This is a genomic window from Paraburkholderia sp. BGA-UO-ETr-F12, assembly GCF_059567945.1.
Map to the genome: position 1 here is coordinate 1 of NZ_JCAQOZ010000038.1, position 115,343 is coordinate 115,343.

At 61.8% G+C, this 115,343-nt stretch carries 101 protein-coding genes (1 of these 101 running past the window's edge); 22 read left to right on the forward strand and 79 right to left on the reverse strand.

Annotation, left to right across the window (positions count from 1 at the left end):
* Positions 1-260: 260 nt before the first annotated feature.
* From AC57B6_RS16910 to AC57B6_RS16925, 4 genes are all read right to left on the reverse strand, one after another.
* On the reverse strand, positions 261-1,079 hold the full coding sequence (locus AC57B6_RS16910; RefSeq protein WP_028199271.1) for an ABC transporter permease subunit: 819 nt from the start codon (positions 1,077-1,079) through the stop codon (positions 261-263).
* Positions 1,079-2,008: an ABC transporter permease subunit gene (locus AC57B6_RS16915; protein WP_028199272.1), complete on the reverse strand. Its 930-nt coding sequence runs from the start codon at positions 2,006-2,008 to the stop codon at positions 1,079-1,081. The genes AC57B6_RS16910 and AC57B6_RS16915 overlap by 1 nt, the downstream gene beginning before the upstream one ends.
* Complete coding sequence (locus tag AC57B6_RS16920) at positions 2,005-3,171, reverse strand: ABC transporter ATP-binding protein (protein ID WP_028199273.1); 1,167 nt, start codon at positions 3,169-3,171, stop codon at positions 2,005-2,007. The genes AC57B6_RS16915 and AC57B6_RS16920 overlap by 4 nt, the downstream gene beginning before the upstream one ends.
* Before the next feature lie 92 nt (positions 3,172-3,263).
* On the reverse strand, positions 3,264-4,364 hold the full coding sequence (locus AC57B6_RS16925; RefSeq protein WP_454805849.1) for a polyamine ABC transporter substrate-binding protein: 1,101 nt from the start codon (positions 4,362-4,364) through the stop codon (positions 3,264-3,266).
* Between the two features lie 801 nt (positions 4,365-5,165).
* Here AC57B6_RS16925 and AC57B6_RS16930 point away from each other — a divergent pair.
* A complete protein-coding gene (locus AC57B6_RS16930) occupies positions 5,166-6,494 on the forward strand; it encodes a phospholipase A (protein ID WP_496421757.1) in 1,329 nt (442 codons plus the stop codon).
* A gap of 145 nt (positions 6,495-6,639) precedes the next feature.
* Positions 6,640-6,843: a DUF1289 domain-containing protein gene (locus AC57B6_RS16935; RefSeq protein WP_030103029.1), complete on the forward strand. Its 204-nt coding sequence runs from the start codon at positions 6,640-6,642 to the stop codon at positions 6,841-6,843.
* Between the two features lie 141 nt (positions 6,844-6,984).
* Here AC57B6_RS16935 and AC57B6_RS16940 read toward each other — a convergent pair whose 3' ends face one another.
* The 4 genes from AC57B6_RS16940 to AC57B6_RS16955 all read right to left on the reverse strand — a co-directional run bounded on the left by AC57B6_RS16940 (position 6,985) and on the right by AC57B6_RS16955 (position 11,920).
* Positions 6,985-7,647 carry an OmpW/AlkL family protein gene (locus tag AC57B6_RS16940; protein ID WP_252888052.1) on the reverse strand — a complete coding sequence of 221 codons (663 nt, stop codon included), beginning with the start codon at positions 7,645-7,647 and terminating at the stop codon, positions 6,985-6,987.
* Positions 7,648-7,717: 70 nt separating this feature from the next.
* A complete protein-coding gene (locus tag AC57B6_RS16945) occupies positions 7,718-8,908 on the reverse strand; it encodes an NAD(P)H-dependent flavin oxidoreductase (RefSeq protein WP_030103028.1) in 1,191 nt (396 codons plus the stop codon).
* A 302-nt stretch (positions 8,909-9,210) separates the two neighbouring features.
* Positions 9,211-10,803, reverse strand: coding sequence for an ABC-F family ATPase (locus tag AC57B6_RS16950; RefSeq protein ID WP_028199279.1), 1,593 nt, complete (start codon positions 10,801-10,803; stop codon positions 9,211-9,213).
* Positions 10,804-10,948: 145 nt separating this feature from the next.
* Positions 10,949-11,920 carry an NAD(P)-dependent oxidoreductase gene (locus tag AC57B6_RS16955; protein ID WP_444516497.1) on the reverse strand — a complete coding sequence of 324 codons (972 nt, stop codon included), beginning with the start codon at positions 11,918-11,920 and terminating at the stop codon, positions 10,949-10,951.
* Positions 11,921-12,091: 171 nt separating this feature from the next.
* On the opposite strand from AC57B6_RS16955, the gene AC57B6_RS16960 reads away from it, so the two are divergent.
* Positions 12,092-12,298, forward strand: coding sequence for a dodecin (locus AC57B6_RS16960; protein WP_028199281.1), 207 nt, complete (start codon positions 12,092-12,094; stop codon positions 12,296-12,298).
* A gap of 232 nt (positions 12,299-12,530) precedes the next feature.
* Here the strand turns inward: AC57B6_RS16960 and AC57B6_RS16965 are convergent, their stop codons facing one another.
* The 4 genes from AC57B6_RS16965 to AC57B6_RS16980 all read right to left on the reverse strand — a co-directional run bounded on the left by AC57B6_RS16965 (position 12,531) and on the right by AC57B6_RS16980 (position 17,415).
* Positions 12,531-13,625, reverse strand: a complete 1,095-nt coding sequence (locus AC57B6_RS16965; RefSeq protein WP_030103026.1) for a BMP family ABC transporter substrate-binding protein — start codon at positions 13,623-13,625, stop codon at positions 12,531-12,533.
* A 67-nt stretch (positions 13,626-13,692) separates the two neighbouring features.
* Positions 13,693-14,622 carry an ABC transporter permease gene (locus tag AC57B6_RS16970; protein WP_030103025.1) on the reverse strand — a complete coding sequence of 310 codons (930 nt, stop codon included), beginning with the start codon at positions 14,620-14,622 and terminating at the stop codon, positions 13,693-13,695.
* A gap of 18 nt (positions 14,623-14,640) precedes the next feature.
* On the reverse strand, positions 14,641-15,747 hold the full coding sequence (locus AC57B6_RS16975; protein WP_028199284.1) for an ABC transporter permease: 1,107 nt from the start codon (positions 15,745-15,747) through the stop codon (positions 14,641-14,643).
* A 66-nt stretch (positions 15,748-15,813) separates the two neighbouring features.
* Positions 15,814-17,415, reverse strand: coding sequence for an ABC transporter ATP-binding protein (locus tag AC57B6_RS16980; protein ID WP_281664870.1), 1,602 nt, complete (start codon positions 17,413-17,415; stop codon positions 15,814-15,816).
* Positions 17,416-17,666: 251 nt separating this feature from the next.
* On the opposite strand from AC57B6_RS16980, the gene AC57B6_RS16985 reads away from it, so the two are divergent.
* The gene (locus AC57B6_RS16985; RefSeq protein WP_012433318.1) at positions 17,667-18,599 is read left to right on the forward strand and encodes a LysR substrate-binding domain-containing protein; all 933 of its coding nucleotides are present in this window, start codon (positions 17,667-17,669) and stop codon (positions 18,597-18,599) included.
* Positions 18,600-18,666: 67 nt separating this feature from the next.
* Here the strand turns inward: AC57B6_RS16985 and AC57B6_RS16990 are convergent, their stop codons facing one another.
* Positions 18,667-20,064, reverse strand: coding sequence for an 8-oxoguanine deaminase (locus AC57B6_RS16990; RefSeq protein ID WP_030103023.1), 1,398 nt, complete (start codon positions 20,062-20,064; stop codon positions 18,667-18,669).
* A gap of 144 nt (positions 20,065-20,208) precedes the next feature.
* Complete coding sequence (locus tag AC57B6_RS16995; protein ID WP_144194752.1) at positions 20,209-20,394, reverse strand: hypothetical protein; 186 nt, start codon at positions 20,392-20,394, stop codon at positions 20,209-20,211.
* Positions 20,395-20,580: 186 nt separating this feature from the next.
* Here AC57B6_RS16995 and uraH point away from each other — a divergent pair, with 186 nt between their 5' ends.
* Complete coding sequence (gene uraH, locus AC57B6_RS17000) at positions 20,581-20,934, forward strand: hydroxyisourate hydrolase (protein WP_012433320.1); 354 nt, start codon at positions 20,581-20,583, stop codon at positions 20,932-20,934.
* Between the two features lie 307 nt (positions 20,935-21,241).
* Positions 21,242-22,435, forward strand: coding sequence for a urate hydroxylase PuuD (locus tag AC57B6_RS17005; RefSeq protein ID WP_028199288.1), 1,194 nt, complete (start codon positions 21,242-21,244; stop codon positions 22,433-22,435).
* Positions 22,436-22,894: 459 nt separating this feature from the next.
* On the opposite strand, the gene AC57B6_RS17010 is transcribed toward AC57B6_RS17005, so the two are convergent.
* From AC57B6_RS17010 to AC57B6_RS17095, 18 genes are all read right to left on the reverse strand, one after another.
* Complete coding sequence (locus tag AC57B6_RS17010) at positions 22,895-23,407, reverse strand: ureidoglycolate lyase (RefSeq protein WP_028199290.1); 513 nt, start codon at positions 23,405-23,407, stop codon at positions 22,895-22,897.
* The gene (gene alc / locus AC57B6_RS17015; RefSeq protein ID WP_030103019.1) at positions 23,404-24,417 is read right to left on the reverse strand and encodes an allantoicase; all 1,014 of its coding nucleotides are present in this window, start codon (positions 24,415-24,417) and stop codon (positions 23,404-23,406) included. Before alc ends, AC57B6_RS17010 begins: the two co-directional genes overlap by 4 nt.
* Positions 24,418-24,490: 73 nt before the next feature.
* On the reverse strand, positions 24,491-25,012 hold the full coding sequence (gene uraD, locus AC57B6_RS17020) for a 2-oxo-4-hydroxy-4-carboxy-5-ureidoimidazoline decarboxylase (protein WP_028199292.1): 522 nt from the start codon (positions 25,010-25,012) through the stop codon (positions 24,491-24,493).
* Positions 25,009-25,959 carry an allantoinase PuuE gene (gene puuE / locus AC57B6_RS17025; RefSeq protein WP_028199293.1) on the reverse strand — a complete coding sequence of 317 codons (951 nt, stop codon included), beginning with the start codon at positions 25,957-25,959 and terminating at the stop codon, positions 25,009-25,011. Before puuE ends, uraD begins: the two co-directional genes overlap by 4 nt.
* A gap of 259 nt (positions 25,960-26,218) precedes the next feature.
* Positions 26,219-27,085 (reverse strand): aspartate/glutamate racemase family protein, encoded by an 867-nt coding sequence (locus AC57B6_RS17030; RefSeq protein WP_496421758.1) that lies wholly within the window; start codon positions 27,083-27,085, stop codon positions 26,219-26,221.
* Between the two features lie 24 nt (positions 27,086-27,109).
* Positions 27,110-28,585, reverse strand: a complete 1,476-nt coding sequence (locus AC57B6_RS17035; protein WP_106351859.1) for an NCS1 family nucleobase:cation symporter-1 — start codon at positions 28,583-28,585, stop codon at positions 27,110-27,112.
* Between the two features lie 336 nt (positions 28,586-28,921).
* Positions 28,922-29,662 carry a GntR family transcriptional regulator gene (locus AC57B6_RS17040; protein WP_496421759.1) on the reverse strand — a complete coding sequence of 247 codons (741 nt, stop codon included), beginning with the start codon at positions 29,660-29,662 and terminating at the stop codon, positions 28,922-28,924.
* A gap of 315 nt (positions 29,663-29,977) precedes the next feature.
* Positions 29,978-30,904, reverse strand: a complete 927-nt coding sequence (ldcA, locus tag AC57B6_RS17045) for a muramoyltetrapeptide carboxypeptidase (RefSeq protein ID WP_144194754.1) — start codon at positions 30,902-30,904, stop codon at positions 29,978-29,980.
* A 27-nt stretch (positions 30,905-30,931) separates the two neighbouring features.
* Positions 30,932-31,513, reverse strand: a complete 582-nt coding sequence (gene tadA / locus AC57B6_RS17050; RefSeq protein ID WP_081923113.1) for a tRNA adenosine(34) deaminase TadA — start codon at positions 31,511-31,513, stop codon at positions 30,932-30,934.
* Positions 31,510-31,911 carry a DnaJ family domain-containing protein gene (locus AC57B6_RS17055; protein ID WP_046568955.1) on the reverse strand — a complete coding sequence of 134 codons (402 nt, stop codon included), beginning with the start codon at positions 31,909-31,911 and terminating at the stop codon, positions 31,510-31,512. The genes tadA and AC57B6_RS17055 overlap by 4 nt, the downstream gene beginning before the upstream one ends.
* 129 nt (positions 31,912-32,040) lie before the next feature.
* Entirely contained in the window at positions 32,041-32,643 is a 603-nt protein-coding gene (locus AC57B6_RS17060) for a 2'-5' RNA ligase family protein (RefSeq protein ID WP_281664866.1), read from the reverse strand.
* Between the two features lie 268 nt (positions 32,644-32,911).
* A complete protein-coding gene (locus AC57B6_RS17065) occupies positions 32,912-33,154 on the reverse strand; it encodes a hypothetical protein (protein WP_496421760.1) in 243 nt (80 codons plus the stop codon).
* Between the two features lie 285 nt (positions 33,155-33,439).
* Positions 33,440-34,684, reverse strand: a complete 1,245-nt coding sequence (locus AC57B6_RS17070) for an acyl-CoA dehydrogenase family protein (RefSeq protein WP_474632344.1) — start codon at positions 34,682-34,684, stop codon at positions 33,440-33,442.
* A gap of 68 nt (positions 34,685-34,752) precedes the next feature.
* Positions 34,753-35,517, reverse strand: a complete 765-nt coding sequence (locus AC57B6_RS17075) for an SDR family oxidoreductase (protein WP_496421761.1) — start codon at positions 35,515-35,517, stop codon at positions 34,753-34,755.
* A gap of 46 nt (positions 35,518-35,563) precedes the next feature.
* Complete coding sequence (locus tag AC57B6_RS17080; protein WP_496421762.1) at positions 35,564-36,580, reverse strand: phosphotransferase; 1,017 nt, start codon at positions 36,578-36,580, stop codon at positions 35,564-35,566.
* Positions 36,581-36,604: 24 nt separating this feature from the next.
* Positions 36,605-37,291 (reverse strand): histidine phosphatase family protein, encoded by a 687-nt coding sequence (locus AC57B6_RS17085; protein WP_030103006.1) that lies wholly within the window; start codon positions 37,289-37,291, stop codon positions 36,605-36,607.
* Between the two features lie 131 nt (positions 37,292-37,422).
* The gene (locus AC57B6_RS17090) at positions 37,423-38,322 is read right to left on the reverse strand and encodes a LysR family transcriptional regulator (RefSeq protein ID WP_030103005.1); all 900 of its coding nucleotides are present in this window, start codon (positions 38,320-38,322) and stop codon (positions 37,423-37,425) included.
* 199 nt (positions 38,323-38,521) lie between these two features.
* Complete coding sequence (locus tag AC57B6_RS17095) at positions 38,522-39,403, reverse strand: NmrA family NAD(P)-binding protein (protein ID WP_496421763.1); 882 nt, start codon at positions 39,401-39,403, stop codon at positions 38,522-38,524.
* A 148-nt stretch (positions 39,404-39,551) separates the two neighbouring features.
* Here AC57B6_RS17095 and AC57B6_RS17100 point away from each other — a divergent pair, with 148 nt between their 5' ends.
* Positions 39,552-40,466, forward strand: a complete 915-nt coding sequence (locus tag AC57B6_RS17100; protein WP_496421764.1) for a LysR family transcriptional regulator — start codon at positions 39,552-39,554, stop codon at positions 40,464-40,466.
* 159 nt (positions 40,467-40,625) lie between these two features.
* On the opposite strand, the gene AC57B6_RS17105 is transcribed toward AC57B6_RS17100, so the two are convergent.
* From AC57B6_RS17105 to AC57B6_RS17115, 3 genes are all read right to left on the reverse strand, one after another.
* Positions 40,626-41,708 (reverse strand): porin, encoded by a 1,083-nt coding sequence (locus tag AC57B6_RS17105; protein ID WP_051743562.1) that lies wholly within the window; start codon positions 41,706-41,708, stop codon positions 40,626-40,628.
* A 309-nt stretch (positions 41,709-42,017) separates the two neighbouring features.
* Entirely contained in the window at positions 42,018-42,743 is a 726-nt protein-coding gene (locus AC57B6_RS17110; protein WP_496421765.1) for a YczE/YyaS/YitT family protein, read from the reverse strand.
* Between the two features lie 187 nt (positions 42,744-42,930).
* On the reverse strand, positions 42,931-44,700 hold the full coding sequence (locus AC57B6_RS17115) for an adenine deaminase C-terminal domain-containing protein (protein WP_496421766.1): 1,770 nt from the start codon (positions 44,698-44,700) through the stop codon (positions 42,931-42,933).
* Between the two features lie 86 nt (positions 44,701-44,786).
* On the opposite strand from AC57B6_RS17115, the gene AC57B6_RS17120 reads away from it, so the two are divergent.
* The gene (locus tag AC57B6_RS17120; RefSeq protein WP_496421767.1) at positions 44,787-45,878 is read left to right on the forward strand and encodes a LysR family transcriptional regulator; all 1,092 of its coding nucleotides are present in this window, start codon (positions 44,787-44,789) and stop codon (positions 45,876-45,878) included.
* Positions 45,879-46,293: 415 nt separating this feature from the next.
* Here the strand turns inward: AC57B6_RS17120 and AC57B6_RS17125 are convergent, their stop codons facing one another.
* The 7 genes from AC57B6_RS17125 to AC57B6_RS17155 form a co-directional block, all read right to left on the reverse strand.
* Positions 46,294-47,232, reverse strand: coding sequence for a VOC family protein (locus tag AC57B6_RS17125; RefSeq protein ID WP_454805865.1), 939 nt, complete (start codon positions 47,230-47,232; stop codon positions 46,294-46,296).
* A 60-nt stretch (positions 47,233-47,292) separates the two neighbouring features.
* Positions 47,293-48,135 (reverse strand): fumarylacetoacetate hydrolase family protein, encoded by an 843-nt coding sequence (locus tag AC57B6_RS17130; protein WP_496421768.1) that lies wholly within the window; start codon positions 48,133-48,135, stop codon positions 47,293-47,295.
* Positions 48,136-48,174: 39 nt separating this feature from the next.
* The gene (locus AC57B6_RS17135; RefSeq protein ID WP_496421769.1) at positions 48,175-49,149 is read right to left on the reverse strand and encodes an alpha/beta hydrolase; all 975 of its coding nucleotides are present in this window, start codon (positions 49,147-49,149) and stop codon (positions 48,175-48,177) included.
* An 11-nt stretch (positions 49,150-49,160) separates the two neighbouring features.
* On the reverse strand, positions 49,161-50,498 hold the full coding sequence (locus tag AC57B6_RS17140) for an amidohydrolase family protein (protein WP_496421770.1): 1,338 nt from the start codon (positions 50,496-50,498) through the stop codon (positions 49,161-49,163).
* Positions 50,499-50,502: 4 nt separating this feature from the next.
* The gene (locus AC57B6_RS17145; RefSeq protein ID WP_496421771.1) at positions 50,503-52,002 is read right to left on the reverse strand and encodes an FAD-dependent monooxygenase; all 1,500 of its coding nucleotides are present in this window, start codon (positions 52,000-52,002) and stop codon (positions 50,503-50,505) included.
* 114 nt (positions 52,003-52,116) lie between these two features.
* Positions 52,117-53,181, reverse strand: a complete 1,065-nt coding sequence (locus AC57B6_RS17150) for a porin (protein WP_496421799.1) — start codon at positions 53,179-53,181, stop codon at positions 52,117-52,119.
* 140 nt (positions 53,182-53,321) lie between these two features.
* Positions 53,322-54,668: an MFS transporter gene (locus AC57B6_RS17155; RefSeq protein WP_496421772.1), complete on the reverse strand. Its 1,347-nt coding sequence runs from the start codon at positions 54,666-54,668 to the stop codon at positions 53,322-53,324.
* A 130-nt stretch (positions 54,669-54,798) separates the two neighbouring features.
* Between AC57B6_RS17155 and AC57B6_RS17160 the strand changes: the two genes are divergently transcribed.
* The 4 genes from AC57B6_RS17160 to AC57B6_RS17175 all read left to right on the forward strand — a co-directional run bounded on the left by AC57B6_RS17160 (position 54,799) and on the right by AC57B6_RS17175 (position 59,039).
* Positions 54,799-55,767 carry a LysR family transcriptional regulator gene (locus AC57B6_RS17160; RefSeq protein WP_278498292.1) on the forward strand — a complete coding sequence of 323 codons (969 nt, stop codon included), beginning with the start codon at positions 54,799-54,801 and terminating at the stop codon, positions 55,765-55,767.
* 339 nt (positions 55,768-56,106) lie between these two features.
* Positions 56,107-56,532: a MarR family winged helix-turn-helix transcriptional regulator gene (locus AC57B6_RS17165; protein WP_028199320.1), complete on the forward strand. Its 426-nt coding sequence runs from the start codon at positions 56,107-56,109 to the stop codon at positions 56,530-56,532.
* Positions 56,533-56,645: 113 nt separating this feature from the next.
* On the forward strand, positions 56,646-57,965 hold the full coding sequence (locus AC57B6_RS17170) for a chloride channel protein (RefSeq protein ID WP_106351846.1): 1,320 nt from the start codon (positions 56,646-56,648) through the stop codon (positions 57,963-57,965).
* Between the two features lie 411 nt (positions 57,966-58,376).
* Complete coding sequence (locus AC57B6_RS17175) at positions 58,377-59,039, forward strand: hypothetical protein (RefSeq protein ID WP_144194767.1); 663 nt, start codon at positions 58,377-58,379, stop codon at positions 59,037-59,039.
* 128 nt (positions 59,040-59,167) lie between these two features.
* Here the strand turns inward: AC57B6_RS17175 and AC57B6_RS17180 are convergent, their stop codons facing one another.
* The 11 genes from AC57B6_RS17180 to AC57B6_RS17230 form a co-directional block, all read right to left on the reverse strand.
* The gene (locus AC57B6_RS17180) at positions 59,168-60,085 is read right to left on the reverse strand and encodes a sterol desaturase family protein (protein ID WP_106351844.1); all 918 of its coding nucleotides are present in this window, start codon (positions 60,083-60,085) and stop codon (positions 59,168-59,170) included.
* A gap of 147 nt (positions 60,086-60,232) precedes the next feature.
* Positions 60,233-60,934 (reverse strand): sterol desaturase family protein, encoded by a 702-nt coding sequence (locus AC57B6_RS17185; protein WP_496421773.1) that lies wholly within the window; start codon positions 60,932-60,934, stop codon positions 60,233-60,235.
* Positions 60,935-60,989: 55 nt separating this feature from the next.
* Complete coding sequence (locus tag AC57B6_RS17190; RefSeq protein ID WP_496421774.1) at positions 60,990-62,366, reverse strand: MFS transporter; 1,377 nt, start codon at positions 62,364-62,366, stop codon at positions 60,990-60,992.
* Positions 62,367-62,460: 94 nt separating this feature from the next.
* The gene (locus AC57B6_RS17195) at positions 62,461-64,194 is read right to left on the reverse strand and encodes a GMC family oxidoreductase (protein ID WP_496421775.1); all 1,734 of its coding nucleotides are present in this window, start codon (positions 64,192-64,194) and stop codon (positions 62,461-62,463) included.
* A gap of 62 nt (positions 64,195-64,256) precedes the next feature.
* A complete protein-coding gene (locus tag AC57B6_RS17200; protein WP_496421776.1) occupies positions 64,257-65,063 on the reverse strand; it encodes an enoyl-CoA hydratase/isomerase family protein in 807 nt (268 codons plus the stop codon).
* Positions 65,064-65,067: 4 nt separating this feature from the next.
* Positions 65,068-66,687 carry an AMP-binding protein gene (locus AC57B6_RS17205; RefSeq protein WP_496421777.1) on the reverse strand — a complete coding sequence of 540 codons (1,620 nt, stop codon included), beginning with the start codon at positions 66,685-66,687 and terminating at the stop codon, positions 65,068-65,070.
* On the reverse strand, positions 66,680-67,228 hold the full coding sequence (locus AC57B6_RS17210) for a (2Fe-2S)-binding protein (protein ID WP_278497857.1): 549 nt from the start codon (positions 67,226-67,228) through the stop codon (positions 66,680-66,682). The genes AC57B6_RS17205 and AC57B6_RS17210 overlap by 8 nt, the downstream gene beginning before the upstream one ends.
* A 1-nt stretch (position 67,229) precedes the next feature.
* Complete coding sequence (locus AC57B6_RS17215; protein WP_030102993.1) at positions 67,230-68,051, reverse strand: FAD binding domain-containing protein; 822 nt, start codon at positions 68,049-68,051, stop codon at positions 67,230-67,232.
* Positions 68,048-71,095, reverse strand: a complete 3,048-nt coding sequence (locus tag AC57B6_RS17220) for a molybdopterin cofactor-binding domain-containing protein (RefSeq protein ID WP_491564752.1) — start codon at positions 71,093-71,095, stop codon at positions 68,048-68,050. Before AC57B6_RS17220 ends, AC57B6_RS17215 begins: the two co-directional genes overlap by 4 nt.
* Entirely contained in the window at positions 71,092-71,712 is a 621-nt protein-coding gene (locus AC57B6_RS17225) for a UbiX family flavin prenyltransferase (RefSeq protein WP_046568899.1), read from the reverse strand. The genes AC57B6_RS17220 and AC57B6_RS17225 overlap by 4 nt, the downstream gene beginning before the upstream one ends.
* Positions 71,705-73,189, reverse strand: coding sequence for a UbiD family decarboxylase (locus tag AC57B6_RS17230; RefSeq protein ID WP_496421778.1), 1,485 nt, complete (start codon positions 73,187-73,189; stop codon positions 71,705-71,707). Before AC57B6_RS17230 ends, AC57B6_RS17225 begins: the two co-directional genes overlap by 8 nt.
* 342 nt (positions 73,190-73,531) lie before the next feature.
* Here AC57B6_RS17230 and AC57B6_RS17235 point away from each other — a divergent pair, with 342 nt between their 5' ends.
* Entirely contained in the window at positions 73,532-74,488 is a 957-nt protein-coding gene (locus AC57B6_RS17235; protein WP_028199333.1) for a LysR family transcriptional regulator, read from the forward strand.
* A 349-nt stretch (positions 74,489-74,837) separates the two neighbouring features.
* Positions 74,838-76,556 carry a putative bifunctional diguanylate cyclase/phosphodiesterase gene (locus tag AC57B6_RS17240; RefSeq protein ID WP_235429628.1) on the forward strand — a complete coding sequence of 573 codons (1,719 nt, stop codon included), beginning with the start codon at positions 74,838-74,840 and terminating at the stop codon, positions 76,554-76,556.
* A gap of 13 nt (positions 76,557-76,569) precedes the next feature.
* On the opposite strand, the gene AC57B6_RS17245 is transcribed toward AC57B6_RS17240, so the two are convergent.
* The 8 genes from AC57B6_RS17245 to AC57B6_RS17280 all read right to left on the reverse strand — a co-directional run bounded on the left by AC57B6_RS17245 (position 76,570) and on the right by AC57B6_RS17280 (position 86,701).
* Positions 76,570-78,102 carry a methyl-accepting chemotaxis protein gene (locus tag AC57B6_RS17245; RefSeq protein ID WP_028199336.1) on the reverse strand — a complete coding sequence of 511 codons (1,533 nt, stop codon included), beginning with the start codon at positions 78,100-78,102 and terminating at the stop codon, positions 76,570-76,572.
* 13 nt (positions 78,103-78,115) lie between these two features.
* Positions 78,116-79,717 (reverse strand): aldehyde dehydrogenase (NADP(+)), encoded by a 1,602-nt coding sequence (locus tag AC57B6_RS17250; RefSeq protein ID WP_178369594.1) that lies wholly within the window; start codon positions 79,715-79,717, stop codon positions 78,116-78,118.
* 111 nt (positions 79,718-79,828) lie between these two features.
* Positions 79,829-80,932 (reverse strand): Ldh family oxidoreductase, encoded by a 1,104-nt coding sequence (locus AC57B6_RS17255; RefSeq protein ID WP_106351831.1) that lies wholly within the window; start codon positions 80,930-80,932, stop codon positions 79,829-79,831.
* 74 nt (positions 80,933-81,006) lie between these two features.
* A complete protein-coding gene (locus tag AC57B6_RS17260; protein ID WP_028199339.1) occupies positions 81,007-82,344 on the reverse strand; it encodes an MFS transporter in 1,338 nt (445 codons plus the stop codon).
* A gap of 142 nt (positions 82,345-82,486) precedes the next feature.
* Complete coding sequence (locus AC57B6_RS17265; RefSeq protein ID WP_030102984.1) at positions 82,487-83,245, reverse strand: ribonuclease activity regulator RraA; 759 nt, start codon at positions 83,243-83,245, stop codon at positions 82,487-82,489.
* 42 nt (positions 83,246-83,287) lie between these two features.
* Positions 83,288-84,499, reverse strand: a complete 1,212-nt coding sequence (locus AC57B6_RS17270; RefSeq protein ID WP_096335785.1) for a porin — start codon at positions 84,497-84,499, stop codon at positions 83,288-83,290.
* 154 nt (positions 84,500-84,653) lie between these two features.
* Positions 84,654-85,850, reverse strand: a complete 1,197-nt coding sequence (gene lhgO, locus AC57B6_RS17275; RefSeq protein WP_496421779.1) for an L-2-hydroxyglutarate oxidase — start codon at positions 85,848-85,850, stop codon at positions 84,654-84,656.
* Between the two features lie 149 nt (positions 85,851-85,999).
* Positions 86,000-86,701, reverse strand: coding sequence for a FadR/GntR family transcriptional regulator (locus tag AC57B6_RS17280; protein ID WP_030102982.1), 702 nt, complete (start codon positions 86,699-86,701; stop codon positions 86,000-86,002).
* A gap of 248 nt (positions 86,702-86,949) precedes the next feature.
* Here AC57B6_RS17280 and AC57B6_RS17285 point away from each other — a divergent pair, with 248 nt between their 5' ends.
* The 5 genes from AC57B6_RS17285 (at position 86,950) to AC57B6_RS17305 (ending at position 92,714) form a co-directional block, all read left to right on the forward strand.
* Positions 86,950-89,631 carry an excinuclease ABC subunit UvrA gene (locus tag AC57B6_RS17285; protein WP_496421780.1) on the forward strand — a complete coding sequence of 894 codons (2,682 nt, stop codon included), beginning with the start codon at positions 86,950-86,952 and terminating at the stop codon, positions 89,629-89,631.
* A 105-nt stretch (positions 89,632-89,736) separates the two neighbouring features.
* Positions 89,737-90,693 carry an AraC family transcriptional regulator gene (locus AC57B6_RS17290; RefSeq protein WP_252888071.1) on the forward strand — a complete coding sequence of 319 codons (957 nt, stop codon included), beginning with the start codon at positions 89,737-89,739 and terminating at the stop codon, positions 90,691-90,693.
* A 174-nt stretch (positions 90,694-90,867) separates the two neighbouring features.
* Positions 90,868-91,404, forward strand: a complete 537-nt coding sequence (locus AC57B6_RS17295) for a carboxymuconolactone decarboxylase family protein (RefSeq protein WP_028199345.1) — start codon at positions 90,868-90,870, stop codon at positions 91,402-91,404.
* Between the two features lie 47 nt (positions 91,405-91,451).
* Entirely contained in the window at positions 91,452-92,276 is an 825-nt protein-coding gene (locus AC57B6_RS17300) for an isocitrate lyase/PEP mutase family protein (RefSeq protein WP_496421781.1), read from the forward strand.
* 45 nt (positions 92,277-92,321) lie between these two features.
* Positions 92,322-92,714: a RidA family protein gene (locus AC57B6_RS17305; RefSeq protein WP_046568883.1), complete on the forward strand. Its 393-nt coding sequence runs from the start codon at positions 92,322-92,324 to the stop codon at positions 92,712-92,714.
* 227 nt (positions 92,715-92,941) lie between these two features.
* On the opposite strand, the gene guaA is transcribed toward AC57B6_RS17305, so the two are convergent.
* From guaA to guaB, 3 genes are all read right to left on the reverse strand, one after another.
* Positions 92,942-94,525: a glutamine-hydrolyzing GMP synthase gene (gene guaA, locus AC57B6_RS17310; RefSeq protein ID WP_496421782.1), complete on the reverse strand. Its 1,584-nt coding sequence runs from the start codon at positions 94,523-94,525 to the stop codon at positions 92,942-92,944.
* Between the two features lie 203 nt (positions 94,526-94,728).
* A complete protein-coding gene (locus AC57B6_RS17315) occupies positions 94,729-95,454 on the reverse strand; it encodes a hypothetical protein (RefSeq protein WP_496421800.1) in 726 nt (241 codons plus the stop codon).
* A 6-nt stretch (positions 95,455-95,460) separates the two neighbouring features.
* Positions 95,461-96,921, reverse strand: a complete 1,461-nt coding sequence (gene guaB, locus AC57B6_RS17320) for an IMP dehydrogenase (protein WP_028199350.1) — start codon at positions 96,919-96,921, stop codon at positions 95,461-95,463.
* A 358-nt stretch (positions 96,922-97,279) separates the two neighbouring features.
* Here guaB and AC57B6_RS17325 point away from each other — a divergent pair, with 358 nt between their 5' ends.
* Positions 97,280-98,257, forward strand: coding sequence for a DMT family transporter (locus AC57B6_RS17325; RefSeq protein WP_496421783.1), 978 nt, complete (start codon positions 97,280-97,282; stop codon positions 98,255-98,257).
* Positions 98,258-98,269: 12 nt separating this feature from the next.
* On the opposite strand, the gene AC57B6_RS17330 is transcribed toward AC57B6_RS17325, so the two are convergent.
* Positions 98,270-98,602, reverse strand: coding sequence for an RnfH family protein (locus tag AC57B6_RS17330; RefSeq protein ID WP_030102975.1), 333 nt, complete (start codon positions 98,600-98,602; stop codon positions 98,270-98,272).
* Positions 98,599-99,036: a type II toxin-antitoxin system RatA family toxin gene (locus tag AC57B6_RS17335; protein ID WP_028199353.1), complete on the reverse strand. Its 438-nt coding sequence runs from the start codon at positions 99,034-99,036 to the stop codon at positions 98,599-98,601. Before AC57B6_RS17335 ends, AC57B6_RS17330 begins: the two co-directional genes overlap by 4 nt.
* 100 nt (positions 99,037-99,136) lie before the next feature.
* On the opposite strand from AC57B6_RS17335, the gene smpB reads away from it, so the two are divergent.
* Positions 99,137-99,589 carry an SsrA-binding protein SmpB gene (gene smpB / locus AC57B6_RS17340; RefSeq protein ID WP_028199354.1) on the forward strand — a complete coding sequence of 151 codons (453 nt, stop codon included), beginning with the start codon at positions 99,137-99,139 and terminating at the stop codon, positions 99,587-99,589.
* A gap of 65 nt (positions 99,590-99,654) precedes the next feature.
* Here the strand turns inward: smpB and AC57B6_RS17345 are convergent, their stop codons facing one another.
* The 3 genes from AC57B6_RS17345 to ppsA all read right to left on the reverse strand — a co-directional run bounded on the left by AC57B6_RS17345 (position 99,655) and on the right by ppsA (position 103,682).
* Positions 99,655-100,587, reverse strand: a complete 933-nt coding sequence (locus AC57B6_RS17345) for an SPFH domain-containing protein (RefSeq protein WP_030102974.1) — start codon at positions 100,585-100,587, stop codon at positions 99,655-99,657.
* A 75-nt stretch (positions 100,588-100,662) separates the two neighbouring features.
* Positions 100,663-101,118 carry an NfeD family protein gene (locus tag AC57B6_RS17350; protein WP_030102973.1) on the reverse strand — a complete coding sequence of 152 codons (456 nt, stop codon included), beginning with the start codon at positions 101,116-101,118 and terminating at the stop codon, positions 100,663-100,665.
* A gap of 158 nt (positions 101,119-101,276) precedes the next feature.
* A complete protein-coding gene (ppsA, locus tag AC57B6_RS17355; RefSeq protein ID WP_252888073.1) occupies positions 101,277-103,682 on the reverse strand; it encodes a phosphoenolpyruvate synthase in 2,406 nt (801 codons plus the stop codon).
* Between the two features lie 551 nt (positions 103,683-104,233).
* Here ppsA and ppsR point away from each other — a divergent pair.
* Entirely contained in the window at positions 104,234-105,049 is an 816-nt protein-coding gene (gene ppsR / locus AC57B6_RS17360) for a posphoenolpyruvate synthetase regulatory kinase/phosphorylase PpsR (protein ID WP_028199358.1), read from the forward strand.
* Positions 105,050-105,124: 75 nt separating this feature from the next.
* Here the strand turns inward: ppsR and AC57B6_RS17365 are convergent, their stop codons facing one another.
* From AC57B6_RS17365 to AC57B6_RS17410, 10 genes are all read right to left on the reverse strand, one after another.
* Positions 105,125-105,907, reverse strand: a complete 783-nt coding sequence (locus tag AC57B6_RS17365; protein ID WP_252888074.1) for a TrmH family RNA methyltransferase — start codon at positions 105,905-105,907, stop codon at positions 105,125-105,127.
* A gap of 62 nt (positions 105,908-105,969) precedes the next feature.
* Entirely contained in the window at positions 105,970-106,731 is a 762-nt protein-coding gene (gene rnhB, locus AC57B6_RS17370; protein WP_028199360.1) for a ribonuclease HII, read from the reverse strand.
* A complete protein-coding gene (gene lpxB / locus AC57B6_RS17375) occupies positions 106,728-107,897 on the reverse strand; it encodes a lipid-A-disaccharide synthase (protein ID WP_496421784.1) in 1,170 nt (389 codons plus the stop codon). The genes rnhB and lpxB overlap by 4 nt, the downstream gene beginning before the upstream one ends.
* A gap of 3 nt (positions 107,898-107,900) precedes the next feature.
* Positions 107,901-108,689 (reverse strand): acyl-ACP--UDP-N-acetylglucosamine O-acyltransferase, encoded by a 789-nt coding sequence (lpxA, locus tag AC57B6_RS17380; protein ID WP_028199362.1) that lies wholly within the window; start codon positions 108,687-108,689, stop codon positions 107,901-107,903.
* A 91-nt stretch (positions 108,690-108,780) separates the two neighbouring features.
* The gene (fabZ, locus tag AC57B6_RS17385) at positions 108,781-109,245 is read right to left on the reverse strand and encodes a 3-hydroxyacyl-ACP dehydratase FabZ (protein ID WP_020065638.1); all 465 of its coding nucleotides are present in this window, start codon (positions 109,243-109,245) and stop codon (positions 108,781-108,783) included.
* A gap of 233 nt (positions 109,246-109,478) precedes the next feature.
* Positions 109,479-110,594, reverse strand: coding sequence for a UDP-3-O-(3-hydroxymyristoyl)glucosamine N-acyltransferase (lpxD, locus tag AC57B6_RS17390; protein ID WP_144194808.1), 1,116 nt, complete (start codon positions 110,592-110,594; stop codon positions 109,479-109,481).
* A gap of 279 nt (positions 110,595-110,873) precedes the next feature.
* Positions 110,874-111,410, reverse strand: a complete 537-nt coding sequence (locus tag AC57B6_RS17395) for an OmpH/Skp family outer membrane protein (protein WP_030102971.1) — start codon at positions 111,408-111,410, stop codon at positions 110,874-110,876.
* A 55-nt stretch (positions 111,411-111,465) separates the two neighbouring features.
* Positions 111,466-113,769 carry an outer membrane protein assembly factor BamA gene (gene bamA, locus AC57B6_RS17400; RefSeq protein ID WP_028199365.1) on the reverse strand — a complete coding sequence of 768 codons (2,304 nt, stop codon included), beginning with the start codon at positions 113,767-113,769 and terminating at the stop codon, positions 111,466-111,468.
* Positions 113,770-113,836: 67 nt separating this feature from the next.
* On the reverse strand, positions 113,837-115,222 hold the full coding sequence (gene rseP / locus AC57B6_RS17405) for an RIP metalloprotease RseP (RefSeq protein WP_281664842.1): 1,386 nt from the start codon (positions 115,220-115,222) through the stop codon (positions 113,837-113,839).
* Positions 115,223-115,229: 7 nt separating this feature from the next.
* On the reverse strand, positions 115,230-115,343 hold the 3' portion of the coding sequence (locus AC57B6_RS17410) for a 1-deoxy-D-xylulose-5-phosphate reductoisomerase (RefSeq protein WP_028199367.1). 1,092 nt of this gene lie beyond the right edge of the window; only the last 114 of its 1,206 coding nucleotides appear in the window; its start codon lies off the right edge, out of view; it ends in the stop codon at positions 115,230-115,232.

The window sequence follows — 115,343 nt, forward strand, 5'->3', positions numbered from 1 at the left end:
CTGAGTCATGGCGGACTCCTTGCGGTTCGCTGTTTGCGCTGGCGCTCCGGGCTACGCCCTTCGCGCCAGCGCAAACAGCACGAGAAACCAACCACTGTCAGATTTAGTCTAGTTCAATACACTTTTGCCTACTTTTCTTTGCGGCCGGCAAAGAAAAGTAGGTGCCCCCCCGCACAGGGGGAACGCTAATAGACCACTACCAAAGCAAGGAAAGGCCAAAGAGCGAAATCAACAACACTCCGCCGAACAGGCAAAAAAACCTAAACCGCCATAACAGCCCTCTTCCTCTCAGCCCGCTGCATAAAATAGTTCGCCAAAACCACCCCAACAGTAACAACAGCAATAAACAACGTAGCCAACGCATTCATCTCCGGATTCAACCCAAGCCGAACGCGAGAGAACACAACCAGCGGCAGCGTCGTCGACCCAGGTCCCGACAAAAACGCCGACAGAACCAGATCGTCAATCGACAAAGTGAACGACAACAGCCACCCAGAAACCAGCGCCTGCGAAATCAACGGCAACGTAATGAAGAAAAACACCTTAAGCGGCGTCGCCCCAAGATCAAGCGCGGCTTCTTCAAGAGAAGGATTCAACTCCTTCACACGCGACTGCACGATGATGGCCACATAGGAAATACACAACATCACGTGCCCGATCCAGATCGTGAAAATGCCGCGCCCGGCAGGCCACCCCAACCACTTGGCCATTTCGATGAACAGCAGCAACAACGAAATCCCCTGAATCACCTCGGGAATCACCAGCGGCGCATTGATCATTCCGGTATAAAGCGTAAACCCGCGAAACCGCCCCATGCGGGCCAGAACAAACCCGGCCCACGTACCGATAATCACCGACGCAAACGCCGTCAGCAACGCCACACGCAACGACAACCACGCCGCCGCAATCAACTCGTCGTCCTGCAACAGCGCCGCATACCAGCGCGTGGAAAACCGCGTCCACACCGTGACCAGTTGCGATTCGTTGAACGAATACACAATCAGACTCACGATCGGAATGTAGAGAAACAGAAACCCGATCCCCAGGGCAATGAACTGCAAAATCCGGTTCGGCTTCATCAGCGCCTTTCCTCCATCGCCTTCGCCTGCGCGTACTGGAAAAACGCCATCGGCACCAATAACAACAACACCATCGCGCACGTCACGGCAGACGCCATCGGCCAATCGGCATTGTCGAAGAACTCATTCCACATCACGCGGCCAATCATCAACGTGTTCGCACCGCCCAGCAATTCCGGAATCACATACTCGCCGACCGCCGGAATGAACACCAGCAAACAACCCGCAATAATGCCGTTCTTCGACAACGGCAAGGTGATCTGCCAGAACGCGCGCCATGGCTTCGCGCCGAGATCGTAGGCGGCTTCCAGCAAGGTCATGTCCATCTTCACCAGATGCGCGTAAAGCGGCATCACGAGAAACGGCAGGTACGAATACACCATGCCGATATAAACCGCCGTGTTGGTGTGATACAACTCGATCGGCGTATGGATCAGCCCCGTCGACATCAGGAAGTTATTCAGCAAACCATTATTCTTCAGGATACCGATCCATGCATACACGCGAATCAGAAACGAGGTCCAGAACGGCAGCATCACCGCCATCATCAGCAAATTTCGGCTCGCCGGATTCGATCGCGCAATGTAGTACGCCATCGGATAACCGATCAGCAAACACAGCAGCGTGGACACCGCCGCGACTACCACCGAATTCACATAGGTCGCGAAATAGAGGCTGTCGGTCAGCAGAAACGCATAGTGCGACAGGTCCAGCGCGACGTGAATCACGCCATCCGTATACGTCGTGAGTTCCGTATAGGGTGGAATGCCAAGCTGCAAATCGGCAAAACTGATCTTCACGACCAGCAGGAACGGCACGAGGAAAAATAGCAGCAGCCAGATGAACGGGCCGGCCACCACCGCGGTGCGGCCGGTCAGATTGAAACGGCGCACCGGCCACGACGCGAGAGAACTGATCGAGCGCTTCATGACGTCAGCACCACACCGGCCGACGCGCTCCAGCGCACATAGACTTCGTCGCCCCAGGCGGGCGGATCGATCTCAGTCAAGGCAAGGCTCGTCACGTTGGCGATCACCGTTTTGCCGGCGTCGAGCTTCACGTGATACAGCGAATAGCCGCCCATGTAGGCGACGTTCGTCACCACGCCCTTGCCCCAGTTGTAGGTGCCTTCGGGTGGCTTGCGCGTGAGTGCGATGCGCTCGGGCCGCACCGAGATCGTCACCGGCATGCCGAGCGGCCCGGTAATGCCGTGACTTACGTAAAGACGAACCGGCAGATCGGGCGTTTCGATGAACACGTGATCGGGTTCATCTTCGACGACATTGCCGTCGAACAGATTGGTCGAGCCGATGAACTCGGCCGAAAAGCGGCTGTTCGGATACTCGTACACTTCGTGCGGCGTGCCAAGCTGGATGATCTCACCCTCGCTCATCACCGCAAGACGATCGGCCATCGTCATCGCCTCTTCCTGGTCGTGCGTGACCATCATGCAAGTCACGCCGACCTTGTCGAGGATGTTCACCAGTTCGATCTGCGTACGCTGACGGATCTGCTTGTCGAGTGCCGACATCGGTTCGTCGAGCAACAGCAGCTTTGGCCGCTTGACGAGCGAGCGCGCGAGCGCCACCCGCTGCTGCTGACCACCGGAGAGCTGATGCGGCTTACGCTTCGCAAAGCGGCCCATCTGCACGAGATCGAGCGCATTCTGCACGCGGTCCTTCAGTTCGGCTTTCGGCACGCCCTCCTGCTTCAGCCCGAACGCGACGTTGGCCTCGACCGTCATGTGGGGAAACAGCGCATACGACTGGAACATCATGTTGACCGGCCGGCGATAAGGCGGCAATTGCGCCAGGTCTTCCCCGTCGATCAAGATCTTGCCCGACGTGATCGATTCGAGCCCGGCCAGCATGCGCAACAAGGTCGACTTGCCACAGCCGGAACTGCCGAGCAACGCAAACAGCTCGCCCTTTTTCACCGACAGGTTGACCCCTTTCACCGCGACGGTCTCGCCAAATTTCTTCACGACGTCGACGATCTGGATGAAATTCTCTGCTGCGTCGCCCGCTTGGGCGCTCAGGCCCGGAAACGGCGCGGCGGTCCCTGCCAGCGCGCCCGACTGGTCACTACTCATCACAATGCTTTACTCCGGCTTTTGACGAACAAAGCCCCCGGTGGACACCGAGGGCTTCATGATGATACTTACCCGTTCACTCCCGCTGCGAGTCAGCGGCCGGACTTGAATTCAGTCCACAGCCGCGTTTGCAGGCGCTGGATTTCCGGCGGCAGCGGCTTCAACAGGAACAGCGTCTTGATGACTTCAGGCGACGGGTACACAGCCGGGTCGTTCGCCACGTCCTTGTCCACATACTTGCGCGCTTCGAGGTTGGCGCTCGGATAGTAGACGGCGTTGGTGATCGCGGCATGGACCTGCGGCGTTTCGATGTAGTTGATCCACTCGAGCGCGGCTTCCTTGTTCTTCGCGTCCTTCGGAATCGCCATCACGTCGAACCACACCGGAGCCCCGCCCTTCGGAATGTAGTACTCGATCTTGTAAGGCTTCTTCGCCTCGATCGCGCGATGCTTGGCGATCACGACGTCGCCCGACCAGCCGTACGCGAAGCACACGTCACCGCCAACCAGATCGTTGATATAGCCCGACGAGTTGAACTGCGTGATGTACGGGCGGATCTTCTTCATCATCTCGAGCGCGGCACGGTAGTCAGCCGGATTCGTGCTCATCGGATCGCGGCCGATGTAATGCAGCGCGGCGGCGAACATCTGGTCCGGGGCGTCGAGCACGGACACGCCGCAGGCTTTCAGCTTCGAAATGTTTTCCGGCTTGAAGAGGATGTCCCAGTTGTCGAGCGGCACATTCTTGCCGAGGATCTGCTGCGCCTTGGTGACGTTGTACGCGAGGCCGGTCGTGCCGTATGCCCAGGGTACCGTGTACTTGTTGCCGGGATCGGCGCCGGCCACGAGGGCCATCAGCGACGGGTCGAGGTATTTGAGGTTCGGCAGCTTCGATTTGTCGAGCGGCGCGAAGATGCCGGCGGCAATCTGCTTGCCGGCGTAATTGCTGGTCGGCACGACGATGTCGTAGCCCGAATTACCTGTGAGGAGCTTGGCTTGCAGCGTGTCGTCGCTGTCGTAGTTGTCGTATTTAACCTGGACGCCGGTCTGCTTGGTGAAGTTCGGAATGGTGTCCTTGGCAATGTAATCGGACCAGTTATACACGTTCAACTGCGTATCTTTCGCAGCGGCCGTCAACCAGGACGTCGCGCACAAGACCAGCGCCGCCATTTGCACCACTACCCGTCTTTTCATTCCGTTCTCCGATCCTGACCGTCCCGAGCCGGCCATCTTCGTCCACGCCGCGGCACACCGCTCGCGGCTCCCCTGAAAAACCCGAAAACTACCATTAATTATTGCGCGCACCAAAAAAAATGCTGAGATGTCGCGCAAACGGTACAGCGCAAGCCGTGCCGCTACAAAATGGGCGCAATTTTAGCGGGTTATCGGCGCGTGTCTACCCGAAAAAAACACCAGTGGCAGCCTCGGTATTGCGCCGCTGTCCTGCCGCCCCGTTGCGGCGCCATCGCCGCGGCCGGTTTGCATCGGGGCTGCAGTCAACGGCCGCTTGCTACGAATTTTATGCCGTGCAGCTCACTCGATAGAAGCCTATACCAGCCGACACGGCAAGACGCGCGATGGGCGCGCGGCGGCTCGAAGACGGCGCGGCTTGACTCTGACGCTGGCCCGGCTGGCCTGACAGCGCGGGCTCCAGGCTGCGTTCCCCATCTGGTTCGACGGCGCGCTGTTGCGGCTGTTCGGCTGTTGGCGTTCAGCCGATAAAGCTGATTTGGCTCGAACCATTTGCAGATGCAGTGATTTTGTAAGTATTCTCCGAACATCTCGTCGTGACCCGTGCCGCTGCCCGCAGCGGCGCGGCGCGTTTCATGCTGCCCGGTTGGCGGCCGCCGCCGGTATTCATCCGGTTGGCGCTTTGAGCCACTTTCGCGCTTTTTTCTAGCGCCCTGCGCGGCCAGTCCGGTGTGCCGGTGTGTCGTTGTTTGACACACAACCGTCGCCCGTTGGCTCGCTGCCTTGCTATCAGGACGACACCCCATGCGTTTTCACGCTTTATTCGCTAACCTCGCCCCCGCCACGCCGCCTCAAGCTCGCCACGCCATCCCGCGCATTTCACGCAGCACCTTCCTGTCCTTGCTCTTTGCAATCGCCGCACTCTCCGGTGAGGCTCATGCGACGGTCGCCATGTTGCAGCCGGCGCGCGTGGCCGCCGCCGACGAACCGTTGCAACTCACCCTGCTCTATTCCGCCGACGACGCGAAGCCTCTCAAGGTCGTCGTCCCGCCGACGCTCCGCGTGAACTTGAGCAGCGCGGAACAGGCGCCGCAACCGCTCGAACTCAAGCGAGAACCCGGTGTGCCCGACACCTTGAACTTGCGGCCCGGCCAGTTTCGCAAAGTAGGGTTTTCGGCGCCCTGGCCGCAGTCAGCGCGCGGCGAAGTCCGGATCGACCCGGTGGGATTCGACGCATCGCCGGCGATTGTCGCGATCAACCGCGGGCCGCAGCAGAACGCGGTTGCCCAGGCGGAGCGTGCCGAGAGCCGGGCAACCTCACCTGCCCAGGTCGCCGAACAGGCCGCCGTCGTAGACGGGCCGACGGGCGACGCGATGTCCCCGCCCGGCGACTCGCTGGCCACCACTGGACGCGGCATCCTCTCGCACATCTCCTACTACGAACCGATGTATTTCGCCGTCGGCCACAACGGCGATACGAACGCGAGGCTGCAATTGAGTTTCAAATACCGCATCCTGATGCCGGACGATTTGCGCTCAAAGGCCCTGCGCGACAACCTGTATTTCGCCTACACCCAGACCTCGATCTGGGATCTGTCCGCCGATTCGCGGCCGTTTCGCGACACAACCTACTCCCCGCAGTTGTTCTACTACGTGCCGGACACCGGATGGCGCAGCCCATTTTTCACGCGCATGGGTTTTGCCGCAGGCTTCGCGCACGAATCGAACGGCAAGGCGGGTTCGGACTCGCGCAGCATCAACATGCCCTTCATCCGTCCGACATGGGAATTCGGCAATCTCGACGGCAACCATCTGACCGTGTCGCCGAAAATCTATTACTACCTCGGCACGAGCAACAACCCCGATATCGCCGACTATCGCGGCTACGTCGATCTGCTGGTCAAATACGGCAGCGCCGACGGCTGGCAACTCGCGACCACGTTGCGCAAAGGCACCAAACACTGGTACGGCAGCATCGACTCGCAATTCACCTATCCGCTGGCCAAACTGCTGGGCAGTGCGTGGGGCGGCTATATCTGGGTGGGGTATTTCAACGGATACGGCGAGGACCTGCTCGACTACAACAACCGCCAGCACTGGATGGCGCGAATCGGCTACAGCATTTCGCGCTGACGCGCGTGATCCGGACCGGCACGAGCACTGCGTGTGGATCCGGCCAACCGTGCGTGTATCCGTGCCACGACGAGGGTCACGCCGGAGTGTGTTCGCCGCATCGGATAACATAGCGGAACTCCGCTTTTCCGCCCCAAGGTTTCCGATGGCTTCGAATCTCCACGATCTTCCCGACAGCCCGTGCATCGGCGTCTGTTCCACGCTTTTCGACGAAGTCTGCAAAGGCTGCGGCCGCACCGCAACCGAAGTGTCCAACTGGGTATTCCTGAGCGACGAGGAAAAGCACGCCGTTTGGGTACGCATCGAGCAGGACGGCACGGCGATGCGTTTCAAGAACGACAAGTTATAGCCCTTTGACACTGTGGCCGCCCGCACGGGCCTTGCCTGTCGGCGAATCCATCTCCCGATTCGGATCGAAATTGCAATAAAAAACGCCGGAAGTTCCGGCGTTTTTGCATGAGGAGCGAGGCTTCTCCAGCGCGAACGGTGATCAGAACCGCATACCGACACCCAGGCCCACCACCAACGGATCGATATTCAGCCGGCCGAGCGGCTGACCGCCAAGCGTTGCGTCGGTGTGCATCCAGATCTTCTTGATGTCCGCGTTGACAAATAGCGATTTGGTCACCTGCACGTCTACACCGGCCTGCAATGCAGGACCGAAGCTGTGGTTGTTGATTGAGATCGACTGACCGCCCGCGTTGAGGCCGTTGTTATAGAACAACGTATAGTTCAGGCCCGCACCGACGTACGGACGGATACGCCCCGCGTGGTTGAAGTGGTACTGCAACAACAGCGTCGGCGGCAACACATTCACGCCGCCGAGATTGCCGAGACTCGAGGTCAACTGATGACGCGACGTGCCGAGAATCAGTTCGACGCCCAGGTAGTCGCGAATCATGTAGGTGAAATCCAGCTCCGGCACGATGGCGTTGTTGACGCCCACATTGAGTGCCGACAGCGACTGATTGGTCTTCACGTCCGGCATGATGCTGATTGCGCGCAATCGCACCAGTACGTCGCCGGCGTGGATGCCGTTCATCTGATCGCCGCCGGCAACCTGTGCGTGCGCCTGCTGCGCCAACGCGCCCGCGCCTAACAGGCACGCTGCGACGGCAGTGGCCTTGATTCTGTTCCTGAGCGAGTGCTTCATGTGCTTCCCCGAGTGTTTGTGTGCGTGCGGGGATTGTCGAAGGTCCCGCCAGGCTTCGCGTTGACCCGCGTCAACCCAGCGAAAACGCCCATCGCCCTGCGACAGCGGGTCGCGTCGCACCGGTCAGCAGCAGTTCGATCAGGTCGTGGACGCTGCGAATGGCCGTGCCGAACGGCAACGCTTCGCGCCCGCGAAAGAACAGACCGTTGGCCACATCGCCGCGCAATGCCGCGGCGAGCCGCGTGTCGATGCAGAAGTGGCCGAACTTCTCGACACCGTCACGCCAACCGCAGACGCTTAGGCATTCAAGCGCGGTTGGACAAACGTGTTTGAGCGCACCGAGCTTGTCGCGAATTTTTGTTTCGTGGCGCAGATAGCGCATCAGCCACGGCGTTTTCACGGCGCGCGCGGGCAACCCCGTCACACTGACAAATTCGACAATGTCGTCCGGTGTTGCTTCGGCCAGCACGCGCTTGAAGTTCGGATGCGCATCACCTTCCTCGGTCACGGCGAATGGTGTGCCGAGTTGCACGCCGCTGGCGCCGGCGCTCAGGAGCTCGCGCACGGCTTCGTGACTATTGATGCCACCCGCGACGATCAAAGGCACGTCCTGCCGACTCAGGCCGAGCGAAGTGAACACCGTCTCGAGTTCCTCGAGCACACGCAGGAAGTCGAAGCGCGGGTCTTGCAGGTCGGCGAGATTGGCCACACCGAGATGACCACCCGCGTGGGCCGGATGTTCGATCACGACGGCATCGGGCAAACGGCCTTTTTTCATCCACTTCTTCAGCACCAGCGCGACACCGCGGCTATCGGACAGAATCGGGATCAGTGCGATATCGTGGGCCTGGGTCATGTCCGGCAAGTCGAGCGGCAGGCCCGCGCCCATGACGATCGCGTCAGCGCCGTTCTCGCAGGCGACGCGCACATAGTCTGCTTGCGCATTGACTGCCTTCATCACATTGACGGCAACCATGCCGCGGCCTTCGGCGAGCGCTTTGGCGGCGTGTATTTCACGAGCCAGCGCGGTGAGGTTCGCCTGTTCGAGCGTGGCCCGATCAGGCGACTGCCGGCAAAGTTCGACCAGATCGGCATGGTGATGGCGCAGGTCGATGCTCGCGATGGTGCCGAGTGCGCCCTCGCGGGCGACGCTGCCTGCCAGACGGTGAGCCGAGATGCCGACGCCCATGCCGCCCTGTACGATCGGAAGCAGCGAGCGGCCGCGGATAACAAGCGGGGGGAACAAGTGAGAGGTAAGCATTGACGACCCGATGGATGAACTATCGAAACGCTGATAATCGGTCGTCGGGCGCGGCGCGCGTTGTGCTGGGTCAATGAACCTGGTTAGCTGTCGGGTTTTACGTCCGATTAGTTGATCTTGGTCGCTTCACGGTGAGGTCTATGGATCTTCCGTTGCAACGCCTGCGGATCCGTGCATCTGCGAAACCAGGGGCCTTCTGGGTCGGGACAAACTGCAAGCGGAACGTTTGCCGCGTGGCATGAAAAAAGCCCGCTTCGAAAAAGCGGGCTTTGCCTGACGCGATACCGTGCAACAAGAAGCGCTTATTGCACGCCCTGGCTCAACAGGAAGTCCTCATAGTTGCCGCCGAAGTCGTTCAGCGTGCCGTCGGTGCGCACTTCGATGATCCGGTTCGCCAGACCGCTCACGAACTCGCGGTCGTGCGACACGAAAATCAGCGTGCCTTCGTACTTGTCCAACGCGATCTGCAGCGATTCGATCGACTCCATGTCCATGTGGTTGGTCGGCTCGTCCATCAGCATCACATTGTGGCGGCCCAGCATCAGCTTGCCCCAGATCATGCGGCCCTTCTCACCACCGGAGAGCACCTTGACCGACTTGCGGATGTCGTCGGCATTGAACAGCAGACGGCCGAGCGTGCCGCGCACCATCTGCTCGTCGTCGCCTTCCTGGCGATAACCGTCGATCCATTCCATCAGCGTGACGTCGTCCGGGAATTCTTCGTACGTATCCTGCGGCATGTAACCGACGTTCGCGTTTTCGGCCCACTTCACCGTGCCGTGGTCCAGCGTGAGCTTGCCGAGCAGCGAGCGCAACAACGTGGTCTTACCCGCGCCGTTCTCGCCAATGATCGCGATACGCTCGCCCGGCTGCACGCTGATGCTGAAATCGTTGAAGATCGTGCGCTCGTACTTCTTCGAGATCTTGTCCGCCACCACCGCGATGTTGTGCAGCTTCTTCTCGTACTCGAAGCGGATGAACGGGTTCTGCCGCGACGACGGCTTGAATTCCTCGATCTTGATCTTGTCGATCATCTTCAGACGGCTGGTAGCCTGACGCGCCTTCGACTTATTGGCCGAGAAGCGGCGCACGAAATCCTGCAGGTCTGCAACACGCTCCTTCGCCTTGGCGTTGGCGTTCTGCTGACGCTCGCGCGCCTGCGTGCTGGCCAGCATGTAGTCGTCGTAATTGCCCGGATAGACCTTCAGCGTGCCGAAGTCCATGTCGGCCATGTGCGTGCAGACCTGGTTCAAAAAGTGACGATCGTGCGAGATGATGATCATCGTCGAGTTGTACTGGTTGAGCACGTCTTCCAGCCAACGGATCGAGTTGATGTCCAGGTTATTGGTCGGTTCGTCCAGCAGCAGCACGTCCGGCTTCGAGAACAACGCCTGCGCGAGCAGCACGCGCAGTTTCCAGCCCGGCGCGACATTGCTCATCGGGCCGTTGTGATCTTCAATCGCGATACCGATGCCAAGCAGCAGCTCGCCCGCGCGCGCTTCGGCGGTGTAACCGTCGTACTCGGCGAACTTCGCCTCGAGTTCGGCGGCGTGCATGTAGTCGTCGTCAGTCGCATCCGGGTTCGCGTAGATCGCGTCGCGCTCGGTCATGGCGGCCCACATTTCCGTGTGGCCCATCATCACGACGTCGAGCACGCGCACGTCTTCATACGCGAACTGATCCTGGCGCAGCTTGCCGAGGCGGACGTTCGGTTCGAGCATCACGTTGCCGGAGCTCGGTTCCAGATCGCCCCCCAGAATCTTCATGAAGGTGGATTTTCCGCAGCCGTTCGCACCGATCAGGCCATACCGGTTCCCTTCCCCGAATTTGACCGAGATGTTTTCGAAGAGGGGCTTTGGCCCGAATTGCATGGTGATATTGGCGGTAGACAGCACGGCGCGTCCTTAAAGGTGATATCGGCGAACAACCCAATATTTTAGCAGGTTATCGAGAAATCGACCCACACAGGCGCCGCGCCCGCGTGTTTTGACGCCGTGTTCACGTTACGTTCACGCCACGTTGACACGGACCGCCGCCCTTCTAGCCGCAGCGCGGCGTCTGCAAAACGTCGATGAAGGCCGACAGATCGGCCTCGGCAAGCCCCATCGCGGCGCCAAGCCGCAACAGTTGCTGGACTGTCGATGAAACCGGCATCGGCGTGCCGGTTTCATACGCAGTCGCGGCAACGGTGTCGACGTCCTTCTGGAACGTGCGGAATGCGCCGATCGGCGCGAGGCCGCTTTGCGTCATACGCGGCACGAAAGTCTGCAGCAACACCGAATCGGCCCAGCCGCCGGCCAGGCCCTGCGTGAGTTTGGCGGCATCGATGCCGCTGCGCTGCGCAAGGCTCACTGCCTCGGCAATCGCCGCAACAGTCGCGGTGACGATGGCCTGATTACAGAGTTTGGTGGTTTGCCCCGCGCCGACCTCGCCCATATGGGTGACGCGGGCGGAGTACGCGCCGAGCAGCGGCGTCACCGCCTCGACGTCCGCTATGGCGCCGCCCGCCATGATCGCCAGCGTGCCTGCCGTCGCGCCCGCGACGCCGCCTGATACAGGTGCGTCGATCCAGCCGATGCTTGCCGTGCGCCCACTCTCAAGCGCTTGCCCAGCCTTGCCACCGCTCGCGCCCGCCCCCGCCATACCTGCCGCCCCAGTTACGCCGGCAACCGTCGCCGCACGCTGCGCGAATGCCCTCGTCGCGGCCGGTGGAATGCTCGAGTGATCGACGATCCAGCGCACCCGTGCCGGCGCCGCGGCATCCGCGCTCAGCAGCCCTTGTGCACCGAATACCGTTTCCTCGACCGCCGCTGCATTCGCGACACAGAGCAGCACCACCTCGCATCGCGAGGCCAATTCGCGCGGCGTGTCGACCACCTTGGCGCCGTCCGCCAATAACGCTTCCGCCTTGGCCCGCGTGCGATTCCAGACATGCACGGTATGCCCCGCGCGCAGCAGATGCCGGATCATCGGCGCGCCCATGAGACCGGGACCGCAAAAACCAATTTCCACTTTCGAGCCTCGTCAGATTTCGGATGGAGTTGCGCGGACATCATAACGGCGTCGCCTCGCCGCGGCATATCGGGCACGCGATGTGCGGGATGACTGGCCCATACGAAGACACCGGCCGCCATCCATTGCCTATACTTTTTTCACACCAACGAAGATCAAAGGAGGAAGTTCATGTCAGATCACGTCTACAAACAAATCGAACTGACCGGCTCATCGACCAAATCGATCGACGACGCAATCAGCACCGCGATTGCAAAAGCGTCGAAGACGCTGCGCAACCTGCACTGGTTCGAAGTCACGGAAACGCGGGGCCAGATCGAGAACGACAAGGTTGCTTACTGGCAGGTGACCATTAAGGTCGGCCTGCGCATCGACTAGCGCTGAGCCCGAGCGTCTGAAACGATCCTCAATAGATAATCCGAAGCAAAAAAAAGCTGCGTCCGCAGTGGACGCAGCACCTTAAAGCAGCGGTTGCTGAAACCGCCGCCTGGTCGATCGCGATCCTGTCGATTGTTACTTGTTACTCGTCACGCGTTACGCGCCAGATCGCGACCCGGCCCGCAATCACACGACCCGCACGCGACCCCACGCAATACCCGCGTAAGCCAGATTACTTCGGCAACGAGCCGTCCACGCCTTCCACATACCAGTTCAGGCGTTGCAGTTCCGGATCGGTCAGCGTCTTGCCTGCCGGCACCTTCACCGTGCCGGACTGGTCCTTGATCGGCCCGGTGAACACGTCCCACTTGCCGCCAGCCAGTTCATCGCGCTTCGCCGCGACCTGCTTCATCGCGTCAGCCGGAATCGCCGACGTATTCAAATCTTCGAGATTGACGGCTTTCTGCGGAATACCCCACCACACCGGATCGTTCTTCCACTTGCCGTCCAGCACCTGCTGGATCGCTGCGTTGTAATACACGCCCCAGTGCGCGACCACCGATCCAAGGTGCGCGTCCGGACCGAACTTCTTCATATCCGAATCCCAGCCAAATGCGTGCACGTGCTTTTCCGATGCGGTCGCGAGCGTCGCGCTCGAATCGGTGTTTTGCAGCAACACGTCGGCGCCCTGGCCGATCAACGTTTCAGCGGCCTGCTTTTCCTTGCCCGGATCGAACCAGCTGTTGATCCAGATGACCTTGGTATGAATCTTCGGATTCACCGAACGCGCGCCGAGCGTGTACGCGTTGATGTTGCGAACCACTTCAGGAATCGGCACCGAAGCCACGAAGCCGAGCGTGTTGGTTTTCGTCACATAGCCCGCAGCGACGCCGGCCAGATACGCGCCTTGATACATCCGCACGTCATAGGTGCCGAAATTCGGCGCCTTCTTGTAGCCGGTTGCGTGCAGGAACACGGTGTCGGGGAAATCCTTCGCGACTTTCAGTTCGAAGTCCTGATAGCCGAAGCTCGAGCCGATGATGATCTTATTGCCCTTGTTCGCCAGATCGCGGAACACGCGTTCCGAGTCGGCCGATTCCGGCACGTTCTCGATGCGGGTGATCTTGATCTTATTGCCGAATTTCGCCTCGGCTTCCTTCGAGCCCTGGTCGTGCGCATACGTCCAGCCGGCATCGCCAGGATTGCCGAGGTAGACGAACGCGACGCCCGGCGCATCGGCCGCCTGCGCGGTTTGCGCGAGCGGTGCGGCCAGCGCCAGCGAGGCCGCGCCCCAGGCGAAGGCGGTCAGCAGATTTCTTCTCTTCATGTTTTCTCCTGTCGTGTTTGTCGATTGATTTGAAACGTGTGGTCGGTCATATGAAATGGCGACCGCGTCAGCTCGCCGAGAAAAACGGCTTGCCGAGCGACGCGGGCGCATTCAGACGAATCGTGTTCGGGTTACGCGAAATCAGCACCAGCACGACGACGGTCGCGATGTACGGCAGCATCGCGAGAAACTGCGTCGGCACCGGCACGCCGATCGCCTGCGCGTAAAACTGCAAACCGGTCACGGCGCCGAACAGCAGCGCGCCGATCAGCAGGCGCCCCGGTCGCCATGTCGCAAACACCACCAGCGCGAGCGCGATCCAGCCACGGCCCGAGGTGAGCTGCTCCTGCCACAGGTGCAGGTTGACGATCGAATAGTAGCCACCCGCGAGACCCGCCATACCGCCACCGAAGGCCACCGCGCCATAACGCACGCCGATCACCGGAAAGCCGACCGAATGCGCGACCTGCGGCGATTCGCCGACCGAGCGCAGCACAAGTCCGGCTCGCGTGCGGTACAGGAACCAGCCGATCACCGCGAACATCAGGAACGCAAGGTAGTCGAGGGGCGTAAGGCTGAAGAACGCGGGCCCGAGCACGGGAATCTTCGAGAGAACGGGAATGGGCCACGTGTCGATCGTGGCGCGCACGGCAGCGGACGTGTACGGCTTGCCGACATAGGCCGACAGACCAATGCCGAAGATGGTCAACGACAAGCCGGTGGCGACCTGGTTGGCCAGCATGGTCAGCGTGAGGAACGCGAACAGCAGCGACATGGCGAGACCCGCACCGATCGCGGCAACTACACCGAGCCACGGGTTGCCGGTAATAGCGGTGACGGCGTAGCCGGTCACGGCGCCCATCAGCATCATGCCTTCCACGCCAAGATTGAGCACGCCCGACTTCTCGGTGACGAGTTCGCCCGCGCCCGCGAACATCAGCGGAATCGCGGCGGTGACGGCGCTCGAAGTGAGCGCGCTGGCTTGTTGAATATCCATGGAGATCCGCCGGGCAAATCAGTGGGCTTGCGCGGCGGCGGAACGCCGGCGCACGCGATAGTTCACGAACAGGTCGGCGCCCAGCAGGCAGAACAGCAGCAGCCCCTGGAACACGCCGGAGAGCGCCTGCGGCAACTGCATCGAGGTCTGCACCGCTTCGCCGCCGAGGTACAACAGCGCCATCAGCAGGCTCGCGAGCACGATGCCGATCGGATGCAGCCGTCCGACGAACACGACGATGATCGCGGTAAAGCCGTAACCCGGCGACCATGTCGCCTGCAACTGGCCAATCGGACCGGCGATCTCGCCCATACCGGCGAGTCCCGCGAGGCCGCCGCTGATCAGGAGCGACGTCCAGATGGTTTTCTTGTCGGAGAAGCCGGCGTAGCGCGCGGCGAGCGGCGCGAGGCCGCCGACGTTCATCCGGTAACCCGCGAAGCTCTTGCGCATGAACAGCCACACGCACGGAATCGCGATCAGCGTGATGAAAATGGAAGCGTTCAGGCGCGTGCCGCGTAACCATTTCCAGTGCCAGTCGCCGGAAAACGTCGGGTACAACGCGTCGCCGCTGAACATCTCCGAAAGCGGGAAGTTCATGCCCTGCGGATCGCGCCATGGGCCGCTCACCAGATAGATCAGCAACTGTGTGGCCACATACGTGAGCATCAGGCTGACAAGAATCTCGTTGGTATTGAAGCGGCTTTTCAGCAGCGCGGGAATCGCGGCCCACGCCATGCCGCCGAGCACGCCGGCGATCATCATGGTCGGCAGGATCCACCAGCCGGTGGCCTGATCGAAATAGATCGCGACGCCGCTGGCGGCAATGCCGCCAAGCAGCATCTGCCCTTCAGCGCCGATGTTCCAGACGTTGGCGCGATAGCCGATCGCAAGGCCAAGGCCGATCAGGCACAAGGGCGAGGCCTTCAGCAGCAGTTCGGACCAGCCATTCACGCTGGAGAGCGGTTCGATAAAGAACGCATGCATGGCTTCGAGCGGATCGCGACCCACCAGGCCGAAGATCAGAAAGCCGATTACGAGCGTAAGCAACGCGGCAATCAGTGGTACGGCGAGCTGCATCGTCCGCGACGGCGTCGTGCGTGCTTCGAGTCGATACGGAAGAATCATGGGAGCGTGTGCTTATGTTTGGTTCTGGTTTTTTAACGTCGATCGGGCGTCCTGCCGGACATCTGCTCAGGCATGCGCCGGCTGTTCTGCCGACGGCGCCGAGCCCTCGCGGTCGCCGAACAGGCCCGCCATCCAGCGGCCGATTTCCTCGGCATTGGTCGCCCCCGTGGCACGCACCGGTGAGAGTCTGCCGCCCGCAAGCACCGCGATGCGATCGCAAATGTCGAACAACTCCTCCAGTTCTTCCGAGATCACCAGAATCGCCACGCCGCGCGCGGACAGGTCGAGCAACTGCTGACGAATGAACGCTGCCGCGCCGACGTCGACACCCCAGGTCGGCTGCGCGACCACCAGCACCTTGGGCGCCTGCAGAATCTCGCGCCCCATGATGTATTTCTGCAGATTGCCGCCGGAGAGACTTTGCGCCAACGCTTCGGAGCCACCGCACCGGACGTCGAAGGCTTCAATGCAACGTTTCGCGAAAGTGCGCATCGCGCCAGCCTTGATCCAGCCGGCGTTGACCATCTGCTGACGATGCGCGGTAAGCAACGCGTTTTCCGACAGGCTCATCGCCGGCACCGCGCCGCGGCCGAGACGCTCCTCAGGCACGAAGCCGAAACCGAGCGCGCGCCGGCCGCCCGCGCCGAGGCGCCCTGCCGCCTTGCCGCAGATCGTGACCGCATCGGCGCGCGTGCCGCGCTTTTCACCCGACAGAGCCGACAGCAATTCGGCCTGCCCATTCCCCGACACGCCCGCAATGCCGAAAATCTCGCCGGCATGTACACCGAACGACACGTCATGCAGTGAAGTACCGAACGGATCGTCGCTCTCCACAGACAACTGCTTCACATCAAGCAGCACGGCGCCGGGCTTGTGCTCGCGCCGCGTGTAATCGGGCAGCGAATGGCCGACCATCAATTGCGCGAGCGACGCATGCGTCTCTTCTTTCGGCTTGACGTGACCGGTTACGCGCCCCCCGCGCATCACCGTGGCGGTGTCGCACAGCGCCTGGATTTCGTCGAGCTTGTGGCTGATGTAGAGGATGCTGCAGCCTTCCGCCGCGAGACGGCGCAGCGTCTCGAAGAGCTTACGGACCGCTTGCGGCGTGAGCACCGAAGTCGGTTCGTCCATGATCAGCAGACGCGGGTTCTGCAGCAGGCAACGCACGATTTCGACGCGTTGCCGCTCGCCCACCGTCAGGCTATGCACGTGCCGCTGCGGGTCGATGTCGAGGCCGTAGTCGGCGGAGACTTCGCGAATCCGCTTCGCCAGCGTCTTCAGATCGAACGGCTCGTCGAGTGCGAGCGCGATGTTTTCGCCGACCGTGAGCGTCTCGAACAGCGAAAAATGCTGGAACACCATGCCGATGCCGAGCTTGCGCGCGGCCGCTGGGCTCGCGATCTCGACCGGCTGGCCTTCCCAGCGGATCTCGCCGGCATCGGGCCGCACCGCGCCGTAGATGATTTTCATCAGCGTGCTTTTGCCGGCGCCGTTTTCGCCGAGCACGGCATGGATTTCACCCGGCGCGACGATCAACGTGACGTCGTCGTTGGCGCGCACGGCCGGGTACTGTTTGGTGATGCCCTGAAGCATCAACCGGGGCGCCGCCTGTTCCGGCCTGCTTGCCGGCTGCGCGGCGGCGCCGTCGCTATAAGAAGAGTCGCTCATGTGATTCCGTAGTACGTCAGAGACTGCCGGTCGCAGCGCGTCCGCCCGCTCTGTCAGCGAGCGATCCGTCACCACAACCGGATGACAATACCTAAATCGACCCGCCCAGTCGAGCCGTCAAAATTCCCCGCAAAGCCCCGCCGCAGCGTGCTCTGCGGGTATCCCACTCTTGACGTGGATTTGTGTTCATATTAAAAGCGATATAACCCCACGCCCGCACGATCAGCCAGAACATATATTTCGGAGAAGTCATGAGTCAGCAACGCGAGGCGATCGATACGTATTTATTACGCGTCTTGCACACCCTCTTGATGGAGCGCAGCGTTACGCGCGCCGCCGTCAAACTGAATCAATCGCAACCCGCCATCAGCGCGGCGCTGCGCCGTTTGCGCGACATCACCGGCGACCCGCTGCTGGTGCGCGGCAAATCCGGCATGGTGCCGACCGAGTACGGCCTGCGCCTGCTCGAACCGGTGCAGAACGCGCTGCGCGAAATCGAACGCATCAAATTCCAGCAGCACAACTTCGACCCGGCGACCTCGATCCGTTGCTACCGGATCGGCTGCCCGGACTACCTGAACGTGCTGTTCGTGCCGACGGTGGTCGAGCGCTTTCGTCAGGCCGCGCCGAACGCGACGCTTGAATTCCACTCGCTCGGGCCGGCGTTCGACTACGAACTCGCGCTCGAAGACGGCAAGCTCGACATCGTGGTCGGCAACTGGCCTGAGCCGCCGGAGCAATTGCACCTGTCGAACCTGTTCGTCGATCAGATCGTCTGCCTGATGAGCAACGCGCATCCGTTCGCCAAACGTGGCGGGCTGACGCTCGACCAGTACCTGAATGCGCCGCATCTTGCGCCTACTCCTTACTCGGTGGGCCAACGCGGCGCGATCGACGTGCATCTCGCGCGCGAACGGTTAAAGCGTCACGTGGTCGTCACGTTGCCGTACTTCAATCTGGCGCCTTATGTGCTGATCAAGTCAGACCTGATCTTCACCACCACGCGCCTGTTTGCCGACTACTACGCCAAATTCCTGCCGCTGACCGTGGTACCCGCACCGCTCGATTTCCCGCCGATGCAGTACTACCAGCTGTGGCACGAGCGCGTGCACTACTCCGACGAAGTGCGCTGGTTGCGCAGTCTGGTCGCCGAAGCGACCAAGACCTTGATCGACAAGCCCTGATCGTTGCGTTGCGGTCTGCCGGCATCCCGTGTTTGCGGATGCCGGCAGACGTGCCCTTCCTCTACGATTACGCCGCCGCTTCGTAAAGCGTCTTCGCCAGCCGGTTGTGCTGCTCGATGACCGGCCCGAGTTCCAGCGTCGCCAACTGACCGTCTTTCACCACCACCTTGCCGCCGATCACGCTATAGCTCACCTGCGACGGCGCGCAGAACACCAGCGCCGCGACCGGGTCGTGCAACGCGCCGGCAAACAGCGGCTGACGCAGATCGAAGGACACGAAATCCGCCGCCATGCCGGGCGCCAATGCGCCGATGTCGTCGCGATTGAGCACCTTCGCGCCGCCTAGCGTCGCAATCTCCAGCGCTTCACGCGCGGTCATCGCATCAGGCCCGAAGCCGACTCGCTGCAACAGCAGCGCCTGGCGCACTTCCGCGACCATCTGCGCGCCGTCGTTCGACGCCGATCCATCGACGCCGAGGCCCACCGGCACACCGGCGAGACGCATGCGCTTGACCGGCGCAATCCCCGACGCGAGCCGCATGTTCGAGCACGGACAATGCGCGACGCCCGTGCCCGTGCGGGCAAACAGTTCGATGCCCGCGTCGTCGAGTTGCACACAGTGCGCATGCCACACATCGTGACCGACCCAGCCGAGGTCTTCCGCATACTCGGCCGGCGTCATGCCGAACTTCTCGCGGCTGTACGCTATATCGTTGACGTTCTCCGCCAGGTGCGTGTGCAGCGACACGCCGTAATGCCGCGCCATCACCGCCGATTCGCGCATCAGATCGCGGCTCACCGAGAACGGCGAGCACGGCGCCACCACCATGCGCAGCATCGCGTAACGGCCTTCGTCGTTGTAGGTCTCGATCAGACGCTGCGTGTCCTTCAGGATGTCCGCTTCACGCTCGACCACCGAGTCCGGCGGCAAGCCGCCGTCCTTCTGCCCCACGCTCATGCTGCCGCGCGCGGCGTGAAAACGCATGCCGATGCGCTGCGCCGCGGCGATGCTGTCGTCGAGGCGGCTGCCGTTCGGGTAGATATACAAATGGTCGCTCGACGTCGTGCAACCGGACAGCAACAGCTCGGCCATCGCCGTCAGGGTCGAGACTTCGATCATCTCCGGTGTGAGGTTCGCCCACACCTTGTAGAGATTGGTGAGCCAGCCGAACAATTCGGCGTTCTGCGCCGCGGGGATCGCGCGCGTCAGGCTCTGGTACATGTGGTGGTGCGTGTTCACCAGCCCTGGAATCACCAGCTGGCCGCGCATATCCAGCACTTCGTCGGCCGTTTGCGGCAATTCAGCCGTCGGTCCGACCGCGACGATCCGGTTGTCCTCGATATAGAGGCCGCCGTCGCGCAGTTCGCGCCGGGCGCCGTCCATTGTGACCAGCACGTCCGCGTGCTTCACCAGCATCGTTTTCTTAGGCTTGTTTGGCTGCATCGCCGCCTGTTCCATCGTCATTCGTTTCTCCGCTTCATTGCTTCCGTGCAAAGTCGTTCGAACGCGATGTGACGGCACGCCAACCGTGCCGCCGCGTCCCGTCGAACGCCGTTGGCCCGGTTACCCAGCGTCATTCCGCCGTCTTCGGGGTGTGCCGCGCTTCACTCAGGTTTGTTGCGGCGCACAGGTGTAACCTTCGATGGCCAAAATAATGCTGACAACTCGCGCCGGTGCGATACCCAACTTCACGCTGCCGATATAGTGGGCCTTTTTTGGTGCCGGTACGATCGAATTGCACGGCAATAGTCGAACCAATCGACCCGATGCGGCTTTCAGCAGGCTGTCTGTCATGCGCCAGCTATTATCTTTCCTATCTCGCGCGCGCTGACATGAACATCCTTTTTACAATGGCTGCCACGGCGCTCGCTTCAATTCGCCGACGGGTATGTAGCCACTGACGTGGAGCCTCGATCCGCCGCAACGTATTCTGGATCGGGCCGCCGCCGAAACCTCGCATTCACATAAGGAAAATTGCGAATGGGAAAGCTCACTACCCACGTGCTCGACACCGCGAACGGCCGTCCCGGCGCGGGCATCAAGGTCGAACTCTTTGCGCTCTCCGGCGACACCCGCCGCGCGCTCAAAACCACCACCACCAATGACGACGGTCGCTGCGACCAGCCGCTGCTCGAAGGCGACGCACTGGTCGCGGGCGAATACGAACTCGTGTTCGGCGCTGGCGATTACTTTGCCTCGATCGGCACGAAGGTGCCGGAGCCGCGTTTCGTCGACCGCGTCGTACTGCGTTTCGGCGTGGCCGACGCCGGTGCGCACTATCACGTGCCGCTACTGGTGTCGCCGTGGTCGTACAGCACCTATCGCGGCAGCTAAGCGCGCAACTGAGCGCACGAAGCGTTTATCGACAGGCGTTGGAGGAGGACGAGGTTGAAGTCGCGCTGTATTGCCGAGCGCCCCCGATTGCACTGTGCGGATCCTTGAAGACACCCGCGAAGCGCAATCGAACGCGAGCGACTCGACCCGAAGTTCCAATAAAAAACGGCGCTGTGCGAACTGAGCGCACCGCGTCTTTCACCCCGCAGTTTGTGCAGCGATGTCATGCATGCCGGCGGCCCGTTTGCGGGCCCCGAAAGCGCTCTAAATCGCTGCGCGTACAACGAATCAGAAGTGGAGGAGTTTCATGGAAGGCTTTATCACTGACTGGCTGAATCTGGCCTTGCGCTGGTTTCACGTCATCGCCGCCATTGCATGGATCGGCGAATCGTTCTATTTCGTCGCGCTCGACAACAGCCTGAAACCGCCTACGGACCCGAACCAGCGCAAGCGCGGCGTGTTCGGCGAGTTGTGGCACGTGCATGGCGGTGGCTTCTACAACATGCAGAAGTACACCGTTGCACCGCCGGAAATGCCGGACGACCTGCACTGGTCGAAGTGGCCGTCGTATACCACGTGGCTGTCGGGTGCGAGCCTCTTCACGGTGCTGTATCTGTTCTCGCCGAGCACTTACCTGATCGACAAGAACGTGCTGGATATGGGTCCTGTCGTGGCCGTCGCGTCCGCGCTCGGCTTCCTCGCCGCCGGCTGGATCGTCTACGACTCGCTGTGCCGTCTCCTCGGCAACAAGGACAAGGTGCTCGGCATCTGCGTCGGTATCTACGTGCTGATCGCAGCGTACCTGGCGTGCCATATCTTCGCGGGCCGCGCGGCCTACCTGATCATGGGCGCGATGCTGGCAACGATCATGTCGGCGAACGTGTTCTTCGTGATCATCCCGGGTCAGCGCAAGATGGTGGCCGCGATGCTCAAGGGCGAAACGCCGAACCCGATCTACGGCAAGCGCGGCAAGCAACGCTCGGTGCACAACACGTATTTCACGCTGCCGGTGGTGTTCGCGATGCTGTCGAACCACTATGCGATGACGTACACGAATCAGTACAACTGGATCGTGCTGCTGCTGATCATGCTGGCCGGTGCGCTGATTCGCCAATTCTTCGTGATGCGTCACCGTGGTCAGGTGCTGTGGTATCTGCCGCTGGTCGGTATCGTGCTGATGTTCGGCGCCCTCTTCTGGACGATGCCGAAGCCGGTCGTGCCGCAAGCGCAGGCTGCGAATGCACCGACGGTCAAGGTGGCCGATATCGCGCCGGTGCTGCAACAGCGCTGCGTGGCATGCCACTCCGCTCATCCGACGATGATGGGCAGCGCCCCGGCCGGCGTGCTGCTGGATACACCGGACGAAATCTCGCAGAACGCACAGCGGATCTATCAGCAGGCAGTGACCTTGAAGGCGATGCCGCTCGGCAACGTCACGCACATGACCGACGACGAACGGATGAAAATCGCCGCGTGGTTCGAAGGCGGTGCGGCGAAGTAATGAGCCTGGCCGGGCGCGTTGCCCGGTCTGGCAGAGCCGTATGAAGCGGGTTTTTCGCGGAAGCGGGAAGCCCGCTTTTTTTTGGCCAGGCGGTTGGCGTTGCTTGTCAGCGATGGCAATGAACTGCCAGCCTATGGTGTCGAAAACGTGGGCGGCCGAGAAAACGCTCGAACACTTTTTCAACACCCGCATGGCGATCACGCCTCTGCAATACGCGCGGATGGTCGAAGCGTTGCGCAATTCGGCGGTCGCCGTCGGTCACGAACTCATTGAAGCGGCGCGCAACGAACCGCACGGAGCCTGCGGAACGTGCGCGCGAAGTGATGGGGCACTCACCGCTCTTAGGCAAGCGGAGGTGAGGGATCACCTGGACTCACCCTCGCCTTCCACAAATGAAAAAAGCCCACAGCATGCACTGTGGGCTTTTTTACAATCACCTGCTGCGCTAAAGCAACGACCTCAAACGCTCACCGCGCTCAACGCATCTTCAGTGAGCCAAAGCGATTCAGCCAGATCCTGCTCGTTTAGATTGAGTCCGTCGCCACCACGATCGACGACGATAAAGTCGCTCACGTCGCCCAACGCGATCAGCGGATGGTGCCAGACACCTTTCGCGTAGTTCACGCCTTGCCAGCCGCTAGTCACGAACGCTCGAATCTGCTTCGGATCCAGTTCGCCCGCCGGCGCCACAACCACCAGATACGGCTTGTCGTTCAACGGCACGAAGGCCTGGCTGCCCAGCGGATGACGTTCGAGCATCTTCACCTCGAACGGCAACGTGCGCGGCTGCCCGCGAAACAGGTTCACCAGCGTGCGACCGTTCTCGTCGGTCACGTCTACCTTCGCGAGATCGTGAAAGCGGATCGTGGTGCCGAGGTTGATCGGAATCTGCTTCGCGCCTTCGAGTTCGATCACGTCGCCGAACGCGGCAAACGCTTCCTTCGTCAAGGGTTCGATAGCCAGTGTTTTCATGATGCGAGCGTGCCCCACAGACGAAGACGCGAGACGCCGCCGTCCGGAATGATGTTGAAGCGCACGTGCGTAACCGGACCCAATGCGGCGATTTCGCTTTCGAAATAGTGCTGGTTGTCCATCTTCAGCTTCTGTTCGCCCAGCAGCACCGGCCAGAACATGGCTTGCGTAATCAGCGAGCTATCCGTGCCGCCGGTCACATACGCAGCCTGGATCGAGCAACGGTCCGGAAAGTTGCCCTTGAAGTGAGCCGTATCGACTTCGATCTTTTTGATCACGCCCGGTTGTGCCAGTGCGACGATCGCCCAGTCGTTTCCCGGCTCGCGGCGACGGCGCGTTTCCCAGCCGTCGCCCATGTTCACGCCACGGCCCGGCATCAGAATCGTCGATGCAGCGCCGAAGTGCTGGTTATTCGCCGCGACCAGATACGCGCCGTTTTCCATCGCTGCGAGATCGAACTGCTCCGTGCGGCTTGCGCCCGCCCAGTCGACTTGCGGTTGGCCATACACTCGCAGACGCGCAATGCCGCCGTCCGGGTAAATGTTCACGCGCAGGTGCGTGTAAGCGTTCGTGTCGCTGACTTCGTGATAGTGATGGCTGTTGCCTTGCAGCGTGGTCGACGGGACGATTTCGGTCCATTGCGTCGACTGGTTCGGCACGCCGTCCACGACTCGCGCCGCCTCAACCGAAGCCGCCGGCGGGAAGTTGCCCGTGAAGTGGCTGGTGTCAAGGTCGAGACCCTTGATCACGCCGGGGCGGGCGAGCTTGACCACGCACCAGTCGTAACCGTTGGCGCGCTTGCGGCGCGTTTCCCAGCCGTCCATCCACTTGCCGTTGTCGTCGTACTTGCCCGGAATGAAGACGGCCGGCTCCGGATTCAGCATACGTTCCTTCGGTGCGAAGAAATCGTCGCTAGCCTCGAGGGCCTGCGCGCCCAGACGCGGGTCCGCCAGATTCACATAGCGGCGCGTGAATTCCGGTGCGTTGGGGTCGAGAATCGGGAGTGCCATCTTTGTCTTCCTTAATGTTTGTTGGTGCTGAAAAAAACGTTTCGGCGCGAAGCCCGCGACGCGTGCCTAAACCTTACGCGTCGATCAGGTCGTCGAGCCGGAAACGTGCAATACGGTAGATCTGATCGAGGCTCGCGCGCAATTCATCCGCGCGGCTGTTGTTCACGCGCGCCTCGAAGTTGGCGATGATGCCGTGCCGGTCGTAGCCGCGCACCGCGAGAATGAACGGAAAGCCGAACTTCTCGCGGTAGGCGCTGTTCAACGCCAGCAGCTTGTCGAATTCTTCCTGCGTGCATTGGGCGAGGCCCGCACCGCTCTGCTCACGCGTGGATTCGGCCGTCAACTCGCCGCGCACCGCGGCCTTGCCGGCCAACTCCGGGTGGGCGTTGATCAAGGCCAGTTGCTTCTCTTCACCGGCCGTCTCGACGATGTTCGACATCTTGCTATGCAGCTCGTCGATGCTGGCAAACGGCCGTTGTTGCGCGGCGATTTCCGCGACCCACGGCGAGTGCTCGAAAATGCCCGACAGCGCTGCGACAAACGCGTCGGTCGAGGTGCTGTTGAGTTGGTCCAGTGTGTATTGCATCGCCTTCATGCCGCTGCCCCGCGGTTGTTTTGTTGGTAAGGGTGATGTTCGCGCCAGTGCCGCGCGATATCGACGCGACGCGTCACCCACACGCGATCGTGCTGTTCGATATGGTCGAGAAAACGTTGCAGTGCGCGGAAGCGCCCCGGGCGGCCGAGCAGGCGGCAGTGCATGCCGATCGACATCATCTTCGGTGCTTCGTCGCCTTCTTCGTAGAGCACGTCGAATGCGTCGCGCAGGTACGTGAAGAAATGGTCCGCGGTGTTGAAGCCCTGCGGGCTTGCAAAGCGCATATCGTTGGTGTCGAGCGTGTACGGCACGATCAGTTGCGGGCTCTTTGCACCGCCCGTCACTTCGACGTCCATCCAGAACGGCAGATCGTCGCCGTAGTAATCCGAGTCGTACAGGAAGCCGCCGTATTCGGCGACCAGACGATGCGTGTTGGGACTGTCGCGGCCGGTGTACCAGCCGAGCGCGCGCTCGCCGGTGATGCGTTCGATCGCTTCCATGCCGAGGCGCATGTGCTCCGCTTCTTTCTCCGGCGACACATCCTGATAGTGAATCCAGCGATAGCCGTGGCAAGCAATTTCGTGACCGAGTTCCACGAAGGCACGCGCGAGTTCAGGATGCCGTTCGATCGCCATGCCGACGCCGAACACCGTGAGCGGCAGGCCGCGCTTTTCAAATTCGCGCAGAATGCGCCACACGCCCGCGCGCGAACCGTATTCGTAGATCGACTCCATGCTCATGTGACGCGCCGGATAAGACGCCGCGCCAACGATTTCCGACAGAAACTGCTCCGAGCCCGGGTCGCCGTGCAGCACGCAGTTTTCACCGCCCTCTTCGTAGTTCAGGACAAATTGCACCGCGACACGCGCTCGACCCGGCCAGTTCGCCTGCACCGGGTGGCGGCCGTAGCCGATCAGATCGCGTGGATAGTTCGAGTCGAGTGGCATGGTTTAACGAAAGCGTGATGACGGTACGTAAAATTCGCCGGGAACTCACGTGACAGGCACGTAAGGTTTGCGTGCGTTCAGCAAGCGTTTGCGAATGCTTGCGCGCATTTGCATGTTACTGACGACGGCGCCGGCGGAAACAACCCTGAATAGCCGCACCAGAAGCAGCAGCAAAATAGCATCGGGGTACCAGCGCCGAGTGGGACCAGTGTAGCGAAAACGCCCGGGTGCGCCCATACACCCGGGCAGATAGTGCGAGTCAGACTGGATGTATGTGTAAAGCCGCCTCCGCGGGGCTTTCCGTGGTGTTTACCCGCAGTAAACCCGCCGAATTCGCGCTTTCCGCGACGCTTGCGCCTGAACCGCGGCGCGGCTCGGGATTTGGGTCCACATCGGACGGACTGAAAGCTTCCAGCGCGCCGCCATAACGCTTGGCGAGCGGCCGGGCATAGTCGCCCCGCTTGGCTGTCGACAGCCGCAGCGCGACCAGCGCTTCCGTCCATTTGAGCGCCGCCGTCACGCCTTCGATCACCGGCGCCCCCAGGGCATCCTCGATCTCCGCGCACAATTCGGCCATGCCGGCGCAGCCGAGCACGATCGCGTCCGACCCGTCCTCCTCCAGCGCGCGCCGGCATTCGTCGAGGATGATGCGGCGCGCCGCCGAACCCGGTTTGTCCAGGTCCAGCACGGCGACATCGGTGGCGCGTACGTTGCGGCAGAAGCGTTTCATGCCGTAGCGCTCGGCGAGATGCCACGCCATCCCGCAGGTGCGTGCCAGTGTGGTCACCACCGAAAACCCCGGCGCCAGCATGCTCGCGGCGTGCATCGCCGCTTCGGCGATGCCGATCACCGGCCCGCGCGCCAACTCGCGGGCCGCGTATAACCCGGGGTCGCCGAAGCAGGCGATCACGTACCCATCGCAGCCCTCGCGCTCGCCGGCAATCACCTCGGCCAGCAACCCGGGCGTCGCGAGCGCTTCGTCGTAATAGCCTTCAATCGACGGCGGTCCCATTGTCGGATTGACCGCAATCACCTCGGTGCCGGGCGCGGCGACTTCCCGAGCGCAGCGGCCCATCGCTTCAGTCATGCGTTGCGTCGTATTCGGATTGATCAGTTTGATGCGCATATCGACTCCTGTTGCAGGACCGGCTCAACGAGCAAGCACGCGGTAGAACACGGCACCCAATGCCGCCCCGATGAACCACGAGAAATTGGCCATCCCGTCGAGCGTCGGCACCATCACGCACATCACCGCGATGAGCGCCGCGGGCAACAAGGCAACCACGGCACGATAGTTGACACCGTTGCGGTACCAGTACGAGCCATCTGGCGAAACCGAGTAAAGGTCGTCGAGCACGATCTTTTGACGCTTCACGAGGAAGTAATCGACGATGAGGACACCATACAAAGGTCCGATGAAACTGCCGAGCACGTCGAGCGTGTAGTGAATCACGGCCGGATTGTTGAACAGATTCCATGGCGTAATGAAGATCGACGCCACTGCGGCGAGCATCCCTCCCGCACGCCAGCTGATCAGGCGCGGCGCGACGTTAGAAAAGTCGAAGGCCGGCGACACGAAGTTAGCGACGATGTTGATGCCAATGGTCGCAATCGTGAAGGTCAATGCACCGAGAATCACCGCGGTCGGATAGTCGATACGGCCCACCGTTTCGACCGGGTCCGTGATCAGTTGACCGAATACCGGCAGCGTGGCTGCGGTCGTCACCACCGTCACCAGCGAGAAGGCGAGAAAATTGACCGGCAGCCCCCAGAAGTTGCCGCGCTTTACACTGCGAAAGCTCTTGCCGTAGCGCGAAAAGTCGCCGAAATTCAGCATGGGGCCGGAGAAGTACGACACCACCAGCGAGATCGCCGTGATCATCACCGGCACAACGGCCATACCGTGATACTTGACGCCACCGAGGTTGATGCCGATATTTCGCCATCCTGCGCGATACACCATGTAGCCGGCGAGAACGAACATCACCACGTAGACTGCGGGCCCGGCGAAGTCGATAAACTTCTTGATGGTCTCCATGCCGTGCCAGAACACCAGCGCCTGCAAGATCCACAGCAACATGAAGCCAGCCCAGCCCAACGTGGAAAGTCCCATGAAACCATGGTGATGCACGTCCGCGTAGGGCAACAGTTGCGGGACGAACTTCAGCACCACGATTACGAGCGCGCTCGAAGCCAGATAAGTCTGGATTCCATACCATGCGACTGCGATCAGACCGCGAATCACGGCGGGGATATTCGCGCCGAGTACGCCGAACGTGGCACGGCAGGCAACCGGATAAGGCACGCCGTTCGCCTGACTCGGTTTGGCGATCAGGTTGCACAGCAGATTGACGATCGTAATGCCGACCAGCAGCGCGATCAGTACCTGCCAGCTCGTCAGTCCAAGCGCGAACAGACTGCCGGCGAACACATAGCCGCCGACACTGTGCACATCCGACATCCAGAACGCGAAGATGTTATAAGCGCCCCAGGTTTGATGGCGCAGCGGCGCCAGATCTTCGTTGTATAGCCTCTCGCTGTAGCCTGCGGGTATCAGCGGATCGCTGGGCGCGTCTGCGTAGGTGGGGATTGCGGGACTGCCGGGCGCTGCACTGAACTGAGCCATGATTCCTCCTGGGATAGGGACCGTCGATAGCAAATCGAAGGACGTTGCACCGGCCATACCAGCCGCCCTCTTCTTCCCGTCAGGTGATAGAAGAAGTTCGAGCCGACACGTCGACGGTGCCGCGGGTGTCTCCGTACGTGACGTACTTGTGGTTATCGCACCGCCTGTAGCCGCGGATTCCCGGCGATGCGTTACTACTCGAAGACCGCCATCCCGTGGCGGCCACGCGTGCGCAAGCCGGCAGCGCTCACGTCGAGCCGCCTTGCAACGCCTGATTCGGTTCAGTTCACTTCAGTGCGGCGCGCACCAGCAACGAGCGCGCACCGGCCGCATGCCTCAGCGTGGCGCGGACTTGGCCTTGAGTGCTTCCTTCGGTGCGCCGTTAAGTGCACCGAACACTTCGTGCAGATCGGCTGCGCCGCGTACGGGGCGCTCCAGCATCTTCAACTCGACGCTTTGCAAATGGCGCGACATCAGCGCCGCCGCCTCTTTGGCATTGCCGGCGTCGAGCGCGGCGAGAATCGCTTCGTGGTCTTCGAACGAGCAAGGACTGCGTCCGAGCGACTCATATAGTGCGGAAATCAGCGTGGAGCGCGCCACCAGGCCATTCAGGCAGTCGCACAGCACGGTGTTGCCCGTGAGTCCGGCAAGCTCGGTATGAAACTCGCCCGACAGACGGATCCACGCCGGAAAATCACGTGTTTCGAACGCTTTGCGTTCACGGCCAATCATGTTGCCGATGCTCTTCAAACGGCGCATACCATGACCGCCGCAAATCTTTTCAACCACAGCCAGCTCGATGATCCGGCGCATTTCGAACACCTCGTGCACCTCCTGCAGCGACGGACTCGCAACGAACGCACCCCGATTCGGTTCGAGGTCGACGAGGTGATCGGTCGCCAGTTGTGCGAGCGCCTGCCGGATCGGACCGCGCTTCACACCAAATACTTCGCATAACTGAGCTTCTGTCAACTTGGCGCCAGGTGCCAGCCGATGCTCGAGGATCGCGGCACGAATACGCTCGGCGATCGCTTCGGGTTTCGAACTATTGGCAACAGTTGAGTCTGTGTCGGACATGATGTTCGTCTCGGTATGTTGGTTATCTTAGAATGGACATAAAAATTGTCAACAATTTTTGCGATTAATTTCGACAATCCGGATGACTCGGCGGTGCTGTAAGTCAGCGCGGCCGCCCCACAAGACCTGCTACGTTTCGCTACAAGTTTAATTAAACTATCCGACGCCCGTCCACTGACGACGATTTTTGTCAACAAAGTGAGAGACCTCCATTGATCGGCTCTGTCGGTTAACGTGTGCACAGATAGACCGTTAGTTGCATTTACAGCCGAAAAAGAAAGCGGGCAGACGCCCGCCGCCTCGCTTCAGGCTATGTCACGCGAGGGTCGGATAACCGGATGCGGTCAGTTTGAAGCCGTGCGCGTTGGCAACAAGGTGGGCGTCCGCGCCGACCGGCAGCGTCAGCATGTTGGAAATATGGCCGAACTGCAGACCGGTGATCACCGGAATCCCGATCACTGCCCTTACCTGTTCGATCATCGTGTGCAGGTCATAGCCATTGTCGTAATCGTATTGTTTGCTGCCGGAGAAGTCGCCGAGTACGAGTGCCTGCTGCTGCGCGAGAATGCCCGACAGGTGCAACTGATAAAGCATTCGTTCGAGCCGGAAAGGTTGCTCGTTGACGTCTTCTACAAACAGAATGCCGCCTTGTACCGGCGGCATATACGGCGTACCGATCAGCGATGTGAGCACCGCCAGATTGCCGCCCCACAGCATGCCCGTGACGTCGGTGGCCTGGGCTTGCGGCACATTGCTCGTTACCGTCATGGTCGGGCCGGTCAGCGCGGACCAGAAGTGCTGCATGGTGAATTCGCTCAACTCTGGGGCGCCAAAGTCGCTCAACAGCATGGGGCCGCCGAAAGTCTTCACGCCGGCGCGAGCCAGCAAAGCAAGCTGCACCGCGGTGAAATCGCTATGACCTACCAGCGCGATCGGCTGATCGGTCAACCGCCGCTGCAGCCCTTCGTAGTCGAGCCCGTGCAGGATGCGTACCGCGCCATAGCCACCGCGTACGGCTAGCACGATGTCGGGCAATGCCCGCGAGGGGTCGGCCAGCCGGTTCAGATCGGCGGCGCGCTCGCCGTCGGTACCGCCGAATCGCAAGTAGCGCCGCCTTGTCGCCTCTTCACCTTCAACGCGATGCCCCTGCGCATGCAAGCGATGCAACGCGCGATGCAGCACCTCGGAATCGTGCGGATATCCGGACGGCGCGATCAGTTCAATGGTGCGATGGACGGTCATTGGCGAGACCTGCAGGATGTTGTTGTTTTAGAGCGGCTCGGCCGCCCCCGGTTCACCGTGTGCCGCAATGCTCCCGGACGGCGCTTCGCCGTCTGCTGCCGCATGTTCGCCCCGTGCCGCCGCTCGGGCTTCACGGCTTGCGCGCCGCCGTTCGGCGAAGAACGATTTGAGCGCGGCGCCGCATTCGGTTTCGAGCACGCCACCGGTCACCGCGGTGTGGTGATTTAACTGCGGATTCGCGAATGCATCGACGACACTGCCGCACGCTCCAGTTTTCGGATCCCGCGCCCCGAACACGACGCGTGCGATACGCGCGTGCATGATCGCACCGGCGCACATCAGGCACGGCTCCAGCGTCACATAGAGTTCGCAGCCCGGCAAACGGTAATTTTCGACAGCTTGGGCGGCGGCGCGCAATGCGACCATTTCCGCGTGCGCCGAGGGGTCGTGAGCACCGATTGGATGGTTGAACCCTGTGGCGATGACTTCGTCACCGCGCACAAGCACCGCGCCGACCGGTACTTCGCCGGCTGCGCGCGCTTCTTCGGCGGCGGCCTGGGCGAGCGTCATGAAATGGCGATCCCGGTCCGAGACAGGCGTCTCGCTCACTGCGAACCCGTATCGGCCATGTTGAGGTTGCCGACGCGCTCGGAGAGCCGTTCGGCAATCCGCCGGCAGTATTCGCGCGGCAAGACCAGCGGGCCACCGCGCAGCGATTCAAGTGCCATATCCAGCGCCAGCATGCGCGCCTGGAGGCGGCAGCGGGTAGCCCGGTCGCTCACGGCATTCAGCTCCGCTTGCAGGTCGCGCAAGGCACGCAGCTGCTCGACAGCCGGCGGCACGAAACCCGCGTTCTTCAAAATCCGGTTGGCGACGCGCACTTCTTCCGGGACTAGTGCATCGTCCTCCAGAGGCAGCGGCGCGCCCGCGCCCGGCAAATCATCGAACTCGCCGCGTGCGGCTGCGGCGGCAATACGTTGTTCGACTAACGCATCAAGCAATTTCATCTGCGGTCCACTACGTTGCGGCCCGAGCATTCTATCAGGGAGCGCGCGACGGTACCGGCTCTCTGACCGACGAATCCCCCTGGTTTTCAGATCCGGCGTATTTGAGGGACGCATGGCATCAATGAGCCGCTATTCCGCACCGACCAGGGGCCATCGGGCCAATGCGATATGCCGCGTACGCCCGAGCAAGCTGTGCACCAGCGCAAATTCGCGCACGTTCCAGCAAACAGACTCGACAGGACGCGTGGGCAATGGAGGCATGCCGTAAGCGAGGGTAACGTGCGGGGTGAACGGCGTGCCGGGCGACACCGCGCGATCGCCAAAGCCTGCGTCCTGCAAGGCCAGTCCGAGCGCGTCGTGCAAAGCATGAAGCCCGACGAGGCCGTCGTCTCCGCCCAACACCAACGGCCCCGGCCTCGGTTTCACCGCGAAGCTCACCACCTTGTCGAACTCGACCGTGAAGGGTTTCATCCGGATCGACGCGGCCGCGCGCATCGCCGCATCGACACGCGCCTGCGGCAATCCGCCGGCGAAATTCCCGAGATGGACCAGCGTAACGTGCAAGCGGCCCGCCGCGAGCGGCTTGCTCTTCGAGCGCGTTTCGCCACACAGTTGCTGCGCGAGCTTCGCAATGCCGGTTGCCGTACCGGCATCGGGGAAGATCGCGAAAAAGAGCCCGTCTGTGGGCGTTGGCGGCGCCTCGAGACCGGGCAACCAGAGTTGTTCAGGCATGTCGCTCCTGACGGGATAACGCCGGCATGGGAATGAATCTCCGTTCAATAGTGCGCGCGCGCCGACGCCCTCGAAAAGCGTGGATGAGTCGACCGCGCAGGGACCTCGGAAGCGCGTGCATTCGCTGATCGCCCGAATACGTCCAATACTGTACATTCATACAGTACTTTCAGCAAATGACACGGCTCGGGTACGGCCAACCAGGCTCTGCGCCTCATGTGCCCCGCTGGTCCAGCCGACAACGCCGGCGATCCCGACGTTCATTCCTTCAGAGAAAAAAACGCTTTGTAGTCTGCGGGTTGCCGATGACTTCGGCGCCATTCAGGCCCTGACTAATGCCCATAACACGTCGATGCCCCGCTCTAGCGCCCTTTGGCAAGCTCTTGCGGCAACGCGCAGCTCGGTGGCTATCCCAATCCAATGCCGCGACGGTGCTGCCGTGCTGCACGCCAGGTTCGCTCAGGCCGCTGGCGAGGCGCGCGATACGTTCGCGCAGAGTGGCGTAGGTCATCCGGAACTGGTCCCGTTAGACGATCTCTTTGTCCTGCATCTATATCGCCTTCAGTCCCAAATTGGGTGGCAAGCATCGATGGCAGGCGAATGTTGTCTGGTTTTTTTCGGCCTGCTGCGATAAACGCGTTGGGACAATCATGCAAGTGTCGGGACATGGGAAGTATCCCCTGAATGGATGAGTGCCGCGAACACGAGGGGGAGAAACGAAAAGACCGCGAATCGTCTGACGAAACGCGGCCCTGCAGGATGGGGGATTTACAGCTGTGAAACCGCTGCTAAAACGTTACACCGGCGCCGTCAGATACGGATTCCCTCGGCCCGGTTCATGGCGCTGCGCCTTGAGTTCCATCCGTGCAATGCTCTGCAGGTGAACCTCGTCCGGACCATCCGCGAGCTTTAACGCACGGCCCCACGTCCAGCTATCGGCCAGTGGCGTGTCGGGGCTCAGCCCCATCGCGCCAAACACCTGCATCGCCCGCTCGCAAACGGCGGTGTGAACCCCCGGCACGAGCGCCTTGATCATCGAGATCTCCTTGCGCGCTTCCTTCGCCCCCACGTTGTCGATCATCCAAGCGGCTTTGAGAACGAAGAGCCGCGCCTGATCGATTTCGATCCGCGACTTCGCGATCCATTCGGCAACCGTCCCATGCTCAAACAGCGTCTTTCCGAATGCCGTGCGCGTCTGGGCGCGCTCCACCATCAACTCGAGCGCCAGCTCCGCGGCGCCGATCGAACGCATGCAGTGGTGAATCCGTCCCGGTCCGAGACGCGCCTGCGCAAGCGCGAAGCCGCTGCCTTCTTCGCCGAGAAGATTCGACCGGGGCACGCGCACGCCTTTGAACTCGATCTCGCAGTGCCCTTCCGGCGCCGTGTGATTGACCACCGTGATATTGCGGATCACCTTGACGCCCGGTGTGTCGCGAGGAACAAGAATCATGCTCTGCTGACTATGACTCGCCGCGTCCGGATCCGTTTTCCCCATCACAATGAAGAGCTTGCAGTTAGGGTGCGCGGCGTTCGTGATAAACCACTTCCGGCCGTCGATAACGTAGTCGTCACCGTCGCGACGAATCGACGTCGTGATATTGGTCGCGTCCGAGGAGGCTACCGCCGGCTCCGTCATCGCAAACGCGGAGCGGATCTTGCCGTTAAGAAGCGGTTCGAGCCACTGCTCGCGCTGCGCGGGCGTGGCAAACATATGGAGCAATTCCATATTCCCCGTGTCCGGCGCATTGCAGTTGAATACCTCGGACGCCCACGACACCCGCCCCATGATTTCAGCGAGCGGCGCGTACTCGAGGTTGGTCAGGCGGGTACCGGGTTCATCTTCGCGCAGATGTGGCAGGAACAGGTTCCAGAGCCCCTCTTCACGCGCGCGCTCCTTCAGATCCTCCATAAAGGAAACCGGATATTGACCCGCACTCACTTCGTCGTGCCATTGCCGGATACGCGGAACGATATGAGTGTCCATGAAGGCGCGCACCTGAGTGCGCAGCGCGTCGACTTTCGGGCTGTAGGCAAAGTCCATTTTTACTCTTCCAGAATCGTGATTGATCTCGCCGACGCATTGACCATTACCATGCGTCGACCGCTTGACTAGATCGTCAGTCCACCGTCGACGACGACACACTCTCCGTTGGTATAGCTCGCCGCATCGGACACCAGGTAAAGCACGGTACCCGCCATCTCGCGCGGTTCGGCATGGCGCCGCAGCGGGATCCGCGACAGCCACTGTTCGTAGGTAGCCTGATCCGAGAACAGCGCGCCGGCAAAGCGGGTTTTGGTCAATCCGGGCAGCAGTGCATTCACGCGAATTCCCAGCGGTCCGCACTCCTTCGCGAATGCCCGCGTCATGTTGACAACCGCGGCTTTGGTGATCGAGTAAATGCCCTGCATGTCGCCAGGCTGCAAGGCATTAACCGAGGCCGTATTGACGATCGCACCGCCGCCATGCTCGCGCATCAGCTTGCCCGCCTCCACCGACATGAAGAAGTAGCCACGCAGGTTCACTTCCACCGTCTTCTCGAAGGACGCCAGATCGGTATCGAGAATATGGCCAAAATACGGATTGGTCGCCGCGTTGTTGACGAGAATGTCCAGACGGCCATGCCGCGCACGGATATGCTGGAAGATCGCGAGAATATCCTCAACGCGCCCGACATGACACGGATACGCTTCGGCACTCCCGCCCGCTTCGCCGATCTCGCGCGCAACGGATTCACAATCCTCCAGCTTGCGGCTCGACACGATCACATGCGCGCCCTGTTCGGCGAGCAGCTTCGCGATCTCCTCGCCGATACCGCGGCTTGCGCCCGTTACCAGTGCAATCTTTCCGTTCAGGTCAAACAGATTAGTAGTCACGATCAGCATTCCTATAGCTATCTATGTTCCGGTTTCCCGCGTGCCCTCAAACCAGGTCGGTACCCATTCTCGCAAGCGCCCCTGCCATCTCTCCCACCTGCCGCGCTTTTTCGCTCGACGCGTTACCGCCCAAGGCCCGCTTCTTCACGCCCTGTGCGATAGCGGCGAGCCGGAAAAAGCAGAACGCCAGGTAGAAGTTCCAGTTCTCAATCGATGAAAGACCGCGAAGCTCGCAATACCGTTCGACAATCGACGGCTCGTCCGGCACGCCCAACGCGCGCCGATCCAGCCCCGCGAGTCCGGCGATATGACCGCCGGGCGGAAGCCGCAAACACATGCAGAAGTACGCAATGTCAGCGAGTGGATTGCCGAGCGTGGACAGCTCCCAGTCGAGAACGGCGCGAACCTGCGGCGCACCGTGCATGAAGATGAGATTGTCGATACGAAAATCGCCGTGCACGAGCGAAGGCTTGCCGGTTTCCGCCGGGCAATGCGCAGGCAGCCATTCGATCAGCGATTCCATCGCTTCCAGCGCGTCGGTCTGCGCGGCGCGATACTGCTTGGTCCAAACGTCGATTTGACGCGCGAAGTAGTTGCCTGGGCGGCCGTAGTCCGACAGACCGGCTTCGTCGATATCCACATCGTGGAGCGCCGCCATCGTGCCGATCAGCGCCTCGTAGATGGCGCCACGTTCCTCTGCCGGCACTTCCGGCAGCGCCGGATTCCAGAAGATGCGCCCGTCCTCGTAGCTCATCACGTAAAACAGGCTGCCGATGACGTCGCGGTCCTCGCAAAGGTGATACGCGCGGGCGACAGGGACCGGTGTCCGGCCGAGCGCCGACAGCACGCGAAACTCACGGTCGACGGCATGGGCGGACTTGAGCAGCGCGCCGGGCGGTTGACGTCTCAGCACATAGCGGCCGCTTTGTGCGTTCAGAAGAAACGTCGGATTGGATTGTCCGTCGGGAAATTTCTCGACAGACAAGGGTCCTTGAAACCCGGGCACGTGCGCCGTCAGATAACGTGTGAGATCTTCAATATCGAATTGGGAATGAGTATTCATGGCTTGCGGGAAACCTGGCGAAGATCAGCCGTAGGTGACAAATTCACGCCTCTCGGCATGTTCGAGATGCGGCACGGAATTGAAGCTGACCAGCGACATCGCGTCGTGGTTAAAGACGTATTGGCAAATGCTGCTGTTCCGAATCTGCAGGTTCAGCGCAATCGCGGTTGCCGCGGGTGCCTGCAGAACCTGTTGGGCAGTGACCGCGATCGGACCACCTGAACTCACCACCAGAACACGGCTGCCGCCAGCTCGCTGGACGTCGATACGCGCACGCTGGACACGTGTCTGGAATTGATGCCAGGTCTCTGGCACGCGGCCCGGCAAGCGGTCATCGGCCCAAAGCTGCAGCACCTGCCTGAGCCCTTTGTAGAAGTCTTTTTTTGAACCTGTGGCCGACAGGCCCGCGGGCAAACCCGTTGGCGAGCCTTCCTCACCGAGGGCGGCGAACAGGGCCGCGAAATCGTATTCGTTCAGACCCGCGTCCTGGACGATTTCGACTTGCTGGCCACCCATCGCCGCCAGAATTCCATCGGCGGTTTGCCGATGCCGCTGCATCGTGCCCATGACAACGCGATCGAACTGCACGTTCGCCTGCGCGAAGTACTCGCCGAGCCAACGCGATTGAATACGACCGGAAGAAGATAGCTCGTCATAGTTTTCGGCGCCGAAAGACGCCTGGCCATGCCGCACGAGATAGAGTTCTGCCATGCCGTCCTCTCTTTAACATGGCTAGCAGAATACTCAGCGCGGCGGCATTCAGGAAATTTATTGTTGTGATAGTCCGCTATAATTTTTTGTGACACCTCGTGTGTAATGCCCTACGCCCGCGGCGACTCTGCCTACTGGTTCATTTCCCGCATGAGACGGCCAATCTGCTCGCGCAGCCAACGATGCGCCGGGTCTCCGGTCACGCTTCGATGCCAATAGCAATGAGATTGAAGATCCGGAAGATCGAACGGCAGCGCAAGAATTCGCGCGTCATACCGCTGCAGGAGCACGAGGGGGGCCGTGAGCACGAGATCGGTTCGCATCGCAATCAAAGGGGCGACCAGATAATGTTGAACGCGCGTCTGAATCGATCGCCTGAGGCCCAGCCTGGTCAGCTCGGCGTCGACGAGACCCGATCCCTGCGGGCGGCTCGATACATGGATATGGCCGAACTTGAGGTAGTCGTCGATCGTCAGCTTCTTTCTGGTGAACGGATGATCGTGGCGCAGCATGCAGGCATAACGGTCGCGGCCTAGCGGCTCCTGCTCGAGGTAAGGGTCGTCGATCAACGGCGCGTCGATCGCGAGATTGACGGCCCCGCTGGCGAGCGCTTCCGGGACCTCGCGGCGTGTCGTAAAGTAGCTTTCGATGCGGATGCCGGGCGCCAGTTGCTGCAGCACTTCTTCCAGCGCGGGCAGAAGAAGTGCTTCCGTGAGGTCGGTCATGCTGAGCCGGAACGTACGCTCAGACGAGGCCGGATCGAAGCGTCCTCCCACGTGAGTGCTCGAATCGAGCAACTGCAACGCCTCACGAACCTGGCCGATCATGTTTTCCGAAACGGGGGTCGGCATCATGCCGGCCGATGTACTGACAAAAAGCTGATCGTCGAATGCCTTGCGCATCCGTGCCAACGCATTGCTGACGGCCGGCTGCGTGATGAACAGCATCTCCGCGGCGCGCGTCAGATTTCGTGTTCTGTAGACGGCTTCAAAGACTACGAAGAGATTCAGATCAACCTTGGACAAACGCATTCGCACATTCCCCGACGCCACTCGAACTGATTTCCCCACTCCTTCTATTCACGCGCAGGCATCGGCGCAAAGCGACGATCGGCGTGGTGTCACGGAGCGACCCAGGCGAGTCTACTCCCGCGAGCGCAAGACAGCCAGACAGGGCCATGAAGAAGCTCTGCGCGATCGTCGGGGGGTAAGCGGCACGCCTGGGCATGCTTCAGGAATCGCTCAGCGACATAGCGCGCAAGACGAGGTCTCGCAGAACGGTTTCCAACCGCACTTCGCCCTTGACGATCTCGGCTGGATCGCCTTCGAAGGCGATCCAGCCTTCATTGAACCCGTCGAGCATGCGCATACGCGGCAAGGGCTCCTTCATCCCCTGGGACCGGAACAACGCCTCCCATGTTTCGCGCAGCACGCTCTGCGCACGGACCGGGCGACCGAGCACCCGGGCAAATGCCGCCGCCAGATCGTTCGGGCTCACACGCTGCGGCCCCTCCAGCTCGACCACCCGCACGCCGCGCCAGGTTTGCTGAAGCAGTTGCGCGGCCACGCGACCGACGTCCGCAGTCGCGACCATCGGCACAGCCTTGTCGAGCGGCTGCAGAAAGCTGTGGACAATTCCTTCGTCCCGAGCCGGCCCAATGTCCCATGCGGCGTTTTCCATGAACCACCCCGGACGCAGGAATGTTAGAGGCATCGGCAACTCGCGAAGCGCCTGCTCCATCAGCGTGAGTTGCGTGAGCAGATTAGTCTCCGTGGCCTGCGCGCCGATCGTCGACAGGCAGACAACCTTGCCAGGTGCCGCCGCCTGCAGCGCGCCGCGTACCGCGTCAATGACAGTACGTGCTTCGGAAAAGCCCGGCGACGGGTCGAACTCGGGCGGCAGCAGAATGAAGACGCCTTGCGCGCCGTCGAAAGCGGCGGTAAGGGACGCGACGTCGCCCATGTCGGCCGTGACCACTTCACACCCGCGCTCGGCCCACGAACGTGCCCGAGCGGCATCGCGCACCACCGCGCGTACCGGCTGACCCGCGGCGAGCAACGTGCGCGCCAGCGCCCCGCCCACCTTCCCTGTTATCCCTGTGATTGCATACATTGCGGTTTCTCCTTGCATAGATGAATGTGTGCTGCCGGATGCATTGTGGGTAAGCGCGCGGATAAACTAAATGACATGAATGGAACTTATTAAATGACTGAGAGTTACCAATGCGTCATAGTGTGTTTTTACGCAGGGTGCAGGGCTTATGAGATCGTTCAGAGAGAACTTATCCAGCGGTATCGGCGTATTTGCGGTCGTCGTCGATGCGGGGACGTTCGTGGCCGCCGCCGACCTGATGGGCATGTCGCCGCCCGGGGTCAGCCGGGCCATCGCCAGGCTCGAAAAGCGGCTAAAAATCCGGCTCTTCAACCGGACGACCCGCGCCGTTTCCCTCACTGAAGAGGGACGACGGTTCTATGAGCAGGTGATGCCGCACCTAAGGGGAATGGAAGAAGCAGCCGCAGCCGCGGCAGGCGGCGCCGTGACAGTGCGCGGAAAGCTGCGCATCAATCTGGATCCGGTTTTTTCGCGCATCATTCTGGGTCCAAAGCTCGACGAATTCATGGACCTGCATCCAGAACTGGAGCTCGAGCTCATTGCGAGAGATCAGCTTGGCGACCTCGTCATGGACGGCTTCGATCTGGCCTTGCGCTTTGGCGAACCTCGTTCGTCGAGTCTGGTCGCGCGAAAGCTCCTCGACACAGCGGTTGTCACGGTCGCAGCGCCCTCGTACCTCGCTCGCCACGGGCGGCCAACGGAGCCTCAGGAGTTGGGGCACGGCGTGCACCGGTGCCTGGAATTCCGCAATCCGGAAACCGGCAAGCCATATCCGTGGGAGTTTCATCGCAAACGCAAAAAGCTGATTGTCGAAACGAATGGACGCCTGACGGTAAACGATCCGAGCGCACTCCTGAACGCGTGTCTGGCCGGCTCCGGCATCGCGCAGATGCTGCTGTCCGGAGCCCAGCATCTGATCCGGGAGGGACAGCTCATCAACCTCTTCCCCGACTGGCCGGACGAGCGGTTTCCGCTCTATGCGTACCATCCGTCGAGGCACCATATGCCGGCCAAGGCAAGAGTGTTTCTTGACTTTGTCGTCGCTTTGACGAGTACGAGTTAGCGACACCCATCAGCCTGGCGCCTCTTGATGTAGCCGTGGGATGGAAGGGTCCGACGCGCACATTCTCGGCTCACGTGAGGTCTCAGGTGCTACCGCATTAAGTGGTTCACACCGTAATCGCCAAGAGGTCCGGCCGGCCCTCACAGCGTTACTGCATGCCTAAAATCGCGCGCGCATCCCCACTCCAGCCGTCTCGCCAGACGACAGACCGGCAAAATGGTCGTACATATATACGGCGTAGAGGTCGGTACGTTTGGAGAGCGGATAGTCGTATCCCAGCGATGCAGTCTGCCGGGTCTGATCGAGTCCGCCGGAATCGCGCGAATACGCATACGACGCCAGGATCTTGCCCACTCCGACGGTGATTGTCGCGCCGCCCTCGAACATGTTGACGTGGAAATCCTTGTTGATGACATTGTTGTCGGTATAGGTGTACTCGCCGTACAGCTTCGCAACCGAAAACTCGTACGAAGCCGCAAGCTGGGTCGCTGACTGACTGTGAAAGCCCTTAATCAGGGAATTCAGATCACCGGCCGTCGAGTTAAAGTTCGCGTACTGGTAGACGGCACCGGCGGCAAAGGGACCATTCCGATAAGAGGCCTGCAACGAATACTGTTTGCTACCGTTCCCCGAACTGCTGTTGCCGAACGCGTAGATTGCGTGGCCAACGAATCCGTGCAGATCGGGAGTGGCGTACTGCACCGCATTGCTCCATGCGGTCCCGCCGACAATCCCCTGATCGGTCTTGTACGCCGGATAAGTACCCAGGCCGGCGTACATCTGCACGATGGTCGGCGAGAACGTGAAAGAGGCGTAATACGGATTGAACTGGCATGCCTGCAAATACAGCAGGCTGCTCTGGCGTCCCAGCGTTACGGTGCCAGCCGGTGTAGTGAGGCCAACATAGGCGTTACGCGAGAAAAACGGATCGCCGTTGAAGGAACCATACGCGCCGTTCTGTGGACGGAAAAATCCCTCGATAGCAAAGATCGTCTTGTAGCCGCCACCCAGGTCTTCCCGACCACCGAAGCCCCAGAACGAAGTAGACAAACCACCGCCGCCTTCCTGCCAGCTAGCAGCTTTGCCGGGGTACTTCTGAACTCCGACCCATGTATCGACGATGCCATATAGCTGCACGCTCGATTGTGCGTATGCGTGAGCGCCGATCAGCATAAAGGCGATGGTCGCAGTAGCACGATAGATTCTGTTCAGCAAAGCGGTGGAGGCACTTGCTATAAACATGGTATTTCCTCTTTCGTTCTTTTAAATGACGAGTGGATGCCGACGTCGCGATTGACGTCTCGAAGCCAGTGGTAATTGCGGGGCGCAACTTGTACCCGAGGCCGGGATCGGGCCCTGTGGTCAGGCTGCAAATCAAATGCGGCAGCGCGGCGGATGCGTCCCGCGGGCGATCACGCGATCACAGACAATCGATTACCTTGAGCGCCGCATTTGATAAACCCCGCGTTGGCGAGTGCGCAGCGCCGACTGTGACGCGGCACGCAAATCTGGACAATCGCCATCGATTCACGCGCCGGCAATATCCTTGATTCAAAAGCGCTGACGCGAGTAGGACTCTTGCTCCAACGATCTTCGGTGATACGACGCGATCGTAGTTTTGATTTTCTGGAACAGGAAGAAATAGAGTTTGATGTACTGCCCTACCAGAATGGCATTCATGAACGTGCCTTCGCGGATAAACCTGGGTCCCCCAAGCAGGGCAAAACCGATCAATGCACTAATGATCAGAAGCGTGCAGTCGAAGCTCGTCTTGATGTCCCCCCATCTCAAACCCGTGCGCTTGAAAAGCGTATTGACGAACATGTCGATCGGCATGAGTACGAGATTCGCCCTGATCATCAGGAACAGGCCGAAAGCCAGCAATGCATCCGCGAAAACCAACAGGAAGAACTTCGGAAGATAGTCCTGAAAACCGATCGACCTGGTCAGCATCAGGTTCAGATCCAGGCACGTGGCCAGCACAAACGCCGGAATCAGCGAAGCGAAATTCTTCAGTTCGAAGTCTTTCCGCGCGGCCAGGTAAGTCAGAAACAGCATGAACAACTCAAGCATGAAGTTGTACGTGCCCTGGCTGAGACGCGGGTACACGAGGGTCATCGTTCGGGTCAGACTGCTTTGCGGCGAAATACCTATGCCCGCCCTGATGGCCAGACTGATACCCATGGTCAGTATGTAAATACCAATGATGTAGGTGATCCAGCGCCGTTGAAGGCTCCCGGTATCGATGACTTCAGCTTCCCTTGCATGGTGCGCCATGACTGCCCCTTGGTTGTCTTCCTGCTTTTGTGCGGTGTTGTTCGCTTTTCTCGATGATGGGACACCGCGCTATGGTGAGGCGTTTTCCGTGATTGCCGGAGTGAACGTGCCGGGTTCCATATCGGGCCAACATGGCCGGCGGGGAATCCAGCGCACCCACCGGCCTTCTCCTCCTATGGCGTTAGCGTCACACCATGAAACCGAACCGGTCGAGAGAGATGAACAAGGTCAGAAGTTTGTTCACCACGGGCTCGCCCTCATTGCGATTGCCCATCGCCTCCAACGCGGCGTCGATGGCGCGGGTCGCGCTAAGCAACTCGGACAGGTTCATGTTGGCCTGGACGCCGTAGATGTCGAGCGGCAGCACCGCCTTGACTTCCTTGTTGTCGGTGACGACACAACCGCCCGCATAGGTGTCGACCTGCTGGAGGCAGTGGCACATTTCCGCGCTGTCCTGGCCGACCGCAACGAAGTAGGCTTTGGGTGCAGGCCAAAACGTAGCCACAGCGCCGCGGTCGACATAAACGCCCTTGAACAGACCGTTGACCACATGGCGCTTACCGTCGGCATAGCGCTGTACGACCGAAATCCGGTTGAGCTTGACGCCCCCTACTTCGGTGACGACTTTGCCGTCCCGCAACGGCACCCACACTTCCTGATAGAACTTTTCGTGGCCCCGGCCGTAGACGTCGAACAGATACACCTTGGCCTGCTTGCCGTCCGCCGAGATTTCCAGCGGCACAAGGTCCAGTTGTTCCGGCGTCAGACCGCCGAGTCCTGGAACCGGCTTTTTCACCATGCCGGAATAGTCGATATCGGCGTGCTTCAACAGCTTGCGATCCTTCGCGACCAGTTCGCCATCCTTGAAGACAAAACGCGGATTGATCTTCGACAGGCTGTCGGTCAGCACGATATCGGCGAACCGGCCTGGCGTCAGCGAACCGAATTTGTTGTCCATCCTGAATGCACGCGCGGTATAGAGCGTCGCCATCTTGATCGCCTTGATCGGATCGATGCCCATTTCGGCGCACAGCGAAACGATCCAGTCCATGTGCCCCTTGGTCAGCAGGCGGTCGACCGAGATATTGTCCGCGCACAGTTGAAAATTCTCGGCGGGCCACTTACGTTTGACAATCGCACGCAGCATGATTTTAATCACCTCGCTGCTGCCGACGCCAAATTTGATTTGCGTCTGAAGGCCGTAGCGGACGCTTTTCTCGATGTCGTCTTCCTTCCAGACATCGTGGTTGGCAAAGGCGCCGATCGCGGGCATGTAGTTCAGCATCATGTCCGACAGCGTGGTCACGCCCCAATGAGTGTTCATGAAACCGCCCTTGGCGCGCCCCAGGGCCGATTTGCGGAAGTCGTCGTCATTGCCTACGCTGTAGGTCAGGTGCGCGAGTTCGCCCAGGCCAATCACCGGATCCATCTTCAGCAGCGCGTCGGTGACCGCCACGGAAGTTTTCTTTCCAGGTGCAAACGCGTATACGCGATAGGGTAGACGTTCGTGGTTCCTGAACAATTGCCCGGTTGCCTCCACCGCTTCCGCGCCCGCCGCACTCACAAAATCGAGGCACTCCGAGAAAATAGTGGTCGTACCGCAAGGGACGATGGCCTCGGCAAACGCCGCCGGATGGGCCAATTGCGCATCGAAGTGGACGTGAGCGTCGATCAGCCCGGGAATGGCATAAAGACCTTCACCGTCAAAAACCTCACGCACCTTGATAGCCGTTTCGTCCGGATTCAACGCGACGATGCGCTTGTCGTACACGAGGATGGAACCTTGATAGACAGTTTCGCTGTGGACGTCGAGGATATTCAGATTCTTTAGAAGAAGATCAGCCTCCTTTCTTCCGTTGAGTACTTCGAAAATCGCTTTCACCTGATCGTAGTGGGCACTGACGTTGCCGTGCTGCCCCGGTGCTGCGACGTTTCTCTCGCTGACTTCCTGATACATGGTTGTCTCACTTTCATTAATTAGTTGAGTCCGCTTCTTGCTGCGCCGCAACGAACCGATTGGCCAGCGTAGAGGCGGACATATTTATGGAGGGACTGATCGACAGCCTGCTGATCGACCTCTTTCTCATCCAATCGCCAACCAACGCGACTGATGCAATTAAGACTGAAGTGAGTGTTTCTAAAAAGAAGAGTTTTTTGCACGGAGCGTGCACTTTTCGAGTACGCTATGCCGACCCAAGAGAGACAGGCGACCGACCAGAGAGGCAGCCGACCATGCTCCATTCACGCTTGCTGCGCTACCTCGACGAGGTTGCGCGTTCCGGTTCGATTCGCGGTGCCGGCGACAAGCTGCACATTGCCCCTTCCGCCATCAACAAGCATCTGTTGCTTCTTGAGGAGGAAATCGGCGAACCGCTGTTCGAGCGCCTGCCGCGCGGGTTGCGACCTACGCCGGCAGGTGAAATCCTGCTCGCCCATGTGCGCAGAACCATTCTGGAATACCGCCAGGTCGAAGCCGAGATACGCGACCTCAAGACGCTGCAGAAGGGCGAGGTGATCATTGCCACCGTGACCGGACTGGCCAGCGGAATCGCCTCGACGGCGGCAGCAAGTTTTTGCGCGCACCATCCGCACATCAAGATTTCGATCAGGGCTATGTCGGGGCGAGAGATCCTGGACGCACTTGTCAGCGGCGAAGCGGATGTAGGCCTGGGCTTCAACCTGGCGGCGTCGCCACAACTCGAAGTCCTTTGGGAGATGGATACGCGCCTCGGTGCGGTGATTGCGCCCAACCATGCGTTGGCGCGCATGGAGTCCATACCGCTCGCCTACTGTACCTCTTATCCACTCATCTTCGCCGACCAATCCATGCTGATGCACGGAATCGTCGCCGATACTTTTGTGGAAGCGGGAATCAGCGTCGAGCCGGCGTTTCGGACTAACTCGATCGAGACGATGAAACGCCTCGCCGCCTCAAGCGAAAGCATTGCATTTCTCAGCAAGTTCGACATCGCGGAAGAGCACCGCCAGGAGATACTCACTTACCGGCAGATTCGTGACCGTGTCTTTAGCAGGAATGTCCTCTCCCTCGTTCGACGCGAAAAAGTCGGACACGGTCTTGCGAGCTTGCTGCTTGCCGAGGAAATCATGGGCGTATTGGGGGCGATGAGCGGGTGACGCTGACCCGCGAAATGGGGCACGCTCGCGCCAATCCGCTCAGGAAATATTGGGTATCCTCATTTTACGAAACCGGACTGTGATTTCCCTGACACACCAAAGTCCGCGTCGGCACAGCCGGATGACGTGCACCGGATGTTCGACGACGGCGCGATCGATCCCGCGAGCGGATGCGTTGACGGGGGCGCGGAACGCCAGTATTCGCGGGTGTCTGGAAGATGCATTGCCCGCGACCGGCATAGAGTTGGAGGTAGCCATGGCGCACCCGAATTTTTGACGATGCCCGGCACGGTCAATGCGCGAAGATTTCCTCCGCATCAGATACCGGAACGTGCAACGGCCTGCAGGCGATTTCAGCGGAAACCGGGACTCCCTGAATCAGGACAAAAATACCAACCGCCTCACCACAACGGTTCTATTCAGTGTTGTGCACGAAATTAGCCGGCACGGCCGGCCCCCACAAGTACAGTGAATCTTCAGGAGCAAAATCGCCCGCCGGCCACTCGTATCCGGCCGACACAAAATCGATGTCCGCCGAGTATTCGCAGAACGATCCCCACGGATCCTCAACATAGTGGAAGTAGTTCGAACCGAGCACATGCCGCCCCGTTCCCCAACCTTTGGAGAACCCAGCCGCGGCCATTTGCGCCGCGCCTTCACCGACCACATTGACGTTATCGACATCCCACGACGAATGGTGCCAGCCGCGCGCATGGCTTTTGGCGAACGCCACCAGATGATGATCGCAACCGTGCGGGGCGTGAGTGAAAGCAATCAGATCTTGCGATTTATCCGACAGACGCAGACCGAGCGCCTGCTCATAGAAATCGACCACTCGCAGCACGTCCGGCGTGAAGAGCAGAACATGAGAAAGCCGGCGCGGCTTGACAGGTTGTACGGCGGCACGCGTGCAAGCCCCTCGCACATCCGCCATGGCGCCAGTGTTCACGCTGATCGTCTTGCTGCCCGGACTCGTTTTGGGGCCAACCGCAACCTGTATCAGGTTACCGTCCGGGTCGTGAAACCAGAAGCCAGCGGCTTCGTTACCATTTGCCGAAGCGACGAATATTGCACCCGCCGCCGCGGCCTGCTTACGCAGCGCAGGCAAATCCCGCGCATAGCAATTGAAGCTTAAATAGGCTAACGACTTCCTGTCGGCCGAAAGAATCCGCGCCCAACGATGCCCGTCCGCACTCCGAAGTTCGAGTTCTTGCGTACCTGCCCCCACGGTCGTGACGTCAAGACCGAAGGCATGGAAGAATCGCTCCGCTTCAACGAGCGAAGGCACATTTAGCGCGAAGTGGTCGATCGAATGCACCCCCGCCCGGGAGCGCGCCGCTGCAGACTCCGTCATGACAATCTCCTCGCGACCGACTCACCGGCACTAATGCCGCCGGTCCGCCGATATGGCCGATCAGGCCGCCTGTTCGTCGACAATCACGTTGCGCAGCGTGCCAATGCCCTCGACGCTCACTTCGCAGACGTCACCTTGTTTCATCAGCAGTCTCGGTGTGCGCGCCCATCCGATGCCTGACGGCGTGCCCGTCACGATCACGTCGCCCGGTTCAAGCGTAATCGCCTCGCTCAGAATACTGATCAGGCAGGCAATATCGAACACCATGTCGTCCGTGCTCGCCGCCTGCACGACTTCGCCGTTCAGACGCGTCTCGAGCCACAGCCCCTTCGCACCGGCCGGCAATTCGTCTGCCGTCACCAGGTCTGGACCAAAAGCACCCGTTCCGTCGAAGTTCTTGCCCACTGTCCACTGTGGAGACTTGAACTGGTATTCGCGCACCGAGCCGTCGTTGAAGAGCGAGTAGCCCGCTACGCAGGACAACGCATCGTCCTTGCTGATATAGCGGCCGCCCTTGCCTAGTACGGCGGCGATCTCCCCTTCGAAATCGAGCGAATCGGACGCGGTTGGCCGGATCATCGGCTGTTCATGGGCGATCAGACTCGTATGGACGCGAAAGAAGATCGTCGGATAGTCCGGCTGTTCGTACTTGCTCTCCCTGGTGTGATCCGCGTAGTTCAGGCCGATGCAAACGATCTTCGGCGGACGGGTAAGCGGCGGCAGGAAGCTCACGTCGTCTGCGCTCACTACTTCCGTACCCGCATGATCGCGCCCATAGGTAGCGAGGTCGACACCTCGTGTGAGCAGAGACTCGAGTGATTCATCCCCGATCACACGAATGTCATTGCCCTCTCGTACGCCGAGCAATGATTTCCCATCCTTAACGAAGGACACATACCGCATAACGATCTCCAGTACATTGAAATGAAAGCGCGTATGCCATCACTGAGTGACAGGCAACGCGTATTGCCGAAGCCACGCGGCAAAGGCGTGACAAATCTCATCGTTGGCACGACGCGCCGCTGCCGATGCTTCGAAGAATGCAAAGAATGGATGGAACATGTCGTCGAACCGGTGCACCTGCACGGGAACGCCGGCAGCACGAAGACGTTCCGCGTACGCAAGCCCTTCCTCGCAAAGCGGATCGTGCCCAGCGACGGCGATCATGGCGGGCGGCAGCCCGATAAAATCCTCCGCGTGCAGAGGCGACGGCGGAAAGGTCCCGGCCTGCGCCTTGTTCAACCCCATGTAAAGCCGGGAGATATCGCGCAAGTCCGATGGCGACAGCATCGGGAAGTCGTTTCGTTTCGCTTCGATCCGCGCGGTGTCCCGGGCCAGGTCGACACCGGGGACCACGAGCAGTTGTGCCGCAAGGCGTTCTCCCCGGTCGCGCAGCGTCAGGGCCGTAGAAGCGGCCAGGTTGCCGCCGGCGCTCTCCCCCGCCACCGCAATGCGCGACACATCGCCTCCCAGGGCCGCGACGTTACGGATAGCCCATAGCGTGGCCGTCAACGCGTCATCGTGCGCGGCAGGAAACGGATGTTCCGGGGCCAGCCGGTAGTCGACTGAAACGACCACCGCGTTCATGTCCCGACATAGCTTGCGTGCAACGTCGTCCATCAGTTCGACGCTGCCGAGCACGAATCCGCCACCGTGGAAGAACACCACCGTCGCCAACCCGGGCCGCGCATCTTGAGGCCGATAGATGCGCACCGGAACGTGGGCGCCGTCGAACTCCGCGAGTGCATCTTCGAGCGCACCGACGACGGGCAGCGGAAAACGTTCGCGCGACGCCATGATGGCGCGCCGCATTCGCTCGCGCGCCTGCTCAGGCGTGCCGGAAAATGGCGGCGGCGCATTGGCGGCACGCATCGCCGACACCACAGCGGCCAGTTCAGGATCGAGCGGAAGATGCATGGCGACGTCTCTCATTGCAAGCCGAGAATGTATTGCTGGGACGCAAACGCCCGTTGCCGCAGTGCATCGAGGTCGACATCCAGCATGTGGCCATGCCGCTTCACAGGCCGTCCTGCGACAAAAACCGTGTCCACGTTGCCCGGGTGGGCAGCCAGCACAACAGCGCCCACCGCGTCGGAAACCGGTGTGAGATTGAGGTCGTCGCCGCGAATCATGATGATGTCGGCCTGTTTGCCCGGCGTGAGTGAACCGATCTTGTGATCGAGACCGTTCGCGCGCGCCCCCGCAACCGTGGCGAATTCGAGCACGTCACGCATCGAAAGCGTGGCCGGTGCGTTCGCCACGCTCGAATGGTTGCCGCCCATCCACGAACGGTAATAGGCGAACGCATGCCGCATCTGCGTGAACATGTCGCCTGAGCATTTGGTTTCGGTATCCCCGCTCAGACTGGGCCGGATGCCGACCGCCAGCAGTCGATCGAGCGGAATGTCGCCGATGCCTTGCGCGTTCAGTTCGCAGTGCACACCGAGCGATGCGCTGACGCCCGTGTCGGCCATCATCGCGATCTCGTCCGCACCGCAAAAGCAGCAATGCACGAACGTCAGGTCGTCGCTCAGTACGCCGGCGTCATGCATCTGTGCAATGGCCCGCACGGACGCGTTGCGTGCATACGCGCCCATATGGATGGACGACCGGATGTCGAGTTCGCGGGCAAGTTGCAGATCGGCAAGCCAAACGTCGCGCTGCGCCATTTCAGGGCCGCGCGCCGCCATCGCCAGCGTGAGAAGTTGATCGTCGGATGGGAAGAACCGTTCGCGCAAACGACGAATGTCATCAGGGTGGCCGCGCTGGCTGTCGAACATCCACGACGCGCCGTCCACCAGCGGCCAACCGTGCGCAAATACACCGCGAATGTTCGCATCCCGCAAGCCCAGAACAGCGGCGTCCGCATGGTCCGGTGTATTTTGCACGTGCGACCAGTCGAGCATCGTGGTGATACCGCCATCCAGCGCGGAAACGGCGCCGAGCATCGTCCCAATGTAGACATCCTCCGGCCGGAATGCGGCACCTTTCGCGCCCAGCATTTCGGCGAAGTAAATCTGCGGATCGATATCCGCATAGCGATGGCGCACGCAGGTTTGCCATGTGTGCCGATGCGTGTCGACAAATCCGGGCAGCACGATCATGCCGCGCGCGTCGACGTGCTCTGCATCGGGAGCGTCGAGATGGGACTCGACGGCAATGATGTCGGTCCCCTCGACGAGGATGTCACCTTTACGCAGGTCACCGATCACCGGGTCCATGCTCAGGATCCAGCCACCCGTCAGCAGAGTTCGTTGTTCGTTCATGATGTCACCGTTTCAGCCATTTGCCGATTTGCGCTGCGGCTTCGTGAGCACGCCCCACTTCGGTGCTGGCCCACGCTACGTATCCATCCGGACGCACCAGCAGCGCCTTCACGCCGTCCATCGAGGCGGGAATATGCGCGGCGCGCGCCTGCAACACGGTGACCGGCAGGCCGGACACATCGAGTGCTTCGAACTGGCTGCTGAATCCCTCGAGATCCAGCAGCACGAAGTGCCGGCTGCGCAGGGTTTCCGTCACCGCGACAGAACGTCCGTCAAGCAACACGAGATCGAAGTCGGGACAACGCAGGCCCGTTAGCGGATGGCTATCCGTGTCGCGCGGATACGGCGCTTCCAGACCGCACAGTTCCAGCACCAGTTTGCGTTGCACATCCGGCAACGGCACGATGTGCTCCTGCATGCGGCGCTTGAGGGCCACCGCCTCCGGTTCGAAGTTGAACTGCAACGCACACTGCGCCTTCACGCTGTCGAGCAGCGCATGCATGACGGGAAGACGTTCCGCGTCGTACGTGTCGAGTGTGGCCGCATCAGCCACGCCGTTGATGACGTTGGCGAGTTTCCAGCCGAGATTGAAAGCGTCCTGCAGGCAGAAATTCATGCCTACGCCGCTTGCCGGGTAGTGGATACGCGCGGACTCACCAACCAGGAAGGTGCGCCCTTGCCGCAAGCTCGGCACCGCACGCATCTGATCGTCGAACCGCGATGCCCAGCGATATTTCTCGATGCCGTAATCGGTACCGTGCACATCGCGAATGCACTGCAACGCTTCTTCGAGCGTGACGGGTTCGTCTTTCGGCGCGTGACGGCGGTCACGGTGCACGATATTGAATCGGGTAATGCCCTCGCCGAACGTGTAGCCGCGTACCCAGCCCATTTCGTTGTCGACATTGATCCGTCCGCCGGGCCACGGCGCCTTCAGTTCAGCATCGAGCACAATGCCGCGAAACGTGCCGGAACGCCCCTCGAACGGCAGGCCGACTTTCGATCGGACCGTACTGCGGCCGCCGTCGGCGCCGATCAGGTACTGCGCGCGCAGCGTCGAGATGACACCGGAGGCATCGGCCACATCGACCTCGACACTATCGGCCTGCTGGCGGACGTCCCGCGCTTCAGCGCCGCGCCGCACATGGACACCGCACTCCACCGCCCAGTCCCACAGCACTTCCTCGGTCAGGTTCTGCGGCAGCCCCAACGTGAAACCGAAACGCGTTTCCAGATATTTCCATTCGATCGGATGGAAACCTGCCCAGATGTGGGATGGACGGAACGGGTAGTCGGCGATCTTGCGCGTTTTCTCGATGAATCTTTCCGCAATGCCGCGCGCGTCGAACAACTCCAGCACGCGTGGCAAGATCGTGCCGGCGCGTGACTGGACACCTTCCGTGCGCCGCTCGAGCACCAGCGTTTTGACACCCGCTCCCGCCAGTTCCGCCGCGACAGTAAGGCCCGACGGACCGCCGCCGACCACTATGACATCCCACTGCATCGTATTTCTCCGTCTACTTTGTGGATTCGGATCCTGCACCGCGATCCTGTAACACCGGATCCGACCGGACTCGTGTGGCGACGACGCCAGACGCGCCCATCGGTCGTCCTCTGCTTAAAAAAGATGCGTCATCCCAACTTCCATCTCCAGTTGTCGTGACGTTGACGCTGGCGCCTGATTCCGAAGCACCGCCAGTTGCCCGCTACCTGCTATCTGCAACACGCTGAGCAGGTAGAGGCTCGTGCGCTTCGAAAGCGCGTAGTCGAGGTGCGCGTGAAGCTGATTCCATTTGTAGGTATCGAGCTTCGTGTATGAATAGCCGCCGCCGATGCGCATTTGCGTCGTGATGTACTTGTAGGCGCCCACGTCGATGGTCTGCGCCGTTTCCGACTGGCCGGCGGCTGTCAGGCGCGTATAGCTGTAGTTACCCATCACCCGCACGGTGTCGCCGGCGTAGGCCACGCCGAGCGTGGTCGTGTTCTGGTTCTGGCTAACGGTCCGCGAATGATTGGCGCCGAAATTAATGCCGTACAACTCGCTCACCCCTAACCGCGTGTATGGCGCATACGGCACACCGTCTACGGATTCCCACACCAGCACCGACTGGAACCGGCCGCTCGTGAAGCTGGCCTCTGCGCCAACCGTACGACCCGTGTTGGTCGCCGAACCCTGCTCGCCAAACCCATACTGGGCGCCAAACTGAAGCGCGCCGCCGAAGACAGGCGATTTGTACTTGATCAGGTTGTTGAGCGAATTACCGACGGTCCGGTCCAGGTTGCCAGGATGAGTCGCGAGGAAAGAGGTGAAGCGTTCAGACGTGAAGGGCACAAGATCGGCAAGAAGGTCGTACATGGACCCCAGCGTGAGCGTCCCCACTTTGCTGGATTTCAGACCAAGGTAGCTTTCGAAAGGCGAACTCGTGCCATTGTTGATAAAAGCATACTGACTAAGCCGAAAGAACGCGGATGTATCCGTGTCCAGTTCTTCTCTGCCCGATATCGCCCAGAACGGCACCGCATGGGAGCCGGTCATCTGATACAGACTGCTGCCCTTCCCCGCGTTATTGCTGTACGAAATGCCGGTTCCGAGCAGCCCCGAAAGGGTTACGCTCGACTGGGCATAAGCACTGCCTGAAATAGCCGCATAAATCGTTATACTAATTAATAATTTTGTTTTCATTTCCACGTCTCCTGATCTCCTCCACAAACCCTGTTCAGATACGACCGCTATAACTGCGATTCGCAGCACGAACAGGGATCACACCGATCGCGATAGCCGGTCGCGATCGTCGGCAAGCCTTCCGGCCTACGGTTCTATTTTCATCGCGCGTCGCCAACGTGAACGCCTAACGCGACGGGGTTCACTACGCCGCCCTGTCGAAGAAACGTGCGGTAGAGAACGATAGCGGCCCAAAGCGCGGTGGCGCCCGCAGCGGCGAATACCGACGCCATCGCACGGGGCAATGCATCGGGGCTTCCTCCGAAACCATGCTGGCTGACCAATGCGATCAACGTGGGAGAGCCACCTTGTCCGATCAGCCCGTTGAGAACGAGGACGATCGCCATGACTGCGCCCACTATCGACGCAGGCGCCACTTTCGCCACGACTGTCGACGTGACTGCCATGAACGTCCACGAGAACAGCACCACCATGGCGTCGACGACCCAGAATGCGCTCACCGATCCAATCAGACACATCGTGACGGTCAGCGCCGTCACGGCAATCGTCACGAGCACACCGACCAGTGCAACGCCCGCAAGACTCCTGCCGCCCTTCCGATCCATCGCCATGCCGGCGAACCACAGACCGAGCGGCCCCATCGTCAGCAGCAGGCCACCCTGCATCAGGCCGATTTCCCGCAGACCGAGATGGAAGCGGCGCGCGGTCATGGTCGGCATCCAGCTCCCAAGGCCGAAAGTAATCATCGCGTGGGAGACGGCGAACAGGGTCAGCGGCAGAAATATCGCCCGATTCGCGACAAGATAGCGACCGACGCCCGCCAGACTGCGACTCGCATCCGCGGATGCTTCTTCTTGCCGCCCCGGCTCCTGCGCAAGAAAAATGAGCAGACTCATGGGCAGCCCGACCATGCCGATCAGGAACAACGTGACCTGCCACGGCGAGACCGTACCAATGAAGGGAATCGAGCGGATACCGGCGGACTGGATTGCACCCAGCAACGGGCCACCCAGTACGAGCGACAACCCGGTTCCGAGCATCAGCGACATCGTGTACACGGACAATGCACGCGCCCGGCGTTGTTCGTCGACCCCGTCGCGAAGCAACGAATAGGACGAAGGTGGGATCAACGCTTCCGCGCCGCCCACAACGATTCGCGCCACGAGGAGCGCCACGAACGCCGACGCGACTGCGTTGGAAGCCACGGCAAGCGACCAGATCGCCACGCCCACCGCAATCACAACGCGCCGGTTGAACCGGTCCGCCAGCCAGCCGGCGGGCAGCCCTACCGCAATATTGGCAATCGCAAATGCCGCGCCGATCAGAAGGCTGATCTGGACGTCGCTCGCCCCGAAGTCCCGTTGAATCGGCCCTACCATCAGCACGAGAATGTTCTTGTCGATCTGGGCCAGCATGCTCACCACAGTCAGGCAGGCAACCAGCCCCCATTGCCGCAGGATTGACTGGCGATTACGGCGGTCCTCCATATTCTCTGTCTCCGAAGGTTTTGTGCGAGCCACAGAGGGCCGCTATTTGCAGCAAGTATAGATTTCGCGAGACATTTACAAAATTTATTGTTTAAATACAGAGCATCCATTCTGTAAATGTCATACGACGATGCGTTTCAACAAACTCGATCTCAACCAACTGGTCGTGCTCGACGCGATCCTGTCCACCCGCAGCGTTGGCCGCGCAGCCGAACGGCTGTTTCTCAGCCAGCCCGCCACGAGCTGCTCCCTCGCCCGTCTGCGCGAGTACTTCGAAGATGAGCTGCTGGTGCCGGTGGGTAAGACGCAGGTCCTGACACCGCTAGCCACGGAACTCGTCAAACCTGTCAGAGACGTTCTGCTGCAAATTCAGACCATCACACGCGCCAGACCGACGTTCGATCCGGCCACCTCGACGCGGCGCTTCACGATAGAGTCGTCCGACTACGTGATCAGCGTGTTTCTTTCCGAAGTCGTAAGAAGAGCAGCCAGGCTTGCGCCATTGATGCAGTTCGACCTGAGGGCGCTCAGCCCCCAGTCGCCGGAGCATCTGGAAGGCGGTGAGGTGGAGCTGCTGATTGCACCCGAGTTCAACACGGTTGCGGGACACCCTGCCGAGAAATTGTTCGAAGACACGTTTACATGCCTGGTGTGCGCAGACCACCCGGTCAAAGGTAATACGATTACCACCGATCAGTATTTCGAATTGGCGCATGTCGGTGTCGAATGGGGCGGCGGCAGGCGCGTGACCCTGGACGCGCAGATGATCTCCACCGGCAAACAGGTTCGCCGCCAGGATGTCATTTCGCCGACTTTCACCCTGGTCCCGGAACTGCTCCTCGGTACGTCGAGAATCGCCACGCTGCCCACGCGGCTAGCCCTTCAGATGGCACAGCGGTTTCCACTGCGGATCCTGCAATGTCCGATCAGGATTCCGAAGTTCGTGGAGAAGGTGCAGTGGCATAAATATCAGGAACGCGACCCGGCCATCTCCTGGTTACGCGCGCTATTGCGGGAAACGGCGCTCGCCCTGCCGGTTGCCGAACGGGCTGAGGTCAACGGAACGGCTACGTCCGGCAAACGGTCGCGGCGAGCGTGACAGCGAGCGTCTTGCGGAAATCCGGGATCCAAACGGCAAACGCTTTTTCGTTAAGCACCGTATGCCATCCGAACCAGACCGCGCGGGCCAATCGCTCGAATCGCGCGACCAGGAGATCGGCGTGGGCGAGGCAAGCGCGTAAATGACAAATTTACAGTTGAACGTATCCAGTTTCCTCACACTTTCAGCGGCCCACTTTAGAATCTCCACCAGGCGCCGATGATCTCAGGTGAATCGTCACCTTGACTAAACGCGCTCCTGCTGACGCGGCAACGGGCAACGGGCAACAAAGGGATGCCCGGGCGCGACGTTACACTTCATTCAACGACGGGATATCCCATGATTTCACGCAAAGGCGAAGCGCCTGAGGCACTGAGCAAGGAAGATCTGGAGGCGATGTCCGAGTTCCGTTACCAGCTGCGCTGCTTCCTGCGGTTTTCCGAGGAGGTCACTCATGCTGCGGGGGTCACGCCTTTGCAGTATCAACTGATGCTCCAGGTGAAAGGTTTTCCCGGCAGATCGTGGGCGACAGTAGGCGAGCTGGCCGAGCGACTGCAAGCAGCGCCCAATGGCACGGCTGCGCTGGTATCGCGCTGCGAATCCGCCGGGCTGGTGATTCGCAAACCTGGCGAAGAGGACCGGCGCCAGGTACGGGTCCACCTCACCGCCAAGGGCGAACGGTGCCTGCTGAAGCTGGCGGCGCTGCACAAGCCCGAGATCGCATCGTTTGGCTGGGTGTTTGGCAAGCCAGCCAAACTGCCATAGACATAGATATTGTCGTTCGCAGAACATCATCGGCCACTACGCCATGTATGGTCCATGCAAATATATGGCACACTGTGCTATATAGACCCTACTGATGCGTTTCCGGCGGCGGCATGCATATTTCAGAACTTGTTAACAAACGTGCACTACAACGCGCGCGGCGGCTATGGTTGCACTATGGTGTGTTCTGGCTGGGCGCCATCGCGACCGGGCTCATCGCCGTTCTCTACGCGAAGCTGATCGACATCGGGTATGACACATTCCTGCGCTATGCGGCGCGATACTGGTGGCTGCCGCTTCCCGTCACCCCGGCAATCGGTGCTCTGGGTGTATGGCTTACCCGGCGCTACTTTCCCGGCTCCGAAGGCAGTGGCATCCCGCAGGTCATTGCCACGCTCCACGACCGCGGCGATCTTGCTCCACGTCTGCTGAGTATCCGGATCCTCGTCGGCAAGATTCTGGTGTCGTTCCTTTCGATACTCGGCGGATTCACGATTGGCCGCGAGGGGCCGACAATTCACGTGGGCGCCGCGCTGATGTTCAACCTGCGACGCTTCTATCCGAACCGGTTCCGCGCTATCCGGGGCATCGAACTGGAACGGCGGCTAGCCCTCGCGGGCGCGGCGGCGGGGCTGTCCGCGGCGTTCAATGCGCCGCTTGCCGGCGTCGTATTCGCAATCGAAGAGTTGACCCGCAGCTTCGAGCAGCGCACGAGCGGCGTGCTGATTACCGCGATCATCTTTGCCGGCGTCGTTTCGCTGGGGCTGCAGGGCAACTATACGTATTTTGGAACGATCAATGTCGGCAGCCACTTTCCAGATCTGCTGGCAGTCGCGGTGGTGTTGATTGGCGCTGCGTCGGGCGTGGCGGGCGGCGTCTTCTGCTGGCTTCTACTGAACACCAAACGCTGGATGCCCGCGTCGGTGAGTGCCTGGCGCAGTAGTCGACCGGTGGCATTTGGGGCCGCGTGTGGCCTGGTCGTCGCGGTAATCGGGGTGGTGTCAGGCGGCCACACGTTTGGTAGCGGCTATGCCGAAGCACGCGCGTTGCTGGAAGGACGCGCACAACTGGGCGTCGCCTACCCGGTGCTCAAGATGGCTTCGATGGTGGGCTCGTATCTGCCAGGTGCGCCAGGCGGCCTGTTCGCGCCATCGCTCGCGATCGGCGCCGGTATCGGCAACGCGTTGCACTTGCTGTTTGGCCAGATGCAGTTGCCAATGCTGATCGCACTTGGCATGGTGGGCTATCTTGCGGCGGTTACACAAAGCCCCATTACCGCTTTTGTGATCGTGATCGAGATGATCGACGGCCACGCACTCGTCATCTCCCTGATGGCCACCGCGTTAATCGCCAGCCAGATATCGAAACTTTTCGCGCCGGCACTTTACGAAGCGTTATCCGAGCGTTACAGCAGGCCCGAGGTGAGCACATAACCGCCGGAACGATCTTCTGTGCAAGCAATAGCGGACCCATGCATCGCACAGCCAACCAGACCGCACGCCGGATGCACGACGGGACCTCGATCACGTCCGGTTTGGTTTGGCGCATAACGGCCTTTGTGCGAGTAGTTTTTCGAAGCAACCCCGCCGGCAGCGGGAACGGTGATAATCACAATGAACAGGTACGGACGTGGCGATGAGGGGTAGTCGTTTGAATGTCGGCGCGATGGAAAACCCGCTGATCCGCTCGAATATTTGCCACCGCAATAGCCTGGCGATCCTTATGGAAATAATGCGTCTGCCACATGGAAGCTATCGACCCACGCTCTCCTACTCCATGAAACGATAACGAGCGGGACCCGAGTAACCAGCAACTATCGATCTGCATTCATGGGCACGAGGAATATGACCGTCATCGATATTCTGGAAAAACGTCTGGTGTTTGGCATCACGCGCCTGATCTGCGTCGCGCTCCTATGTATCGCGTTAGCTTCGCTTGTCGCGGTGGTGTGGGCGAGCTTTACCGGCAATCGTACGGCGCCGGCGGTCTCTGACCCGGTTGTCGGCGCGCAGGAAATACTCTCTTCAATCGCGGGGTCCCAGGAGGCCAACGATCTTTCGCCCGACCTGAACCCATCGAGCCTTGTGGCGATTCCGAATGCCACGGGCCTCGCGATCCCGGCTGCGCTCGAATCGGTGCTTGTCAATGACTCGACAAGTCAACCCGTACTCGATAGCTGGCTTGGGAAAGTCCCGGAGCAGGATCGGCAGCAATTCCTGAATGAGTTGTCCAACGTCGTAGTCGAAGCTAATCGGCACGCGGCGACGTGGGAGTGGGATAACAGACAGCGCTACGTTGCGACAGCTATGGGGCGATATGCCGAGGTAAAAATCCGCCGGCTCGATGAGATTACGAGACTGCAAACATTAGCCGCCGCACAAAACGCCCAATATCACCTTGACGCGGGCGTCCTGCTGGCCATCTGCGCAGCCCTGATTCTTCTGCTGGCTGTGCTCACAATTGAACGCAATACCCGCCCAGGAGCCAAAACTGCTGGCGGCAAATGAAGTTCCACGACGTCCGGTCCGGCGCCATTCCCGTCTCGATGTTCAGACTGGCAGGTGCCGCGAAATATGGCATGTCCTTGCCGTCGAATGGAGCGTGGAAAGCTAGCCGCGCACAAGTCGCCAGTTCGTCAACCATTAGGCACTTCGCACTCGCGACGGGTGGCCTCGCTCCTGCGGCGCAGTTCTTCCGTGGTTTCGCCGCCGCCTTCCGGCGTCCAGCCCGGCGGCCGGATTACGTGATTGATCGCGGTCGACACGCTTTTCGCCTTCACCACGTCCCGCACTAGCGTCGCCCAGTGCTCGAACTCGACGACGAACGGATTGCGTGAGGTGGTCGGGGTGACAAGCCCGTAGCGGCAAGGTTCGTCAGCGCGTTCCGCGACGTAAGTGCCGAACAGCCGGTCGAAGATAATCAGTACACCGCCGTAGTTCGCATCCAGATAGTCGACATTCGATGCATGGTGCACGCGGTGCGAGGACGGCGTATTGAACACATACTCGAGCCAACCGAGCTTCGGTATCCACGTGGCATGCAGCCAGAACTGGTACATGAGGTTGATGAAAAGCGTCAGCAGAACAACTTCAGGGCGCACGCCGAGCCACACGAGCGGCGCGAAGAAAATCGCCGAGCCCGTCAGCTTGCCCGTCACGCCGAGCCGGTACGCGGTGGAGAGAGTCAACTGGTTCGGCGAGTGGTGCACGGCATGGGTAGCCCAGAAGAAGCGAATGCGATGCGACGCGCGGTGATACCAGTAGTAGCAGAATTCCTGACCGATGAAGAGCGCCAGCACTGTCAGCGCGCTATTGAGCTCCACCGTGAAGATGCGATGCTCCCAGGCGAAAGCAAACACAGGTGCCGCGAGCGATAGCGGCAGCATGGCGAGCAGCTTGCGCGCGAAAACGTCGGCGAGCGAAAGCCATACTTCATGCCACGCAAATGGCGTAGCCGTATTGCGGTTTTTTCGAGTCAACCAGACGGCTTCGACCATCGATACGGCGATGACGAAGGCCGTGACTAATAGTGTGAATTTTCCAAGTTCTTCCATGACGATGCCATAACGGTAGTGGCCGGGGTATCGTCTGCGGTGAAGTCGTGTAACCGCGCATCGCATCCGATACGCGCACTTTAGCTACGGCTCGCGCAACAGGCTATGCGAAAGTTATTTCAACGCATGTCATGCGGCCGGAACGCTTTATGGACGACGCACCAGCGGTTCGCGTGCAGTGCGTGGCGCATCCCTGCGCGTGCCGAACAGCGTGTCGCAGATGGGAAACGTCAGGTTGAAGTTTTGTGTCGCCATCAGTTCGGGATCGTGATGCGTGACGTGCAAGCGCCGCACGGCATTGACGAACGGAACGCGGTCGAGCAACGGGTTGTCGGTGACGTGCGAGAGTGTGTGCAGCCCCTCGTACATCAGGTAGTACGCCGCCATCGTGAGCAGCGCGATATACCCCGCATTGCGCGAAAATACATAACCGATGAAGAGTGCGAACGGCACTGCCGCGAGCACGAACGCGACCGGCGCAAACGGCGGAAACAACAACGCGCGCCAGTGCCGCTGGCCCTTGTATTCGAGCGTGACGTGCGTGAAAAATCTGTGATGAACCGCGCAGTGCCGTTTGTAGATCATGCTGAAGTACTTCGTCGGGCGATGCAGCACGTAGCGATGTGCGGCCCATTCTGCCCAGTTGCCGAACAGAAAGAGCGGAATGACCGCCATCCATTCGGCAAGCGTGGGCGCATGAAGCTGCGTGAAGCAGTACCCGATCACGCCACTCGTGAAGAGCAGCGTGAAGCCAAGGTGCAGTTCACCGCGATACCAGGCTGGCGTGGCCGCGACATAATCGTCGCGAAACTGGTATGAGCGCGCGCGAACGTCCTCGTCATATTTCATCGATGTCTCCTGTATGTGAGCGACGCGGGCGCGCTTTTGCGCCCGCTGGAATGCACTAGGCGGCCTCGTGGGCGGTACCGTTATCGAGCTTGCCGCGAGTCTCCGGCACGATGAACGCCCCCGTCAGGAAAATTACGCTGATCGCCCCGGCGAAGATCGCAAGCGTCATCGGTAACTGGCCGGCGTCTTTAGCCACCAGCGAGACAGCGGTCGGCATCATGCCGCCAATCGCGAAGCCGATGTTCCATGACAGCCCCGTGCCGGTGGCGCGAATCGCGGTCGGAAAGCGTTCGTTCAGGAAGATCAGAATCGGCGCGTAGCCGGCGCTGCCGAGCGCGCTCAAAATCACCGCGTAGACGCCGATCATCGTGATGCTTTGCGCCGTAGGCAGCAGCAGGAATAGCGCAGGCAGCGCGATCAGGCGAATCAGGCCGATCCAGACGAACGCGCTCTTGCGTCCAATGAAGGTGCTCAGGTGTCCCGCCGCGATCGAGGCGATCACCACCGCGACGCTGCAGATCATCAGAATCGCGGCCGCGGCGCCGTTCGGTGCGTGGCTTACCACCTTGAGGAAGGTCGGCAGATAGCCGGACGTCAGGTAATAGCCGCTACCGCCGCCGATCGTCAGCAGCAGATTGACGAACAGAATCGAGCGATAGTCGCGTGAGAACAGCGTGCGGATCGGCGAGCGTACGACCTCGACCGGTTCCGCCGTGTTCTGCATTGCGGCCTTGGCGGCCTTCTCGGCGGCCAGCTTCTTCCACAGCGGCGATTCCTCCAGACTACTGAAGACGAACAAGCCGAGAATCGAACTCACAATGCCGGTGAAAAACATGCAGCGCCAGCCCCACACGTCGAACAACTCGCCCGGGAAAATCGCAGACATGGTCAGATAGGTGAGCGATGCGAGCAATGCGCCGAGTCCCGCCCCGCCACCGCCGATCAGCCCCGACACGGCGCCGCGATATTTCGGCGCGACCGATTCGGTGCCGATCGTGTGGGTCGACGCCACCACGCCGCCGACGAATACACCTTGCACCAGACGCAGCATCAGGAACAGGATCGGCGCGACGAGGCCCACTTGCGCGACCGTCGGCAGCAAGCCGAAGGCTGCGGTCGACAGACCCACGCCGACCACCGCAGTAATCATCGCGCCCTTGCGTCCGTGCCGGTCCGCGTAGGAACCGAACCATGCCGAGCCGAGCGGGCGCATTAGCAGGGTTACGGCAAACGATGCATAGACCGCGGCAAGCGAGAGCATGGCTTGTTCGGACGGAAAGAACAGCCGCCCCACTACCGGTGCGACGAACAATAAGACGAACAGATCGAACAAATCCAGTGCCCAACCGAGGCACGAGGCCACTACTGCACCCATCACTTGCCGCTGGTCTACCGCCGGCAAGGCGGCGCCATTTTGCGCTGCTACGGACATCGTCATCTCCTTGATTATCAGCGGGCCGTCTTTCGATCGCCCCCGTTTTAAGGCACGTTCTGGATTGCGTGCTCTTAGTTGTGTTAATGAACTCTTATCGACCGACAACCATGGGCGACGTCGTGCTCGACACCGCGCCCGTGTATCGTCGCGCGAGCATCGCATCGGCGATTTTTTCGGCCATCATGATGGTCGGGATATTCGTATTTGCCGAAGGCAACCTCGGCATCAGCGATGCATCGACGACCCGCAAGCCTTGCGCGCCACGCACGCTCCCCGCGTTGTCCGTCACAGCCATGATGTCGTTCGCATCGCCCATCTTGCAGGTGCCGCTCGCGTGCCATACGCCGAACACATTGGCGCGAATGAACGACTCAAGCGCATTCTCGTCGGCAAGCAGGGTGGACATTCGCTGGCCTCGCGTGAAAAACCGTTCGATCAGCGTCCGCCGGATCGGCGCAGGTGTATCGAGCAGCATTCCAAGCAGCGAGGTCAGCGCGGCATTGCCGGTTCCGACACGGCTAAGCGCTTTGACTCGTGGTGAAAACGCCGCGGGGAAAAAATCGCGTGGGTCGTGACCGAGCCCCGAGGCCTCGACGATTTTCGCGAGCATTCGTACGCCGAAAGCGAGGCGCGCGACATCGCGCGGATCGTCGAGCAGATTCAGATCGACGCGCGGCGGCACTGCGGGCTCGGGTGAAACGAGTTGCACACGGCCGCGCGAATACGGGCGATTGCACCAGAGAAAGAACAGCCCGAGCCGCTTGCCGAGCGCATGCCATGCGGCCCGAGTCGCACTCGACAGATACAGATCGGACGCATCGCACCCCGCCACGCCCGAGGTGAAACGCGCGGCTGTCATACTCGCGCGACGCCGCGACAAAGGCACGCGATAACGTCGCTCGAGAAAATGGCAGAAGGTCAGCGACGGATGATCCTGAAGATTACGTCCCACGCCCGGTAGATCGATCATGCAATCGATGCCGAGCGCACTCAGCTCATCTCTTGCACCGACGCCCGCTCGCATCAGCAGCGCCGGCGATTGCAGCGCGCCTGCACACAGCACAACTTCATTCGCCTCGAAACGCACACGGGCGCCGTCGCGCGCGACAGCCACCACACCGCGCGCAACCATGCCCTCCATCACAATGCGCTCGACGCGCAGCTCCGGATAGATGTGCAGATTGCGGCGCCTGCGTGTCTGCTCATCCAGATAGGCGACGGCGGTCGAAATGCGCTTGTCGTCGAGATTCGAGAATGCGCCGGGAAAGTAGCCGTCGCCGAACTCGCCGTTCTGATCCAGCAGGCTGGCGAAACCGTTTTTACGCATCCCGTCGGCAAACGCATGGCAGAACGGCGGCCAGTCGTCCTGAAGGATACGGCGAATAGGCACCGGACCAGCGCTGCCGTGCAACTCGCCTTCCGGGAAATTCACGTCGCGTTCGAGCTTGCGGAAATACGGCAACACGTCCTGCCACGCCCAGCCGCTTGCGCCATTAGCGGCCCAGTCGTCGTAGTCGCGCGGCAGGCCGCGATTGGCCGATTGCACGTTGATACTCGATCCGCCACCCATCACGCGCCCTTGCTCATAGACACGCGGCGCGGCCGTTCGGGTCGCGCTCGCTTTGAGCTCCGGCCAGATGTAGGTGTCGCCGCAGAAAACCGGCATGGGATAGCTGTCGAGAATCGCCGCAGGCACAGCGCCCGGCGGCGTATCCTGACCCGCCTCGATCAACGCGACGCGCAACGACGGTACTGCCGACAAGCGGTGCGCAAGCACGCATCCGGCCGATCCACCGCCCACAATCACGTAATCGAAACGCTCCATATGCTTTGTCTCCTGCGTTTTTTTGCTACGGGGTATTGCCGTTATGTCGTCTTGCGTTCGGCTCAACTGCCGCGAAACACCGGTTTACGTTTGCCATGAAACGCTTCGACCCCCTCACGGAAATCGTCGGACGTGCGCAGACGGCTATAGCAATGCCCTTCGAGTTCGATCGCGATCGAGAGCGGCGCATCTTCGCTGTCGTTCAGCAGCTTCTTGGCGGTGCGTTGCGCGAGCGGCGAGAAGGCCCGCAGTTCATCCACCAACGCATCGGTCGCGGCTTCGAGTTGCGCATCGGCCACGCACTCCACCGCGATCCCCCAGTCGTAGGCCTGCTTGCCCGGAATGCGGCGCGAGCGCATGACGATGTCCTTGGTTCGACCGACACCGATCATCTGCTGCAAACGCGCCGAACCACCCGAGCCCGGAATCTGGCCGAGCTTCTGCTCCGGAAGTGCATAGAAGGTGGTGTCGGTGGCGATGCGGAAATCGCACGCGAGCGACAGTTCGAAACCCACGCCGAAGCAGAAACCGCGATTGGCGGCGATCACCGGCTTCGAGCAGCGCGCGGGTGCCGCGATATTCCAGGCGAGCTTGGACACATGTTCCGGCGACGCCTCGAGAAAGCCCTTGATGTCGCCGCCGCTCGAGAAGTGTTCACCCGTGGCGCGCACGACGATCACGCGTACACGCTCGTCTTCGTCGAGCGCTTCGAACGCCGCGCGCAACTGGTCGCGTGCGTGCATCGAAATCACGTTAAACGGCGGCCGATGCAGGATGATGTCAGCCCGCTCGCGTTCGGCGTCGATCTCGATCGAAAAGCCGTCGAGTTCCTGCAGCAGGCTCTGGCCGCGGTGAGTCAAGTCGGTCATGGGGTTACTCCTTGGTAGTTTCCGTGTGTGTGGCAATGAATGCGCCGCTGGCGCGGCTGCGGTCGCCGTCATTGGCGTCATCGGGCTGATCACGGCCGTCGCGTTCGTACTCGCCCGCGGACAGCTTGCGGCGCAAGATCTTGCCCACCGGCGACTTCGGAATGTCGTCGACGAAGACGTAATCGCGCGGCCGCTTGAAGTTGACGAGATTGGACGTTCGGCAATACGCATCGAGCGTTTCGGCATCGACGTATTCGCGGCGTTTGACGAAGGCGACGACCCGCTGGCCCCACCGCTCGTCTTTCACGCCCGCGACCGCCACCTCGTCGACGGCGGGATGCAGAGACAGCACCGATTCGATATCGACCGGCGAGATGTTCTCGCCGCCGCTGATGATCATGTCGTCGACGCGTCCGGACACGTACAGGTCGCCGTCGAGGTCGAAGAAGCCGGTGTCGCCGGTGAAATACCAGCCGTCGCGCAATGATTTGGCGTTGGCGTCCGGGCGGTTCCAGTAGCCTTCGAAAGCTTCGTCGCCGAGCAGGTCCGCGATGATCTGGCCTTCTTCGCCAACCTGTGCAAGATCCTCCGGCGTTTGCGCATCGAGCTTCACGACGCGCAGGCGCGTATTGATGCCGGCACGCCCTGCGCTGCCCGGTTTGCGCGTCGCGTCCTGATCGATGCTGAAGGTGTACACCTCCGACGAGCCGTAATGATTGACGAACAGGTCCGGTTTGAAAGCAGCCGAGAGCCGCTTGAGCAAGCCGTCGTTCATCGGCGCGCCGGCAAAGCCGAGCTTTTTCACCGAGGTCGTGTCGATTGCGGCGAAAGCCGGATCGGCGAGCAGATCGTGATAAAGCGTCGGGACCAGATAAAGACAGCTGATCCGATACTGCGCGATCGAATCGAGCGCGAAACGGGCGTTCCAACGGCGTGCGCAAACGAAGACGCCGTCGACCATGGCCATCGAGAGCAGCGAGCGCACGCCCATGGTGTGATACAGCGGCATCACCCCGAGCGTGCGTTCGCCATGCCGGTACAGATTCTGCGCGACATGGGCGAGCGCGGCGGCCCGTTCATGACGGTGACGGCGCGGCACGCCTTTGGCCGTGCCCGTGGTGCCCGACGTGTAAAGAATCAGCGAGTAGTCGTCCGCATTTGCGCGAGTGGTCTGGATACCGGCTTCATGCGAACGCTCGGCGAGGAGCGTTGCGAATCCGGCGGTACGGCCTTGCGCGTCGTCGAGCCCGATGCGCGGCAGAGTTTGCGCTGCCGGGCTTTGCGTGACCGCTTCGGCACTGACCGGTTCATAGACGATGGCCTTCACGCCCGCATCGGTCACGCAGTAATCGAGCTCCTCAGGCTTCGCGCGCCAGTTCAACGGCACGATCACGATACCGGCGAACTGGCAGGCCCAGTGCAAGGTGGCCATTTCCCAGCGGTTTTGCAGTACGACGAGCAGCCGGTCCCCGTGCGCGAGACCCAATTCGCGCAGGCCTTCGGCGACGTTCTCAATGATGCGATGCCACTGCGCGTAGGTCAGCGTCATGTCGCCGTCGACCAGAGCGAGCGCGTTCGGGCTGCGCTCAACGCTTTGCAAATAGGTTCGGCCGAGATCAAGCATGAACGGTCTCCACGGTCTCATCCGCCTGCTTGCCTGCCTGACGTCTCGCCGCCACGTCCAGCACTGCCGCGACGATCGGCGTATAGCCCGTACAGCGGCACAGATGGCCCGAGAGCATGTCGCGCACCTGCGCCTCGGTGGGATCGGGCACGCGCTTCAGATAGTCCGCGCACGACATCAGAATGCCGGCCGTACAGAAGCCGCACTGCAACGCGTGGTGGCGCTGGAATGCCTGCTGCAGATCGCTGAGCACCATATCGGGCGCGAGGCCTTCGACTGTATCGATGCGACGTCCTTGCGCCTGCACCGCCAGCATCAGGCAAGAACGCCCTGCCACGCCGTCGATGTGCACCGTGCACGCGCCGCAGACGCCATGTTCGCAACCGACATGGGTGCCGGTCGCGCCCAGTTCGTGACGGATAAAATCCGACAGCAGTTCGCGCGGCTCGCAATAGCCGCTGCGTTCGCGGCCGTTGAGCGTCAGCGTGATGCACTGTCGGTCACCCTGCCGCAAGATGTTGTCTCCAGACGTGTTGCTCACTTTACTTTGCCTCCTCGATCACGCGCCATCCGAGTTGCCGGACCAGATGCCGGCGATAGGTCGCGCTAATGTGCGCGTCGTCCTGCGCGCCCAGCTTCCAGCTCAAATCGTTCAATGCACTGCGAAGGTCTTCGCTGTGCAGCCGCGGCCATGTTTCGACCACCGGCCGATCCGCGACACCACCCACCGCGAGGCGGATCGAGTCGCTCGTCACCACCGCCGCGCACGCGACCATCGCGAAATCGCCATGACGTGCGGAGAATTCGGTGAAGCCGTAGCGTTCGCCGGGCTTCTTCAGCGGAAAACTGACCGCTTCAACCAGTTCGTCCGGCGCGCGCGCCGTCATCAACATTCCCTGAAAAAATTCCTCGGCCTTCAGGACACGCTTTTTCTTTTTCGAGCGCAGCGTCACATCGCCACCGAGCGCCGCCAGCACAAGCGGCAATTCCGCGCTCGGATCGGCGTGGGCAATCGAGCCGCACACCGTGCCGCGATTGCGAATCTGAAAGTGCGAAATGTGCGGGAACGCCATCGCCAACAGGGGCACTTCATCGCGCAGTGATGCGCACCACTCGACGCTGCCCTGTGTGGCGGCCGCGCCCACAATCAGACGGCCTGCTTCGTTATCGACGCGCACCGCATTCAGTTCGTCCGTGCGCGAGATATCGACCAGCATGCGCGGCTGCGCAAGCCGCATGTTCAGCACCGCCATCAGCGACTGCCCCCCGGCCAGTACGCGAGCGTCTTCGCCGTTTTGCGCGAGTGCGTCGAGCGCATCCTGCGTGGTCATCGCGCGCAGATAATCGAACGGCGCGGGTTTCATGTCTGTCTCCTGAAACGTGCGAGCAACCGCGATAGCCACCCGCCTCCGGTCTTTACCGGTTTGCCCGCGGCCTGGCGTCCGAGCGATTCGAACAGTTGCCGCAACACGACCTTGGCCGCCCCTTCGAGCATGCGTCCACCGACGGCCGCGACCTTGCCCGACACCTGGGCTTCGTAGTCGTAAGAAAGACGCGTGCCGCTTTCGATCGGCGTCAACTCGACGAGGCCGCTGCCACGCGCGCTGCCGAGCGGCGACATGCCCGCGCCAGCGAGGCGCAGCCGATGTGGCGCGTCGATTTCCGACAATCCGATCTTCGCTTCGAAGCGCGCCTTGATCATGCCCACGCCGACCGTCACGTCGGCGCGATACTGGTTCGTGCCTTCGGCTTCGAGCGCGTGGCAACCCGGTATCACCCTGGCGAGCGCGGCCGGATCGAGCAGCACGGCAAAAATGGCTTCCGGCGACGCCGGCAGATCGACGCTGCCTTGCGCGGTCAGCGCCTTGCCGCCGCCGGGCATCGCCGGCTTCGCCGCCGGCGTGTCGCGCAACTCGGGACGCGACGGCGCCGGGTCGTCGATACCGATGAGCGCCATGACCTTCGAGGGCGTCAGCGGCAAACGGATATCGTCGACGCCGAGCGCGTCCGCCACCGCATTCGCGATGCACGGCGGCGTGCTCATGTTGTTGCCCTCGCCAAGTCCTTTCGCGCCCAACGGCGTGAACGGACTTGGCGTTTCCAGATGCACGATCAGCGGATCGGGCACTTCACAGGTGGTCGGCATCAGATAATCGGCGAGCGTGCCGGACTGGAAGCTGCCATCCGCGCCGTAACGGAATTCCTCCATCAACGCCGCGCCGAGACCTTGCGCGAACGCGCCGCGAATCTGGCCATCGGCGAGCGCGGGGTTCAGCAGCGTGCCGGCGTCGTGCGCGGTGACGTATCGGTCGATCCGCACGCGGCCCGTGGCGCGGTCCACTTCCACTGCGCACATGTCGAAAGCAAACCCGTAAGCCGCCGACGTGTTGATGCGATCGTTCTCATCCGGCGCGGCCATGTTCGGCGGGTTCCAGAACACCGTCTCACGCAAGCCGGGCTCCTCGCCTTCAGGCAAGAGCGCGGGCGCCCAATGCGGCGCATTGGCCGCGACGCGGCCGAACGGCTGCGCACGATCTTCCGCACCCGCCGCGTAAATGCGGCCGCCTTCGAAACGCACCTCTTCCGGTGCGCAACCCAACTGCTTCGACACGATGCGCGCGACCTTATCGCGTACCCGCACGGCCGCCAGATGCACCGTGCCCGCCACCGCGCCGGCAAAGCGGCTCGAGTAATTGCCCGCCGCCACCGACCACGCGTCCTTATGCGTATCGAACTCGACGTTGACGACGACGTCTTGCGGCGAGACGCCGAGCACATCCGCGACCACCTGCGCGCACACCGTCATATGCCCTTGGCCCGCGGGCGTCGACGCGATCGTCACCACCACGCCGCCTAACAGATCGACGCTGACCGTGGCGCTCGCGATCGCGCCGCTCTTCGGGCCGGCCTTCCTGCGCGCGTCGGCGGGCATCACCGTCGTGATATAGCCCATGTTCGACACCGACGGCTCGACGATCGCCGCGAAGCCGATACCGTACAGCCGCCCTTCCTTGCGCGCCGCCTCGCGGCGAGCGCGCAGTTCGTCGTAGCCGCCTTCGGCCAGCGCGCGGCGCAGCGCCTCCTGATAGTTGCCCGAGTCGAGCAAGGCACCCGCTGCGGCGCGATACGGGAAAGCATTGGCGGCGACGAAATTGCGGCGATACACGTCGAGCACGTCCAGCTTCAACTCAAGCGCGATGCGTTGCATCAGGCGTTCGAGCGCGAAGTAAACCTGCGGGCCACCAAAGCCGCGCACGAGACCCGTGGGCGTCTTGTTGGTCAGCACGACGCGATTGCGCACCAGCAGATTGTCGACGGCATAAGCGCCGGTCAGGCAGCCGTGCATCCGGTAGAACGTCGCCGGTTCCGGCGCGCGCAGATAGCCGCCGCAATCCTCAAGTTGATCATAGGAGAGCGCGGTAATACGGCCGTCGCTTTCGACAGCCGCCTCGAGCGTCGACAGGCGTGCCGTCGCGGAGGTCGCCGCGCTCAGATGTTCGAGCCGGTCCTCGACCCACTTCACCGGCGCGCCAGCCTTGCGGGAGGCGAGGCACATCAGCACGACATAGGGAAACACCGCCTGCTTCACGCCGAAACTACCGCCCGAATCGCGCGGCGCCTTGTGACGCAGACGATTGGCCGGCACGTTGAGCGCCATCGCCATCACCGCGTGCAGCGAGAACGGGCCCATGAAATTCGACGTGACGTCATAGCCTTCGTCGCCCGCCAGATATTCGGCGATCACCACGCCGCATTCGATCGGCGCACAGGTATTGCGCGGATAATGCGCGACCAGTTTCACGCGATGTGGCGCTTTCTCGAACGCAGCTTCGGGATCGCCATAGCGGAAGCTGCGGTCGCTGATCACATTGGTGCCGACCTTTTCATGCAGCACCGTTGACTCCTCGCTCACCGCCTGTTCGATCGTCGTGACCGGATCGAGCGTGGCGTATTCGACCTTGAGAAGATCGAGTCCGTCTTCGGCGATGGCGCGCGATTCCGCCAGCACCACCGCGACCGGTTCGCCGACATAGCGCACGCGGTCCATCGCGAGCGCCCACTGCTCCATCGGCGATTTCACCCCGACCACGAAGGGCCGCGACCACGCCCGCAAGTCGTCGCGCGTCAGGATCGCGCGCACGCCGGGCAGTTTCGACGCGGCGTCGGTATGGATGGCAACGAGTTCCGCATGGGCATGCGGTGAGCGCAGAATCGCCGCATGCAGGGTGCCGGGCTTGGTGCCGAGATCGTCGCCATAGCGGCCGCGGCCCGTCAGAATCGCGGGGTCCTCGAGACGCTCCATCGGGCGGCCGACATAAGTCTGTGGATGCTTTACGCCTTCGCCGTGGGTTGGTTCCATCTCCACAGCCGCAGCCTGGCCTGAATTAATCATGTCGCGCTGATTCATTCATCGGCTCCTTCACGGCGGCCCGCGAACTCATCGGCGAGTCCGCTCCAGCGCTGGGCGATCTCGCGGTGCTCGATGCCGAACAGATCCAGAATCCGACCGACCGTATGATCGACCACGTCCTCGATGGTCTTCGGATGGGCGTAGAACGCAGGCACCGGCGGCATCACGATCGCGCCCATCTCGGTGGCGAGCGTCATGTTGCGCAAGTGCGCGAGATTGAGCGGTGTTTCCCGCGCCACCAGCACCAGTCGGCGACGCTCCTTGAGCATGACGTCGGCGGCTCGCGTCAGCAGGTTGTCGGCGAAGCCGTTGGCCACGCCCGCGAGCGTTTTCATCGAGCACGGCGCGATAACCATGCCCGCGGTGATAAACGAACCGCTCGCCACCGCCGCGCCGATATCGCGCACGTTGTAGACCACGTCGGCGAGGCTCTCCAGATCGCCGCGCGCCATGCCCAGTTCCTGAGCCGCCGTCACCGCGCCGGAAGCCGACACGATCAGATGCGTCTCATGTGTGCCGAGGCGGCGCAGCGCGGCAAGCAGGCGCACGCCGATCAATGCGCCGCTCGCGCCCGAAATGCCCACGACAATCCGCTCACGCTTGTTGTCACGCATGAACGTCACCCAGATAGGTATTCAACGCGGCGTTGTCACCGGCAACAAGCGCTTCCAGATCCACCGAGTCCTGCCCCGGAATGCGCACGCGCGTGAACACGTGCGCCGCATAAGCCACCGGCCGCGTGGCGTCGAGCCCCATCTTCGCGCTGATGCCCTGCAGATGCACCGGGGCGTCGTCCGGCTGGCCCACGGTGGTCGACGGATCGAGCGGCGAACCCTGCGCGCCTTCGATCACGATCAGATCGCGATCGGCCTGGAAGCGCGTGGCGATGGCCCATTCGATTTCAGCGGGGTCGTGCACGTTCACGTCGGGGTCGACGACAACCACCTGTTTGATGTCGTAGTGCGCGCCGAACGCACACAGGATCACGTTTTTCGCTTCACCTTCGCGCTTCTTCTCGAACTGGATCCACAGGTGATAACGGCACACGCCGCCAACCGACAGGTGCACGTCTTTCACGTTCGGATGGCTGCGTTGCAGATGCGCCAGCAGCGTTGCCTCGCGTGGAATCGCGCCGAGCAGCAGATGTTCCATCTCGGCCGGCACAATCGTGTGATAAATCGGCTTTGCGCGGTGCGTGAGCGCCGTGACCTCGATCACCTCACGAGCCTCTCGCGCGCTGTAATACTTTGGAAACTCGCCGAACGGGCCTTCCTGCTCGCGCACGTTCGGCAGGATGCGCCCTTCGATCACGATCTCCGCGAAGGCCGGCACCTTCACGCCGTTGCTCACGCACTTCACGACCGGCAGCGGCGCGCCGTGCAGTGCGCCCGCGATCTCCAGCTCGTCGTGATCGATCGGCGTGATCGCCTGCGAAGCGAGCATCGTCAGTGGGTCCACGCCAATTACCACGGCGAGCTCGAGCGGCTCTCCCGCGGCTTCCGCGGTTCGCTGAAAGGCGTACAGATGACGCGGCAGCAAAAGGATCGCCATACGGTCCGGTCCATGCACCTGGATCCGGTTGATCGATACGTTCTGGATGCCTGTGCGCGGATTGCGCGCGATCACGAGACCGGCGGTGATATACGGGCCGCTATCGTGTTCGCTATGCGTCGGAATGGGCAGCAGCTTGTGTAGATCGATCCCTTCGGTATGGATGACCTGCTGGCATAGCGCGGTACTCGCCGGGACGTCCTGCCAGGCGAGCGGATGCTCGGCGGCGTCGCGAAAACGCTGCAGCAGCTGGTCCTCACTCACGCCCATCGCTTCGGCGATCCATGCGCGCCTCGACATGAACCCGCTGACCACCGGAATCGCGTGGCCGCCGGGCTGAACGAACACTGCGGCACGCGAGCCGTCGAGCTTTTTCGCAATCGCAGCGAGTTCGTGTTCGAGCGCAACGGGGTGTTCGATGGTGGCCACCCGCCCGCTCGCCGACAGGTGCTCGAGCCAGCTTCGCAGCGAGCGGGCGGGACGCACGCCGGCGCCCGGAGAATCCGTCGTTTCGAGAGAAGCGGTACCGCGAGAACTCATCTGGGTCTCCCTATGTCGTGTCAAAGTCCGCCCCTGTTTTGTTTAGCGAGCGCACAGTGGATATGCATGGAGCGTAGCGAGAATGACGTATAAGTTCTAATAGTGTTTTTTGATTCGCTACATCATTTCGACTGATATACGTGTTACCCCTGATGACGTTGGAGAGCGTCCTAAGTATTAATAGCAGCGAGCCTGAAATACGCATGCTGTAACGGCCTTTTAGTGACCGATCGGTGCGCCCGTCTCACGTGAAATAGCAGTTCAGCCGTTCCGTATGGGTTGATAATAGGGACAGTCAACATCACAAATATTGAAGACGTGAAAGCCTGATCGAACACACCCATGGACCTGAAACAGATTCAATATTTCATCGCGCTGTTCGAAGACGGCTCGGTCACTCGCGCGGCCAAGCGTCTGAATATCGTTCAGCCGGCGCTCAGCATGCAGGTCGCCAAGCTCGAGGAGGAACTGCATCAGCAACTGTTCGAGCGCGGCTCGCACGGGATGACGCCGACCGCCGCCGGGCGGCTCATGTACCGGCTCTTCCTGCCGATCATGCGCGACCTTGCGCACGCGCGGCAGCAGCTCATCCAGCGCGACGAGATCGTCACCGGGCGCGTGTCGATCGGGTTGATTGCGTCGATCAGCGAAAGCGTGCTGGCCGATTCACTGTCGCGCTATCACGAGAAATATCCGCATGTCGAAGTCACCGTCTCAGACGGTTACAGCGCGACCTTCATCGACTGGGTCGCCGGCGGCCAGCTCGATGCGGCGCTCATCAATAAACCGCGCGGCAAGCTCTCACTCGATGCGCACGCGATCCTCGACGAAGAAATGGTGCTCGCCACCAGTGCGGCACACGGCCCCGATCTGCCCCACGCAATCGAACTGGCCAAGCTGCCCGAACTCGAACTGGTGCTGCCGACCAAGCGGCACGGCCTGCGCGGTGTGCTCGATACCGCCGCGCAGCACGAGGACGTGCTCCTCACGCCACGCTTCGAAATCGATGTGCTCAGCAGCATCGTGCAACTGGTCGGCAAGACGCGCTTCGCGACCATCCTGCCGCGTATCGTGGTCGAGCGCGCGGTCCGGGCGGGCACGCTGCGCGCTTATCCGATTCTGGCGCCACGCATCGTGCGACACATCGTCTGCATCACGCATCCGCGCCGGCCGCTAAGCGCCGCCGCGGAAGCGCTGATCTCGATCATCGCCGACGAACTGCGTCAGGTGCTGAACGCCGCGCCGCTGGATGCGACGAAGGACACCCCTGCCCCGACGAAGAAAACTTCATCGAACTGAAACCCATCTGCCTGAACGCGGGCGTGTCGGAGCAGAGGGAACCGTGGGTCAGCAGGCAATGCGCGCGAACCGTGGCGCCGCCAACGTGCGGCGTGCAGGCCGCAGGATGCCGAAGTTCGCGGACTTACCGGGCCGGACAGAAGCCGTTCCCATCCAGTCGCCCGATTGAGTGAAGGCGCGATGCGCGGCGGATGACCGGCTCGCGTCAGGCGCTGCATCCCCCAATCAAACGCAGCGGAGCGCGAGCGTCCTGACGTTCGAATCGGTGCCAAAGGCGGTTAGAATGCGGTGAATCCACGGTTCGCGCACAAGCGGTACCTAAGGGTCCGACGCGAAAAGACAGCTCAAAATGGAACGACAGACCGACTCTCGCGCCCCGCGCCCGAAAGAAGCCGCCACCCGACAACCTGCACCGGCTCATCTCGGTGACATGCTTGACAGCCTGAGCGACGGTTTCATGTCGATAGACAGATCGTGGCGCTTCACCTACCTTAACCATACAGCCGAACGATACCTGCAGCAGAAGCGGGAAGACCTGCTCGGACGCGACATATGGCAGTGTTACCCGGACCTGGTCGACTCCGGCTACTATCGCATCTATCAGCAAACGGCGGCTACTGGACTCCCCGCCCGGCACACCGACTATTACGCCCCGCTCGATACTTGGTTTGAGGCCCGTTCATTTGCTCACGACGATGGCATTACGGTGCTCTTTCGCGATGTCACGCGCGAACGCAAGCACGCGTCGCAACTGGAATTTGAAGCGAGTCACGACTATCTGACTGGTTTGGCCAATCGGCGCAAGTGCATGGAAGCGCTATCGCAGGCGGTCGCTGCAGCTGCTTCATCCGGCACTGCGCGTCGTGCCTCGCTGGCAGTCCTATTTATTGACCTGGACCATTTCAAGGAAGTCAACGACGCGTTCGGCCATGCTGTGGGCGATGAGCTGCTGCGCGGCATCGCGAAACGGCTACTCGCAATTCTTAAACCTGATTTCTTTGCTGCGCGCGTCGGAGGCGACGAGTTTGTTCTTTTGTTACGCGACACGACCGCAAGCGCCGCTGAAGCGTTCGCCCACGCGGTGCTCAGCGATCTCGCAATCCCGTTCGAAGCGTGCGGAAGATCCATCTCCCTGTCGGCTAGCATCGGCATCGCGCTGCCGGGAGCAACACCGGACTCAGCCGAGGCATTGCTGAGCCACGCCGACACGGCCATGTACGCGGCGAAGTCATCCGGCCGGTTTCAGGTGCGCCTGTACGATGGAGCCCTCGACCGGGGCATGCGTGACCGCCTTGCGTTACGCATGGAGCTTCGTGAGGCGTTTGCGGCGAACCAGTTCGAGCTCCATTTCCAGCCTCAGGTGGCACTCGCGGACGGTTCCCCAATCGGGGCCGAGGCGCTTCTTCGCTGGCGCCATCCCGAACGAGGCTTGCTGACACCGCACGCATTCCTGGATGTGCTGCTCGATTCTCCCTATGAAGCCGTGCTTGTCGAATGGCTGCTCAATGCGGTTTGTCGGCATATCCGGACATGGCGGCGATCGGGGGTATTCGTCCCTCGCATCAGTCTCAATCTGTCGGCCCGGCAGCTCCTCGGGGCGGGACTTGCAGACACGATTCTCCGCATCGCGCGGGCACACGACGTGTCTCCCGCAACGCTCGATATCGAGGTGACGGAGGACTCTCTGGTGAGCGATATCGAACAGGCAACCTCCGTTCTTGCCGCGCTGAAGCAAGCCGGCATATTCACGTCGCTGGACGACTTCGGCTCTGGCTACTCCAGCCTCAGCTATCTTGTCCGACTGCCCATCGACGCACTGAAAATCGATAAGTCGTTTGTGCGGGCACTGGTCGACTGCGAGAAGGCGCCGGCGGTTATCCGAGGCATTGTCGGTCTCGCCCGTTCGCTCGGCATGAAGACTGTCGCGGAAGGCGTCGAGTGCCCAAGCCAGGCCGAAGAACTGAAGGACGCCGGCTGCGATGCCATTCAGGGTTATCTGGTCAGCCGCCCGCTTGACCCGGACGCATTTGCGGAATTCATGCTGCGTGGTGGAATGGAGCCAAAGTGACTCCAGGCTGGGCCTAAATCCTGAACACCGCCACCGTCTCCTTCAACATTCGCGCCTGTTCCTCGAGCGACTGGGCCGCTGCTGCGGCTTCTTCAACCAACGCGGCGTTGTTCTGCGTAACCGAATCCATTTCCGCGACGGCGCGGGCGACCTGCTCGATACCCGTGCTTTGCTCCGCCGAAGCGGCCGATATCTCGTCCATAATGTCCGCCACGCGGCGCACGCCGGTGAGGATCGCCTGCATGCGGCCGCCTGCCTCGGTGACCAGCGTGCCGCCCGCCTGCACTTTTCCGCTCGACGTCTCGATCAGTTCCTTGATCTCCTTCGCGGCAGCCGACGAGCGCTGCGCCAGCATGCGTACTTCGGCCGCCACCACCGCGAAGCCGCGTCCCTGTTCTCCGGCGCGCGCAGCTTCGACCGCTGCATTGAGCGCCAGAATATTGGTCTGAAACGCGATGGCATCGATAATCGCAATGATGTCGCCGATACGGCCCGAGCTCTGATCGATTTCTTTCATCGTCGTCACCATGTCGCCGACCACGGCGTTGCCGTGGTCGGCCACGTTGGCCGCATTGGCAGCGAGAGTTTGCGCCTGGCGTGCATTCTCGGCGTTATGCCTTACCGTGCCGGTCAGCTCTTCCATGCTGGCGGCGGTTTCCTGTAACGACGCAGCCTGCTGCTCCGTCCGTGCGGACAGATGGAGATTGCCTGAGGCGATCTGTTGGGCCGCCGTGGCGATGGCATCGCTTGCGTGACGCACTGTTGTGACGGTGCTTACGAGGCCGTCGCGCATTTGCGAAAGACCGTGCAGCAGCAGGCCCATTTCATCGTGCGAGCGCGCTTCGATCCGCTGCGACAGGTCGCCCCTCGCGATCCGGTTGAAGTGTCCCAGCGCCTCGCTGAGCGGAAGGCCGATCGCGCGGCGCAATGACATGAAGGTGAAGACGCCGGCGAGCAGCCCAAATACGACAGAGGCGATAGTTATTGCACGAAAGCGCTCAAAACTCGCCTCCGAGTCATCGTACTGCGCCTTTGCCTGATCGCGTTGAAACTGCTTGAGATCCGCGCTCACCGTGACATAGTCGGTATTCGCGAGCGCGATTTTCTTCAACGCGACCTTGACTGCCGCATCGTCCATGCCCTTGACCGAATCCGCAAAAGCATCCAGTTGGTTTTGCACCTCGCCACGCTTCGCACTGACCGCGGCGGCAAGACGATTTTCATCCGCTGTGGCAGGCAAGGCCAGATACTTCGTCCACGCATCCATCCCCTGCCCTTTGAGCATGCGGTAAGTCGCGATGTCTTTCTCGACCGTCGGGGCTGCCGGATCGAAAGCGATCCGGTCGACGGTCGTGCGCTCGCGGCTGATCGCGAGCTCCGCGTCGCCGATCAGCCGTGTGCTGGCGAGCCGGTTCGTGTAGGTCTCGCGGTTGGCGTCGTTGCTGCGCGCCATACCTGTCACGCCGAGCGCGCCGATCACCGTCAGCAGCACGCACAGGAAAAGTATCGCGGCGCCGAGGCGCGCGCGTATCGAAAGTTTTGACATCACGCGAACGTCCTTAGCGAGTGGGCGCGCAATCGAGAGGACGCCGCGTCATCTCTCCATCGACGAGCCGCATCAGATTGAGCGGGTTGGAATTTTTCAGCGCGTCGGGCAGCAGTTCGTCCGGATAGTTCTGGTAGCACACTGGCCGCAGGAAACGGTCGATCGCGAGCGTGCCGACCGAGGTGCCGCGCGCATCCGAGGTCGCGGGCCACGGGCCACCGTGGACAATCGCGTCCGACACTTCGACGCCGGTCGGATAGCCGTTCACCAGCAGACGGCCGGCTTTTTCCTCGAGCCGTTCGATCAGCTTGCGGTGCGACCGCAGATCGCCGTGCGACGCGAGCAGCGTGGCCGTCAACTGGCCGCGCATCGCCGACGCGAAACGCAGCAGGTGGTCCGCGCTGTCGAGTTCGACCACGATCGTAGCCGGTCCGAAGATTTCTTCTTCGAGCGGCCGGCTCGGATCGAACAGCAACGCGGCGTCGGCGACGAACAGCTGTGCGGCGGCTTGCTCAGTTTCACCTTGCGCGCCTGCATGCAACGCGATGCCTGCGTGTTTCGACACGCGTTCGAGACCTGCGCGGAAGTTGGCGAAGATGCCCGGGTTCAGCATGGTCTGCGGCGCCTGCCGCTCCATCGCCCTGCCGAGGCTATCGATGAATGCGCCGAAGCGCGGCGACCGCACGCCGAGCACGAGGCCGGGGCTTGTGCACAGCTGGCCGCAACCCGTCGCGACCGAGGCCGCGAGTTCATTGGCAAGCGCCGCACCGCGCTCCTGCAAGGCGCCCTCCAGCACAAACACCGGATTCACGCTCGACATTTCCGCGAACACCGGAATCGGTTGTTCACGCGCAGCCGCGAGATCGCAAAGCGCCCGGCCGCCGCTCAATGAACCGGTGAAACCAACCGCCTGAATGCCAGGCGCCTGCACGAGGCGCGCGCCAACGCGCTCGCCGTAGATCATGTTGAAGGTGCCTGCGGGCATGCCGACGCGTTGCACCGCACGCTCGATTGCATCCGCCATGCGCTCCGACGTCACCAGATGACCCGAGTGCGCCTTGACCACGACCGGGCAGCCGGCCGCCAGGGCGGAAGCCGTATCGCCGCCGGCGACGGAGAACGCCAACGGAAAATTGCTCGCGCCGAACACCGCGACCGGGCCGACGCCGATCCGGTATTGCCGCAGATCCGGACGCGACAATGGTTGCCGCTCAGGCAAGGCCTGATCAATGCGCGCACCGTAGAAATCACCCCGCCGCAAAACCTTCGCGAAGAGTCGCATCTGGTTGCTGGTGCGCGCCCGTTCGCCGACGAGCCGAGCTTTCGGCAACGCGGTTTCGCGCATCACATCGGCGATGAAGTCGTCACCGAGCGCATCGATCTCCGCTGCAATTGCCTCGAGAAAATCCGCGCGAACGTTCGAGGGCAGCGCCCGATAGCGCGGAAACGCCGCAGCCGCGGCCTCCACGGCTGCGTCGATCTCAGCGTCAGTTGCCTGCGAAAAAGCCACCGGATAAGTTTCGCGGGTCGATGCCGAGACGCTGTGCAGCGAGATATCGCCACGCGCGCTGCGCCGGCCGCCGATGTAGTTATGCCCGAGAATGGTTGCTGTCACTTGGTTCTGTGCTCGTTGTAGTTGGCGTGGTGAACAGCACTCGCAGACCTTCGCTGCGAGCGCTGCAATAGTCCGGGATCGCGAGGCGCTCCCTGCGCCTCGGCCTCGAACTCAGACAGTCAGCAGGAAAGGCGCACCCGCGGCTCTGGCGACGTCGCGGATCTTCTCGCGCAACGAATCGGGCATCGGAATGCCATCCACGCTGCGCGCAACGCGCGTGAGACGCTCAGGATCCCCAGGGATCAAGACTGGCTGAGACGGGTCGGCGGGCTGGCTTTCGCGCAGCGCGGTGATAACCGCGTCGAGATCAGCGTGATATTCCTCGATAGGACGGAACGCCGCCGGATTCATCGCAAGGAAGAAATGGCCGATGTTGTCCGGCTCATCGCTCCTTTGCGTGCGGTTACGCACGGGCGAGAACGAACCGCCACCCAGCGTGCTGCCGAGAATCTGCGCGAACAAGCCGAGGCCGTAGCCCTTGTGACCGCCGAGTGTCTTGCCGTCGCCTCCTAACGGCGCGAGGCCGCCACCGAGGCGCTCGAACAGCAGCCGGTAGGCTTCGGCCGAATCGGTCAGCGGGTTGCCGTTCGCGTCGAGCGCCCAGCCCGGCGGCAACGGCTTGCCCTGCAACGCGTACACCTTGACCTTGTTCGACGCGACGACGCTGGTCGACATGTCGAGAATCACAGGCGGGTGCCGGCCTGCCGGCGTCGCAAACGCGAACGGATTGGTGCCGAGCATCGGCTCGGCGCCGAAAGTCGGCACCACTGTTGCAAGCCGGGTCGAGCACGACACCATCGCAATCAGTCCGCGTTCGGCCGCCATCTCCGCGTAGTAGCCCGCCGCGCCGAAATGCTGCGAGTTGAACACGGAGACCGCACCGATATCGCATGCCAGTGCTTTTTCGATAGCCAGCTCCATGGCCATGCGCGACGTTGGATGCCCCATCGCCGCATTGCCGTCGATCAGCGCGGTGGTCGCCGTTTCGCGCACGATACGCGGGCTCGCTTTCATGTCGATCTGACCGGCACGATACAACTGGTCGTAGAACATCAGCATCGAGATGCCGTGCGAGTCGATGCCCTTCAGATCGGAGTCGATCAGGATGTCGGCCGACGCGGCGACCTGCCCGGGCGGCATGCCCCATGCTTCAAGAATGACCTCGATTTGCTGCCGTGCAATTGCGGCCCCGACGCGGGGCATAGTGTCTGCCATGACTGACCTGCTAAACGAAAGAATTGAATCGAAATAAAAAAACCGGCGTGTTGCGTTGAGTGAAGCGTGAAACGCTATTGCACGGTGGAGACGGCCTCCGGGCCGCCGCGGCCGGCGAGACCGAGCCGCAGCCAGACCACCGCCGCGCCAGTGCCGAGCAACAGCAAGCTGACGGCGGGCACGAGCATCGGCGCGGACGTACTGCCCGTCACCTTGCCGACCCACGGCATGATGTTTTGCGCAAGGAAACCACCGACGCTCGAACCTGCCGCGATCACCGCGAGCGCCGCAGCACCGCCCGCGCCCTTCATGAACGAGGCCGGCAGCAAACGTGGCGGCAATGCCCAGAAGCACGGGATCATCAGATACAGACACGGTGCGCCGAGCGAGAGCGCCGCGAAACGCACCGCATTGCTGAACGGCCCGACGCTGGCGACGAAGCACAGAATGCCGAGCAACGCCGCGCAGAACGCTGCGATCAGCACTCGGCGCGGCGTTTTCAGGCGGCGCGGCAACCACAGCAGCATCAGCGATGTGATGAACCACGGAATCATGTTGAGCATGCCGTTGACACCGCTCGTCACGCCGAAGCCTTTAACCAGGGTCGGCAGCCAGTAGGCGATGCCGTAGATCGCGATGGAGATGGTTCCGTACCCGACGCTAAAGAGCGCCACCGTAACGAGCGCGGCCAATGACCAGCCGTCGCCGCCGGCCAGGCGCGCCGCGGGTGGATCCGCGCGCAGCCGGGTCTCGACGACATCTTTCTCGCGGGCCGTCAGAAACCCGGCAGACTGCGGGCCATCCGGCAGGCAGCACAGCGTGACGAAGGTCAGCAGCACGGCGGGCGCGCCGGTGGTCAGGAACACCCACTGCCAGCCGGCGAGGCCGGCTACGCCATGCAGTTCCAGCGAGAAGCCGCCGATCAGCGAGCCGAGCATGTTGCCCATGCTGCTGCCGAGCGTCAGCAAGCCGATGATGCCGGTGCGCTGCCGTTCAGGAAACCACATGCCGAGATAGAGAATGATCCCGGGATAAAGGCCGGCTTCCGCAGCGCCGAGCAGGAAGCGCAGGATCTGGAAGGCCAATGCTGAAGGCGTCCATGCGAGCAGCAGCGTCGCGACGCCCCACGTGAACATGATCCGCGAGATCCAGCGGCGCGCGCCAAAGCGATGCATCAGCAGATTGCTCGGCACCTCGCACACCAGATAGCCGATGAAGAACAGCGACGATGCAAAGCCGTACGACGCCTCGCTCATCTTCAGGCTGCTTAGCATCTGCAGCTTGGCGAAGCCGATATTGGCGCGGTCGATATACGCGACCAGGAAAATCGCAATCAGCAGCGGCACGAGCCGCCACGCTATGCGCGCAAAAAGTTGGTCTTCGCTGCTTCGATCGGTCACTGTCGTCTCCATGCCGGACCGCTTTTTGCGCGGTCCGTCGTAAATGCTGATGCGGTGGTTTCGTACGGCCTCGCCGCACGCAATCGTTTGTCAGAGCGGCCACCTGCGCTCGCGCGATTGCATCACTGCGCGGCACAGATAGCCGTTTCCCTGCTTATAGTCCAGCCCCGTTTGCCGACGGGCTCCTTTTCCATGCTTCGAAGTCGGCACGCGTCGCTTCATCCGGCGGGTAAAGTCCGAAGGTCGAGCGGCCGGCGCGCACCTGTGCGTCGACCCAGTCTTCGAACACCGTCATCGCGGCAGCTTCTTCAGCAATCTCGTTGGCCAGATGCGCCGGAATCACCACCACGGCTTCCGCATCGCCGACGATGATGTCGCCCGGATACACCGCCACGTCGCCACATGCGATCGGTACGTTCAGATCGACCGCGTGGTGATGAATGAGGTTGGTCGGCGCCGACGGCCGTGCCTGATAGCACGGAAAGTCGAGCCTCTGCAAATCCGGCGTATCGCGAAAGCCGCCGTCGGTGACCACGCCGGCCACGCCGCGCATCATCATCCGCGTGATCAGAATGCCGCCTGCCGACGCCGCGCGCGCATCCTTGCGCGAATCGACCACCATCACGTGACCAGGCGGAATCTCCTCGACGCCGCGCCGTTGCGGATGGCTACGGTCCGAGAACACGCCGATGTGATCGAGGTCCTCGCGGGCCGGAATGTAGCGCAGGGTATACGCTTCGCCAACCATACGCGCGGCCGCCGGGTTGACCGGCAGCACGCCTTGCACGCAAACGTTGTGAAAGCCGCGCTTGAACAGCGCAGTGGTGAGGGTCGCCGTGCTGACGTTGCGCAAGCGGATGCGGTTCTCGTCAGTGAGCGGGCTCGGGATAGTCGCTGCGGTCGCTGAGGTCACAGATTTGCTCCTGGTTTCGGTGAAGTGGTGGCCGGCCAAGCGTCAGAACTTGTGGCGGATCGCGAAACGCACCGTCGCCTGCTGGTTACCCGACGCGGGCGTCAGGCCGTTGAGCGACGCGCGCGCTGCATGCCCGGTCGAGTCGGTGCCCGACGCGTGCTGCAAAACGCCGATCAGATAGAAATCCGTGCGTTTGGAGACGACGTAGTCGGCACTCAGCGCGCCCTGTTGGTACTTTGCGTGATTCGCGCCGCCGCCGTCGGTGTAGTTGTAGGCCGCGCCGAACGAGAGCGCCGGCGTCAGTTGGTACTGGAAGTTGATTTCCGCACTGTTGAAGCTCGCAGTGCCGCCCACGCCGGCCGGATTGAGCGCCGACACCGCGCCGCTCAGATGCTTGAATTTCGTGTTCGAGTAAATCCCGCCGAGGGTCGCCGCGCCGATCACGTAGGTCGCGCCGGCGCTGATGATCTCTTCGCTTTGCGCCGACGCATAGCCGTTGATCACCGGCGAGCTGCCGAAATTGTTGGTGGCCGCCGTCGCGCCGACCGCCGTGCCGAAGAACGAAGCATTCGGATTGCGCGCATTCAGGTAGCCGACGCCGACCGTGAGCGGCCCGCGGGCGTAACCGGCGCCGAGCGAGTAGATCTGATTGCCGGCCATGCTGCCCGGCACGCCGCCGAAGCTATACATGCCTTCCGCAGTCAAGCCGCCATAGCTGGCCGTGCGGTACTTGACCGCGTTGTTCACGCGATTGGTGTTGTTGAGGTTGTCGAGGTCGCCCGGATGCGCGCCGATGCTGCCCGAGAACATCGCGCTCGGCATCAGCGGATGGATGTAGTCGACCACCGGGTCGTACTGACGGCCGAGCGTGACCGTGCCGTACGGGCTCGAAACCCCCACATACGCCTGGCGTCCGAACAGCAGCGAACCTTGGCCCATCTTGCCGTTGTTCACGTCGAAACCGCTTTCAAGCACGAAGATCGCCTTCATGCCGCCGCCCAGATCTTCATTCCCGCGCAGACCCCAACGGCTGCCGCTCAGAATGCCGCTCGACAGGCTGTACTGGCTGTGGCCCTGGCCCGGGCTCGTTTGTACGTTGCTCGTGTAGTTGACGCCCTCGTCAATGATGCCGTATAGCGTCACGCTGCTTTGCGCGTGAACCGCTGCCGGCGCTCCCGCGGCAGCAAGCGCGGCGAAGGCGAATGCCACATGTGCGGCGAGAGGTTTTGATGAGGTTGCGAGGGACTTATGCACTGCGAGGTCTCCAGTCACTTTTTTTCAATGCAGAGAGGAGTTGCGCTTTGCCGATACACGGCGGACGCAACAGGAAAATCCAACGAGGCGATGACCGGCCTCGTCGGCGGAAACGATGTTGTTCGATGAGCGTGCCGATGGGTGCGCCAGTCCGTTACGCGGCCTTCAGAATGCGGTCGGCGATCATCGAGCCGATCGGCATCGCGGAGGTCGCGGCCGGCGACGGCGCGTTGCACACGTGCACCATGCGCGGCGTGTCGGCGAACAGGAAGTCGTGCACCAGCGTGCCGTCGCGCATCACGGCTTGTGCGCGAATGCCGGCTTCATAGGGCAGCAAATCGTCGACCGTCAGCGACGGGCAGTATTTGCGGCATTGCTCGAGATAACCGCGCTTGAACAGCGAGTTCTTCATCTCGCCCATGCCGGAGCCCAGGTTGCGCCAGATGGTTTTCCAGAAGCCCGGGAAAGCGGCGTATTCGGCGACGTCGCGCAGATTCACGGAAAGCTTCGGATAGCTTTCGCGGCCGAACCCGAGCACCGCATTCGGTCCGACTGTCACGCTGCCGTCGATCATCCGCGTCAGATGCACGCCGAGAAACGGCAGGTCCGGATCGGGAATCGGGTAGATCAAGTGACGCACCACGTCGTTCTTCGAGGCCGGCAAGCGGTAGTACTCGCCCCGAAACGGCACGATCTGATGATCGATTTTCACGCCCGCGAGCCTGGCTAGCCGGTCCGATTGCAGGCCGCCGCAGACCACCAGTTTCTTCGCCTGCCATTGCTGTTCCTCCGAGGCGCCGACGCTGACGTAGTTGCCCAACTCGGCAATCGACGTGACCTGTGTACCGAGACGAATTTCGCCGCCTGCTTTCTTGATGACGCGCGACATCGCTTCGCATACCTGACGGTAATCCACAATCCCGGTCGCATCGACGAACAGACCGCCCATACCGACGATATTCGGCTCACGGCGCTGCAATTCGGCGGCGTCGAGCCGCTCGACGCGCAAACCGTTCTGCTGCGAGCGCGCGTACAGCGCTTCCATGCGCGACAACTCCAGCGGATTCGACGCGACCAGCAGCTTGCCGCACACGTCGAACGGAATGGCATGCTCCCGGCAAAACTGTTTGGTTGCCTCGGCGCCGCGCTTGCACAACTCGGCCTTCAGACTGCCCGGCTGGTAGTAGATGCCCGCGTGAATCACACCGCTGTTGTGCCCGGTCTGATGCTTCGCGAGCGTGGTCTCCTTTTCGAGCAGCAGCAGCGAAGCCGTCGGCTCCCGCTGCAGCAACTCCATCGCCGTCGCGAGACCGACGATGCCGCCACCGATGATGCAAAAGTCATAAATCATGTTTTTCTTCTTCGCTTCTACTTTGCGGACCCAGCCTCTCGGCGTGCTTTTGTCCGCTTATCAGGTTGTCAGACTAACTTGTCAAAAAAAGAGATCGCATCAGGGGTTTGAACGCAGAGCCGCGCAGGTCCACGCTCAAACCGCTATCGTCAATCGCTTGGGGGTAGCTCGATTTTCTGGCGTTTGGCTGCGGCGCGCAGATGCCGCTCAGCCGATCTGGCGGCGCCCCGATGGTCGCCGCGCTCGATAGCGTCGTACAGCTCGCCATGCTCCTGGCGCGCGTAATCGCCCGCATGGCTCGCCGTATTGGCCCACTGCGCGCGACGTACCGCCACCAGTTGGCCGCGCAGGAAATCATGGAACGCGACGAAATACTCGTTCTTGGTGGCTGCCGCAATGGCCCGGTGAAACGCAACGTCGGCCGCGGAAGCCGCGTCGAAATCAAGGCGTTTCTTCTCCATTTCGCGAATCGCATCGCTCATACGCTTAAGATCTTCCGGCGTACGCCGACGCGCCGCGGTCATCGCCGCCTGGGTTTCGATCCACAAACGCATTTCGAACAGTTGCGCGAGATCCAGCTTCTGGCTGCCGCCGCTCGGCAACCGGAAAACCGTACCCGATGGCGTCTGCGAAATAAACGACCCGGCGCCGCGCCGCGCAACCAGTACGCCGTCCGACTTCAACTGCGCAATTGCCTCGCGTACGACTGAGCGGCTCACGTTGAGCCGTTCCGATAGCTGCTGCTCGGTTGGCAGGCGCGACTCGGCAGGAAAATGACCCGCATCGATTTCTGCGCGAAGTGCGCTGACCACACGCTGCACAAGCGAATCGGGACGTTCAAGCTCAAGCATTAACAGCATCTCATTTGATCAGGTTGTCAGACAATAGCGAAATACTCACGCAGTGTCAACCGACGGACGACTTCCCCCGCTCTCACTCTGTGCCCGGACAGGCGCTTCAGTGTTAGGCTGTCGTTTCCGGGTTGACGGGGGGGGGTGCGCCCTGCTCACCGGCATCATCGCCAGATGACCGTCGGGCATGCTCCGTGCAGCTTCGCTAGCGTTGGCCGCAGGGCCAGGCTGATTCGCCACTCATCGATATGGACGCCATCCCCCAAAAAGCTCGCTCGACGCCGCCCGAGGAAGCCGCCTTCACCGGCTTCGTGCGGGTGCGCGGCGCGCGCGAGCACAACCTGAAAAACATCGATGTCCAGATTCCGCGTGACGCGCTGGTCGTCTTTACCGGCGTGTCCGGATCGGGCAAATCGTCGCTGGCATTCGGCACCTTGTACGCCGAAGCGCAACGGCGTTATTTCGAATCGGTCGCGCCGTATGCCCGGCGCCTGATCGAGCAGGTCGGCGTGCCCGAAGTGGACGCTATCGAAGGCCTGCCGCCCGCGGTCGCATTGCAACAGCAGCGCGGCACGCCGAGCGCGCGCTCCTCGGTTGGCAGCGTGACCACGCTGTCGAGTCTCGTGCGCATGCTCTATTCGCGCACGGGCGACTACCCGCCGAAGCAGCCCATGCTGTTCGCCGAGGATTTCTCGCCGAACACGGTGCAAGGCGCCTGTCCGACTTGCCATGGACTTGGCCGCGTGTACGAGGTCACAGAAAAATCGATGGTTCCCGACGACTCGCTGACCATTCGCGAGCGCGCAATCGCCGCATGGCCGCCCGCGTGGCACGGACAAAACCTGCGCGACATTCTGGTGACCCTTGGCTACGACGTCGATAAACCGTGGCGCGATTTGCCCAAGAAAGACCGCGACTGGATTCTCTTCACCGACGAACAACCGACCGTGCCCGTCTACGCCGGACTCACGCCGAAAGAAACGCGCGCCGCGCTCAAGCGTAAGGACGAACCGAGCTATCAAGGGACATTCACCGGCGCACGCCGCTATGTGCTGCACACGTTCGCGAACACGCAAAGCGCGCTGATGAAAAAGCGCGTGTCGCAATTCATGATTGGCAGCGTCTGTCCGACCTGTCATGGCAAGCGGCTCAAGAAGGAAGCGCTGTCGGTGAAATTCGCCGGGCTCGATATCGGCGCGTTCTCCCAGCTGCCGCTGGCGAAGCTTGCCGAGATGCTCGAACCGATCGCGCGCGGCCAATGGCCCGAGCCAGATGCAGCGCATTCGGGCAAAGACGCCGGCAAAGGCAGCGTACTCAGCAGGAACGCGATGCGCGAAGCCGTCGACAAGCGGATCGCCGCAGGCGGTTCCGCGCATAAAGCCTCGCCCGACGTGCGGCGCACGCCCAACCTGTCGGAGGAAAAACGCGTCGCCGCGCAACGCATTGCAGCCGAGTTGCTCGAACGCCTGACGACTCTGGTCGACCTGGGTCTGGGCTATCTCGCGCTGGAGCGCAGTACGCCGACGCTGTCATCCGGCGAGCTGCAGCGCTTGCGACTCGCCACGCAGTTGTCGTCGCAGTTGTTCGGCGTCGTATATGTACTCGACGAACCATCGGCCGGCCTGCACCCCGCGGATGGCGAGGCGCTCTTCAGCGCGCTGCAGACCCTGAAGGCCGCGGGCAATTCGCTGTTTGTCGTCGAACATGATCTGCAGATGATGCGGCGCGCCGACTGGCTCGTCGACGTCGGTCCCGCCGCCGGTGAGGCCGGCGGCCATGTGGTCTACAGTGGTCCGCCCGCCGGCCTCGCGAATGTCGAAGCGTCGCATACGCGCCGGCATCTGTTTGCGCCGCCCGCGCCCGTCGCCCGCGCGACCCGCAAACCGGCCGGCTGGCTGCGGCTCGCCGGCATCACGCGCAACAATCTGCATGGGCTGGACGCCGCGTTTCCGCTCGGCTGCCTGACTGCGGTCACCGGCGTGTCGGGCTCGGGCAAATCGAGCCTCGTGAGCCAGGCGTTGCCGGAACTGGTCGCTAGCCACCTTGGACGCGTCTTTGAAAACCCGGACGACGACGAGCAGGACCCGTTGCTCGCGGCCGCGAGCGCGCCGACGGGCGGGCACATTGCCGAAGGCATGGACGCGCTGCGACGCCTCGTGCGCGTCGATCAGAAACCGATCGGCCGCACGCCGCGTTCCAATCTCGCCACCTACACCGGCCTCTTCGACCACGTGCGCAAGCTGTTCGCCGACACGCCAATGGCGCGCAAGCGCCGCTACGGCGCGGGCCGCTTCTCGTTCAATGTTGCGCAAGGCCGTTGCCCGACGTGTGAAGGCGAAGGCTTCGTCAGCGTCGAACTCCTGTTCCTGCCGAGCGTCTATGCGCCCTGCTCGACCTGTCACGGCACGCGCTACAACACGCAGACGCTCGAAGTCACATGGCGCGACAAGAACATCGCCGAGGTGCTCGGCTTGACTGTCGACGCCGCCTGCGATTTCTTCGCTGACGAAGCCGGCGTGATGCGCGCACTGAAAGTGCTGCGCGACATCGGCCTCGGCTATCTGCGGCTGGGTCAGCCCGCCACCGAATTGTCCGGCGGCGAGGCTCAGCGCATCAAGCTCGCCACGGAACTGCAACGCGCGCAACGCGGCGACACGCTGTATATCCTCGACGAACCGACCACCGGCCTGCATCCCGCCGACGTCGACCGGTTGATGGTGCAACTCCAGGGACTCGTGGATGCCGGCAACACAGTCGTCGTCGTGGAGCACGACATGCGGGTGGCCGCACAAAGCGACTGGGTTGTCGACGTCGGTCCGGGCGCCGGCGACGCCGGCGGCAAGATCGTCGCGAGCGGCACACCGGACCAGGTCGTGCGCGTGAAGGAAAGCCGAACCGCGGAGTATCTGCGGCAGCACCTTGTTGCATGAAAGACGCAAAACGGCGGCTACAACGTCTGACGGTGGTCTTTCGCATCATGAGACAATTGACGGTCCCTCTCGATCCGGTCGACATCACGGCCGTCTCTCGCCCACATGTCCAGCCCTACGCTGCCGTCCAGACGCATCACTTCCGCTCATCTGGATGAGTTGATCGCACTGCTCGAAATCCGCGTGCTGGGCCTGTCCGAATGCCTCGTCAGCGAAGGTTTCGTGCTCGAACTGGATGGCCACGGCGCGCCGGGCATTCATTACATTCTGTCCGGCGAAGGCCTGCTGCATATCGCGGGCGCCGATACGGTTCCGCTTGCGCCGCACACGCTGCTGATCGTGCCGCCGCATCATCCGCTGAAACTCGAAGTGCCCGCGAAACGGGCGGGCACCGCGCCGGTTCTCGTTTCCGGCCGCGAACACAAGCGCGTCGTCGATTCCATCAACCGGTTCCGCGCCGGCACGACAGAGCCCATGACCGTGATGATCTGCGGTTACTTCAATGCGGCTTTCGGCGCTTCGATCAATCTTTTCGACACGCTCTCGACACCGATCGTCGAGCAGTTCGATCCGGCCGACCGGCTCGATATGTATCTGCGCACGGCGTTCGACGAACTGATGGCGCAGGAAATCGGCGCCGGCGCGATGTCGGGCGCGCTGCTCAAGCAGGTGATCGTTGCGCTGGTACGCCGCTCGCTGAAAACCAGCGCGCTCTGGATGGAGCGTTTCGCGTTGCTCGGCGATCAGCAGATCGCGCGAGCCTTCGCCGACATGACCGCGCGGCCGTCCGCGCCGCACACCGTCGAGAGTCTGGCGCAAATCGCCAATTTGAGCCGCTCGGCGTTTATGGCGCGCTTCTCGGCGGCATTCGGCCGGGCGCCGATGCAGGTGCTGCGCGACATCCGCATGCGCCAGGCCGCCGCCCAGTTGCGTGCCGGCGACCTTGCGCTCGACCAGGTGGCGCGCAACGCGGGTTACACGAGTCGCGGCGCGTTCATGCGCGCGTTTCGCGAGATTTACGGCACCGGGCCGGCCGAGTACCGGACATCGTCCGACTCCTGACCGGCGGCGTGCGCCCGCTCGAGGCCGGCGTTGTGCGCATTCCAGCAGCGGCGGACTTTTGCGCACGTTTGCCGGACCTTATGCACGGCGAGCGCTCCTAGACTGCGTATCAATGCAGAAACCTCTGTTCCTGCAGCAACGAACCGCCGTCCATAACCGATCAGGAGCATCGTCATGAGCCGTATCGCCATTCCGCAGACCATTCCCGCAGAGTCGCAAGCCGTCGTCGACGCCGTCTCGCGTCAGCTGAAGCTCACGCCGAATCTCTTTCGCATCATGGCGCAAAGCCCGCACGCGCTGAACGGCTGGGCTAGTCTGCAAGGCGCGCTCGCGAAGACACTCGACGTCAAAACGCGCGACGGTATCGCGCTCGCCGTCTCGCAGGTCAATGGCTGCCAGTACTGCCTGAGCGCGCACAGCTATGTGGCGAGCCAGCTTGTCGGCCTGTCCGACGACGAAATCCGCCGCAACCGTCGCGGCGAATCCGAATCGCCGCGCGTGGCGGCTGCGGTCGCGTTCGCGCGCAAGCTGGTGGAAACGCGCGGCAAGGTGGCCACAGGCGATCTCGATACGGTGCGCGCCGCGGGTTACAGCGATGCGAACATCGTCGAAATCATTGCGCTCAGTGCGCAGTTTCTGCTGACGAATTTCGTCAACAACGCCTTCGATACGGAAATCGATTTTCCCGTGGTCGATGAGGAAGTCGTCTGAACGCATTCGGGAGCCCGCAAGGGCTCTTCATTCATCAGGAGCCTGTCATGTCACGCACCATCGCTGAAAAGCGCGCCGCGTTCCGAACCCTGCACGCGACCGGCTGCTTCGTGCTGCCCAACCCGTGGGACGCCGGCAGCGCTCGTTATCTCGCCAGCCTGGGCTTCGAGGCCATCGCGACCACGAGTTCGGGATATGCATGGTCGACCGGCCACGCCGACAATCGAGTGAGCCGGGAATCCATTCTTGTCCATCTGCGCGCGATGGTCGACGCGACCGACCTGCCCGTCAACGCGGACTTCGAGAACGGCTTCGGTGAGAGTCCGGCCGATGCGGCCGCAAGCGTGAAGCTCGCGGTCGCAACCGGCGTGGCGGGACTGTCGATCGAAGACTCCACCGGCAACGCCGCCGCGCCGCTGTTTCCGCTCGAGGTTGCGGTGGCGCGACTCGAAGCGGCCCGTCGCGCGATCGACGAGAATGGCGGCGACACGCTGCTGGTCGGCCGCGCGGAAAATTTCTTCGTCGGCGTGCCCGATCTCGACGACACGATCGCGCGACTGAAGGCGTATGCGGCGGCTGGCGCGGACTGCCTTTACGCGCCCGGCATCCGTACACGCGAGGAGATCGAGGCCGTGGTGGCAGCGGTGGCGCCCAAGCCCGTGAACGTGTTGATCGGCGCGAACTCGACGTTCACGCTGCAGGACCTGGCTGCGCTCGGCGTGCGCCGCGTGAGTGTCGGCGGCGCGCTCGCGCGGGCCGCGTGGGGTGGTTTCATGCACGCCGCGCAGGCGCTTTCGCAAGGGCGTTTCGACGGCTTCGGCAACGCTTCATCCGGTGCGCAGCTCAATGCGCTGTTCTCCGGCGATGCGTGAGACGCGTTATCCCCTCTTATCTTTTTTGCATTGAAGGAGCATCAGATGGCTCGAGAAATCATTCGTGTCGAACCGCTGTCGAGCTGGCTCGAACGCTGGAAAGCACCGACCTCCGTGGTGACCCGCCACGGCGACACGCTTTACGTGTCCGGCCTGCCGCCGTTCGATCCACAGACCGGCGAAGTGCTCGACGCACCGATCGAACAGCAGACGCAGCGCGTGCTCGAACAGCTGAAGCTGTGCGTGGAAACGGCGGGCTCGTCACTGGATCAGGTGCTCAAGTGCAATGTGTACTGCACGTCGGTCGAGCAGTTTCCGGTAGTCAACGAGATCTATGCGCGCTTTTTCGGTACGCAGCCCCCGGCACGGATTTTTGTCAACGTACCGGCGTGGCCCGGCCGCTTCGATATCGAAATCGACTGCGTGGCCGCAGTGTGAACGGCGCGGGAACGTACCGGGATGTCCAGCCCCGCTCATGGACGAATCGAAATCGCGTCAGGCAACCGATCGCCGCCGGGAGAGATTCGCCAACACCGTATCGCCAGATACGTTAGCGTCTCCTGCCGTCCGTGAATCGAGTAGGAAAAAAATGAAAAAAGCCCGCTGCGACGCGGGCTTAGGTGAGTTTTATTGCGAGGTCCTACCGGTACGTACCTGACGTCCAATCATTCCCACTCAATCGTCGCCGGCGGCTTCCCCGAGATGTCATAAACCACCCGGTTAATCCCACGCACTTCATTAATGATGCGGTTCGACACATGCCCCAGCAACTCGTGCGGCAGATGTGCCCAATGCGCGGTCATGAAGTCCAGCGTCTGCACAGCGCGCAGCGCCACGACATACTCATAAGTCCGTCCGTCGCCCATCACGCCGACGCTCTTCACTGGCAGAAACACCGCGAACGCCTGACTCGTCAGGTCATACCAGGACTTGCCGGTTTCCTTGTCGATAAAGGTACGCAGCGTCTCGATGAAAATCGCGTCCGCACGACGCAGCAGATCGGTGAAATCGCGGCGCACTTCGCCGAGAATCCGCACACCCAGACCCGGGCCCGGGAACGGATGACGATACACCATGGCCGGCGGCAAACCGAGCTTCACGCCCATTTCGCGCACCTCGTCCTTGAACAGTTCACGCAGCGGTTCGAGCAGCTTCAGATTCAGCGTCTCAGGCAGGCCGCCCACGTTGTGGTGGCTCTTGATGGTCTGCGTGGCCTTCTTGCCCTTGCCGGCCGATTCGATCACGTCCGGATAGATCGTGCCTTGCGCGAGCCACTTCGCGTCGGTCAGCTTGTTGGCTTCAGTCTGGAACACCTCGACGAATTCCGCGCCGATGATCTTGCGCTTCGCTTCCGGATCGGTCACGCCCGCCAGTTTCGACAGAAACACTTCGCTCGCGTCGACGTGGATCACCTTGACGCCAAGGTTCTCAGCGAACGTTGCCATCACCTGCTCGGCTTCGTTCAAACGCAGCAGGCCGTGATCGACGAACACGCAGGTCAGCTGATCGCCAATCGCGCGATGCAACAGCGCCGCCGCCACCGACGAATCCACGCCGCCCGACAAACCCAGAATCACGTGCTCGTTACCCACCTGCTCGCGAATCTTCGCGACGGCTTCGTCGATGTAATGACCCATTTCCCAGTCAGGGTTCGCGCCGCAAATCTGCAGCACGAAGCGTTCGAGCATCGCGCGGCCCTGCACGGTGTGCGTCACTTCCGGATGCCATTGCAAACCGTAGAAATGACGCGCTTCGTCAGCCATCGCCGCGATCGGGCACGATTCCGTCGACGCCATCAGCTTGAAGCCCTGCGGCATTTCCAGCACCTTGTCGCCGTGGCTCATCCACACCTTCAACATGCCGTGACCTTCCGGCGTGGTGAAGTCGCTGATGCCTTCGAGCAGGCTCGTATGGTTGCGTGCGCGCACTTCGGCATAGCCGAACTCACGCAGGTGGCCGATATCGACCTTGCCGCCGAGCTGCTCGGCCATCGCCTGCATGCCGTAGCAAATGCCCAGCACGGGCACGCCGAGTTCGAACACCACTTGCGGCACGCGCGGCGTATCCGCTTCGGTGACCGAGCTCGGGCCGCCGGAGAGAATCACGCCCTTCGGCGCGAAATCGCGAATGAACGACGCATCGACGTCGTACGGATGAATTTCCGAGTACACGTTGGCTTCGCGAACGCGACGTGCAATCAGTTGGGTGACTTGCGAACCGAAGTCGAGGATCAGGATCTTGTCATGCATGGCAGCGGACGGAGTCAAAAGTGAACGGATACGGGATACCGCGCAAGAAACGCGGCGTTGAATTCAAAGCAGTCCACGTAAGGACCATCGAATATGAAGCGTAGCGATGACGCGCGCTGCAGCGTTCAGCACCGCAGGCACCTGCCTGCGGCGCGCGCGAACGGAATCCGGTTGCTTCGGCAGGCGTTCTGGCGCTTGGCGCGTCAGCCATGAAACGGCGGCCGGGGCGCACCAGGCGCATCGGCTGCGGCGTTGCGCGCGTCGTCCCGCGCTGCGGCTGCCTCAGCCCGTGCGGCGCGTTCAGAGGCCGTCAGACCCGGTTCGTCGACCGACGGGTAGACCGGCACAGCCGATACAGGACTCACAGGCCGTGTGACCGGCATAACGGGCTCTACGACCGGCTCGGCGCGATAGACCGGCTCCGCCGTCACGCGACCGGCGTCGCGCCTGTTGGCAGCGTCTTTGGCGGCATCTTTCGCGGCCTGCTTTTCGGCACGTTCGGCGGCAGCGGCTTCAACCAGCCGCAGCTTTTCACGCCGCCGCACCGCGCCCGACAGACGCACACCGCCCAAGCCCACCACCAGCAGCACGACACCGGTCAGCACGGCGATGATCTGCCCGAAGCCGGTCAGCGCCGGCGTATGCAGCCCGAGCAGCCAGACCAGCATCAGCACGCCGGTCAGCCAGTTCACATGGCCGACAACCTTGGCGACCGTCGACGTGAGCGCGCCGTCGATCGACGCGTGCAAAGCGAGCCACGCGAGCCCGATCAGCGCTACGCCAAACCCCTGGCCGACCAGAGCCGGCTGGGTTTGCGCCAGTTGCAGCGCGTTGTACAACGAAGTCCAGGGCGTCAGCAGAAACAGCACGCCGAACGCAAGCAGTAACAATGCATCGAGGATGAGTACAGCGCGCAGCAATGGCTTCATTGGCATTTAGTCCACGTGGTAGTTGGGCGCTTCCTTGGTGATCTGCACGTCATGCACATGCGACTCGCGCAAGCCCGCGCCCGTGATCTGCACGAACTCGGCCTTGTCGTTCATCTCCGCGATGGTGCGGCAGCCGCAGTAGCCCATGCTGGCGCGCACGCCGCCGATCAGCTGGAACAGGATCGCGTTGACCGAGCCCTTGTAGGCGACGCGGCCTTCGATACCTTCCGGCACCAGCTTGTCGATATTCGCGGAATTGTCCTGGAAGTAGCGGTCTGCAGCGCCGTCCTTCATCGCGCCGACCGAGCCCATGCCACGGTACGACTTGTATTGACGGCCCTGGAACAGGAACACGTCGCCCGGCGCTTCTTCGGTGCCGGCGAACATGCTGCCCATCATCACGGAATTCGCGCCGGCGGCCAGCGCCTTGCTGACGTCGCCCGAGAAGCGCACGCCACCGTCGGCGATAACCGGCACGCCGGTGCCCTTCAGCGCTTCCGACACGTTCGAAATCGCCGTGACCTGCGGCACGCCCACACCGGCCACGATCCGCGTCGTGCAGATCGAGCCCGGGCCGATACCGACCTTCACGCCGTCCGCGCCATATTCGACCAGCGCCTTGGCCGCCGCGGCCGTGGCGATGTTGCCGCCGATCACCTCGACGTGCGGGAAGTTCTGCTTGACCCAGCGAACGCGCTCGAGCACGCCCTTGCTGTGACCATGCGCCGTGTCGACCACGATGACGTCGACGCCCGCCTGCACCAGCAGCTCGACGCGTTCTTCATTGTCTTCGCCCACGCCGACCGCCGCGCCCGCGCGCAGCTTGCCGTGCTCGTCTTTACACGCGTCCGGGTGCTCGGTTTGCTTGGTAATGTCCTTGACGGTCATCAGGCCGCGCAGTTCGAATGCGTCGTTGATGACCAGCACGCGCTCAAGGCGGTGGCTGTGCATCAGCGCCTTGGCTTCGGCGAGCGGCGTGCCTTCCTTGACGGTGACGAGACGCTCGCGCGGCGTCATGATGTTGCGCACCGGTTCGTCCAGACGCTCTTCAAAACGCAAGTCGCGGTTCGTGACGATGCCGACCAGTTGCGCGCCTTCGACGACCGGGAAGCCCGAAATGCCATGCTGGCGTGACAGCGCAATGACGTCGCGAACCTTCATTTGCGGCGGCACGGTGATCGGATCGCGTACGACGCCCGATTCGAAGCGCTTGACCTTGGCAACCTCACGCGCCTGCTCGGCTGCCGTGAGATTCTTGTGGATGATGCCCACGCCACCCATTTGCGCCATCGCGATCGCGAGACGGGCTTCGGTGACGGTGTCCATGGCGGCGGACACGAGCGGCATATTCAGGGAGATGTTGCGGGTCAGCCGGGTCTTGAGGCTGGTGTCGCGCGGCAGAACATCGGAGAAAGCCGGGACGAGGAGCACGTCATCGAACGTGAGTGCTGTTTGGATCAGACGCATGGCAAATCCTATAGGCGCAAAAGCGAATTATACGCGATACCTCCCCGGTTTTCACTGCACTAACAGCAGCTTAGCGAATTTCGGGGGATTTTTTTCACGACTTTACCCCTTCCGATTTCGGTTCCGGGTTCGCCTCGAGTTCGATCCGGTTTCGTTTGCGCGTTCGGGTGCATGGAGACGCCACACGGCTCGAATGCGCGGCAATTTGACAGGCCCCCACGCCCCCGGGCCACCGCCCGGAAGCTAAAAGGCGGCTGAAAACGCCGGATAAACCGCTGGAATGCAGAATCAAACAAGACGCCCCGCCCGCCAAACGGCTATTCTGCCGACCATTCCAGTTTTCTTGCAGGGGCAGTCAATGCAGCGCGGTGTGGCATATGGAGTAATGGCCGGGGCCTTATGGGGCATGGTGTTTCTGGTGCCGCGCGTGCTGCCCGATTTTTCGCCGCTGCTGCTGAGCGCCGGCCGCTACACGATGTACGGCATCGTCTCGCTGGCCGCCGCGCTGCCGATGGCACGCTCGCTGGTCAAACGCCTGACCCGGGAGGACCTCGGCGCGCTGGTCAAACTGGCGCTGGCGGGCAACCTGCTCTACTACCTGCTGCTGACCGCAGCGGTCCATATGATCGGCATCGCGCCAGCCTCGCTGATCGTCGGCGTGTTGCCGGTCACGGTGACGCTGCTCGGCCGGCGCGATCACGGCGCCGTGCCGCTCGCCCGCCTAGCATGGCCTCTTTGCCTGGTGGTGGCCGGCATCGCCTGCATCAACATCGACGTCTTCACGGTCGCGGACAGCACGCCCGTGAGTATCGCGACAAAACTCCTCGGCCTCGCCTGCGCGGTCGGCGCGCTCGCCTGCTGGACGTGGTTTGCCGTCGAAAACGCCCGCTACCTGCAGCGCCAGACGCATTTCAGCGGTAACGAGTGGTCGGTGTTATGGGGTGTGGTGACCGGCGCGCTCGGCGCGGCATTGTGGCTGGTAGTCGCCATCATGCCGTCCGGCGCCCTGCAGGCGCCACTCGGCGACGCGCGCTGGCATACCTTCTGGATGCTGAATCTGGGCCTCGCGGTCGGCGCTTCATGGCTTGGCAACGGATTGTGGAATGCCGCGTCGAAGCGGCTGCCGCTGACCCTGTCCGGCCAGATGATCGTGTTCGAAACGCTCTTCGCGCTGCTCTACGCGTTCATCTACGACCAGCGCCTGCCACGCCCACTGGAAACGGCGGCGATCCTGCTGCTGGTGGCGGGGGTGTGCTGGTCGGTGCGCCAGCATGCGGACGGCGGTGCGTCCGGCACCGTATCGATCGAGGACAAGGCGCAGCCGTCCGCGCACTAGCGCATTGGCACGCTAACGCGAATCCTTGTTCTGCCAGCGGCGCCCTTCGATTGAACCCGCTTTGCGCGTCTTTTCGACGCGCCGTTGACGCGAGAGCTTCGGATCCACCAGCAGCGGCCGATAAATCTCGACGCGATCATGGTCGGCGAGCACGGTATCCAACGGCTTGAGCTTACCGAACACGCCTACTTTCTGCGTGCCCAGATCGATCTGCGGGTAACGCTGCAAGATGCCGCTTGCGTCGAGCGCCTGCTGCAGCGTGGCGCCTTCCGGCAAGTCCACGGCGATCAGCGTCTGCTCATTGGCGAGCGCGTAGCAGACTTCAATCGACAAGCGCGCGCTCATGCCTTACCGTAGCGCTGATCGGCGCGCTTCACGAACGATTCGACGAAGGTGTTGGCAATGTGGCTGAACACCGGCCCAATGATCTTCTCGAGAATGATGTTGGTGAATTCGTAATGCAACGCGAATTCGATCTTGCAGGCATCCGCCCGCAACGGCGTGAAACGCCAGAAGCCGGTGAACTTGCGAAACGGGCCGTCAGCGAACTCCATATCGATGCGCGTGGGCCGCTCCATGCTGTTGCGGGTGGCGAAATGCTGCTTGATGCCCTTGAAGTTGATATCGATCTTCGCCTCCATGCCGGTTTCGTCCTGGCGGCGAATTTCGACACCCCCGCACCAAGGCAGGAAGTTGGGGTAATCGGCGACGTCGGTAACGAGGTCGAACATCTGTTCCGCCGAATGGCGGATCAACACGGTTTTCTGGACATCTGCCATAAATTGAACAGCGCGTGGCAAGGGTGGGCAAGCGCCGCGGGCTTTCCTCGCCCCGCTTTGCTAAAATCGTGATTTTAAACGAGTTGGGCACTTTCCATTCATGAGCATCATAGACAACAGAAAAGCCTTCTACGACTATTCGGTCGAAGAACGCTACGAAGCGGGGCTCGTGCTCGAAGGATGGGAGGTCAAAGCCCTGCGCGCCGGGCGTGGCCAGATCAAGGAAGGCTACGTGGTGATCAAGAACAACGAACTGTTCCTGATCGGCACGCACATCAGCCCGCTGCCCGAAGCCTCGACCCACATCCACCCGGACCCGGTGCGCACGCGCAAGCTGCTGCTGCATAGCGAGGAAATCAGCAAACTGATCGGCAAAGTCGAGCAGCGCGGCTACACGCTCGTGCCGCTGAACTTCCACTACAAGGGCGGCCGGGTCAAATGCGAAATCGGCTTGGCCAAGGGCAAGAAGCAGCACGACAAGCGCGAGACGGAAAAGAAGCGCGACTGGGAACGCGAGAAGGCGCGCCTGATGCGTTCGCCGTCGCAATCGTGAGCGCGACGCTCCAATAAAAATAGCCCGCTTCTGCGGGCTATTTTTTTGGCTGCAGCAAACCTGAATCAGCGCACGTCGGTCGCGCCCTTGCCCTTGTTCACGATCGTTAGCGCCGAGGCGATCATCGAACTCATATCCGCCAGGTTGCCCGGCACGATCAGTGTAGTGCCCTGCTTGGCCAGGTTGCCGAACGCGTTCACGTACTGCTCGGCCACTTTCAGGTTCACGGCCTCCATCCCGCCGTTCGACTGGATCGCCGCAGCGATTTTCTGAATCGCCTGCGAGTTAGCCTCGGCCACCGCCAGAATCGCCGACGCCTGCCCTTGCGCCTGATTGATCGCCGCCTGCCGTTCGCCCTCGGATTTCTGGATCGCCGCCTCGCGGCCACCGGACGCGATATTGATCTGCTCCTGCTTACGCCCTTCGGATGCCGCGATCAGCGCGCGCTTTTCGCGCTCGGCGGTGATCTGTGCCTGCATTGCGTGGAGAATTTCCTTTGGCGGCGTCAGGTCCTTGATCTCGTAGCGCAGCACCTTGACGCCCCAGTTCGAGGCGGCTTCGTCGAGCGACGACACGATGCTGTGGTTGATGAAATCACGCTCCTCGAACGTCTTGTCGAGCTCGAGCTTGCCGATCACCGAACGCAGCGTGGTCTGCGACAACTGCGTAATCGCGAACACGAAGTTGCTCGAACCGTACGACGCCTTCATGGGATCGGTGACCTGGAAATACAGCACGCCATCCACCTGCAATTGCGTGTTGTCGCGCGTAATACACACCTGGCTCGGCACTTCGAGCGGGATTTCCTTGAGGATGTGCTTGTATGCGATCCGGTCGACGAACGGAAACGCAAAGCTCAAACCCGGCGTCAGCGTACGGTGATAGCGGCCAAGCCGCTCCAGCACCCACGCATGCTGCTGCGGCACGATCTTGAGTGTCTGTGCCGCCAGCACGATCACGATAACGAGAAGCACCGCCGCGACGATGGTTGAGTCCATTGCTGACCTCCGGTCCGTAGTTCGAATAGTTGTACGTCGTTGTGTGCACGCGTTGGTGCAGACATGGGTGCGCGCTCAGTGCACCGTCACCCTGGTTTTCGCCTGCCGGCTGGCCACAACCACAAGGCAACTGCCGCGCATCTCGACGATTTCATAAAGCTGCGCATCTTCGGGCTCGCCGGCGGCCAGTTCGACGTCCCAGGCAGCGCCGCGGTAATTGGCGCGCGCCCGGTGCTCGTGCCACGCCGGCACGGCCAGAGTCTGGCCGATATCCAGATTGACGTCAGGGTTCTTCGATGCCTCCTTGCGCGTTCTGCGCCCGAAGCGCGAGCGCCTCAGCAGTAGCACCGCGGCCAGCGCCACGACGGCTGCAATCGCAAACTGCAGATCGGCGGCGGCACCTGCAATATGGGCAATCGCGGCCGCGACGCAACCCAACGCGATCATCAGCAAATAGAACGTGCCGCTGATCAACTCCAGTACGACAAGCACACCGGCCCCGATCCACCAGAACAATCCACCTGGCGCCATGTTGATCTCCACAAAGCAAAACACCCCGGATCTACCGGGGTGTTTATAGCACGAAGCGGGTGCATATTACCGGGCGGTGCAGCACGCTTTTACGTGCTTTTGACGTACCGCAGCGCCCTTTATGCAAGCCGCTTATCGGGCCTGCGCCCGGCGCTCAATTACTTCTTCAGCGATTTCGCCAGTTGCTGCCACGTCTCGATGATCGAATCCGGGTTCAGCGAGATCGACGCGATGCCTTCATCGGTCAGCCACTGCGCGAAGTCCGGATGATCCGAAGGACCCTGGCCGCAGATACCGACGTACTTGTTCAGACGCAAGCAGGTTTCAATCGCGCGCTTGAGCATGAACTTCACCGCCGGGTCGCGTTCGTCGAAATCCACTGCCAGCAGTTCCATGCCCGAGTCGCGGTCGAGGCCGAGCGTGAGCTGCGTCAGGTCGTTCGAACCGATCGAGAAGCCGTCGAAGAATTGCAGGAACTCTTCGGCGAGAATCGCGTTCGACGGCACTTCGCACATCATGATCAGGCGCAAGCCCTTCTCGCCGCGCTTCAGGCCGAACTTCTCCAGCAGCCCGACCACGCGCTCCGCCTGCTTCAGCGTGCGCACGAACGGCACCATGATCTCGACGTTGTCGAGGCCCATCTCCTCGCGCACCTTCTTCAGCGCGACGCATTCCATCTGGAACGCTTCGGCGAAGTCGTCGGCGATGTAACGCGATGCGCCACGGAAGCCCAGCATCGGGTTTTCTTCGTCCGGCTCGTAGCGCGAACCGCCGATCAGCTTCTTGTACTCGTTCGACTTGAAGTCCGACAGACGCACGATCACGGGCTTCGGATAGAACGCCGCCGCGATCGTTGCGATACCCTCGGTCAGCTTGTCGACATAGAACGCGCGCGGCGATGCATGGCCACGCGCCACGCTTTCCACGGCCTTCTTCAGGTCCTGATCGATGTTCGGATACTCGAGAATCGCCTTCGGATGAACGCCGATGTTGTTGTTGATGATGAATTCGAGCCGCGCCAGACCCACGCCTGCGTTTGGCAGTTGCGAGAAGTCGAAGGCCAGTTGCGGATTGCCGACGTTCATCATGATCTTCACCGGAATCGGCGGCAGTTCGCCGCGCTGCACTTCGGTGACTTCGGTTTCGAGCAGACCGTCATAGATCTTGCCTTCGTCGCCTTCGGCGCACGACACGGTCACGAGCGAGCCTTCCTTCAGCACGTCGGTGGCATCGCCGCAGCCGACCACGGCCGGCACGCCCAACTCACGCGCGATAATCGCCGCGTGGCAGGTCCGGCCGCCACGGTTCGTGACGATGGCGGATGCGCGCTTCATCACCGGCTCCCAGTTCGGGTCGGTCATGTCGGCCACCAGCACGTCGCCCGGCTGTACCCGGTCCATTTCCGACGGATCGTGAATCACGCGCACCGGACCCGCGCCGATCTTCTGGCCGATCGCGCGGCCGGTAGCCAGCACGTTCGATTGGCCCTTCAGCTTGAAGCGCTGCTCGGCCTTGCCCGTAGCCTGGCTCTTCACCGTTTCCGGACGTGCCTGCAGGATGAAGATCTTGCCGTCGCGGCCGTCCTTGCCCCACTCGATGTCCATCGGACGCTCGTAGTGCTTTTCGATAATGACGGCGTATTTCGCGAGTTCGATCACGTCTTCGTCGGTGATCGAAAAACGGTTGCGCTGCTCGTGCGGGACGTCGACGGTCTTCACGCGGCCTTGCTCGCCGGCCTTGGTGAATTCCATCTTGATCAGCTTCGAGCCGATCGAGCGGCGGATAATCGGGTACTTGCCTTGTGCAAGCGTGGTCTTGAAGACGTAAAACTCGTCCGGATTTACGGCGCCCTGCACGACCGTTTCGCCCAGGCCATAGCTCGACGTGATGAAGACGGCGTCCTTGAAGCCGGATTCCGTGTCCAGCGTGAACATCACGCCTGCCGCGCCGACGTCCGAACGCACCATGCGCTGCACGCCCGCGGACAACGCGACTTCAGCGTGAGTGAAGCCCTTGTGGACGCGATAGGAGATGGCACGGTCGTTATACAGCGACGCGAACACGTGCTTCATACGATCGAGCACCTCGTCGATGCCGACCACGTTGAGATAGCTTTCCTGCTGACCCGCGAACGATGCGTCCGGCAAGTCTTCCGCCGTTGCCGACGAACGCACGGCAAACGACAACTCTTCAGGCGAGCTGTTTTGCAGGGTGTCGAAGCCCGCGCGGATATCCGCTTCGAGACGCGGCTGCAGCGGCGCGTCGACGATCCATTGGCGGATTTCCTTGCCCGCTTCGGCGAGCGCCTTCACGTCGTCGACGTCAAGCGTTTCGAGGCGTTTGGCGATGCGTTCAGTCAGATTGTTGTGATGCAAGAAGTCGCGGAAAGCCAGTGCCGTGGTGGCGAAGCCAGTCGGCACGCGAACGCCCGCGCCGGCGAGCTGACTGATCATCTCGCCCAGCGACGCATTCTTGCCGCCGACAATCTCCACATCGGTCATCCGCAACTGCTCAAACGGCACTACATACGCCTCTTCCTTTGCGACGGTAACTGCGTTAGTCATACAAGCCCCTAAGTGTGAAAGAAATTCACGGCTGTGCAAGTGGGCTTGAACGCGAGACGCCCATTGGAAGCGTGAGCTCGCGTCTTGCACAACCTGTTGGAGAAGCAATCGCCGCCGATGGCCACGCGGACCCAAAAGCGCCAGATGCACGGAGTAGAAAGCGGATGGACGAAATTACCGATCGATCCAGCCAAATCTCTCAATTTGCCGCAAGTTACCGGCGCAAAGCGCGGCGTTGACCGACCGTTCACGGTGAGTTAGACGCCAATCGCCTGCAATTGCTTATCCAACAGGTTGCCGCTATTCTACCGTGCCGACTCTCAAAATGTGACAGTCGGACGAGAATTGCGCCTCGAATCGCGCCCCGGACCGGCTGACGGGTTCTTGCGAGGTTCTCGCGAAGCCCTACTACCGTCTGGACGCAATTGCGGTGCCCACGGCGCGCTGAAATGACGCCGCTGCAACCTCCGGTTAGCCACCGTGCAGCGACGCCCATGCAGCGATGTTTCATTCGAGCGCTTTTTCCCGCTCACGTTCCCCCAGCCCCACTGATGCCGCCCACCGTATTCATCGTCTCCGACGGTACCGGGATCACTGCCGAAACCTTCGCGCATTCGATCCTCTCCCAGTTCGACCAGAAATTCCGCCTGGTTCGCGTGCCCTTCGTCGACTCGACGGAAAAAGCCTACGTCACGCTCGAAAAGATCAACGAAGCGACCCAACAGGACGGCCGCCGTCCGATTGTCTTCACGACGCTGGTGGACAGTGCCTCGAATCAGATCGTCAAAGGCTCGAATGCGCTCGTACTGGACATGTTCCAGACCTTCGTCGAGCCGCTCGAACAGGAACTGGAGCTCAAGTCGAGCCACGCGATGGGCCGCGGCCACCAGAACGCCGATACCGAGGAATACAAGAACCGGATCGAGGCCATCAATTTCTCGCTCGCCCATGACGACGGTCAATCGAACCGCAATCTGGCCGATGCCGATGTGATTCTGGTCGGCGTTTCGCGCAGCGGCAAAACGCCGACGAGCCTGTATCTGGCCATGCAGTACGGGGTGAAAGCGGCCAACTATCCACTGATTCCGGAAGACTTCGAACGCGGCAAGCTGCCTACGCCGCTATTGGCGCATCGGCAGAAAATGTTTGGTTTATCGATCGATCCGCAGCGGCTTTCGGAGATTCGCAACGAGCGCCGGCCGGGCAGCAAATACGCCGCGCCGGAGAATTGCCGCTACGAGATCAATGAAGCTGAAGCCATGATGCGGCGTGAGGGAATCAAGTGGCTGTCGTCGACGCATAAGTCGATCGAGGAGATCGCGACGACGATCCTGCAGGAGATCAAGCTGGACCGGCCGGCTTATTGAGCGTGGCCAGCTTTACCTGCGTGCATGGTGCTGAGGAGGCCGCGCAGGCGGCCTCACACTGAAGTCAGTGCAAGCTCATGCGCGGCGCTGCTGGCGGCATTGTTCGAATACACACACAGCCGCCGCAGCCGCCACATTGAGCGATTCCATGCCGCCCGGCTGAGGAATCGTCACCCGCAACGAAACTGCATCGCGCCAGGTCTGCGACACGCCGGCTCCTTCGTTGCCGAACACCCATGCGAGCGGTCCGCTCAGATCGCAATCGTAGATCGCCTCGGCGCCGTGCGAATCCGTGATGACGACGGGCACCGCAAGGCGCTCGATCAACCCCCGTGGCTCGACATCCTCGTGGATTTTCAGCAGGAAATGCGCGCCCATGCCGGAGCGCAGAACCTTCGACGACCATGCGTAAGCCGTGCCCGGTGCGCAAAACACTTGCTGAATCCCGGCGGCCGCCGCGCTGCGCAGAATCGAACCGACGTTGCCGGCGTCCTGCACGCCGTCGAGCACGAGGCAGGTCTGCGCGACCTTGTCCGGCAGCTGCGTGTCGAGCTTCTCGACCAGCAACAGAATTCCCACACCATGCACAACGTTCGACAACTGCCCGAACAACGCATCCGGCAGCGTGACGATGCGGTGCTCGTCGATGCGCGACACGATGGCCTGCGCTTCGTCGTGACGCAACGCACCCTCGGTCACGACGCACATTTCCGGCTGCCCGGCGACGTCGAGATAGGCGCTCGCGAGATGGAAGCCTTCGAGCAGCGCGTGGCCGCTGCGACGCTGCTGATGCGTCGAGCCGGCCAGCGCCTTAAGGCGCTTGTAGAGCGGATTGTCCCGCGAGGTGATGGCTTTCACAGGCAGCGAAGACAGTGAGAATGAGGAAAAGGATAGGCGACGCGCCGGGCCAAACGTGGCGCTCAGGCCCCGCTGCGTTCGCCGAAGGCGTCGTCGTCGAGCATGGCGTCGGCGAGCGTGCCGGGCACGACGATCACGTCGCCCAGCGGCGGCTTCAAAGCCATGCCGAAGCGCAGATGCGCTTCACGCACCGGCGCGAACGAACGCCGATGATGCTCGCAAGGGCCATGTTCGCGCAGCGCGGCAAGATGCTGCGGCGTGCCATAGCCGGCGTGCGCGTCAAAGCCGTAAACCGGATAGGTTTGATGCAATTCGAGCAGCATCCGGTCGCGCGTGACCTTGGCGAGAATCGACGCAGCCGAAATGCTCTTGATCAGTGCATCGCCGCCGATCACCGCTTCGCTGCGAATGCTCAGCGTCGGGCAGCGATTGCCGTCGATTTTCACGAGTGTCGGCACGACCGAAAGACCTTCGACCGCCCGCTTCATCGCCAGCATGGTGGCGTGCAGGATGTTCAGCGTGTCGATTTCTTCGACGGTAGCCGACGCGACGCAGTAAGCCAACGCCCGCTCGACGATCTTGTCGTACAGTTCATCGCGCTTTTTGGCAGTCAGTGCTTTCGAATCGTCGAGGCCGCGAATCATCGGCTTCGACGGGTCGAAAATCACCGCCGCGGCGACCACCGGACCGGCCAGCGGCCCGCGCCCGGCTTCGTCGACGCCGCAGACGATATCGTCCGGCGTCTCGAAGTTAAGACCGACCTGCTGCGCCGCCACGCCTGCAGCGCTCGCAGCCTTACGGCGAGGTGCACGCGCGGCAGTCACGGCAGCGCCCTGCGCTTTTCAATGACGCTCGCCACCACTTCCGCCGCACGCTGCGCGGTGTTCTGCTTCAGCACGTGATGCATCTCCGTGAAGATTTCCGTCAGCGTGCGCCGGTTGGCCTCGTCGCGCAACTGTTTCAGCGTCGCCTCGGCGAGCGCCTGTGGCGTCGCGAAATGCTGCAGGATTTCCGGCACGACGAAACGCCCGGCCAGAATGTTCGGCAAGCCGACATACGGCAGATAGCCCTGGCGGCGCATGATCTGACCGGTCAGCCAGGGCACCTTGTACGAAATCACCATCGGCTTTTTCAGCAACGCGGCTTCCAGCGTCACCGTGCCGCTCTTGACGAGAATCGCATCGGCCGCCGTCATTGCGAGTTGCGACTGGCCGTCGGTAATGGTCAGCGCGAGTCCGGGATGCGAGTCGACCAGCGGCCGCAGCATTTCGCGCAGCGCGGGCGTGGCCGCCGGCATCACGAAACGCAAGCCGGGCTCCTGGTGCTGCATCATCTCCATCGCGGCAAAGAACGTCGGACCGATCAGATCGATCTCCGAGCGCCGGCTGCCCGGCAGCACCGCGATGATCGGCCCGCTTTCAGCGAGGCCGAGCGTGCGGCGCGCGCCCAGCGTATCGGGCACGAGAGGAATTTCGTCAGCGAGCGGATGACCCACGTACGACGCCGCGACACCGGCCTTCTCCAGCAACGCCTTTTCGAACGGGAACACGCAGAGCATGTGGTCGACCGCCTTGGCGATCTTCTTGATGCGCCCGCCCCGCCACGCCCAGATGGACGGGCAGACGAAGTGAACGGTCGGAATACCCGCCTCGCGCAACGGGTGCTCGAGGCCGAAATTGAAATCGGGCGCATCCACGCCGACGAATACCGACGGCGGTTCAGCCAGCAGTTGCCGCTTCAGTTCGTTGCGGATGCCGAGGATTCCGGGGATATGCCGTAGTACTTCGACATAGCCGCGCACGGTCAGCTTTTCCATCGGCCAGTGCGCGTCGAAGCCCTGCGCAATCATGCGCGGGCCGCCAATCCCGTAGTAGTGCGTGGAGGCAGGCAGATGGCTCGCGAGGCCGTCGAGCAGCGAGGCCGCCAGCAGGTCGCCGGACGGCTCGCCGGCGACCATCGCCACGCGTATCGGACTTGGGTTGAGGGCCATCGCTTAGCGGATGATGCCGCGTTGCGACGCTTCGACAAACGCGAGCAACGTTTGCACCGGCTCATCGCCATCGCCACCCGCGGTCGCGAGTTCGCGCAACTGCACCTTCGCTTCTTCGAGCGACAGGCTGTTCTTGTACAGCAAGCGATACGCCGAGCGCAGCGCGGAGATCGCGTCCGCCGAGAAACCGCGGCGGCGCAGACCTTCGACGTTGATGCCGTGGGGCTCCGCCTTGTTGCCGGCAGCGATCACGAACGGCGGAATATCCTGCACCAGCGCTGACGCGCCGCCCAGCATCGAGTGCGCGCCGATGCGCACGTACTGATGCACGCCCGACATGCCGCCGACGATCGCGTAATCGCCAATCGTCACATGGCCGGCCATCTGCGCATTGCTCGACAGAATGACGTTATTGCCAACGTGGCAGTCGTGCCCGACGTGCACGTAGGCCATGATCCAGTTGTCGTCACCAAGTGTGGTGACGCCCGAATCCTGCATCGTGCCGGTGTGGATCGTGGTGAATTCACGGATCGTGTTGCGGTTGCCGATCACGAGCCGGGTGGGCTCGTCCTTGTACTTCATGTCCTGCGGACGGCCGCCGACGGATGCGTAGTGGCCGATCCGGTTGTCTTCGCCGATCGTGGTGTGACCTTCGATCACGCTGTGCGAACCGACCGTGGTCCGTGCGCCGATCGTCACATGCGCACCGATGACGGCATACGGTCCGATTTCGACGGATTCGTCGAGTTGCGCGCCTGGTTCGACGATCGCAGTGGGATGAATCCTGCTCATGCGTCCTCGCTTCTGATTCTGTTGCGTTGTCCGGATGGACGTAACCGGAGCCTGCAGGGCCCGGGGTAAGCCGCTGACTGCCCGGACACCTTTAAGCGTCTTTGTCCGTGTGCCGCACCGCGCACATCAGATCCGCTTCCGCCGCCACGGCACCATCCACTTCGGCGCGCGCCTTGAACTTCCAGATACCGCGCATATGACGCTCGAACGTACAGTTCAGGATCAGCTGATCGCCCGGTTCCACGACGCGCTTGAAACGCGCATTGTCGATGCCCACGAACAGATACAGCGTGTTCGACGGATCGCTCGGCTCTTCCGAAAACGTCAGCAGGGCCGCGGTTTGCGCGAGCGCTTCGAGGATCAGTACGCCGGGCATTACCGGACGGGTCGGAAAGTGACCCTGGAAATACGGCTCGTTGATCGACACGTTCTTCAACGCTTTGATGCTCTTATGCGGCTCGAGTTCGAGCACCCGGTCGACCAGCAGGATCGGGTAACGATGGGGCAGCAGCGTGAGAATCTTATGAATGTCGAGATTGATTTTTTCGGTGCTCATGGTGTTTCTACTCGCACATTAACTGCGCGATGATGACTGCGAATGCTGGTGCAGGTGGGTTGGTAACGCGTGCTGCCGGCGCTCGCCGTGACCCGGCGGCCATGCCACCCGGTCACGGCAACCGACTTTGCTTCCTGATGCTTGCCCGCTATTTTACGCGGTGCCGGCGGGTTGCCCCGCGGATTGTTCTGCGAGTAAACCAGCGGGGTTGGCGAATGGGTTACCCAGCTGTCTCAGGTCGGGTCGGCGACGGAGTTGCTTGCTGCGTCGGCTGGCTTGCCCGCCGACGCATTTTCCAGCGCCTTGATACGGTCACGAAGCTTGTCGATGTTACGCAGCAAAGCGGCGCTCCTGTTCCAGTCCGCATGATTCACTGCGGGGAATGCGCTGGTGTAGATGCCTGCCTTCAACAACGACTTCGACACGCCGGATTTCGCCGTGACGATCACATAGTCAGCCAGCGTCACGTGGCCGGCGATTCCAACTGCGCCGCCGATCATGCAGTGACGGCCGATCGTGGTGCTGCCCGCAATGCCCGCGCAACCCGCGATCACCGTATAGGCGCCCACTTTGCAGTTGTGGCCGATCTGCACGAGATTATCGATCTTCACGCTCTCTTCGATGATCGTGTCGGCCATCGCGCCCCGGTCGATCGTCGTGTTCGCACCGATTTCGACGTCTGCCCCAATCGATACACCGCCGACCTGCGGAATTTTCACCCAGTTACCGGTGCGCGCATCGCCTTCACCCACGAAATCCGGCGCGAAGCCAAAGCCGTCCGAACCGATCACCGCACCCGCGTGCACGATCACGCGCTCACCGAGCTTGCAGCCGTAATACACCGCGACATTCGGATACAGATGCGAGCCCGCGCCGATCCGCGTACCGCGGCCGATCACCACGTTGGCATCCAGACGCACGTTTTCGCCGATCACCGCGCCCGCCTCTACCGTGACGTTCGGGCCGATCACCGCGCTCGCGGCAATTTGCGCGGACGGGTCGATGGTCGCGCTCGGATGGACGCCCGGCACCGGCTTGGGTGCGGCCATGTCGATGAAGGTCTGTGCGACGCGCGCAAAGTAAGCGTACGGATTCGGCGTGACGATGAAGTTACGCGCGGCATTCCCGTGATTTTCGAGAGCGCCGAGCTTTGCGAGGTCCTCGGCATTGATCAACACCGCGCCCGCGCGAGTCGTCTCGACCTGCGACAGGTACTTCGGATTGGCGAGGAATGCCAGCTGGTCAGGGCCTGCCTGGTCAAGCGGCGCCAGGCTACCGACGCGCTGCGAACCATCTCCGACTACTTCACCGCCAAACCGCTGGACGATGTCCTCAAGCGTAAATGCCATGCCTATCCTGTCTCCTGTGTCGACCCAGAGTTGGCGCTTCAGCGTCAACCTGAGTCCTCGCTTTAGCTGTCGATCGAAGTTCGCGCTTTGGCACGCTACTCCGGTCCCCTGCAAAGCTCGTTACTCCGGTCTCGTGCAAAGCATTGACTCTGGTCTCATGCAAGCTTGTTGCCGCAAATCAGTCCAGCTTGTTAGTTCCACCGCCCGTGCTGCGTAGCGGCGGCCGGCGAGCGGGTGTCTGGCCGGCAATCCCGCCGCCGGCAAGCCCAGCGCGCGCGTTCAGTTACCCGAAGCCGCGAGCGCCTTGAGCACCTGATCGGTAATATCAATGCGCGGGCTAACATACACCGCTTCCTGAACGATCAGGTCGTAGTGCTGCTGCTCGGCGATCTGCTTGATCACCTTGTTGGCCCGGTCGAGCACCGCCGCCAGCTCTTCGTTGCGGCGCTGGTTCAGGTCTTCGCGAAACTCGCGCTGTTTGCGCTGGAAGTCCGTATCCAGTTGGGACAGGTCGCGCTGCTTCTGCGCACGATCCGTAGCCGACATCGACGCACCGTTCTTGTCGAGCGAGTCGGACATCGACTTCAGTTTCTGCGCCATGTCGGCCAGATCCTTGTCGCGCTTGGCGAATTCCGCCTCGAGCTTGACCTGCGCAGCCTTCGCGGCAGCCGATTCACGCAGGATGCGGTCCGAATTCACCGCAGCAATCCTGGCTTCCTGCGCGTGCGCCGCACCCGCTACACCGACACCCAGCGTCATTGCCAGCGCGAACGCGCACGCCCCACGTTTCGAAAAAATACCAGTTAGCAAAGTCATCCTCTCGATACTGTAGTTTGGCCAGCCGTTCGTAGCCGGACCGCCAGCCGCCGCATCAGAACGCCGTCCCGATCTGGAACTGGAACTTCTGATACTGGTCGCCAGTGTGCTTCGTGAGCGGGAAGCCCAAGCTGAGCTTAAGCGGGCCGATCGGCGAGATCCATGCGAGACCGACACCGTAGCCGTAACGCAGGCCGTTCGCGCCGATGCTGTTGCCCTCCGTACCCCAGACGTTACCGCCGTCGAGGAACGTGAACACACGCAAGGTGCGGTCGTAGCCCGTGCCCGGCAACGGGAACGTCAATTCGATGTTACCCACCAGCAGCTTCGAGCCACCGATCGGGTCGTTCGTTTTCGCGTCGCGCGGACCCAGCGAGCTCGGCTCGTAGCCCCGCACCGAACCGATACCGCCCGCGTAGTAGTTCTTGAAAATCGGATATGGCTTGCCGCCGAGGCCGTTACCGTAGCCGCCCTGGAAGTTGAAGCCCAGCACGAAGCCGCGCGAGAACGAATAATAGTACTGCGCGTTGATGTCGGCCTTGTAATACTGCGTGCCGCCGATCGGCGTGCCGTACTCGGCGTTCGCCTGCGTGAAGTAACCACGGCTCGGCACCAGTGCGCTGTCACGCGCATCGCGCGACCAGCCCACCGTGATCGGCACGTTGTTCGACACACGGCCGAACTCGTGCACGTAGTCGATGTAGCTCTGCGGCGTATTCGCGTCGATGTCCAGCTGGTTCTGCTCGAGGCCGGCGCCGAAGTACACCGTGTCGACTTCGGAGAACGGGATACCGAATTTCAGGTCGCCACCTATCGTGACGATCTTGAAGCTCGAATCCGTCGAATAGTACAGCGGCTGGTACGTACGGTAGTAGACGTCGGTAATCCGCTTGATGCCGTCGACCGTGAAGTACGGGTCGACCTGCGTCACCGTCAAGGTACGGTAGGTCTTGGCGGTATTCACGTTCACAGCGAGACTCGTACCCGAACCGAACACGTTGTCCTGCGACACGCCCGCGGAGAGCACCACCTTGTCGGTCGACGAGAAGCCCGCGCCCAGCGTGATGGCGCCAGTCGGCTTTTCGCTCACCTTGACGTCCACGTCGACCTGGTCAGGCGTGCCTTCAACCGGCACGGTGGTCACGTCGACATCGGTAAAGTAGCCGAGGCGGTTGATGCGGTCTTTCGACAGCGCGAGGCGGTTCGAATCGAACCACGAGCTTTCGAGCTGGCGCATTTCACGGCGCACCACTTCGTCACGCGTGCGTGTGTTGCCGACCACGTTGATGCGGCGCACGTACACGCGGCGGCTCGGGTCCACCTGCAGCGTCAGGTCGACCTTGTGGTGTTCCTGATCGATCTGCGGCTGCGCGTTGACCGTGGCGAATGCATAACCATACTGGCCCAGCTTGTCGACAATCGCCTTGGTGGTGGCTTGCAGCTTTTCAGCCGAGAAGCGGTCACCCGGTTTGATCTTGATCAGCTTGGCCAGCTCCGCCTCGCGGTCGAGCAGATTACCGGCCAGCTTGATGCTGTTGATTGTGTACGGCTCGCCTTCATGCAGCGTGACCGTCAGATACATGTCCTTCTTGTCCGGCGAGATCGACACCTGGGTCGAGTCGATGTTGAATTCGAGGTAGCCGCGATTCAGGTAATACGAGCGGACGTTCTCGAGGTCGCCGGTGAGCTTGTCTTTCGCATACAGGTCGTTCTTCGTGTACCACGAGAACCAGTTTGGCGTGGACAGCTGCATTTCGTCGCGCAGCGTACCCGTGCTGAACGCCTTGTTGCCGATGAAGTTGATCTGGCGGATCTTCGCGCTCGGACCTTCAGCCACCGAGAACAGCACCGAGACGCGGTTGCGGTCGATCGGCGTGATCGTGGTGGTGACTTCTGCGGCATAGTAGCCGCGCGTCAGGTACTGGCGTTTCAGTTCCTGCTCGGCCTTGTCGACGAGTGCCTTGTCGTAGTAACGGCCTTGCGACAAACCGACCGCGCGCAGCGCCTTGGTCAGGTTGTCCTTGTCGAACTCGTGAATGCCGGCGAAGTCGATCGTGCCGATGGCCGGACGCTCCAGCACCTGCACGATGACGACATTGCCTTCGGTCGCGATCTTGACGTCGTTGAAGAAGCCCGTGGCGTATAGCGCGCGAATGGCTTCGGAAGCCTTGTCGTCGGTAAAGGTGTCGCCTTGCTTGATGGGCAGGTACGCGAACACGGTACCGGGTTCGACGCGTTGCAACCCCTCAATCCGGATGTCTTGCACCACGAAGGGCGTCGTTGCGTGAGCAACCAGCCCATGCGCGGCGAATGCCGCGGCTATAACCGTCTTTGGAACAAAGCGATGAGGTTTAAACAACGTGCTTCCCCAGTGTGTATAGCTGCATCAGGTCGGGCGGTCGCCATCGTGAACGCCGCCGGACACTTTAAAAATGGATTAAACGAGCCAGATCGTTGAACAGCGCAATCGCCGACAATGCGACGATGCAGGCGAGACCCGCCCTCTGAAAAACGAGTTGCCAGCGATCGGAGACAACTTTGCCGGTTACAGCTTCAACCAAATAATATAACAGATGACCCCCGTCCAATACCGGAATTGGTAACAGGTTCAGTACGCCGAGGCTAATACTGACAAGGGCCAGGAACGACAGGAATGCAGAAGGACCTAGACGTGCGCTCTTTCCTGCGTAATCGGCGATCGTCACAGGACCGGAAAGATTCTTCAGCGATGCCTCGCCGACGATCATTCGCCCGAACATGCGCACCGAATAAACAGCCAGATCCCAGGTACGGCGTGCACCCAGTTGCAGACTTTCGAGCGGCCCATAACGCACGTCGATCGACGGCACCTGAGTCGCGAGTTCGGCGCCGATACGACCGATCTGCTGGCCCGTCGCCTCATCGCGCTGCGACTGCGGGACGATCCGCACGTCTTCCAGCTTGCCCGCCGCCGGGCCGCCGCGCTCCACCTGCAGCGTCACGGGTACACCGGCGTGCGATTTTACATAAGCGATGAAGGCCGTGGCATTGTCGGTAGGCACACCGTTGATCGCGCGCAGACGATCACCCACGGCGAGGCCGGCTTTCTGCGCCGCGCTACCCGGCTGCACGCCCGCGACCGTCAGCTTGCCGCCGCCCGGCTCGAAGCCGAGACGCGACATAAAGTCGTCGTCGACGTCTTTCTCGGTGATGCCGCGCAGATCCAGCTGAAAATCCGAGATGCCGTGGGCATCTTTCGCACTCAATACGACCCGCTTGTGATCGAATGCCGCGCCGAGCAGCTTCCAGCGCAGGTCGGACCATGAACGCACCGGTTCGGATTCGTCGGCATTCCCGGTGCGCACCGCGACGACAGTTTCGCCGCCGTCGAAGCCGGCCAGCGCCGCCGGCGTATTCGGAGCAGGTGTCGCAACCACCGCTGCCGGTTCGGTCACGCCAGTGGCGAACACGAGGGCAAACAGCACGATGGCTAGCAGAAAGTTCGCGACCGGGCCGGCCGCGACAATCGCGAAACGGCGCCACACCGACTGGCGGTTGAACGCATGGGGCAAGGCTTCAGGCGGAATCGGCGCACCGCCGGTCTCGCGCTCGTCGAGCATCTTGACGTATCCGCCCAGCGGCAGTGCGGCAATCGTCCATTCGGTGCCCGTCTTCCGGCTCACCCATTGGACCAGTGGCTTGCCGAAGCCGATCGAAAAGCGCAGCACCTGGACGCCGCACAAGCGCGCCACGCTGTAATGCCCGTACTCGTGGACGACCACGAGTACGCCAATCGCCACCGCGAAGGCCAGCAGTTCGATTAGCAGATTCATAGGCGCCTCACTGGACGGCGCGTTCCGTGCGACGGGCGCCGTCCGGCAGGCGCGCGATGAAGTCGGCGGCGGCGCGGCGCGCGGCGCCGTCGGCCTCGATCACGTCCTCGAGCGCGTGAGC

Bases quoted from the DNA above. Each gene is read 5' to 3' on its own strand.
- AC57B6_RS16910 (WP_028199271.1), bottom strand. From the start codon at position 1,079: ATGAAGCCGAACCGGATTTTGCAGTTCATTGCCCTGGGGATCGGGTTT.
- AC57B6_RS16915 (WP_028199272.1), bottom strand. From the start codon at position 2,008: ATGAAGCGCTCGATCAGTTCTCTCGCGTCGTGGCCGGTGCGCCGTTTC.
- AC57B6_RS16920 (WP_028199273.1), bottom strand. From the start codon at position 3,171: ATGAGTAGTGACCAGTCGGGCGCGCTGGCAGGGACCGCCGCGCCGTTT.
- AC57B6_RS16925 (WP_454805849.1), bottom strand. From the start codon at position 4,364: ATGAAAAGACGGGTAGTGGTGCAAATGGCGGCGCTGGTCTTGTGCGCG.
- AC57B6_RS16930 (WP_496421757.1), top strand. From the start codon at position 5,166: ATGCGTTTTCACGCTTTATTCGCTAACCTCGCCCCCGCCACGCCGCCT.
- AC57B6_RS16935 (WP_030103029.1), top strand. From the start codon at position 6,640: ATGGCTTCGAATCTCCACGATCTTCCCGACAGCCCGTGCATCGGCGTC.
- AC57B6_RS16940 (WP_252888052.1), bottom strand. From the start codon at position 7,647: ATGAAGCACTCGCTCAGGAACAGAATCAAGGCCACTGCCGTCGCAGCG.
- AC57B6_RS16945 (WP_030103028.1), bottom strand. From the start codon at position 8,908: ATGCTTACCTCTCACTTGTTCCCCCCGCTTGTTATCCGCGGCCGCTCG.
- AC57B6_RS16960 (WP_028199281.1), top strand. From the start codon at position 12,092: ATGTCAGATCACGTCTACAAACAAATCGAACTGACCGGCTCATCGACC.
- AC57B6_RS16965 (WP_030103026.1), bottom strand. From the start codon at position 13,625: ATGAAGAGAAGAAATCTGCTGACCGCCTTCGCCTGGGGCGCGGCCTCG.
- AC57B6_RS16970 (WP_030103025.1), bottom strand. From the start codon at position 14,622: ATGGATATTCAACAAGCCAGCGCGCTCACTTCGAGCGCCGTCACCGCC.
- AC57B6_RS16975 (WP_028199284.1), bottom strand. From the start codon at position 15,747: ATGATTCTTCCGTATCGACTCGAAGCACGCACGACGCCGTCGCGGACG.
- AC57B6_RS16980 (WP_281664870.1), bottom strand. From the start codon at position 17,415: ATGAGCGACTCTTCTTATAGCGACGGCGCCGCCGCGCAGCCGGCAAGC.
- AC57B6_RS16985 (WP_012433318.1), top strand. From the start codon at position 17,667: ATGAGTCAGCAACGCGAGGCGATCGATACGTATTTATTACGCGTCTTG.
- AC57B6_RS16990 (WP_030103023.1), bottom strand. From the start codon at position 20,064: ATGACGATGGAACAGGCGGCGATGCAGCCAAACAAGCCTAAGAAAACG.
- AC57B6_RS16995 (WP_144194752.1), bottom strand. From the start codon at position 20,394: ATGACAGACAGCCTGCTGAAAGCCGCATCGGGTCGATTGGTTCGACTA.
- uraH (WP_012433320.1), top strand. From the start codon at position 20,581: ATGGGAAAGCTCACTACCCACGTGCTCGACACCGCGAACGGCCGTCCC.
- AC57B6_RS17005 (WP_028199288.1), top strand. From the start codon at position 21,242: ATGGAAGGCTTTATCACTGACTGGCTGAATCTGGCCTTGCGCTGGTTT.
- AC57B6_RS17010 (WP_028199290.1), bottom strand. From the start codon at position 23,407: ATGAAAACACTGGCTATCGAACCCTTGACGAAGGAAGCGTTTGCCGCG.
- alc (WP_030103019.1), bottom strand. From the start codon at position 24,417: ATGGCACTCCCGATTCTCGACCCCAACGCACCGGAATTCACGCGCCGC.
- uraD (WP_028199292.1), bottom strand. From the start codon at position 25,012: ATGAAGGCGATGCAATACACACTGGACCAACTCAACAGCACCTCGACC.
- puuE (WP_028199293.1), bottom strand. From the start codon at position 25,959: ATGCCACTCGACTCGAACTATCCACGCGATCTGATCGGCTACGGCCGC.
- AC57B6_RS17030 (WP_496421758.1), bottom strand. From the start codon at position 27,085: ATGCGCATCAAACTGATCAATCCGAATACGACGCAACGCATGACTGAA.
- AC57B6_RS17035 (WP_106351859.1), bottom strand. From the start codon at position 28,585: ATGGCTCAGTTCAGTGCAGCGCCCGGCAGTCCCGCAATCCCCACCTAC.
- AC57B6_RS17040 (WP_496421759.1), bottom strand. From the start codon at position 29,662: ATGTCCGACACAGACTCAACTGTTGCCAATAGTTCGAAACCCGAAGCG.
- ldcA (WP_144194754.1), bottom strand. From the start codon at position 30,904: ATGACCGTCCATCGCACCATTGAACTGATCGCGCCGTCCGGATATCCG.
- AC57B6_RS17055 (WP_046568955.1), bottom strand. From the start codon at position 31,911: ATGAAATTGCTTGATGCGTTAGTCGAACAACGTATTGCCGCCGCAGCC.
- AC57B6_RS17060 (WP_281664866.1), bottom strand. From the start codon at position 32,643: ATGCCTGAACAACTCTGGTTGCCCGGTCTCGAGGCGCCGCCAACGCCC.
- AC57B6_RS17065 (WP_496421760.1), bottom strand. From the start codon at position 33,154: ATGACCTACGCCACTCTGCGCGAACGTATCGCGCGCCTCGCCAGCGGC.
- AC57B6_RS17070 (WP_474632344.1), bottom strand. From the start codon at position 34,684: ATGGACTTTGCCTACAGCCCGAAAGTCGACGCGCTGCGCACTCAGGTG.
- AC57B6_RS17080 (WP_496421762.1), bottom strand. From the start codon at position 36,580: ATGAATACTCATTCCCAATTCGATATTGAAGATCTCACACGTTATCTG.
- AC57B6_RS17085 (WP_030103006.1), bottom strand. From the start codon at position 37,291: ATGGCAGAACTCTATCTCGTGCGGCATGGCCAGGCGTCTTTCGGCGCC.
- AC57B6_RS17090 (WP_030103005.1), bottom strand. From the start codon at position 38,322: ATGCGTTTGTCCAAGGTTGATCTGAATCTCTTCGTAGTCTTTGAAGCC.
- AC57B6_RS17095 (WP_496421763.1), bottom strand. From the start codon at position 39,403: ATGTATGCAATCACAGGGATAACAGGGAAGGTGGGCGGGGCGCTGGCG.
- AC57B6_RS17100 (WP_496421764.1), top strand. From the start codon at position 39,552: ATGAGATCGTTCAGAGAGAACTTATCCAGCGGTATCGGCGTATTTGCG.
- AC57B6_RS17105 (WP_051743562.1), bottom strand. From the start codon at position 41,708: ATGTTTATAGCAAGTGCCTCCACCGCTTTGCTGAACAGAATCTATCGT.
- AC57B6_RS17110 (WP_496421765.1), bottom strand. From the start codon at position 42,743: ATGGCGCACCATGCAAGGGAAGCTGAAGTCATCGATACCGGGAGCCTT.
- AC57B6_RS17115 (WP_496421766.1), bottom strand. From the start codon at position 44,700: ATGTATCAGGAAGTCAGCGAGAGAAACGTCGCAGCACCGGGGCAGCAC.
- AC57B6_RS17120 (WP_496421767.1), top strand. From the start codon at position 44,787: ATGGAGGGACTGATCGACAGCCTGCTGATCGACCTCTTTCTCATCCAA.
- AC57B6_RS17125 (WP_454805865.1), bottom strand. From the start codon at position 47,232: ATGACGGAGTCTGCAGCGGCGCGCTCCCGGGCGGGGGTGCATTCGATC.
- AC57B6_RS17130 (WP_496421768.1), bottom strand. From the start codon at position 48,135: ATGCGGTATGTGTCCTTCGTTAAGGATGGGAAATCATTGCTCGGCGTA.
- AC57B6_RS17135 (WP_496421769.1), bottom strand. From the start codon at position 49,149: ATGCATCTTCCGCTCGATCCTGAACTGGCCGCTGTGGTGTCGGCGATG.
- AC57B6_RS17140 (WP_496421770.1), bottom strand. From the start codon at position 50,498: ATGAACGAACAACGAACTCTGCTGACGGGTGGCTGGATCCTGAGCATG.
- AC57B6_RS17145 (WP_496421771.1), bottom strand. From the start codon at position 52,002: ATGCAGTGGGATGTCATAGTGGTCGGCGGCGGTCCGTCGGGCCTTACT.
- AC57B6_RS17150 (WP_496421799.1), bottom strand. From the start codon at position 53,181: ATGAAAACAAAATTATTAATTAGTATAACGATTTATGCGGCTATTTCA.
- AC57B6_RS17155 (WP_496421772.1), bottom strand. From the start codon at position 54,668: ATGGAGGACCGCCGTAATCGCCAGTCAATCCTGCGGCAATGGGGGCTG.
- AC57B6_RS17160 (WP_278498292.1), top strand. From the start codon at position 54,799: ATGCGTTTCAACAAACTCGATCTCAACCAACTGGTCGTGCTCGACGCG.
- AC57B6_RS17165 (WP_028199320.1), top strand. From the start codon at position 56,107: ATGATTTCACGCAAAGGCGAAGCGCCTGAGGCACTGAGCAAGGAAGAT.
- AC57B6_RS17170 (WP_106351846.1), top strand. From the start codon at position 56,646: ATGCATATTTCAGAACTTGTTAACAAACGTGCACTACAACGCGCGCGG.
- AC57B6_RS17175 (WP_144194767.1), top strand. From the start codon at position 58,377: ATGACCGTCATCGATATTCTGGAAAAACGTCTGGTGTTTGGCATCACG.
- AC57B6_RS17180 (WP_106351844.1), bottom strand. From the start codon at position 60,085: ATGGAAGAACTTGGAAAATTCACACTATTAGTCACGGCCTTCGTCATC.
- AC57B6_RS17185 (WP_496421773.1), bottom strand. From the start codon at position 60,934: ATGAAATATGACGAGGACGTTCGCGCGCGCTCATACCAGTTTCGCGAC.
- AC57B6_RS17190 (WP_496421774.1), bottom strand. From the start codon at position 62,366: ATGTCCGTAGCAGCGCAAAATGGCGCCGCCTTGCCGGCGGTAGACCAG.
- AC57B6_RS17195 (WP_496421775.1), bottom strand. From the start codon at position 64,194: ATGGAGCGTTTCGATTACGTGATTGTGGGCGGTGGATCGGCCGGATGC.
- AC57B6_RS17200 (WP_496421776.1), bottom strand. From the start codon at position 65,063: ATGACCGACTTGACTCACCGCGGCCAGAGCCTGCTGCAGGAACTCGAC.
- AC57B6_RS17205 (WP_496421777.1), bottom strand. From the start codon at position 66,687: ATGCTTGATCTCGGCCGAACCTATTTGCAAAGCGTTGAGCGCAGCCCG.
- AC57B6_RS17215 (WP_030102993.1), bottom strand. From the start codon at position 68,051: ATGAAACCCGCGCCGTTCGATTATCTGCGCGCGATGACCACGCAGGAT.
- AC57B6_RS17220 (WP_491564752.1), bottom strand. From the start codon at position 71,095: ATGAATCAGCGCGACATGATTAATTCAGGCCAGGCTGCGGCTGTGGAG.
- AC57B6_RS17225 (WP_046568899.1), bottom strand. From the start codon at position 71,712: ATGCGTGACAACAAGCGTGAGCGGATTGTCGTGGGCATTTCGGGCGCG.
- AC57B6_RS17230 (WP_496421778.1), bottom strand. From the start codon at position 73,189: ATGAGTTCTCGCGGTACCGCTTCTCTCGAAACGACGGATTCTCCGGGC.
- AC57B6_RS17235 (WP_028199333.1), top strand. From the start codon at position 73,532: ATGGACCTGAAACAGATTCAATATTTCATCGCGCTGTTCGAAGACGGC.
- AC57B6_RS17240 (WP_235429628.1), top strand. From the start codon at position 74,838: ATGGAACGACAGACCGACTCTCGCGCCCCGCGCCCGAAAGAAGCCGCC.
- AC57B6_RS17245 (WP_028199336.1), bottom strand. From the start codon at position 78,102: ATGTCAAAACTTTCGATACGCGCGCGCCTCGGCGCCGCGATACTTTTC.
- AC57B6_RS17255 (WP_106351831.1), bottom strand. From the start codon at position 80,932: ATGGCAGACACTATGCCCCGCGTCGGGGCCGCAATTGCACGGCAGCAA.
- AC57B6_RS17260 (WP_028199339.1), bottom strand. From the start codon at position 82,344: ATGGAGACGACAGTGACCGATCGAAGCAGCGAAGACCAACTTTTTGCG.
- lhgO (WP_496421779.1), bottom strand. From the start codon at position 85,850: ATGATTTATGACTTTTGCATCATCGGTGGCGGCATCGTCGGTCTCGCG.
- AC57B6_RS17280 (WP_030102982.1), bottom strand. From the start codon at position 86,701: ATGCTTGAGCTTGAACGTCCCGATTCGCTTGTGCAGCGTGTGGTCAGC.
- AC57B6_RS17285 (WP_496421780.1), top strand. From the start codon at position 86,950: ATGGACGCCATCCCCCAAAAAGCTCGCTCGACGCCGCCCGAGGAAGCC.
- AC57B6_RS17290 (WP_252888071.1), top strand. From the start codon at position 89,737: ATGTCCAGCCCTACGCTGCCGTCCAGACGCATCACTTCCGCTCATCTG.
- AC57B6_RS17295 (WP_028199345.1), top strand. From the start codon at position 90,868: ATGAGCCGTATCGCCATTCCGCAGACCATTCCCGCAGAGTCGCAAGCC.
- AC57B6_RS17300 (WP_496421781.1), top strand. From the start codon at position 91,452: ATGTCACGCACCATCGCTGAAAAGCGCGCCGCGTTCCGAACCCTGCAC.
- AC57B6_RS17305 (WP_046568883.1), top strand. From the start codon at position 92,322: ATGGCTCGAGAAATCATTCGTGTCGAACCGCTGTCGAGCTGGCTCGAA.
- guaA (WP_496421782.1), bottom strand. From the start codon at position 94,525: ATGCATGACAAGATCCTGATCCTCGACTTCGGTTCGCAAGTCACCCAA.
- AC57B6_RS17315 (WP_496421800.1), bottom strand. From the start codon at position 95,454: ATGAAGCCATTGCTGCGCGCTGTACTCATCCTCGATGCATTGTTACTG.
- guaB (WP_028199350.1), bottom strand. From the start codon at position 96,921: ATGCGTCTGATCCAAACAGCACTCACGTTCGATGACGTGCTCCTCGTC.
- AC57B6_RS17325 (WP_496421783.1), top strand. From the start codon at position 97,280: ATGCAGCGCGGTGTGGCATATGGAGTAATGGCCGGGGCCTTATGGGGC.
- AC57B6_RS17330 (WP_030102975.1), bottom strand. From the start codon at position 98,602: ATGAGCGCGCGCTTGTCGATTGAAGTCTGCTACGCGCTCGCCAATGAG.
- AC57B6_RS17335 (WP_028199353.1), bottom strand. From the start codon at position 99,036: ATGGCAGATGTCCAGAAAACCGTGTTGATCCGCCATTCGGCGGAACAG.
- smpB (WP_028199354.1), top strand. From the start codon at position 99,137: ATGAGCATCATAGACAACAGAAAAGCCTTCTACGACTATTCGGTCGAA.
- AC57B6_RS17345 (WP_030102974.1), bottom strand. From the start codon at position 100,587: ATGGACTCAACCATCGTCGCGGCGGTGCTTCTCGTTATCGTGATCGTG.
- AC57B6_RS17350 (WP_030102973.1), bottom strand. From the start codon at position 101,118: ATGGCGCCAGGTGGATTGTTCTGGTGGATCGGGGCCGGTGTGCTTGTC.
- ppsA (WP_252888073.1), bottom strand. From the start codon at position 103,682: ATGACTAACGCAGTTACCGTCGCAAAGGAAGAGGCGTATGTAGTGCCG.
- ppsR (WP_028199358.1), top strand. From the start codon at position 104,234: ATGCCGCCCACCGTATTCATCGTCTCCGACGGTACCGGGATCACTGCC.
- lpxB (WP_496421784.1), bottom strand. From the start codon at position 107,897: ATGGCCCTCAACCCAAGTCCGATACGCGTGGCGATGGTCGCCGGCGAG.
- lpxA (WP_028199362.1), bottom strand. From the start codon at position 108,689: ATGAGCAGGATTCATCCCACTGCGATCGTCGAACCAGGCGCGCAACTC.
- fabZ (WP_020065638.1), bottom strand. From the start codon at position 109,245: ATGAGCACCGAAAAAATCAATCTCGACATTCATAAGATTCTCACGCTG.
- lpxD (WP_144194808.1), bottom strand. From the start codon at position 110,594: ATGGCATTTACGCTTGAGGACATCGTCCAGCGGTTTGGCGGTGAAGTA.
- AC57B6_RS17395 (WP_030102971.1), bottom strand. From the start codon at position 111,410: ATGACTTTGCTAACTGGTATTTTTTCGAAACGTGGGGCGTGCGCGTTC.
- rseP (WP_281664842.1), bottom strand. From the start codon at position 115,222: ATGAATCTGCTAATCGAACTGCTGGCCTTCGCGGTGGCGATTGGCGTA.